A 115,343-nucleotide genomic window follows, 5' to 3' on the forward strand; every position below is an offset into this window, starting at 1 on the left:
TTTCCTGAGAAACCAGAGGTCTCTTATACAAACCATTGGCAGGGCAGCGCGAAACGAGAATGGTAAAGTGATTATGTATGCCGACAAAATCACTGATTCTATGAGGATTTCAATAGAAGAAACCAACCGTAGACGGGCAATCCAAATGGAGTATAATAAGCAGCATAATATTACGCCAAAGACTGTATTAAAAAGCCGTGAAGAAATTCTCGGTCAGACCAAGGTTGCGGATTCCAGAAAAGAAACGAGAACATACTATGTTCAGGAAGAACATAAAGATCTGGCAGCAGACCCTGTATTGCAATATTTGAGCAAACCTGAGTTGGAAAAGATGATTCAGAGAACACAGAAAGAAATGGAAAAAGCGGCCAAAGAAATGGATTTTATGGAAGCTGCCCGTTTACGCGATGAGTTGTTTGAGTTAAAAAAACTTGCGGAAAAGAATGATTCAGGGAGTGTAGAAAATGAAGACAAGAAAAGCAGCGAGACCGTGAAAAAATCAAAAAAATCAAAATAGAAATTTTCCGAATTACAAGAAAGTTTTAAATACTCAAACCTAATCTAAAAAGTATTGAAATTGATATAATTAAAAAAGCCTTGGTCTAACCAAGGCTTTTTTTGAATGTCTTTTTTTGACCGCGATCACTAATTAGTGAGCAGGAGCAGTAGCATTAGTGTCTACTGGAGCAGTAGCATTAGTGTCTACTGGAGCAACTGGAGCCTCTTCAACGTGAGCAGTGTCAACAGTTTCAGCAGTAGAAGCTTCTTCTGCTTTTTTCTCAGAGCAAGAAGCGAATGATAATGTACCAGCTACGAATAATAACGCAAATAATTTTCTCATAGTAATTAAAACTTTTTTAATTTAGATTTAAGATGCAAATATATAGATATTTTTAAATCGCAAAAGGAAAAATGGGATTTTTTTGGAAAAAAAATATGTTAGCATCTATGCAATAAATTAATCCTCCAATAATTTTTTCAACTTCTTTTTAGCCTTTTTCCCTGCCTTCTCTCCCTCTTTTGAGGTCTCTTCAGCAGCTTCGCCGGTAGCCTCAACAGCTTCTTCGGATTTTTCTTTCAGTTTATCAAGCGCTTTCTCAGATTTGGATTTTTCCTCGCATGAAGAAATAATCGTAAATGATAGAATGATTAGGCTGCCAAATAAAATCTTTTTCATAAATATTGAAGTTATTTTTTTCTGAATACGATATTAACAGGAACACCCTCGAATCCAAAGTGCTCTCTCAATTTATTTTCCAGAAACTTTGCGTACGGGCCCTTTATGTACTGAGGCAGGTTGCAGAAAAAAGCAAACGTGGGAGAATGTGTCGGCAACTGCGTTATGTATTTGATCTTGATATGCTTGCCCTTCAGTGAAGGTGGAGGGTATCTGTCAATCTCAGGCAACAAAGCTTCATTCAAAGCAGAAGTTGTGACTTTCTTACTTCTGCTTTCATAAACGTCAATTGCTGTTTCTATTGCCTTATGAATTCTCTGTTTATTTAAAACAGACACAAAAATAATCGGAATAAAATCCATACCCGCTAGTTGGGACCTTATGTCATCTTCAAACTTCTTAGCAGTATTGGTATCTTTCTCTATCAAATCCCATTTATTGACCAAAAGGACAATACCCTTACGATTTCTGTTGGCTAAACCAATGATGTTAAGATCCTGCGTTTCCAATCCGTTCTGGGCATCAATGATAACGATACAAACGTCAGAAGCTTCAAGTGCTCTGATAGATCTTAAGACAGAATAAAATTCAATATCTTCTTTTACTCTTGCCTTTTTGCGCAATCCTGCTGTATCTGTAATAATGAACTCCTTATTGAATGCGGTATATTTCGCGTCCACTGCATCTCTTGTGGTACCTGCGATATCCGTTACAATGCTTCTTTGTCTCCCAAGAAGTACGTTAAGAAATGAAGATTTGCCAACATTCGGTCTGCCTATAATCGCTATTCTTGGAACGCCTTCATCAGGATTTTCGATGCCGTCATTTGAAAAATGCTTTACTACTTCATCAAGCAGTTCTCCCGTGCCTGACCCATTCTGAGAGCTAATAGGATATACATCACCAAGACCAAGTGCATAAAACTCACCGGAAAGATTTGCTCTTTCATGAGTGTCTGCTTTATTAGCTACAAGGAAAATCGGCTTTTTCGCTCTTCTTAACTTATGTGCAAACTCTTCATCAAGAGGATGAAGACCTGCAAACGTATCGACAACAAACAGTACCACTGTAGCTTCTTCTAAAGCAACATCAACCTGTTCCTTAATTGCCTCTTCAAAAAGATCATCTGTATTCGCTACATATCCACCTGTATCTACAATGGTAAAAAACTTCCCGATCCATTCTCCATATCCGTAATGCCTGTCTCTTGTGACACCGCTCATGTCGTCCATGATCGCAGTTCTGGTGCCGACGAGACGGTTAAATAGTGTGGATTTTCCCACGTTAGGTCTTCCAACAATTGCTATAATATTAGCCATGCCTTCTTTATATAATTCTTAAATACTTTTACTTTTCTATGATCCGGACATTCCGAATATAATTCTGATTATTGCAGATATCCAAATCTTTTTAACTTATCAGCTTTGGTTCTCCACTCAGGTTCTACTTTTACATGCTGTTCAAGAAAAACCTTTTTAGCAAAAAACTTTTCCATCTCTTCTCTGGCTTGGGTACCCGTCTTTTTCAAAGCTGCACCTTTATGACCAATGATAATTCCCTTCTGACTATCTCTTTCTACAAGGATATCTGCTCTGATGGAGATAAGGTCTTCTTTTTCCTTAAATTCTGAGATAATTACCTCACAGCTGTATGGAACTTCCTTTTTATAATTTAAAAGAATTTTTTCTCTGAGAATTTCTGCAGCAAAAAATCTTTCCGGTCTGTCAGTGAGCTCGTCTTTGCCGTAATAGGGGGGATGTACCGGAAGGTTTTCGAGTATTGTATTGAACAATAATTCCAGGTTAAATTTTTCCAGAGCAGAAACCGGTAATACTTCTTTTGCAGGAAAGACTGTAGCCCAATATGAAAGTTTCTCTTTCAGCTCTTCCTGGCTCTTAATCTGATCCACCTTATTTACAATAACGATAATGGGAAGTCCCATTTTCTTAATCTTTTCAGTGATTTCGAAAACTTCTTCTTCCTTTTCGTATATATCAGTTACAAAAAGAATTATATCAGCATCCTGCAATGAGCCTGTAACAAAGCCCATCATCGCCTTATGCAGTTCATACTGAGGATTAAGGATGCCGGGGGTGTCAGAATATACAATCTGAAAGTCGTCACCATTAAGAATTCCCATGATTCTGTGACGAGTCGTTTGTGCTTTGGATGTAATGATTGAAAGGCGCTCACCAATCAATGCATTCATTAATGTAGACTTACCTACATTTGGTTTCCCGACAATGCTAACAAAACCGGCTTTATGAGATTTGGCTTCAGACATTTTTACTCAGATTTTCTCCAACAAAAGGAAGGGAATTTAAATTATCGGCAAAATCGCGATATAGACAAATTGCTTATTCCGTTGATTATCTTTATCTTTCAATAAATCGTTAAAATTTTATTGAAAAAGATATGCAAAGGTAGTTGATTTAATTAAATAAAGCATTACATTTGCATCCGAATTACAGAAAGAAAGAAGGAAAAAATCCTGAACAATTCTGAGGGATTCCGGGTTAAACTAAAGTTGCCTGAATATAAAAAGCAGAAGGCTTTTAAAGTAGAAGAATCAAAACATTAAAAATATAGCGCGGGATGGAGCAGTTGGTAGCTCGTTGGGCTCATAACCCAAAGGCCGCAGGTTCGAGTCCTGCTCCCGCTACTAAGTAAAGCCTCAGAGAGTAATCTTTGAGGCTTTTTTGTTTTTGCTAAAAGAATTTCATTGAAGATTTTACGGAATAATTAATTAGTTAATATTAAGAATTATAACCAATTCAAGCTCGTTGGGCTCATATCCGCCAGCTGACGGACAGAGGTTCGAGTCCTGCTCTCGCTACTAAGTAAGCCTCAGAGAGTAATCTTTGAGGCATTTTTGTATTTGTTTAATTAAACATTTATCAGCTATGTTTTCAACCTACGTTTTACATTCTCCATCTTCAGATAGAATCTATATTGGGTACACCTCTGATTTGGAGAAAAGATTACTTTCACATAACCACCTTGCCTCTAAAGGTTTGACAATAAAATCCGGCCTTGGATTTTGATCTATTCAGAAACTTTTGCAGATAAAGCACAGGCGATGAAAAGAGAAAAGGAGTTGAAGTCATACCAAGGACGAGTTTTTATTAGATCTTTATTGAATCTCAATAATTAAAGGGCGCTCATTAAGTTCATATCCGCCAGCTGGCGGAAGCAGGTTCGAGTCCTGCTCCCGCTACTAAATAAAGCCTTGATGGAAACTTTGAGGCTATTTTGTTTAATTAAAAGAAATTAATTAGTCAACCGATATTATAAATTTTTGTATCAAAGATTGGACTCGCTAAAGCAATGTTTCCCCAGAATCCCTTCTTACCTTTAGTATCATACTCAGAAGTAGTAGAAGAATTCTCGCAATAAGGTTGTCTATCTATTATGATTGAGTAGTTTGCTTTCGATCTCATTTATCAATCAATTCATTTTAGGAAGTATAAGTAGTGCTGGTGCCTCCGGTAACATCATAAACGGCACCTGTAATCTTTCGTGCAGCGTCTGAAGTTAAAAATACAACCACCGGAGCTACGTCATCAGGCGAAAGCCATGGTAAATGAAGGACGTCCCGTTCTGCTAATGTTTTAGACACAAATTCTTCAGTAAGTTTCGTGTTTTCAAACCCAGCACCCATAGCTTCTCTCCATCTTCTCTCATTCCTGGTCATTGCAGTATCGATCAAACCTGGTACTACTATGTTAACCGTTATATTGTGCCCACCTAAGTCTATGGCAGCAGATTTACCTAATCCTACGAGTGCCCATTTTGACGAGGAATAAGCAGCTCCATGTCTAAGTCCCCGCATACCTTGCGTTGAAGAAACGATAACTATTGATCCACCTCCTTGTTGAATAAGATAAGGCGTGAAAACCCGCATGGTATAGGCTGTTCCTAATACATTGTTTTCAATGGTATCTTGCCAATGCCTTTGCTCTGTTAACTCAAAAGGCTTAAACAACTGAACACCTGCGACCGCCGCTACAATATCTATCCTTCCTTTCCATGCCAGAGCCTGTTTGGCAGTGTCTTCCATCTGCTGATAATTTCTTACATCGCTTTTTGCAAAATAAAAAGCACTTCCTAGGGCTTCCACCTGGCGTTTTGTTTCTGTCAAATCATTTTCAGTAGAGTGAGGGTACTCCGCAAGCGGACTGGCTTCTGCGAGAATGTCAATTCCAAAAATATCTATACCCTCTTTCGCCAAAGCAACACATACGCTACGTCCAATTCCCCTTGCTGCTCCAGTAACTACAGCTACTTTCCGAACCTTTTTTTTCTTCTCTTTAGGTTCGTGCTCATTGGTTTGTGGAACGATATTCATTGAGGAAGGAATATCTTCACTGCAGGAAGTGAAGTAAATAACTGCTGCCTGGTTAATAAAGTTCCGGCGAGAATCCTGACCAATTGCGGTATTAAATGCCATTATATTATTATTTGAAGGTATTTGTTTTAGTTAAGAACAATCGACGATAAACTGCTATTGTGATTATTTGTTCAATAAAACAGAGACCGTATTCTTGAATATTTATTAATTCAAATGAGGTTGTTATTTTTTCAATCAAAGACTTAACAGGTCTCCATCTAACCATTTTTACTAACTCAAATTTGTATTGACATCAATCTATAACTCCTCATTAAGAAGATTCATAGTATGGATTTAAATCTGGTAAATCAGTCTGTTTATTACTGTTTATTGGCGCGCTTCCAGATTAAAGTTGAATTGACCAGTTTACCGCCAGAAGTGATAGGTGTTGCAGTGCCGAGATGTAACATATCGCCATCAATTTTTATAAGTCGGGCTGAGTCTGTTCTGTCCAGTTAGGAAATAGGGAAATAAACATTGAGTATGTAAGCGTTTGTTTCTCTTCATCCACTTGAAATGGACCTGTATAGGCGATTAAGTAGATGTTTCCTGTTTGTACTCTGCATCAGTTATGTCAAACCAGTCACCTGAAGCAAAATTATTCCGCTCCGGGTGCATCAATTGCTCCGACATGAAACCATCTGGCGTATACATGATGATGCCATCGGTTTTTCACTCATTGGGTAAAACAGTGCTGATCCATCAACTGGATTTTCTGCATAGGATATGAGTTTCCAGGCTCCAATAAATTTATCTTTTAATGAAGTTGGCATTCAAAATAATTTTCACTGTTTCATGATAGGTATAACTAAGAAGCTTTTTGTGCATCACCGTCTATAGGTATGATTTGTCCAGAAATCATTTTTGCACTGTCAGATGCCAAAAATATAGCTAAAGCTGCAATATCTTTAGGATCTATAAACCCCCTTTAAAGACTGAATAGAAATTGCGTTGTCCTTTTCTTCTTCGATTGTTGTATGGTTAGCAGCTGCCCTTCCTTTCAATACGTTGTCAATCCTCGGACCCGCAACTGCTCCAGGTAAAATAGCATTGGCTCGAATGCCATATTTCCCTAATTCAATAGAAAGGGTCTTGGTAAAGCCTACAATGCCCCATTTTGCTGTAGAATAGGGACTTCTGTTCTTATATCCGAATCTACCGGCAAGGGATGACATATTGATAATAACTCCTGAAGATGATTTTTTAAGATATGGGATAGCCATCCGCGTTACATTAAATGTTCCGGTGAGATCCACCTGCATCACCTTTTCCCAATCATCTGGATTGATTTTCTCCACCGGGGCAGTAGGCCCCGAAATACCGGCGTTATTGACCAATACATCCAGACCACTCATAGCTTCTGCTCCGAATTTTACCATACTTTCAATATCGCCGCGTTTCGACACATCGCATACTCTGGTAATTACTCCGGGCACATGTTGCTCCACTTCTTTCAGTGCAGTTTCGTTAATGTCACAGACAAAGGTTTTTGCCCCGATAGCTGCAAATGCTTTTAGTATTTCCAAACCTATACCTGCGGCACCTGCCGTTACTAAGACTTTTTGATTCATAATATTTTTTATATCATTAAAACGGCTGTTATTATTTCTTCCTATTTATTTCAACCCATTTTGCAAACGCAGCCATAAACTTCTCCAAGAAACCTTTGGTTGAGGCATTGCTAAGGTTTCCATCTTTATCAAACAATGCTTCAACGCCTCCTATGTAAGCTTCTGGTTGCGGCATGGTCGGAACATTAACGAAAACAAGGGATTGACGCAAATGATGATTAGAACCAAATGCTCCCAGATGACCTGGAGTAACACTCACAATGCCCGCCGGTTTTCCATCCCATGAATTTTTTCCGTATGGACGAGAACCTACATCAATGGCATTTTTTAAAACCCCTGGAATAGATCTGTTATATTCAGGCGTTACAAAAAGTAAACCGTTAAAAGTTGCAAGATGTGTGCGCAAATTCACCCACTCTTTAGGAGGGTCGGCTTCCAAATCTTCATTATAAAGAGGTAGGTCCCCAATACTGATAGTCTCCATTTCAAGCATGTCTGGAGCAAGCTTAATCAGGGCGTTGGCTATTTTTTTATTCCAGGATTCTTTGCGTAGGCTGCCTACCAGAACTGCTATTTTAAGTTTTGTCATATTTTTTAGGAATTATAATACTGTAAACCTACATCGATAACCATCTCTAAACCTGTAATAAATGAAGACTCGTCACTTACAAGGAACAGGACAGCATTGGCATTCTCTTCCATTTTAGCACCTCTGTCCATTGGAGTCAGGGCTATAGCGACCTTTTCAAAATGTTCTGCGTCATTGGTGTAGCCGCATAACCAGGATGAACGGAGTTAACCCGAATGTTATCTTTAGCAATTCCACTACCGCGCCCTTGCTCAACATTATTGAATTACCTTTTGATGTAGTATAAGCATTTGCCTTGCATTGCCGGCAAGCTCAGCTATTGAAGAAGAGTTGTGATCAAGCCGTCACCATTGGTCCCCATATAAGGGATAATAGTTTTCATTCCAATAATTTAGGGCCTTCGCTGGCTAATAAATGGGCTTCCACAGTCCCCACACCATTTGCGGCAAAGGTGATAATGGTAACTTTGTTTTCTAACTGTTCATAAATTTATTATGTTTAGATGTTCTTTATTTTTTTGTTCTCTACGTCTTAGCAATTGGAGATATGCTAATTCTGGCCATCTCCGGCTCAAAAAAATCTAAATTTATACTGAACAAAACCTGCAAAATTGTTTCTACGGCTCTCCACGTTGGGGCCCATCAATGGTTTGATTTTTTTGTGAAAAAAAAATTCAAGTGCCATTTATAACGAAGCGATAATATTCTTAATAAAAAACACGTAGAAACAGCAATGATGGACACCCAGCCGCTTGAAATCCATTTAAAGTGATTTCCTAATACTACAATAATACAAGCTACAACTGCTGCTGATGCATAAATCTCTTTTCTCAGAATTACTGGAATACGTTTCAGTAAAACATCACGCAGTAGCCCTCCACCAACGGCAGTAGTTGTTCCCAAAAGAATAGCAACCTCTGCATTTTGGCTATATAAAAGTGCTTTCTGTGCACCAGTTACTGCAAAAATGGATAAGCCTATTGCATCGAAAAACAAAACCGGATGTTTAAGCCGTTGTATAAATGAATATAAAGCAATAGTGATTCCCGATGCCACGGTAGATGTTACCAGGTAATACCAGTTTTTTAGCCCCGCAGGTGGGATGGAGCCGATACAAACATCACGGATAATACCCCCTCCACAGGCCACTATGAATGCGATTGCAATAATTCCAAACAGATCAAGTCCATGTTGTTTTGATGCAGTTGCTCCACTCATAGCAAAAACAAAAGTTCCTTCCAGTTCAAGGATATAAAATAACAATTGCTGTTTGTTCATCTTAATAGGTAGTTAATTCAGCCAAGTTGCTGCGGCAGTCATCATAGCCTGCAAACCAGTTTTTAGTGTTGGATGTATAACCGGCGCAAATTTGGGAGAGTGGTTGCTGGGAATAGAATTCAGCTGATTATTTTTTTTGGCTTCAAGATATGTTTTAGGGTCTGTACCACCCACGAACCAGAATACATAGGGCACTTTCCAGTTTCTTCCGAAAACACTGAAATCTTCGCTGGCGGAAGCTGGCTGTGTTTCGTATGCTCTGGTACCAAATTGTGCATGGAAGGCCTCTGCCACTTTTGCCGTTGCGGCGGAATCATTCTCAGTCATCGGATAACTATCTAACGTAGTAAATTCCGGTTCTCTGGGAGCATTGGAGGCAGTGCATTCGGCGCAACAAATCCGTTTTACAGCTGATAGTATTTGATCCCTTACCCCATCATTAAAAGTGCGTATATTCAATTTTAATGTAGCATCTTCGGGAATAATGTTTTCTTTTGTTCCAGCCTGAATTGCACCCACGGTCAGTACTGCATGTTCCACCGGTGCTATCTCTCGGGAAATAATGGTTTGTAAGCGCATGGTAGTTGCAGCGGCCATAATTACAGGATCAATGGAAGTTTGAGGTGAGGAACCATGTGCGCCGCGTCCAAAAAGTTTAACTTTAAGGCTGTTACCAGCAGATAATATTTTTCCGCTACGATAACCAATGGTCCCGGATTCACCCACCATGACATGCTGGCCAAGTATTATATCTGGTTTAGGAAAACGATCCATCATCCCATCATCAATCATGCTTTGTGCACCACGACCTATTTCTTCACCAGGTTGAAAAACGGTCATTAATGTTCCTTCCCATTTATCTTTATGTTCGGAGAATAATCTGGCGATCCCCATTAACCATGTTACATGCAAATCATGTCCACACACGTGTGAAACCCCCACTTCAGTCCCTTCCTCATCTCTTCCCACTTTTGAACTGGCGTATGGTAAACCTGTATCCTCTGCAATTGGAAGCGCATCCATATCTGCACGGAGCATTACTATGGGACCTTCTCCATTCTTCATTATGCCCACTACACCGGTTTTTCCAATGCCCGTTGAAACCTCGAATTGATATTTAGTTAAATAATCTGCTGCAATTTTTGCTGTCCGAACCTCCTGCATTGATAATTCCGGGTTCTGGTGAATATCTTTATATATGTCTTCAAGTTCTGGAAGAAGTTTTTCAATGAAACTATCCATTTTATCATTGAAAGCTTTAATTTTATTGATTTCCATAGTTCTTAAAAAAAAGATATAAATGTTATTTTAGTAATGGACACCGGAAACAGAGATGGAAGTAATATCCACAAATACGAAATAAGTAAGGATACTCAATAAGAAACATTGAGCTCCCATTTATTGATATCACGGCCTGCTGAAGATAAATTTTATCCTATAAGCAAAATATTAAACCTTTTGTTTTGTTTACTTTTACTAGCAATGTAGAGAATTGAATTTGAGTGGGGGAAGTTGCACTATTTTATTGAATGGGTATAATTTTTTAAGCTAATCTTCGATTAAAAGATAAGTGTTGGGTACTGGAAGATTCAACAATGATCAAAAAAAAGATTATCATTCTTCAGAAAAACAAAATTTTCCAGGAGATGGAATTAATACTTCTAAATATGGAAAATGGAGCTTAACTGATAAGCAATTAACTTTAGACTTTGACGATACTGATAGCCGAAAGCCTCGTCCTTATACAAATCCAATATTTTGGGTTAACAATGACCTTTTCTATTTAAAAGGAAGAGAGGGAAAAAATGGACCAATCGTTTACCCCTACTTTCAAAGAGTCAAATAAGTATACTCAAGTATTATTTATCTATCCATGCTAACTGAGTTTATTTTCACTAAATTAAATTTAACATCTTCGACTTATGACCTCCTTTAAACTATTATAACGAAAGTGTACACTATCGCTTTAAGCAAAGGCTTCTGTCATAAAAATCATCTTCATAGAACCTTTCTTCTACTAAGTAAAGCATAAGAGAATATTCTTCAAGGTCTTTGTTTTACTAAAAGAGTTTCTTTGAAGAATTTACGGAAAAATCGGAATTTCTTGCAAATAATTAAGCTATTCCCAAATCAATTGATGCCATCGGTGTAAGCGATGGCATCAAATAGTAAGCCTTTTGAAAAGTATAATAGCTGTATTCCTACTTTACCCATTTCATTAATTATAACTACCTCAATTAAAAGAAGCTCTAAACTCCAGAGGGCTCTGGTTTGTCTTAGCTTTAAACAACTTGCTGAATGATTGTGAATGTTCAAAACCCAATTCATAGGCAATCTCACCGACTGATAAATTTGATGTGGACAGCTTCTCTTTGGCCTTTTCTATTAACTTCTCATGAATATGCTGCTGGGCTGTAAGTCCTGTAATGGATTTTAACAAACTACTTAAATATGTTGGTGAGATACTTAAAGCATCTGCAATGTATTGAACCGTTGGCAAACCCTTTCTGGTTAACTCATCATGGTTAAAATAGTCATTCAACAGATTTTCCAGATTAGCTAATACCTGATGATTATTCTTTTTTCTGGTGATGAATTGTCTTTGATAAAATCTTTCTGAATAATTGAGCAAGGTTTCTATTTGCGATACAATAATATTTTGGCTAAACTTATCGATATTGCTTTGATACTCCTGCTCAATATTACTTACTATACTGTTCAGAATCCCCTCTTCTTTTTCAGACAAAAACAAGGCTTCGTTTACTTCATAGTCAAAATATTCATAACGTTTTATGTTCTTTGCCAATGAAGTATTCCAAAAGAAATCCGGGTGAACCAAAAGCATCCACCCCGATTTGGGCGATGCTATTTCTGCTATAGGTTCTATGCCAAATACCTGGTTCGGCGCGATAAAAAACATTACCCCTTCATCAAAGTCGTAACTCCCCTGGCCATATTTATATTTTGTTCCTACACTGCGTTTGCAAGAGATATGATAAAAATCAAAAACAAAATTTTTAAAGTGTACCTCATTAGAACATTCCACCTTGTTATAATCAATCACGCTGATCAAGGGATGCATCGGTGACGGAAGCCCTTTCATTTTATGAAATTCGGCAATTGATTTTACCCTATGTATTTCAGACTGGATCATTTTCAGAATATCTTTTAATAATATTTACAAAGCCATACCTCCGGACAACTCTATTCTTTGTCCATTCATCCATCCTGCTTCCGGTGTGCATAGAAATGCTACAACACCACCTATGTCTTTTGCTTCGCCAACTCTTCCCAATGCTGTAATACTTGCTATTGCCCTTCTCTTATTTTCATCACTCTTGTTTGAGCCACCTCCAAAATCGGTAGCTATTGCACCAGGAGCAACAACATTAGCAGTAATTCTTCTTGGTCCTAATTCTTTCGCCAGACATTTTGTATACATTTCAATAGCAGCTTTCATGCTGGCATAAGCGGATACGTTAGGAAAGCAAACTCTTGTAAGACCGGATGAAATGTTAATAATGCTTCCTCCATTATTTAACAAAGGCAATAATTTTTGTGTCAGGAAATACACACCTTTAAAATGGATGTTCATCATGGCATCAAAAGCTTCAACTGTTGTATCTTCCACAGAACCGTATATGCCCGTTCCGGCATTATTAATTAAAAAATCAAAATTGGCTTTACCATATTCTGATTGTAAATAATCGGTTAGCTTACTTACAAAAGTACTAAAGTTATTGATGTTACTAGTGTCCAGTTGAAAAGCTATTGACTTTTGTCCTAATGTTTGAATTGCACGCACCACTTCATTAGCTGCCATTTCGTTGCTGTTATAAGTTATTATAACGTCTATTCCCTTTTTGGCAATATTTATAGCCATATCTTTACCCAGGCCGCGACTAGCTCCTGTTACCAATGCAATTTTTTTTGTATTCATATTTTTGCCATTTAATTCTATACAAAATTGCAACCCGGGAAGAATAAATTTGTAGCCAAAATAATGTTTCTTGTAGTTAAAATTTTAATAAGAAGTTGATTTTTATTCTTATAAAAACACTAATCTGGAATACTATTTTATTAATGATAAAATATAGTCTCTATTTGAAAGAGTGGTACGACAGTATTATTTAACTAAAAAATTGCCAGTAATCAGCAGTGTGATTTTCTCCTTGGGGAAAAGTTCAAGGTTACTCTGTTAACTCTCATCTATAAAATTTAACCAATAAGCGGAAATAAAACAAGCAATAAATAAACAGTGAAAGACAGAAACAATAGTATTTTATGGGAAGCATTGACTTTTGAAAAATACTCCATAAAATGCTTATTGTATCTATTATAAATGGAATATAAATTAAACGCTATGCTTGAAATGGCTAAGAAAATAACAATTAAAACGGTTATTCTAATAAGGTTAAATAAATCCTGTTTTGTATAAATAAGTACCTCAATGGAAGTTAGGCTCATTTTTAATGCTGCTAATACTGATATCGACAACCACAATCTTTGGTTTTTTTCTCTTTCATATTCAAGCTTAATCCGATACATAGTAAAGCAGATAATCTGTGTCATTACACCCATCAGCGGAAGTCTGAAAACAGAAAAAATGCTTTTATCCATTAACATTGTCGGGCTTCCATTTATATCAACAAATACCGCAATCTGATCCGGCAAACAGTCGTAATAAATGGAAAGCAAAACGAACGGAATTCCTGTAATAATAATGGATATCGAGATGAGGATTCTTTTTGTCATCAGTAACTTCTACAAAAGTTACTTGAAAATAATAAAAAAATCGTTCACAATAAAACAAAAACAATAGGGCCTTCCCCAAACTTGCCTTCTATTGTTTAAGGAAAAGGACATTAATGCTCCTACGAATACTACACTTATGTCTTATGGTAAATTCTCTCTTCTTGAATAGCTCATCCTTTATTCTTCAATAATTCTATTGTTTCTGTATCTTAACAACTTTTGAATCTAGTTTCAAAAAATACATACCTGATGTATAACCATTTAAATCTAATACTTCTGAATGACCTTCTATAAGCACCTGGCCTTGCAGATTTGTTAAGGTCCAGAAATGTTTTGCATTTAAGTTTATTAAACCTTGTGTTGGATTTGGATATATGTGAATTGAGAGATCTTCTGCAGCATTGTTTATACCCGTAACTATAGCAGGAGCATGCAGTTTCCCTACTCCCACGTATTGATTTACTTTTGCAGGCACATCAACCACAGGGAAGGTAATGGAAGCACATTGATAAGGAGGGGAAAAGTTACTTGTTTCAAACTCTTCACTACCGCTCAATGAAGACGCACCTTGTGACAGAGCATTAGGCAATGTAATAGCCGGCATTCGGTCACAGTTTTTGAAAATATTATCTTTTAATAAAGCTTTTCCACCTTCCGATAATTTCCCAAAGACTGGCTTCTTAACATCTTCGTAATAATTCTTCTCAAGATATGCATTGGAATTAATTCTCACATTAAGCCCATTACCTTCCAAACATCTCGTAGTATAGTTATTGAACATGTGCAATTTGCCAAACCTCATAAGGGGCATACGGGAACCTATATTCTCAAACTTATTATGATGCATGGTAATTTTCCTGTCGAAATCGTCGGAGTTTCCCTTTCCGAAAAGACACGCCTTGTGGTGATCGTGAAAGTAGTTCCATGATATAGTGATGTACTGACAGTTATTCTTAGCGTCAAGCAGCCCATCATATCGGTCATAATCGGTCATGAGAGTCGGGTCTTCATTGTAGAATTCACAGTGATCTATCCAGATATGACTTGACTTACGTTCGGTTTCGGGCACTGTCTCATCATCTGCCTGAATAGCGATACAATCAGGATCAAAGTTAAATCCCGCTATTTTATTCTCACCATCATTAGAAATAGGAACGCCTTTCATGGTAAACTTAAGATTACGAATAATAATGTTGTGCTGACATTGAATACTCACACCTATTTGATTGAAGAATCCCTTAGTCCCCACTCCAAAGAGTGTTTTATTTGATCCTAACCTTAATACATTCGGACCTTTAAACTCACGGTCTATAAGAATGATAACAGGATTAGGGCCTGACGCATATAGTTGCAGTTCTGCAAAGGACGTAGGCACAACTACCGGACCTCCTGCCCCTCCTGTAGTCCCGCCTTCTAAAGAAGCATAGCCACAAGGTTCAGAATCCTGAACCTGAGCATTCAATTGCAGCCCGAAGGTTGAAAATAATGCAATCAGCAATAATGTTACTATTCCCACTTTTAGCATCTTTAAATTCAAATCTTTTTTCAGTGAAATTTATTGTAAAACAAAGGAAAATCAGAAAGGTAACGATAATGGAAATATTTATATGTGGAGGTATTTGAGAAGAAGCTAATTATGTCATATACTACTACGCCTATCTAAACACGCAAGGCGCCATCTTTGGGACAGCGCCTTGCTTTACATCTAAAATTTAACCTTAAATAACTGTTGTCTAAAATTAATCTTCAGGTGAAAATCTTACTCTTTTACTAATTTGATAACTCTGGATTTGTCGTTTTGAGTAAATTTTAAAAGGTACATGCCCTTTGCATAGTTTTGTGTCATAAGCGCTGCCTTATCATTTATTTGACCGGATTCTAATACTTGCCCCATTTGGTTCATCAATTGGTAAGTAAAATATCCTTTAGCTTCAATGTTAAACTCAGCATTAAAAGGATTAGGATAGGCAAGGAAATTAGATGAAGAGTATTGCTCCTCAAAACTGGTGATAACTTCATCTGCTAACTTTGCTACTCCAAACAAAGACGGATCTTGCCATGCATTGTCAGTGGTTGAAGACCAGGCGATTTTCTTATCTCTTGTCCCTCCGTTATCATCATCATTGATCATAAACTCAAGGCCCAATAATTGATTTTCTGCTGGAGATGCCTGCACAGTGGCCCAAGGGATACGTACCTCTACAACATAACCAGTTGGTGTACTCACTGCGCTATAAGTAATACCACTTGTAGACCTGCCTGCTGGTAAAACTCCAACGGTAGTTCCATCATTCCATCCAAAAGTATATTGAACATCATTGGCACCATAAGTAGAGGCCTTATCATTGTTAATGTCCAGATAGATCTCAACAGCATCATCATCATAAGAGTTCTGACTATCATTTTGTTTGGTATTGTCAGTTACAGTGACGAATGCATACAAATAAGAGTTATCCCATAAAAATTTAGCATTTCCACTCAAATCGCTTGCTGAAGAAATTGTGCCAACTAAAATATTTTTGGCTTCTATAGAAGAAATAAGAGGGTTGTCCCAAATGCCAGGCTCCTCAGTACCATCGATGACAGGAGCTATTGAAGTCTTTTGAATTTTAAATGGAGGAGCTTTTACAATGACAGTAATCGCTGCAGAGGTTCCATTTAAATTTTCTGCATCTGTTGCTTTTGCCGTAAATGAGTATGTGCCAGCCGGTAATTCATGCAATTGGAGGTTGTATGGAGCAGTAAAGTCTTCTCCAAGTTTATTCGTTCCATTAAAGAACTCCACTTTTGTTACATTGTTATTTGCATCCGTTACAGCTGCTGTCAAAAGTATGGAAGCTGGAGCTTCAGGACTGGTACCAGTAACATTCGATGTTAATACAACAGAAGGAGCATTAGGATTAACCTGAGTAAATGTAATTGTCGGAGTAGTCCAGTTTATTACAGATGTTAGAGCCAAATTAAATCCACTTTGTGAAGGATTAATTCTGATATTTGTATTGGCACTTGTATTTTTTAGGAACTTATTAATGAAAGCTGTGCTTGAGTTATTCTGAGTAGTTGCAGCAGCACAATGATTGTGACCACCTGTAAAATCAAATCCGAATCTATCTTCTACTCCCATAGCTTTCCATACTTCAAGAGCTGCCATGCAAGACTTATAACCAGATTCATCTCCCAGCCACTCAAAGCCAGGATTTCCCAATGCTAAGAAAGCCCTTGGTGCAATCATCGCTATAAGCTCATGATGGTCATGAGGCAATGTATTTGGGTTTAAGTTTTTCATACTGGACTTAAACCAGCTATAGTTTGTATTATCTATTTTCTCAACATTAGTGCCTGTTCTGGATGTAAATGCCTGAGACATTCTCCACGAGTTAATACCTCCACCACCGGATTCCTGAGCTATTGTTAATGCCACTCTCTCATCAAAAGCACCACCGAACAAAGCCATTTTACCAGCATAGCTACAACCTGTCACACAAATTCTTTTAGGATCAGCGTTCATTTGTGATTTTACAATTTCAATTCCATCAATTAAACGGCTTATTCCCCAAGACCATGCGCTATATTTACCAATGTTTGTGCTTGGATACAATTTAAAGTAAGGATCATTTGCATTGATACTTCCTGATCCACCACCATAAGAAACTACCTGGTCATGATTAAAAGGAATCTGTATAACTCCGGAAAAAAGGCTTGCACTTAACTGACCAGAAGGAGCGTTCATCCCAATTACTACAGGGAAAGGACCAGTACCGGAAGGGATGTTTACATTAGATTCTAATTTTAATGTCTGGCCATTTTCAACAACAGTTACAGTAAGTTTCCCACCTGCATAAGTAGCAGTCACATTAGAAGGTTTAGGAGGCTTTGGCCCTATTTCATACTGTTCAATGTCCGATTTGATTTGATTTCTTCTACAGGTCCAATCATCAAAAGTTGCCACTCTTCCACCATAAGTAAAAGAGAAAGGATCTGGTAAATAGGTGTTGGAAGTATTTGTGTTTCCCGGAGCAGTATTACATCCTGTAGCTGTTCTGTTTTCTACATCAAATACAAGGGGAACCTGCCCGAACAAATTATTGAATAGTGCAATGTTCAGGAATAGCAAAAATGCACTTGTCTTCATTCTCATATTTATTATTGTTTTAATTAGTATACATGTCAAAACATAATAAGCAATACAGCTACCAGCTGTCATCCTGCAATGGCAGTAATACAGAGGTTCGGAAACCTATTATAGACTAAATAAAGGGAAAGTTCAGATTAGCTTATGCCAAAGCCAGTCTACCTGAATTCTTGATTCAGTGACATGATTATATTCCAGTTAGTAATTAGGGAAGTCATTACCTCATGGATTGTTTCCAAAAGTTCTTGCACTAAACACTACTCATCAAAAAGTAAACATGAATTGAAAAAAAGTGAAAAAATTATCAGAATAAATGTTGTCGTAGTCTAAAGGTTTAGTGACTAATGAAAATCGCCCGGAATACCCGGGCGATAACAAAACTAAATAAGAGAAAAAATTTTATGAGCGTAGATCACAATTCATTAATAACGAAAGGCTTAACTGTTTTTTCTCCAATCTTTATAAGATATAAACCAGGTTTTAGACCAGTTAATTGCAACTCAAACATATCATTGTCAATAATCCCCTTGTCAATAATCCTTCCAGCATAGTCGACGATAGCATAAGATTCGCGAACTAGTGATACTGCAGAAGAAATTAATAATACATCAGAAGCAGGATTAGGGTAAAGATTTAAATTCAAACTATTCTTAGAAGCATTTGAAATGCTGGTATAATCACATCGTCCACCTTTGAAATATTTCACAACTTGATCGAAAGTCTTTATAAAATGAGAATATGTTATAATTCCACCGACTCAACGTTAAAGCTTGACTCGGAGGATATCTAGATAATCAAATGATTAGCAAAATAAGAATTGAAGAGATTAAGAAACTTTCTTTAATCGAACAAACATCTGATTAATAAACATCATAGCCTTAGGAAGATGTAAAATAGAATTGGAGGGTATAGAGTTACAACTAACTCTCTATTTACATAAAGATCTGTGCGCAGCTGATATTATTGACTGCGCACAGATCACATTAATTACTTGATAATTACTTTTTCTGTAAAAATATTCTTTGCATCTTTTATATTCACAAAGTAAATCCCTTCCTTTAAAGTCGTAACTGAAACCTCAGCTTTACCGTTTTCCATAATTCCACTATGTAAAGTCCTTCCGGAAATATCTCTGATTTCAAAACTACCCTCTTGAACAATATCTGAAGAAAGGTTAATCTTTCCTGAAGGAGAAGGATTCGGATAAATCATGAGTTTAACTGTGCTACTTAAAGCATTGACATTTGAAGTAACAGTTTCAGGCTTCCATATTTTAAACTTACCCGAAGCATGTAACAGGGCGAGTATATGAAGTAAACCGTCATAATATCTGTATTCTCCGGTGGGAACAGCCTGATTATATAGTTTGTCTACAAAATCCCAGGCAATTGCATTGTTGGAGGCTAATGTTCCTGCACCATTCATGGCATATAAGCCGGAAGCGGCATGAGTATTTTCTGTTGGAGTACCATCCTGATGATACAATGCATTATAGTTGGAACCATATGAATTAAAGAAGGTCAAAAGTTTATCAACCTGAGCTGAATGCCAGGAGTTACCAAACCAGTGGGCATCCATAGCAATGTTAGAAATTACTCTCCAGGAGTCGTAAGCAAAGTTTCCTGCGTTGCTGTTCCACGATACTGTATAAGGCTGGCCGTCAAAGGTCATATAATCAGTCACAAGTCCGGTATTAGGATGCATGGCCTTCAAAAGAAACAGCTTGCTTGAATCGGCTGCATCTGCCCAGAACTGATTATCAGTGCTGGCCCACAAAGACCAAAGCTTATAAAATGCAGGCAAGTGATAAGAAGGGTCTGTGAAATCTGCGTTACCTCCCTCTGGTACAAAAACTACCTGCTTATTTGTTTTGTTAAACATATTGGTAAGCTGGTTAACTACCCCGCCATTTCTGGTTTCCAGATTTATCATGTCTGATAAAAGCTGTTGTGCTTCAGCCTCATAATTAAAAATGCCTTCCCCGTTACCCCATCTGTGTGCAGCAAAGAACAAAGCGGTAGCAAAATATTCTTCACCATCCGAAGCGCTGTTCGGATCCAAGATTTCAAAAGTAGAAGCATCTACCTGCCATGCAAAATATCCTGCTCTAGGACCGGTTTTATGTTGCATATATGTTTTAGCAAATTTCCATAGTTTGTCAAACTCTTCTTTTTTGTCAAGCTGAACAGCGATCATCATTCCATAAGACATCCCTTCTGAACGGATATCTTTACTGGATATAGCATCTATATAAGCCATATCGCTCCCTGTTTCAAAATATAGAGCTTCTGAAGTTGAGCTGCCATAAAACAGCTGCTGAAAAGCTGCTTCAACTTTATTATCTATTGCAGTTTCTGACTTACCCATTTCCTTAAACATATTTCTATATAGGTCAGTATAGTAAGCTCCCTGAGTTGGAGGAACAGGCGTGCCTAGTTCAACTTCAGGAATGATTTCCAGATTGAAATCATCAAAGTAATAATTTGCTGCTGATGCCCCTACAAAAATATTAAAACGTAATGCGCCTTCACCCTCTGCATCTGATGTATAAACCATCTCGATTAACTTCCAGTCAGAGTTAAGCGTATAGTTAGATCCAGTTCTATAATTATAAAATGGAGGTCCATCCTGAGCGGCCAGGTGGATGGAAACATCCTTATCAGCTTTGGCATAAAAGCTAATGATGTACTTTGCCCCTTTTTCTGCAGCCCAATTACTTGGTGTATTAAGCTGAATGTTCCAGTTATTGTCACCAGGTGTTAAAACATTGAAGTGTGCTGAATAATTTCCGCTGTGTGCATCAGATGAGTTGTAGTCTACAGTGGCAGACCCGTCAGTTACTTGGGATCCCCACCAGTCCTGGCCGCTTTCAAAGCCTGGGTTAGAAAAAATGTTTGCTGCTTTTATTCCGTTTAATGATAACAGAAACAAAAGACTAAACAGGTAGATGTGTTTCATGCATGTATAGGTTTTTTTGAAGTGCAAATCTAATAAAAAATAATGGCCCTTAGATTGAACAATTATGAGATTTAGTTCACAATTTCATCGGACAATCAAGGTCCATCTTGCTTTTGTTCAATTCAATAAGATTAAATAAAACGTTGGAAAGAATTGTACATTCTCTCTAGATGGAGACTATCTGATTTTATAAAGTAGCCCATGAGCAATATGGGATTTACTATAATCTTTCCTGCTTTTCTTATTGTCATAACCAAACCATTTCTAACTATTGAGATTTATAAAAGTTACCGTTTACTTTTTGGGCTAAAATCAGTACTTATCTGGTAGAGGATTGGTATATGAAAACCCGAAAAATAAGGGTTGGGAGACCAAAAACCTTCTCTTCAAAACCATTTGATATCCAACAATTAATAAAACTATGAATAAGGTCCTTGTTTTGTCATTAATGTTGCTTGTTTCTTTGTTTCATTCAAATACAAGTTTCAGCCAATGCGGGTCCCAAACGGCAACTATTGTCAATCAATGTCCCAATCAGTCTCCTCAGTTATCCATTCCTACTGCAGTTCCGGGAACTGATTATATATGGACAGTTGGGGGATCGAAATACGGCCAGGGATATGACTTCACCTATCAGTCTCCTTTGACCTCACCAACAATTATAAGCTATCAGGAGCAAATTAATCAAACAGGAGGCCCGTCAAAAGGAGGGACTCCGCCTTATGCGATGCCTGCATCAGGAACTTCTATATTAAACAATGGTTATTCAGTTTCTGTAAATTCAACAACTGATTTCAGATTAAATGCTATTACTGTACCTATAAAACTTTATTACTGTGATCCAAATGCAACATACAGGTTAAAGGTAATAGTTGGACCAACTGCCACTCCAACCGCTGCTTCAGTCTGGCATACATTTAAATGTTCTGACCTTATCAGCACCACAGAAGGTCAGACTTATCTTGTACCTATTAAAGTAAATACCAGCCCAACAGATCCGGGGCTTACAATTCCTGCAGGATCAACTACTATATCTGTTATATACAGCGATGCAACCAATCCTGCAGGAACATCAGATATCAGCGGATTGGTGGCATTTCCCACTACAACGTTCAATAACTCCTATTCTATAGGATCAACAACAATTTCTCATTCAACAACAACCAACAGGCCTGCCTTTCTTGACTGGAATATTACAACTCTTTGTCCTGCAGTTGCAGTAAATGTCAGTCCTACAGCGTCTGCCAGTTGTTGCGTTCCCGGAAACGTTACTGCTCCATCCATTAATACAAGTACCGGAACTAATATTATTGATACTGATCCTATTTCGCCGGCATTAACTTTAAGTACTCCTTTGCAAGTCGGCTATTATTATCAATGGTTTAAAAACGGACAAGCTTTAACAGCTCCACTACAAAACGATAACGAAATAAACGTTACAACTTCGGGGCAATATACTGTGAGGGTTGTAGAAAAACTTGCTGACATCAATAAAACATCATGTTATAAAACGGATGTAGAAATGGTGTCCAAAAGAATATTGTTTGCTCAAACAGACAAAATTTCGCTATGTCTGGGAGAAACTGCCAAGCTTAATGCTTTAGGCGCCACAGGGAATACTGCGGGATCTATAATCTGGTCCGGAGCAAGTGGTATAAGCAATGTCAATGCAAAAAATCCGACCTTTTTACCGGTATCCATTGGAACACACACTTTGGAAGTTGACGCGGAGGTGCCTGTAGGGAATCAGGTAATTAATGGAGATTTTGAGTTATTTACTGTAGGGGACGCATCTCCCGGATTTACACATAGTTCTTATTACAACTTTATCAATCCGGCTAATGCAGTAAACGGAACAGATGCCAATACCTTTTTCGGGATTCCAAACAGAAAGGGGATATCATGGCTACAAAATGGAAATTTCTCCATCTACAATTATGTATTTTCCAATAATGATGGATATACTGGGATAAAGCCTTGTCCAGACCATACAACCGGAACAGGGAATTTACTATTTACAGATGCTGCCGCAAAGAATATACCGGCAGGAACGCCATTTACAGATACCTATATCTGGTCACAGCAAGTAACACTGGAAGCGGGACAGGAATATGAATTTGCAGCATGGTTTACAAACGCAAATACTGAATATTGTGTATGCACCGACCCCTTTGATGGTACAGTAAATGGGGTTAAAACACCGAGCGGACAACCGCAGATAAATCTTTATGTAAATGATCAACTTGTTAATCCAACTCCCATAACAATTGCAGGCGCTACATGTCAATGGCAAAAAGTAAGTTATAAATATACTGCTACAACATCTGGTACCGCAACAATTAAAATTTCTGAAATTTCAAGAGCTGATGCAGGAAATGATTTTGCAATGGATGATATTTCTTTTGGTGCTCCCGGAAGGCAGAAACACACAGTTACAATTGATGTTACTGACTGTGATGACCTAAATGCAACTACGTTATGTAATGCAGGAGAATTGACACTTGAAGCAACTTCGTCAAATGGCTTCTTCACAAAGTGGACACATACCGACAATGGAGGGGTTACAAGCTCAACTACAATTGATAAACCTAATGATGCCATAACAACGGCTGAGCCGGTAGCAACTACAGATAGATATACCGCCGAGTTCAAATTTGTTCGTGGTAATCAGATAGGCAATCCGGATTATTCGCTCACGACAAAAAACGGGAGCAATATGACTGACAGAACAAACCTGCCTGGAACATACGGTCTAAGCAATGGTGAGTATATAATCGGGAAAAATCCTTCTGCATTTTCCAATACACAGGATAAAATTTATACTTCTGTCTCAGACCATACTACAGGCAGCGCAAGCTCATTTGACTATTTCTCCGGTAGTGGAGTATATTCTGCTGGCCATGAGATAGTATTTAGTCAGACGATAGCAGTTACAAATGGAGAGGAATATGGATTTTCTGTTTGGCTGGCAAATATTCATAATGAATTTACAAAAGCAAATCCTGACACATCCAATAATGCTAAAACTACTAAACTAGATCTATATGTAGGTGGAATTCCGGTTAAAAGATTTACACTTCCTCTAAACACCTCATGGAATAACTTTGGTTATAATTTTATAGCTGCAATTACAGGAAACCTCACTGTTGAACTAAGAGTTCCAAATTTAAATCTTCAAAAAGCTGCTGCATTTGCAATGGATGATATTCAGATAGGAAAGGTGGATACTAAAATTATAGACGTATTGCCGGATCCGAATTGCACCCTTCCTGTCTCATACCTGTATGTCAATGTGGAGAGAAACGGTGCTCAGATTCACATGGAGTGGGCTACAGCGCAGGAAAAAGATGCGGATTTTTTTATCATTGAAAAATCAAAAGACGGAGTTAACTTTTCTGCTACAGGCACAATAAAGGCAAAGGGAAATAGTACTTCTGCAAATAAGTATATCTATTCTGAATCTGCTTCTGGAGACTATAACTATTATAGAATTAAGCAAACAGATCTGGATGGCAAATTTGAGTACAGCAAAATTTTCTTTGTTTCAGGTATAATTCATGATGATCTCATTGTTTATCCAAACCCAAGCTCGACATCCTTTACAATAAAGGCAAATAGTAATGAAGGAGAAACTCTTCTTATCAAAATTATCGATACCAAAGGATCAGAGTTAGCTAACTTTGCTCAACAGGCAAACGAGTCAATAACAATTGGATCAGATTTTCTTCCTGGAGTTTACATATTAGAAGTACTGGGAGGAACTCAGTTGTGGAGAAAACGAATAGTTAAGCAATAGTAATTAATATCAAAGCAAAAGGTCCACTCCGATTTATTTGAGTGGACCTTTTTTATAAAGAGTTTTCTTAAGCTTATCAAAAACTAAATCTAATCCTTGATAACTTTTTCCTTAATGACGCCTTCGGCGGTTTCTATTTCTGCAATATAAACGCCCTTAGGGAAGCCTGCTGCAGCTATTTCAACCTTATAGTCACGAATGCTCCTTTTTTCAAAGACAATTTTTCCTGATTGATTGTAAATAGTTAAGCTGCGAATAAGAGCGTCTGATTCAAATAGAATCTTATCAGCAGCAGGATTAGGATAGAATGATAGCTTAGACTTTACCAAAGGTTTGAATGTGCTTAATACATTATCGTTAACAAGGCTTATATTGTCAAAGTGTAAACTACCCAAAGCTTTTCCCAGATCAAAAATAATCCTGGCCTCTGGATCTGTATTGCCAGACATTGTAAAATTATAAGTAATTGTTTTCTTTGCAGGACCAGCTGTCTGAGTGGCTCCGGAATATACATTCCATGGGTCCTTGCTCATGCCTATGCTAGCAACAAAAGTTGTTTGCTGGCTTGCCCAGACATCAAATCTTAAAGTATAAGAGTTACCCTTTTCTATTAAAAGATCATCCTGGGAGAATTGTATATCCCAGGCATTGGCTCCGCTTTTAGATATATTAAATACGATCTCTTCCTGATCTATAGTTGATGAAGCAAGACCAGAGGGCACAGTCTGATGCCATTTGAAGAATCCTGCATCAAATTCTCCATTCTGGATCATTTCACCCTTCTTTCTGAATACTGGTTTTATCGTCGTATTTATTGCCATATCGAATTGAAGAGGATTGTCAAGGTCCTGATATGTTCCTTCCCACTTTATAAACTCAAATCCTACATCAGGGACAGCTTCAAGAGTGACATTTGCATTAGCGTTGACTTTTCCATTCGGGAATGAAGCAGTAACAGATCCCCCAGCAACCTGGTGCACCAACAAATCATATTCTGATTTTTCCTCACTGAACTGATATACCCTTACAAAATCTACTTCAAATTTCTGAGGAAAAATTGTAGAATCTATTCCTTGTGAGCCAGCCCAATCGCCACCTACTGCATTATTCATAATCAGATGCATCTTCTGATCAAATGGCCATTCCTTATAAGTGTCTGTAGGCTTTTTATCAAGAGAATAATATAAAACATTATCAACATAAAATCTTAAGCTGTCTGCATACCATTCCAAAGCATAAGTATAAAAGTTGTTATAAGGAGCAACTAGATCTGTACTACCACCTCTTCCTTCGCCAGTCGCATGATTGTATCGCTCTGTGTGTGTTGTAAAAAATATTTTGTCAGGATCATATCCCACATTCTCCATCAGATCTATTTCACCGCTTGAAGGCCAGTTGCCATATATATTTTCGCTTGGCAAAAACCAGATGGCCGGCCAGATACCTCTGCCAGTGGGCAATTTAGCCCTGACTTCAAACCGACCATATTTCCAGTCGCCATTCCCCAGTGTTTTTATTCTTGAAGAAGTAAACTTTTTGCCTGAATAATTCTCTTTTCTGGCTTCAATTATCAGCTTCCCATTATCAACCCGAACATTTTCCAACGTTTCTTTGGTATAATATTGCAGCTCATTATTCCCAAATCCGCTACCGCCTACATCGTAGTTCCATTTGTTGGGGTTCGGCAAACCTGAATAATCAAATTCTTCAGACCAAATTAATACTTTATTGATTTTCTGAGCATAGAGCGGGCTTAAGAAAAGACAAAGTGAAATAGCGATTATAACTCTCATCGAAATATTATTTTTTTTCCTTACTTAGTACAATTTAAGGAATCAAACTCTCATTTTAAAATAACATCCTGAAATTCCACGGTTTTATCTATAATCGCCTTTGCGAAAGGACAATACGGTATAACTTTCATACGGTTACTTCTGGCAAAACCTATAGCCTTTTCAACCAAAGCATGTCCAACTCCTTCTCCTTTAAAGCTTTCGTCTACTTCTGTATGGTCTATTATCATTAGATATTCTGATTTTAAAGTATACTCCAACTTGGCTAATATCTTATCACTTTTCCGAACAAAAAACATTCCTCCACCTTCATGAACCTGCTGTCTGATATCTCTCATACCTCTAAGATTTTTTCTGAATTTTGATCATTGGTGTTGAACAGGGTTGGTAGTGTACAAAAAAGGGAAACGGACACTACTGCCTGCTTTCCTTTCTCCCTTGGTTCAGGGGAATCTATTCATAGAATGTCACCTGACCATTGTCCATATCATAATAGGAGCCAACTATTTTAATCAACCCTTGATCTTCCATTTCCTTTAAAATAGAGCTTTGCTTACGAATTGCCTCAACAGTAACCTTGACATTTTCCTTTATTACCAGGTCCACAAACTCATAATTTTTAGATGTTTTCTCACCATGATAATGATTACAATTCTGAATGGCAGGCTCAACCTTTTTCAATAAAGTAGTCAGGTTTCCTAATTCAACATGATCTATCGCGCCTTTTATTGCACCACAGTATTCATGCCCTATAACAAGCACAAGTTTAGCTCCCGCAACTTTACAACTGAACTCCATTGAACCCAGAATGTCATCATTTATGATATTACCTGCTACACGTGCAACAAACAAATCTCCGATTCCTTTATCAAAGACATCTTCTACAGGAACTCTTGAATCTATGCAGGAAAGCACAATAGCTTTCGGATACTGGCCATTCACAGCATCCCTGATTTGTTTAGAATGATCGCGCAAAGTCAGTGTACCGGAAATGAATCTTTTATTACCTTCTTTAAGTTGCTTCAACACCTCATCAGGGGTGAGTTTTTGCTGCTCATCTGCAGTTAGTACTTTTTCTATTAACGGATTTAGCTCCATGATTTCTTCTAATTAAGGTTTATTGAGAACCTCTATCAGACAAAATACAGTTAATAGAGGATATCAAAAATAATCTGATTGAGATTGATTTAAAAATAGAAGAACTTATTTTTAAAATTTTTACATTTAGTCATTAATCAATTTTTAAAACATTCTTTTTAACTATGAAAAACCTCAAACTTACCTTTATCATTCTACTAATTTCCATTTTTAATCAAAGTAAAGCCGGTATATATGAAGTTCTGACAGTAAAGCCGATTTATGAAAATAAGAAACTCAAGGGTTACTACATTGTAAGTCGAGACCTGGAAAAATTTAAGAAAACATCAACTTACACTATCTCCAAATGTGATGTTTCAATGAAGCCCATAATTTCAGTACAAGAGCCCCGCAACATGTATGATGATGTAATTTCTGCTGCTGTGAATGATTCAGCTTTGTGTGTAATATACAATTTTAACGGAAACAGTGGGATTAAAAATGTCACAAACGGTGAAGCAGAGATAGTGACATATAGCTCAAGAGACCTGAAGCAACTTGGGACTACAAAACTTCTAAACAAAGTAGCAATGTGGCACATTAACTCAACTATCGTTGCTAATGGTAACTCCGGATTTATTTTCACGGGAATGTTATTTGAAGACAAGGTATTTAAAGGAATAATCCATTACGATAATAAATTAAATATTAAATGGACTTATGAAAACGCGTTTAATTATGAAGAAAAGATAATCCCCTTGACTTACACTGAAACTATTGATCAAAACCTCTACAGCTTTTATGTTCGTAAGGCAAAATTAAAAACTCCCAAAATATATACAGGACTATTAATTAATAAAGTAAAGGATGGCAACATGGTATTAAACCATGAATTTAACAGTGAGGACATAAAAATTGTTGAGAAGCCTGCACTTTATAGTGATGGTAAAAACGGAGTATTATTTGCTCAGTTTAATCTTAGTAAAAATAATGGCAACTTTCTGATGAAAGCAAACAATGAAAGAGGCCTTCTCTTTCTTAGCTTTGATTTGACAACTAAGAAAACAGAGGAAAAACTACTATCTCTGGAATCGGAGGAATTTTTGTCTAAACTTGATGAAAGCGACAAAATCAAATTTAAAAAGGGCGGTCCCAGACTAAATCCTATCAGAGCTACTAAAATAGGAGAAAATTATTTCCTGATTGGAGAAACCTATAATCCTGTAGCTTATGATGTCCTGGTGAACTTTACAAGTTCGCATATGGAATGTTCAGATAGGGTTTTTGTAGCTGAGTTTGACAAAAACCTTAATCTCAGAAAAATTAATTTTTTCAACAAAACAATCAAAACATTCACTACTCCCAATGAGGTAAGTCACTCCTCCACTTATTTTACCGGCTCATTTCTTGATATGAGAACTAATGAAGATAAGTCAGGATTTACATTCAGGTATATTGATTATACAGGAGGTAAAACAGCAGATCACATCACTGTTACTTACAATAACGGAAACTTTAAAACGACCAGCTTACCAATGACCAGAGCGCGTAGCGACTATTCTCTGAATGCTCTGGAAGGTAAGCCAGGAAAGATAAATGTGATAAAAAGAGTTTATAATGTTTTTGAAATAGCGGAAGAGTAGTTGAACATTAACCGTTCAAAAAGAAAGAGGATGTTAATAGACACATCCTCTTTCTCCAAATATACGGAATATAGCAAATAACCTAAGTCTACTTCACGGGTTCTGTTACTGGTGCCGGATTAATTTTTTGAAGAGTATCCATAGCCTGTTGCATAAAATCAATATCTTCAAATACGATCATCGGTTTTTTATTAACTTCTTTCAGCTTACACTTTTTAGGATTTTTCTGAGCAAAAAGGAGTATTTTACCAAAAATATCAGATTTGTAATAGGCATCATTATTCTGAACAAAATATCCTTTCATTGTGCCATTCTTGATAGTGAGCTTTTCAAAACCAAGTCCTTCGGCAAGCCATCTGAGCCTTACAGTTTCAACAAGGTCCTTAACTTCTTCAGGAAGCGGACCAAAACGGTCTATTATAGATGCCCTATATTTTTGAAGCTCCTCCTCTGTCTTAATATTATCAAGTGTAGAATAAAGACTTAATCTTTCGGATATATTGGAAACATAAGTTTCCGGAATAATTACAGCAAGATCTGTTTCTATCTGACAATCGGTAGGCTTATGTAAATCTTTAGCTTCAAGTTCTTTCTTGAACAACTCTGCAAACTCAGTTTCCTTAAGCTCTTGTATGGCCTCATCAAGAATTTTATGATACATATCGAAACCCAGATCTGATATGAATCCGCTTTGCTCTGCACCAAGTAAGTTACCTGCTCCACGAATATCCAGATCCCGCATTGCAACCTTAAATCCATCTCCAAGATCAGAGAACTCTTCGAGTGCACTTAGCCTCTTTCTTGAATCTGCTGGAAGGGTGGATACGGGAGGAGTCAAGAGATAGCAGAAAGCTTTTTTGTTGGAACGACCCACGCGTCCTCTCATCTGATGGAGATCAGACAATCCAAACATGTGTGCTGAATTGATGATAATGGTATTTGCATTAGGAATATCCAGACCAGATTCAATGATGTTTGTTGAAACCAATACATCATATTCTGCTTCTACAAACTTTAGCATTACTTTTTCTAGTTTATCTCCCTCCATCTGTCCATGAGCCACGCCCATCTTTGCATCAGGCACAAGGCGTTTGATCCTGTCAGCCATCTCTTCGATGTCTTTAACTCTGTTATGAACAAAGAATACTTGTCCTCCCCGTTTCAATTCATAGCTTACAGCATCTCTTATAATCGTATCATTGAAAGCATGAATCTCGGTAGTAACAGGTTGTCTGTTAGGAGGAGGGGTAGCGATAATAGAAAGGTCTCTTGCTCCCATTAGTGAGAAATGCAGAGTTCTTGGAATCGGTGTTGCAGTAAGAGTTAGAGTGTCTACATTAACTTTAAACTCTTTAAGTTTATCTTTTACTTTCACACCAAACTTTTGCTCTTCATCAATAATCAATAAGCCAAGGTCTTTAAACTTAACATCTTTACCAATAAGGCGATGTGTACCAATAAGAATATTAGTCTTGCCTTCCTCTACTCTTTTGATAGTTTCCTTTATCTGCTGAGCAGTTTTAAATCTGTTCACATACTCCACATTTACAGGAAAACCTTTAAGCCTTTCACTGAAAGTTTTGTAATGTTGCATAGCCAGGATGGTTGTTGGCACAAGCACTGCTACCTGTTTGCCATCTGTTGCTGCCTTAAATGCTGCACGCACCGCAACTTCTGTTTTACCGAATCCCACATCACCACAAACAAGACGATCCATAGGATGAGGAAGTTCCATATCAGCTTTTACATCGGCTGTAGCCTTAGCTTGATCAGGAGTATCTTCGTAGATAAATGAAGATTCGAGTTCTGCCTGAAGAAAAGTGTCTCTGTCAAACTTAAATCCAGGAGCCGCTTTTCTTTTAGCATACAGGCTTATTAACTCCTTAGCAATATCTTTGACTTGTTTTTTTACACGTTTCTTTTTGGTGTCCCAATCACCGGAACCAAGTTTACTGATAGGAGGTGGGGTTCCTTCTTTACCGGCATACTTTGATATTTTATGAAGAGCATGAATACTTACATAAAGCAAATCATCATCTCTATATACCAAGCGTATTGCTTCCTGTTGTCTTCCGCTTACTTCCACTTTTTCAAGACCAGCGAACCTACCTACACCGTAATCAGCATGAACAACAAAATCTCCAGGATGCAAAGCGCGTAGCTCTTTCAAAGTCATTGCCTTTGACTTTGAAAACTTTTCTTTGGTTTTATATCTGTGGTATTTCTCAAAAATCTGATGATCGGTATAACACACCAGCTTTAACTGATCATCAATAAAGCCCTGCCTGAGCGCGGCATTCATTGTTTGAAACTTAAGAAATCTGTCAACTTCATTAAAGATGGTAGTTAACCTTTCTATCTGGTGATAGGACTCTGCAGCGATAACATTTGTATAATCCTTTTCCTGATAGGATTTTAAATTTTCAGCAAGCAGGCTGAACTCCTTATTGAAAGGAGGCTGCGGTTTAGATGAAAACTCAATAAGGTTATCAGTATCAAAATAAAATCGGGTTCCGAATTCCAGAATCTTGTACCCTTCCAGCAGCTTTTTAAATTCTTCAGGATTTTCAAATAACTGAACAGGAGAAGTAATTAACTTTGAACCACCAGTCTCCTTTAATATCTGCTCAAATGAAAGTGTTGCTCTGTCAAAATATCTTTCTATAATCTCCAGGGTCAACTCAATATCTTTAACCCAGATATAAGTATCATCAGGAAGGAATTCAAGAAAAGATTCTCTTTTCTCCTGAAGCAATTTTGTCTGTACGTTGGGGATTATGGAAAACGTTTTTTTATTCTCTACAGACAGCTGTGTATTGGGATCAAAGGTTCTTACACTTTCGATTTCATCACCGAATAGTTCAATTCTGTATGGGTAATCATGAGAATAGCTGAATATATCAACGATCCCTCCCCTGATAGAATACTGGCCTGCTTCATATACAAAGTCGGTTTTTTCAAAGTCATAAGTTGAAAGTAATTCAGTAACAAACTGAAGATCTACTTTCTCGCCTACATTAGCAGTAAAACTATTGCTTTTGAGAGACTTTTTATTGATTACTTTTTCAGTGAGCGCATCAGGATAACTGACTATACAGAAATTATCTTCCCCTCTGTTATTCACAGCACTAAGCACCTCTGCACGCATAAGCACATTGGCATTTTCAGTTTCTTCAAACTTATAGGGCCTTTTATACGAGTTAGGGAAAAAATGAATGTTCATGTCCTGAAGAAGCACCTGCAGGTCATTTTGAAAAAAGGAAGCTTCTTCCTTGTCGTGAAGGATGAATAAGTGATTTCCAGGACTTAAACTGCATATAGCTGCTGACACTGCGGCATCCATACTGCCATTTAACCCTTTCAGACGGAAACGTAAATTGCTGTCAGACTTTATCTTATCATGGAGAATCTGAACCAGGGGGTCTTCCTGATAAAGCCTTATTAAATCTTTTACTTTCAAACTATTCTCTTTGTGAACTACAAATTTAAAAACATTGAGAGGCAGTATAAAATTCTTTCTGAATAAATAATATTCAAATAAGCAAAAAAGTTTGGAATGGACGTTTACTAATTATGCTTAAATGGGTATTAATAGAATATTGTATAGAGGAAAACTGTTAAAAAACGAAGGTCGACGATAAAGTTTCTTAAAAAAGTACAATACGGGGAGGGTGATGTTTTCTTATTGTCACACCATATGTTACCCAGGATAGGGTAACATAAGTGTAACAACAACTCTTTAAAAACACATTAAATAAAGAATATGAAAACAAATTATACTCACTGTCTTTTACGGCGACCCTAATTCAAGGTTTCAAAAAAAATTAAGTATATAAATGAAGAGACTTTTACTATTTGTCATAAGTGCCTTTCTTCTTCAGATTCAAGGTTATTCTCAGATACCAGCTAACATCAATTCGGGAAATCCTAATTTTCCTTTCCCACAGTTTAAAGATTACAATCAGGGAGCTTTAAAAACAATAGCAAGCTCCGAGCATCATTCGGTAGGAGTAACCCATGCAGAACTGGAGCTTAGAATCAGAGAAGCATATCAGATGATCTGCAATAATATGACGTACAACGTCACTCAGGGAACTACCGCCGGTCCATTGACAGTCAATGGTGTTAGATATATAATGCCGAATATAAATTCCCCTATAATGCATTGTACCTGTGTTGAAGCCGATGGGTATTATTTATTGGCGGCAGCCTACATGGGAGATAAAAAAACCTATGACGGATATTACATGTGGATGCATGACCGTCAATTCCAAAAAACAGTGCGGTTTGTTGATAATGTGATGAATTCCCCCAACTATGGCTACAGCCCGGGAATTTCTGGAGCTGGATCCTTTGGGCCTTCCACAAACGTTTATGGAGGTGCTTTAGGTGGAAATTCTGCTTCTGACGGAGATGTGGATATTGCTCTTGCAATGCTTGTTGCCTGGAAGCAATGGGGTGATAATGGAGTCATCTGTAATGACCCGGAATTAGGCACTATCACTTACAAGGATGAAGCTATTAAGTATATCTCAACAATGGTTGATACCTTACTTTACGCACCTTCTCTTCCAATGAAAAAGTATATATCCGGTATAATCGGGTTGGATGGTTATATGAAAGGGGGAGATACCTGGAATGAGCTTACTAACTGGGCGCAGGGAGGATCGTATCTGGGAATGAATCCGGAAAGAACAGGTGGAGACCAACAACATATTGATTATTATGCTCCGGCTTACTTCAGATCTTTTGGAGATATGCTTGAGGCAGAGGGGAAATCTCCCTGGTTGATTAAACAGTATAGAAGAGCAGAAGCATCGAGTGACTGGGCAATGGGAAAAATGGCCGAACAAGGTTTGGTTGGATTTGCAGGATGGTGGGCTTTGGATGCTGCTAACAACGCGTCTTATACAAGCTTTAATGATGGCGAGGATTTCAGACTGGGTTGGAGAACGGTATTAAATTATGTATGGAATGGTAATCCTACTACTTCATGGGACCCAAGCAATACTCCAACTGGGCACCAGGTGATTCCTGGTGGCAATACTTATGAACTGGACTTTGCTAAAAATAACGAGAAATTTTTATTAGATCCACAATCATATGGAAATGTCCCCTATAAGCTTCCTACTCAAGAGCTCGATATATGCGGACCGTCCACTATGACAACCTACCATAGTCCGACCGGAGCCAACATGGGAAGCTTGTATTTCAGGCTGAATAAAGCATTCGGTGCATTTTCTCCTTCTGCTGTGGCTGTGCAAAATTTCAGACTTATGTCAGAGATGTACAGAAAATGCGAAATTACATGGGATGGAGCTGACGGAGGTGCTCAAAAGTATACCGATTCTAATCCTCTGTATTTTCATGAATTCTTCAGATTCCTTGGTATGATGGTTCTCACCGGTAACTGGCACGATCCTCTGGATATGATGCCTGAAGCAAATATGAAGATTTATAAGTCAGTAGATAAAACCTATGCTTATATCGGGGATACACTTACATATAAAATTACTTACAGAAACTTTGGAAAGCCGTCGGCAACAGGGGTTGTAATTACAGACGAACTGCCTACCGGATTAACATTTTTATCTCAAAGTCCAAGAGCTGCAGGAGTAACCTTTTCCCAGGCGGCCAGCAAACTTACCTGGTCATTAGGTACTGTTCCCGGAACAGAAATCGGCGTTCCTGCAAATCTGGCTCAGACTATGGACACCATTACTTTAAAAGTAATTGTCAACAGCAATGCCCCAGCGAGAATTTGTAATTCTGCTACCATTACGGCAACAAACGGTTCCGGTTGGACTAGCAACGAATATCCGAATAATATTACCGAGACTATGGAAAGGAATTGTGTAGATATACTTAATGAGAAACCACTTTCTATAGTAAAATCAGTAAACAGAAGTATTGTGCAAGTAGGGGATAGTATTGTTTATACAATTAAAGTAAAGAACACCTCTGTTGCATTCTTAAACGGAGGAAGACCGGGCGTCCATTTTTCAATGGGCTTGCAGCCTTTTACAAACCCTGCAAATGAATTGAAAATGAACTTCAGATTCTTTCATGGCGCACAGGAAGCTTATATCAACCTCAAAAATTACAGAGTCTCATATTTCCTGAAAGAAAATGGCCCTCCAGCCTGGCAGGTTGCAGTGGGAACTGCAGAGGGCTTTGGAACAGCTCCTCCAACATTGGGAGTACAACCGCTTGTTCCGGGACCTGGATACAATCACAGATTTTTCATTACATTTCCGGAAGCCCTTACAACGGTAACTCAGCACCTTGCAGAGTATCGTGGTAATAGGGAAATGATACACCGTGGAGAACTAGCTCCTCCACGCATGGAAGCTAGGGTCTTTACAAATCCTAACGGAAGCTTTAACTTTTCGGACGACTGGAGTTATGAGGCTGCCTTAAACACGACAGGTGCTTCAAATGATCTGCAAACATTAATTACCAATGACTGGTCAGACCCGGACAACTTGGATGTTCCATTAAACAAATACCATCCTGAGGCTTGTGGAACAACGTCTAAAATTTCCAACAAAGTGCTTGTGGAAGAATGGGATGGCTATACCTGGAGAAGAATATTAGGTACATCTCCAGCTTCAGGTCGTGAACTTAACAATATCATAGTTAAAGACACTTTACCTAATTCAGTAACATTTGGTGGATTTATTACAGGTTATCCTGTAGGAACTTTAGCTGGACGTGTGATTACCTGGCCTACAGTTTCTCAACTACTGGTAAATGACTCTATTGAATATAAATTTTGGGTCAGAGTTAAAGATGCAGCCTTCTTTAACTGCCCTGCCGGACCTACGCCTGATGAAATCATCAACACGGGCTATGCAAAAGCCGATAATGAACCATGGGTGAAAGATACCGCTAAAACAAAAGTGAGCTGTGATGCTGTATTTATTCCAGACCCTAGTGTTTCCAAGAAAGCGGATAAAGCTAATTATTTTACCGGTGATGATATTACTTATACTGTAGTCTACAAAAACAAGTCAGGTACTGTTGTTTCTTCAATCGGAACTACTGCAGATTGGAGACAAGTGGAAGGCAATCCGTTTACCTTTTCCGGAGGTAATATGATTATCAGTGGTGCAGGACTTAATGGCGCCACAGGCTCCAACTTGATGACTCATAAATTTTCTCATGGGAAAAACGGCTCTATTAATACTACTATTAATCTGGCAACATATCAGGAAATTTATGCACTTGTTTTCAGGCAAAACGGGAATAAGTGGTATGAAATACGGATGAAAAAAGAATACAATGGAATAGTATTAAGCTTATGGGATCATGGTTATAGTGCAGCAGGTTATACTCAGCTTATGTCAGAACCGACTAATACAGCATTCCCTGCAGGATTTACAGATATAGATATTAAACTTGAACTGTTTGAGGACAAAGCATCTTTCTCTCTGGTAGCAAGTGGTGTGACAATGCCAGGTACCCCACAGTATATTCATACAGGCCTGCAAAAGGTAGCTGGATATGCCGGTTGGAGAAGTACCAACAATGATGCATCCACAGTCAAAAAATGGAATACATGGCTAGACTCAGGCTTCGATATAGTTATGAGAGATCCGATACCTGCTGGAGTAACATTTGTATCTGCTACAGATGCAGACCTGAGTGGCTGCCCTAGTTGTTCCCCTGCTGTCATCTCAGGAACAAATACAGCAGGTTCTGTTATTTATACTAAGATTAATGGACCTGTCCTTGCAAATGATTCTGTAAAATATGTCTGGAAAGGAAATATAGCTAGTTGTCCTGCAACCGGGCTACTTATTAATACTGCTTATATTGATATCAAAGGAATTACACCATCCCCTTCTGCACAAGTCGTGACTGGTTGCGATGTGACGACTACGCCTCTTAACTTCCTTTCATTTGAAGTTAGACAGGCTGAGAAAACAGTATACCTGAATTGGATTACTGCTAATGAGCAAAATGTTTCTCATTTCAATATTCTTGTTAGTCAGGATGGAAAAACCTGGAATGTTGTTCCGGCGAAGGTTCCCGCAAGGAATCAATCAATGAATACATATAAGTTTATACTGCCAGCTAGCAACTCAGGCATTACTTATTATAAAATTCAGGAAGTTGATAAGGATGGCAAGACAGATTTCAGTAAAGTGAAAAGTCTGAACTTCGGAATCGAAGATGAATTTTATGTGTATCCTAACCCTGCGGACGATAAGGCGCATATCAGATACAGCCTGAGCGGAGAAAAGGTTCTCAGCGCTATCATTTATGACGTACACGGTAGAAAGATATTTGAAAAGACCTTCACGGCTCTGTCTGAAAAAGGAGAAATTACGATTGATCTTGATATTGCTTCCGGTCTATATATTTTGGAAGTCGTGACGGACACTTTTGTAAAAGACATCAAGCTCATAAAAAAGTAGTGTTTAAAATAGTAATGCAGTAATAAATTGAAAAAATTACTGCATTACTTCTATTTTTTTAACTGCCAAAATCCTTCAGTATCCTCACAGGCTTTTTATCTTCTCCCACAGCAACCATAGTAAATAAGCCCTCAATTGCTTTTTCCCTTTTCTCATGATACATCTCTTCCACGTAGATTTCTACTTTTACCTGAATGCTGGTATTCCCTACATGCTCTATCTTGCCAACGATTTCAATGATTGTCCCTGCTGGAATCGGCCTTTTGAAATCTATTTTATTTGTTGAAACAGTAACAAGTCTGAGCTTGCTGAATCTTGTTGCTGTGATGAAGGCAACTTCATCCATATATGCAAGAGCAGCCCCTCCGAAAAGTGTATCATAGTGATTCACTGTGTTGGGAAAAATTGCCTTAAATTGACGTGTCTCCGCTTCTTTAATTCTGGTTTCTAAATCCATACTCTCATTTTTTTACAATATAAATCTGTAATAATCATTAAAAAAATGTCAACCCATTTGTTATTATGGTAAACTAAAGTATTGATTGTTATGATCAAAAAGATTTTTTAGAGTGTAATGGTTCATTCCTGGTAAACAATTCCCCTTCATAATAGTCTTATATTTAAATTTTAGGCCAATCTAAAAATATTATATCATTTATCTAAATTTAATTTTTATATTTGACAAAATTTAAATTTAAATGGAACTAAAAATTAAACATATATTTTTTCTGTTGATTTTAAGCCTTTTACTTAGCGTAAATGAAGGCTGTGGTCAGACATCCTATATAAAGGGGAACGTAAGTTCAGCAGGAGAACCGGTCATAGGAGCTCTGGTGATTATAGAAAGCCTGAATCAGAGCCAATTGACCGACACACTTGGAAATTTTGCTTTTCAACAATTAAATCATGGAACTTATAAGATTAAGGTTCAGGCCATAGACTATCAGAATTATGAAAGAACTGTAACGCTGAAAACAGGTGACAATAAAAAACTTGACATACAGCTGGATGCATTTAAATCAGAACTTAATGAAGTAGTCGTGACGGGTACAATGAAAGAAGTAAGCAGAACTTCCTCTCCAATCCCTGTAGAAGTGTATACACCAAACTACTTTAAGAAAAACCCGACACCAAGCCTGTTCGAAAGCCTTCAAATAGTGAATGGAGTGCAACCTCAGCTCAACTGCAATGTCTGCAATACCGGAGATATCCATATAAACGGAATGGAGGGGCCTTATACAATGATTACCATTGATGGAATGCCAATTGTAAGTAGCCTGTCAACTGTATACGGACTAAGCGGAATCCCAAACAGTATGGTTCAAAGAATCGAGGTAGTTAAAGGCCCGGCATCCACCTTATATGGATCAGAGGCTGTAGGAGGCTTAATTAATATTATCACAAAAGACCCATCTACATCTCCAAGGGGAACAGTCGACGTCTTTGCAACATCTCAGCAAGAGCTTAATGCAGACGTATCGATAAGAAGTAATGCAGGAAAGCACACTTCCCTGTTGGGAATAAATTATTTCAACTTCAAAAATAAACTTGATGTAAATAACGACCACTTTACAGATGTCACACTACAGGACCGAATTTCAGTTTTTAACAAATGGAATTTTAAAAGAAAAAATAACAGGTTAGCATCTGTCGCCGGACGATACATCTATGAAGATCGCTGGGGAGGAGAGCTAAACTATGAGAATAAATTCCGTGGAACAGACAGTGTTTATGGAGAATCCATCTACACAAAAAGATATGAATTGATTGGAGTTTACCAGCTTCCAGTGAAAGAGAAAATAACATTTCAGTTTTCACTTAATTCCCATCATCAGAATTCGGTTTATGGGGTAATGCCTTTTATTGCCCAGCAATATATAGGCTTTGCACAGTTTTTATATGACAAAAAACTTTCAGCAAGACATGATTTGTTAATAGGTCTGCCTTTCCGTTATATTTATTACGATGATAATACTCCCGGAACCAGCTCTGCAGATATCGCGGAACCTGTCAACGCCCCTCAGAAGACTTTTCTTCCGGGGATATTTGTGCAGGAAGAGTTTGCCATAAATACCAAACTCAAGAGTCTTGCGGGTTTGCGGTATGATTATAATTCAATTCATGGTTCTATTTTTACACCTCGAATCAGCTTTAAATATGATCTTTCAAAAACAAATATTATCAGACTAAGTGGTGGTAATGGATACAGAACTGTAAATCTTTTTACTGAAGATCACGCAGCATTAACAGGCTCCAGAGAAGTGATCATTTCACATGAGCTGAAGCCCGAGAAATCATATAATGCAAACCTAAATTACCAGAAGTTCATTAATACAAAAAAGGGGTTTATAGGGCTTGATCTGAGTTTGTTCTACACTTACTTCACAAATAAAATTATTGGTGATTTTCTGACAGATCCGGATAAAATCATTTATGACAATCTTAATGGGTATGCTATTTCCAAAGGAATTACTTTAAATACAGATTTCAGTTTTTCCTTTCCATTAAAGATCATTGCGGGTATAACTCTGATGGATGTATACTCTGTACAAAAAGACAGCATTGGAGTAAACAGAAGGGTGCAGCAACTTCATGCGCCAAAGATTTCAGGCACATTTGCTGTAACTTATAAGATCAATCAATTAGGTATTGTTATAGATTATACAGGAAGGGTAACAGGGCCGATGGAATTACCAGTGCAGACCAATGACTATCGCCCATCCGTTTCACCATGGTTCAGTATCCAGAATATTCAGATCACGAAAAAAATCAACAAACAGTTCGAGGTATATGGAGGAGTTAAGAATCTTTTGAACTATTTGCCGAAGTATTCTCTGCTTCGTTCCGAAGATCCGTTTGATAAAAGAGTGAATGACTCTGTGAGTAATCCAAATGGGTATACGTTTGATACAAGTTATAACTATGCACCCGTTCAGGGGATAAGGGGATTTGCAGGAATTAGGTGGATTCTTCAATAAAAAGTCCAAAAATATACTTGAGGCAAGGTTCATATTTCCCTTTCAAATAGTATATTTGAAAAATCTGACTTTTAGAATTGAATAATTTGCTATGAACATTCATTATTTAAGGCATGTAGAGTTTGAAGGGCTTGGATGTATAAAAGAATGGGCTAAAGTACCTGCCAACAGACTCACCGCGACCAAATTTTATGAAGATAATAAACTTCCTTTTGTTGATTTGTTTGACCTATTGATTGTAATGGGCGGACCGATGGGGGTGTACGAAGAAAGCCAGTACCCATGGATGAAAAAGGAGAAAGAACTCATTGCTAAAGCTATAGATAAAAATAAAAAAGTGCTTGGCATTTGCCTAGGTGCACAACTTATTGCTGATGTTTTGGGTGCAAAAGTATATAAGAACAAAGAGAAAGAAATTGGTTGGTTACCTCTGGATTTGACTGAAGAAGCTAAGAATAATAAATTATTTAATGATTTTCAGTCGAAATCTACAGTATTTCAATGGCACGGAGATACTTTTGATATTCCTTCCGGTGCTAAAAGAATTGGATCAAGTGAAGCTTGCGAAAACCAAGGTTTTATATATGGGGACAATGTTGTCGCATTTCAGTTTCACTTGGAAATGACTGCTAGTGGTATAGATAAGTTAATAGCTAACTGCGGGCATGAACTGGTAAAAGGACGCTTCATTCAAACGCCAGAAGAATTGCGTAAAGAAGATTATCTCCCAACATCCAATGAGATGATGATAAACTTCTTAAATAAATTTGTAAAGTAAATCGAAGAGCTGGTATACTCCTAAAACTATCAGAACATAACCGATTAGTTTATTTACAAACTGGCTCTTCAGATTAACCTTTGCGGCGATTGAATGACTTAGGAAAGCAATAAGTGTAAGTACCAGGATAGTGCCGATACATATGCCTCCTATAAATACATTCAGTAGAAAATCATCTTTTGAGATCCAGTTATTACTCATAAAAATAGATCCCCAGAAAACCCAGAAAGGAATCTGAAGCGGATTAATTACTCCAAGAAAAATTCCGTTAAGAAAACTCCTTCCCTTTCTTAATTCCCGGCTTTCTCCCTCTTTTTCCTCTTTCTTCAGATAATACACTGCAACCAGCAGGAACACCGGAACAGAAACCATACGAATGATTGAATCAAGATGGGTTTGAGTCATTAATACTCCTATAAGTTTAATGGCGATAGTACTATAAATTAATTCAATCAAAGTTGCTCCCAATGCAAAGTAGAGCCCTGCTTTGAGATTGACAGAAACGGTGGTTTGCACCACACCAAGATTAATAGTACCCAAAGGGATGCTACCGGCAAAACTAACCACCACACCTATCAATAAATGCCAAATAATATCTATCATAATCTTTAATCAAAATGAATCACGGTAATTAATTCGAACGCTTAACTTTCCACGCAACACCTCAAAGTATCCCCCGGATCAGAGAGTAAACGTCAATCCATTCACTTGAAGTATTTCGGGCGATGTTATTAACTATTTATGAGATGACAATTGAAATGTGTATTCAGTATAGTTCAGATTACCAAACCCCCATTGCTCCTCCGGCGCCCCTTAGCAAAGCCGCTTTCCTGGATTCATAGTCGCTGTTTTTAAAGGACGCATCGAAACCGCCTCTTTGAGCTCCAAATGTATTCATCAGCATCAGGCTTCTAAAAAAACCGGGCTTTCTGGTACCGAAATGATTTTGAAGCACAGCCTTATATTGTAGAATCGGAAACAAGATTATAAAAAAGATAACCATTAACGTTACAAAAATGAAAAACAGCCCTCTATAGTTGCTATCCAAATCTGATTTAACCATTTGTCCTGATAGAACCAGTTTGATCTGAGCAATAGAGTTATTAATTCCTTCGTAATATTTTTTATTTCTTGTCTGAGGAAGGAGGTACTTATCCTCGATCTTCTTTAAAAGTTTTATATCAATTTTTCCGGCCAACTCTTCTGACGGGATAATCGCAAACTTACGGTCTGTCGGGTCCAATATAAATATGATATTATCCTGACTTAATTTGCCAGATTCGATCCATTGATTGGAAAGCAGTTCTGCATAACGCTTTACGTCTGTATTAACGGAAGAGTCAACAGAAATAACTATAACTTCCGCATTAGATGAATCCTTTATTTGCAGCAATTGCTTTTCAAGATTAACGATTTGTTCGGAAGATAAAAGATCCGCATTGTCAAATACAAAACTATGCTCAGGAAATCTAACAAGCACTTCTGCATTCAGAAATTGACTTAAAAAAATAACTAAAATGATGCCCAGAAAATATTTTCTCATGCTGCCAATAATTTATATTCTACCATTTTCCTCCGGAACCTCCTCCGCCAAAGCCTCCGCCTCCAAAACCACCGAAGCCTCCGCCTCCACCTGATCCCCAGCCTCCGCCTCCGCCTCCATAGAATGGTCCTCTGGAAGAATATGTAGTGTGACCGCCACCACCTTTATTCTTGAATATACCGTACAATATAAAGAACAGGATTATTAAAATAATAGCTGTTCCAAATTTATTACGCCCACCCTGCTTTCTAGGCTCACCTTTGTATTCACCAGAGGCAAGTTTAATAATGATGTTTGTAGCTTCGTCAAGACCAACATAATATCGTTGTTCTCGGAATGTTGGCTTAATTACTTCCTCAAATATTCTTTTTGCCATTGCATCAGGAACGACTCCTTCCATGCCATAGCCAGTAGAAATAAAGAAGTCACGAGACTCTATTGCTACCAATATAACAATACCGTTATTTTTACCTTTAACTCCAACCCCCCATTTCTGTCCGAGTCTTTGAGAGTAATCGGCCGCTTCATAATCCCCTATTGACTTCACAATGACTACAGCAATTTGCGTAGAAGTTGTGTCTTCATAGTTCAGGAGCTTTTGTTCCAAAGCCTGATTTTCCGAAGAAGAGAGAATTCCGGCAAAGTCATTCACCAACCTGGGCGGGGATGGTCTTTCAGGTATATCATTCTGGCTTAACAGATAATTCGAAAATCCGAAAGAAAATAAAAGGATTAATAAAAATCTGTACAATTTCACTACTTTCATTTATTCATCCTTTCCAAAAGAAATATCATCGCTCAACTCATTTATATCATCCTTTGAATAAGGGAAATGAATTTTCAATTGTTCTCCGGCTTTTATAATTCCAAGACAAAGTCCTTCTGTAAATTTGCCTTCTTTAAACTTTTCCTGCATCATGACTTTAATGTCATTCCAGAAATGATCGGAAACTCTTGAATTTATGCCGGCATCGCCAAGAATAGCAAATTTTTTATCTTTAAGAGCAAGATAAAATAGCACACCATTCCTGAGTTTGGTTTCATGCATCTTTAGTATTTTAAAAATATCTGCTGCACGATCAAGTGCATCTTCCTTGCAATGGTTTTCCAAATGCACCTGTACTTCGCCGCTGGTATTTTTCTCAGCTTCTTTAATGGCCGATACAATAGCAGCCTGTTCCTGTTCGGAAAAGAAGGATTTTGCCATATATTTTAGAATTTAACTTCAGGTGCTTTTTCTGCTCCGGCAGTTGCCTGGAAATATCCTTTTTTCTCAAAATCAAACATACCGGCAATCATATTCTGAGGGAATTTTCTTATGTAGGCGTTATAATCCATAACAGCTTCATTAAAATTTCTGCGTTCAACAGATATTCTGTTTTCCGTACCTTCCAGCTGAGCCTGTAATTCCAGGAAGTTTTGATTAGTACGAAGCTGAGGATATTGTTCCACTGAGACTAAGAGACGAGAAAGTGCAGAAGACAGTTGATCCTGAGTTTTCTGAAAATTAGCAATTTGTTCAGGAGAAAGTTTGCTTGCATCCACATTTACAGAAGTTGCTTTTGCTCTTGCCTCAATTACCTGAGTAAGCGTACTTTTTTCAAAATCTGCAGCTCCCTTTACAGTATTTACAAGATTTGGAATAAGATCAAGCCTTCTTTGGTAAACGTTCTCTACCTGAGCCCATTGCTGTTCCACATTTTCCTGTTTTTCTACCATTGAATTATAACCGCATGAACTAAGAGAGGCTACCGATAATAGAAGTAAAAGGTTAAAAATTAATCTTTTCATTTTTTGATAATATTTTAAGTTAAAGGCAAAATTAAGAATTAACACCATTGTTTTGAAATTTAACGGTGATTTACTATCAAAACAATATATCATTTTTATTCAACTCATTAAATTTTTATAGTATATGGTCTATTGAGGTGATTAACAGGATTTTTCAAAGACAGGTGATTAATTTTAATTTTTTGAACATTCAGGAGATGTCAAGTGCTGTAAAAATAAAAAGCCCCTAAAAAGGGGCCTCTTATTTTACAAAAGAAATTAATACAGGTTATGAAAAAAATAGTGTTATTTGTAGATAAATACATCTATCGGATCAAAGGTAACCAGTAAAGTATATTTATCTATAGGATATTTTAAAAAGTAATCCACAATCCTGAAAATTATTGATTTAGTACAACAAATATTCTATGAAAAAAAACAAAGTTCTTCTGATTTTCGCACTTCTGTTTTTACTTATCATCTTGTATATCAGTTATGATATGATGTCAAGAACTAAAAAGCCCTGGGAGAAGAAGAAAAAGGAGCTAAAAGAAATAAATCGGTAATTTATTACCATTTTAATTAATATTTTTAATCAACTCACTAATTTCGAAATAACTTCTCTATTAGTTTTTGAAATTAAATTTTTAGACGAAAGGAAATAAGAGCAAACACAAGCTCAGATTTCCGGTTGATAAGGAGATTTCCAACGAAATTTTTTTCCGGATCTACATTCTCGAAATTACATTCTGGTAAATCTTCATTTCAAAACGTTATCTTATGAAGAAAGCTCTACTCTTCTTACTCCATTTAATACCTGTTCTTTCAATGTGTCAATCAATAGGATTGAAGGGAGGATTTAATATTTCAAATATCAAAAGTAACTCGTCTTCTTTACAGACTTCTTCAATAGTTGCCCCATCTTATGGAATTGCCTTTTTTCCAGGGATATCAAAAGTTTTTGATCTTTGCATAGAACCAACTTACGCAACTTTTGGCGGGAGTAATGCTATTCCTTTTGCAGGACCAAATGGTATGACAATGAGCAGAGTCGCCAAAGTTAAATACCGGTATTTAGAGGTTCCGGTTTCTCTTAATTTTTATCCTTTGCATAAAACAAATATAATAGGAATACATGCAGGGATGGCTCCAATGTACTTTCTTTCCAAAAAGGAAGAATTCTCTATCGCTTCAACAAAGTTAAATGACTTCGTTTTTGCACCATTTGCTGGGGGTACATTTGGGTACAAATTCGTGAAAAAAATCTTTTTTCATTTGGTAGCTCGTTACCAGTTTCCTATGTCTAACATTTACAAAGATGCTCCTCACACTACTAAATTCAATTCGGTTAGTTTCTTTGTAATTTTGGGTTGCAGGTTTTGATCAGAGTAAAATCACATGTACATTTTTACATATGAAACTTTTTGCATATATTTGCGTTTAGATACACATAACTACTTAAGAATGGAATCTACAACTGACTCTAAAAGCGGAATTAGTATTGAAAAGCTTGAAAAAGCTTGTGCTGTACTAAAGACAATTGCGCATCCAGTGCGTATGTCCATCATTGAGCTGCTTGAGAAGAATTCCAGGATGAATGTAGGGGAAATTCAGGAGCATCTTAAAATAGAGCAAGCTGCACTATCTCACCATCTCATTGCCATGAAAAATAAAAAAATCCTTAAATGCCAGAGAGTAGGCAAAAACATGGTTTATGAATTAAAAGAAAAACGCATTGTAAAAATTTTGGAATGTGTAGCTCAGTGCGAATGCGATTGAGTTTTTTTTAACATCAAAATATGTAAGTATATAAATATGTAAATATATTAAATTAAAGCTATGGTAATTTTAGGTTATCTGTTTGCGATACTAATAGGACTCACGCTTGGCCTCATTGGGGGAGGAGGATCCATACTAACGGTACCAGTATTGGTTTATCTTTTAAAACTAAGTCCGGTTACTTCTACAGCATATTCACTCTTTGTTGTCGGCTCAACTTCATTGGCAGGTGCAATTAGTTACTTTAGGAAAAAACAATTGTGTTACAGAGCTGCAATTGCATTTTCAGTACCATCCTTCTTGTCTGTTTTCCTAACCAGACGATTTTTGGTACCACTCCTACCCGAGACAATTGCGGAATACTCAGGTATCGCGCTGAATAAGGAAGTATTGATCATGATTGCCTTTGCAATATTGATGGTTGTATCTTCTTATTCCATGATCAAAAAACAATTGAAAAAAACTATAAGTGAAGAAGAGTTTAATCCTCTGACAATTAAATTTAATTATTCCATGATAATTTTTGAAGGACTAATTCTCGGAGTACTTACAGGTTTTGTAGGAGCAGGAGGAGGATTCCTGATCATTCCGGCATTGGTACTTTTTGTCGGACTCCCGATGAAAGTAGCGATCGGCACATCGCTGTTGATTATTGCGGCAAACTCCCTTATTGGTTTCACCGGTGATCTTTATGCAGGACTGAACGCTGACTGGAATTTTCTTTTGGTATACACAGCATTTGCACTGGCAGGAATTTTCATTGGTATGATTTTATCAAAAAAAGTACAGGGGGATAAATTAAAACCTGCTTTTGGTTATTTTACACTTGTACTTGGATTATTTATTATAATCAAAGAAGTATTGTTTCACCCTTAATTTATTATATGAAAGTAGAACAAATTTATACTGGCTGCCTCGCACAGGGTGCATACTATATTGAATCTGCGGGAGAAGTAGCCATCATAGATCCTCTAAGAGAAGTAGGACCTTATATAGCCAGAGCTGAAAAAGCGGGTGCTAAAATCAAATATATATTTGAAACACATTTTCATGCTGACTTTGTATCCGGTCATCTGGACCTTAGCAGAAAAACTGGTGCTCCTATAGTCTATGGCCCCACAGCTACGACTGAATTTGATTCAATAGTTGCAGTTGATGGTCAGGAATTCAAATTAGGGAATGTCACCATAAAGGCATTGCATACTCCCGGGCATACGCTTGAAAGTACTGTTTATCTTTTGAAAAATGAAGAAGGAAAAGACTATGCTATATTCACCGGAGATACCTTGTTTCTGGGAGATGTAGGCCGACCGGACCTTGCTCAGAAGGCTGGTCAGATTACAGCAGAGGACTTGGCCGGTATGCTTTATGATAGCCTCATGAACAAAATTATGCCTCTGGCAGATGAAGTAATCGTGTATCCTGCACATGGAGCCGGAAGCGCTTGCGGTAAAAACATGATGAAGGAAACAACCGACACATTGGGCAATCAGAAAAAAACTAATTATGCACTGAATCAGCCTGACAAAACCACCTTCATAAAAGAAGTTACAGATGGGCTATTACCTCCGCCTGCTTATTTTCCGCTTAATGCAGCTTTAAATAAAAATGGTTATGAAAGTTTTGATGAAGTGCTCAATCATGGACTTAAACCTCTTAGTTCTTCAGAATTAGAGGACCTTGCAGATGCCACAAACGCTCTGATATTAGATACAAGGGCCAACACAGAGTTTTATAAATCATTTATTCCGCAGTCAATTAATATTGGATTGAATGGCGACTTTGCTCCCTGGGTTGGTGCACTGATAGAAGATGTAAAGCAGCCGATAATACTGGTAACAGAACCGGGAAAAGAAGAAGATGCTGTAACACGATTGAGTCGAGTAGGTTTCGACAATATCCTAGGGCATCTCAAAGGGGGTATTCAATCATGGCTAGCAGAAGGAAAAGAAACCGATTCTGTAAACCGCATAGATGCCGAAGAATTTTCAAGGAAAATTAAGATTGGGGAAAGTAAAGTAATTGATGTCAGAAAAGAGACTGAATACTCTGCAGAGCATGTGCAGGATGCATTTAACAAACCGCTTGCCTATATTAATGAATGGATAAAAGATATTGACCCGAAAGAGCATTTTTATCTCCATTGTGCCGGTGGGTATAGAAGCATGATAGCTGCATCTATATTACAAGCAAGGGGTTATAGAAACTTTACAGAAATTGCAGGCGGTTTCGGGGCTATTGCTAAAACCTCTGTTCCCAAAACGGATTTCATTTGTCAAAGCAAATTACTAAAGGTGTAGGATAAAAAAAGAAGTGAAAAGCTGAAAGCTTAAAACAAAAGGAAATAGAGTCAAAATGCTTATTTTATAGACAGTATAGCAAAACGAAAGACGTCCTTTTTCTATTTAAAGAAAAATCATTTTCTTTTTGCTATTTCAGAGACAAGTAAAGAGAGCTTACAAGTTGCGGATCCTTTGAATGCTCACGGATGGCAAAGGAAAGCAAATCTGTTTGTGTTACATGTACCTCTAAAGATAATTTTAGTGGGTTCTAAGCACTAGGATTCATAATCTAAAGCAGACATTTTAATAAATGCATCATGAATATTATAGAATTTATATCTCAACCCTGGCCATGGTATGTGGCTGGACCACTAATCGGACTAACAGTTCCCATTCTTTTACTAATCGGCAATAAATCTTTCGGAATAAGTTCAAACCTTCGGCATATCTGTGCTGCATGTATTCCTGCGAAAATTCCCTTTTTCCAATATGATTGGAAAAAAGAAACATGGAACTTGTTCTTTGTTGCAGGCATTGTTATTGGAGGTTTTATAGCAGCTACATTTCTAAATAATCCTGAGCCGGTTATAGTTAACCAGAAACTTGCTACAGATATGGCAGCATATGGCATTACGAATTATCAAAACATAGTGCCTGAAGATCTATTTAACTGGAATGCCTTATTCTCACTAAGGGGATTTCTTCTAATGGTTGTAGGTGGGTTCCTCGTAGGTTTCGGGACAAGATATGCGGGAGGTTGCACCAGTGGCCATTCCATCATGGGATTGTCAACATTGCAATGGCCTTCACTAATCGCAACATGCTGCTTTATGGCAGGAGGCTTTATTATGGCAAATCTTATTCTCCCACTTATTCTTTCTCTTTAAAAAATTTAACTTTCATGACACATCAGGAAATATATCGATCAGGCCCTTGGTGGCATTATATCAAGTATGGAATAGTTGGAATAATCTTCGGAATTGTCTTTACTAAAGCAGAAATTATAAGTTGGTTCCGCATTCAAGAAATGTTCAGGTTGGAGTCCTTCCATATGTATGGCGTAATTGGAAGTGCTGTTGCAACAGGATTAATCTCAGTATTGCTTATCAAGAAATTCAATATCAAAACAGTTAGCGGAGAAGAGATAAATTTTTATCCTAAAACTTTCAATAAGGGACAGGTGTATGGAGGATTGTTGTTTGGGTTTGGTTGGGCTATGACAGGAGCTTGTCCCGGACCACTATTTGCTCAGATAGGAACAGGAGCGACTGTCATTATAATCTCATTATTAAGCGCAATAACTGGTACATGGGTTTATGGCTATTTCAGGGAAAAACTTCCTCATTAAAACCGGATCTATCATAACCAGATAAAAAAATATTTGGATTAGTGGTTTAATTCCCATCGTAAGACAATGCGAACATTAGTTAATAATGAATCTCATTGTTTAGTTTTGTCATTTTTCTCATTAATGAGTAATCAAAGGAATCAAGGGCTGTGATGAAATTAAAAATTTCCCACAGCCCAATTTTAAAACCAGCGAGAACTAACGCATTAATTGTATAAATTAATTTAATGCTCATTCCCTGTTTAAAAATTATTCTCTCCTTCAAACAAATTTCAATTTTTTCAATCTAAGTATATGAAAACTTTATTTTGAAACCGGAATCAAAAAATTAGAGAAGGGGATAAAAAAATTTTCGGAAGGAAATGAACAAGTCATAAACAATCTTTTTTTTTGCCAGTTAAGGCCGTATTGAAACACATGAAATATGGGTTTAATACAAGAAAATGAAGAGCAAACAGAATGGATATATACAGGGATACCTGACTATTCCAGTAATTTCTTCAATGATATAGTGAATATAGGGTCAAGCATCGAGACAGGATTAATTTACCTGAAAAAAATTGTGTTAAAGAATTTCTAAAAGGAAAATTTAAAACTTCAACCTCTTGAAAAAAGTCGACAATGTAAAGGCTGGTATTAAAAGATGGGCCGAAAATAAAATTGGCACAAGCACTATATCAGGATTGTTCAGCAAGTATGAAAAAAAAGCTCTTTTCATCATAGAGCTTTTAAAAATTGAATTAATCAGAACAGGTTTAAGCGCCTGGACGCCTCTTTACTTTTTTATTCTGTTTATCCTGCACTACTTTAAACTTTTTGTTCACAACAACGCGTCGTCCGTTTCGGATTTCTTCCACTTGCCTGTAAATAAATTTGTCTCCTGTAGCAGTGCTCATTTTCCACCTAAGATAATACACTACCAATGCCACAAGAGCAAGCGCAAAGAACGATCCGATTGCTATAGTCTCATATTTACGTTCACCCCCAGCATAAGAACTTAATGGAGAAACAATCAATAAGACGAGTAAATAAGGGAGAATCTTAAAATTATTCATTTTTTGTATTTTTTTGATTGTGTTTTTGTGTAATTGCAAATAATCAATTATTTGTTAATGAATATAATAAGTAAAAATAAATGTACGAAATGATAAAAAATATTACAAGCATTTGACATAAAAAAAACTAAAGAAAAAAATACCTGTTTTCCTATCGTAGCCAACATGATAGCGGCAATTTTCTGAATACGCAATAAGTTCCCTTATGAAAGAACTTGCAAATTCAGTCAGAAAAACCGTTGTCTTAAGGGAGTATAATTATGAGAAAAGGTATTTTACTGCTGACCATTGTCTATTATATGACGATGACAGCCAATGCACAACACGAGATTACCGCGCTAAACCTTACTATTCAAAATCCGAAGGATGTATATTCTGTAGCTCAGGCTGGTAAAGGGCTTGCATTTTTGTTTAAGACTAACAAACAATATCAAACCATTATACTTTCTGATGATTTTAATGAGCAGAGGACAACTGTTTATAAAAGAAGTGCCAATGAAAAGAAAGAAGAGATCCTAGGTGGTCTCATCGATTCAATTTATGCTGTGTTCTATTTTCACCATCCCAAATCAAATATATTATCTCAACTAAAGGTTAACAGAATTACTGGAGAACAGTCTTACGAAAAATTTTTTGTCCTTCAGCCCAAAGAGCAGGTTCTTAAAGGCTTTAATATGGATGGAAAATTTTATTTAATTACTGTAATGCAATACAAGAATGATGTGAATGTTTATACCATTTCACCTCACATAGCAACATTGGAAGCGGATATGTATAATATGCAGTTTCCAACATTCTATGGTAGGCTGAGTAGAAAAAGCGATGGCTCTGAAGAAGCAAAACCTATAGCGATCGATGACATCAATCCTGAAACTGTCAATACGATTAGGACTGTCCATTCTGATAAAAAACTCTATCACTACAACGGAAAAATCTTCTTCACCTTTGATGATGCAGACAGAACACATTTAATTGAGATAGATACCTATAAAAAAACCTCTGTATACAAAAAGTTGAATTTTACTCTCGAGAGGACAGCAAATGTGTCGAGACAACAAGGTAATAGCTTCATTAGCGATAATACACTTTTCAGAATAAGTATGAATCCTGATCAGATGAACCTAACAGTTTTAAATCTTGACACTATGAGCATGCTGGCTACATACAACATTTTCCCTGAGGAAAACGAAGTGAACATCGCTAATTCACCAATCATTCAGCAAGGTATAATTGTGGGGTTTGACAATAACGATGAAAAAATAATCAGGAAGCCATCACAGTTCTTCAAAAAAGCCCTTGGTGGGAATATTGCTATTGTGGTGAATAAGACAGCTAATAACAAGCTGGCAATACAAATAGGATCTTATGAGGAATTTACTGTTTACAAAGGTGCTGGTACTGGAATGCCAATTAGTTCCGGATCTTCGTTTAGTCCATATTCCACAGCATCTCTTGGTTATGGCTATCCCGCCTTCGGATACTCTTCCTACTTTCCAAATAGTGGTCCGACTATGACCAGAATAAATCTAGTGCATTTTGAAAGTTTGTTTGACAATAACTTTATTCACCTTGAAGGTAATGTGCCAAAGAGTGCAATGCAGAAGATTACGGATTTTAAAGAAGATAAATTCGGTCCAGCTGGACCTGAGGTCAATAATACCATAGCATATAAACAAAATGTAGTTTTGGGGTACCTGAATAAAAGGACAAATAAGTTCCAGTTATTAGAATTTAAAAAATAAATAATCCCCCTTTTAAATTAATAGTAAAAAGGCTGCCTCTTTGTGGGGCAGCCTTTTCTATGAGCAAGTGAAAACCATTATTAAAATGCTTTTCTGATTTGCTCAGTGTGTGCTCCCGGAGTTACATCATTAATGATTTCACTTATATTGCCCCTCTCATCAATAATAAAAGTAATCCTGGAAGTTCCCATGAGTTTCTTCCCATCCCGTTCCTTTTCAACCCATGTTCCATATTTTTCATGAATAGATTTGTCCACATCTGCAATAAGAGTAAAGGGTAGAGCATGCAGTCTTTTAAAAGTTTTATGAGAAGCTTCGTCATCAGCGCTCACGCCTAAAACTGTGTAACCCTCCTTTTGCAGAAGGTCATAATTATCTCTAAGATTACAGGCTTCCTTTGTACATCCTGGAGTGTTGTCTTTCGGGTAAAAATAAAGGATTACCTTTTTTCCCTTGAATGAACTAAGTGTGACAGTTTTTCCGTCCTGATCTTTACCCGAAAAATTCGGAGCCGCATCTCCAACTTTAAGCTTTGCAGGCCTACTGCAAGACAAGAGAAATAAGGCTAAAATGATTGATTGAATGAATGCTTTCATAACAGGATAATAGGACTTCCTCACAAAATTAAATCAGATATATCAAACCAAAAAATCATACCACAACGGAAATATGAATCTCCAGCCTTTAATAGAAGCAGCCTTTACTTTGGCTATTCAAATTACCTAATAAAAACAACATCCTTATGAATTCTACTTTTGTAATCGTCAAGGGTTGTCGAAGGAAATAATTCAATAAAGTCTATTTGGTCGTGGGTAACAGAAATAGCAAAACCTTCCTCAGGATATACATATAAGTTACTCGTCTTACCTGCTCGCGACGAGAGACGATGGCCCTCACCATATTCTGAAGCAATTTTCTTTAAGGACAAATTACCTAAACGGGTATCATCATTTATATATATCATTGTAAGCTTATCTCCCATGAAATAAAAATATCCTGGAAGAGTATCCGGTTTATGAACTCTGGATAAACCCTTCAGTTTGATATAGCTTACTTCTTTATCTATTTCATTATCCTTTATGCCAAATTCTTTGACCAATGAAGGAAAATCATATTTTCTATATCTTATTAGTTCTTCCATTTCAGAAAATTTATTTCCAGTTTGAACTATTAAATTGATAATTATATGAAATACTAACGCAATGTTGAATAACAGGTTCTCCATAGGTTTATTAATATTTGAATCAGATAAACTATTACGGTATTACTACCTTTTCAGATGCCCATCCTGATCCCGTTTCTATATTCAGGAAGTATACTCCCGGGGCTAAACAAGAGAGATCCAATACTTTTTTAACAGAATTAGCCTCAAGGATTTTGTTATCAAGTGGTATATCAATTCCAGCTAAATCGTTTAGTTTGATATTTACTGAATTATAATACCCGCCCTCAAAAAAAATATTGAGTTTACCTGAGCATGGATTGGGAAAAACATTTATTTCAACCTTCTCTTCCGTTGTCACTATGGATGACGTTTCCCTCCTGCCTTCATCATCAATTTCAACAACTCTGTAATAGGAAGGTCCAGGTATTCCCTTTATATCTTCAAAAGAATAGTTCGCAATAGATCCAAAACTCCCTTTTGCTTTTATCTTTCCAATAGACTCAAAATTAATTCCATCTGAAGATCTTTGTACTTCAAAATAGTTACTGGCTCTTTCTGATAATGTCCTCCACATTAGAAGAGTGACAGGGCTTTTATTAATTACACTTATATCCAGAAAATGAGTAGGAAGAGCGCAGCTTTCAACAAATTTTATATCATCTATCCCAAAGTCATTTCCTCCTGCAGTGGTGTTTTGATCCAGTATTGTAATAGTGGCAGTTGTAGCACTACCGGAATTCCACATTATGTCAAAGTTTTCCCAAGTATTCACAGAAGATGGAGCATAAAAAATACTTCCCAGAATATCTGAGTTTATGGAAAACTGTAGTTGGGCTACATCTCCTAAAGTTAAGCTGGTTACCCATGCAGAAAAATTATATTCAGTTTGGGGATTAACGTTTATAGTCTGAGTCCAGACAACAGTCTCCGAAGTCCCTGCTCCATTTACTATTAAGAAGTTCCCACTATTGGTTGTATGGTCTGCTCCTGAAAATCCAGGGTGATATTTTTCAACATTATGAGCAACGGTATATGTTTCTTCTGCATAAAGACAATTTTCGCTATCACAGAACTGATATGATGAAGAAAAGCCCATGTTGCCAGCAGAAAAATCACTGTTAACAACAAGGTTATTAAAATGGCATTGCGCAAAAGCACTAGAGTATAAGGAAAAGGCTGCCATTATAATAATTATAAACTCAGGGCGGTAAGCTGATTTCATAAAAATTACAAGTTTTAGTACTCAAATGTAGTAAAAAAATGAGAGACTAAATGCTAGTTTATTAAAGTTCAACTGGCTAAGGGGTATTTAAATTCCAAAGCTCTTCGTAAGATCTTTTTAGAATTAAATTAATTTCCATATTTGTGATTTTTCAGGATAGAGCTAGTATTAAAAATGACTTACTTCGATATCTTGTAATATCATTTTTTTTCTCCATTCTTAGACTATAACAAGCCTGCTTCTGGAATTCGTTTTGTAAAAAATATGGTTAAGGTACTGCATTGTATCATATGGATAATTATATCAATATTTATCCATTGTGGATTAAGAGCAAAATCAAAAGTTACATCTATTCTACTGAAGATAGTCTATTAGTAATTCAATTAAAAATCGGTTAACTATGTTTTGGTAAGTATAATTTTACAGTTACAAAAGGATATTAAGAAGTTAAAAAAAAAAGAAATGTTGATTTGAGATTCCTTAGTTTTTCCTAGTTTTTCTAGATTAAATTAAAAAAAGTTTTCTTAAATAATTCTCATTCGATTGAGAGTGCCTCTATCAACCTTTCCTTTGGGTCTAATTTAACAAAGCGTCCGATCAATAAACCTTGGATTGAATATGAACTGAACGAATTTCGACAAGTGAATCTCCATACGGATATTTTTTTTAGTATTTAATATTCTTCATAGGGAAAAATTAATGGCATAAGAATCTGGGAATAGTAATACGAAATTATTTTTTAAACAATTCTAATGAAATTCTAATCTGAGCCTTATGGCATCTTAATGTGGCAATAATATTTTTGTTTACCCACAAAGTAGTGTGGTATTAAAATTTTAAGCTGTAAAAAAGTAGAGATATGAAGACATTAACCAAAGAAATGCAAGCTTCTATAACGCCTCAACAGGCTTTTGAACTGTTAAAAAGGGGGAATGAAAGATTCATTAATAATCTGAAGGCAAATCGTAACCTACTACAACAGGTGAATGAAACTTCTGATGGTCAACATCCATTTGCAGTAATTTTAAGCTGCATCGATTCACGCACCTCTGCTGAGTTAATTTTTGACCAAGGGCTTGGAGATATATTTAGTATCCGCATTGCCGGCAACATCCTAAATGATGATATAATTGGCAGTATGGAGTTTGCATGCAAATTGGCAGGTGCAAAGATTATAGTGGTATTGGGACATACAAAGTGCGGTGCAATTAAAGGTGCTTGTGATCATGCAAAGTTGGGAAGTCTTACAACATTATTAGATAAGATAAAACCCGCTATAGATTGTGAAAACACTATTAAGGAAAATCGAAATTCTTCTAATTCAGAATTTGTTGAGAAGGTTGCAGATCTTAATGTAAGGCTAACAGTAAATGCAATTAAGGAAAGAAGTCCTATACTTAGCAATATGATCCAAAATGGAGAGGTTAGTTTAGTGGGGGGAATGTATGATGTTGGATCAGGATTAGTGACCTTTTATGATGAAACTATAGAAGCAAATGTTAAAATGGAGGCAGAAGAAAGCCTTATCAAATAACCATTCCTCTTTATTACCTGGCTTGTAGAATTACAAGCCAGTTTCCCTTACATAATTAATTTTTCACTGCCAATATCAACTTTCAAGAGCAATCAATATTTTTTATTATGTTTCATTGGTCCTCAATAAGTAAAAAAGAAAAGGGCTAAATAGAAATTACTACATTTAATATTTTACATTTATATTCTAATTGCCTTGTCAAGTATTATAAGGTTAAGTATTAGATGTGTTTGATGATTACCTGAGGACTTCTTAAAGTTTAATAATCCTTTTTTAAACACTTTTGTAAAAGTTTTTTATCCACATGAATATTTATTCTTCAAGGTAACATTCAGCTTTTATCTACATTAGGAATTGACTTATATAAAAGTCTTTCAAAATCCTGTGGTCCTATTTTCATAGGTCCTCTGTATGGATACATAAAAGTAATAATCAAAAACAGGACAAAACTTATCATTGCACATTGCAGAAGAGTTAATATGATATGTATTTGGATAGGTTTAATCACAAAGAAAAAACCACTAAAGACAGAAATGAATATGCAACAGAATATTATAATCCACATAGGTTCTGGTACTATATTCTGACTGGATTTAAGTAACCTGTGCCTCCTTAGTTCAGATGCTTTGATCAGAGTTTCAAGCAATATTTTTCGGGTATCTTCTTCTTCCACGTTTTTCGTTTTTAGCTTTAATACATAAAGCTGAAAATCATTTATAATTTTACTTACCGCAGTTCCATTACCACCATTCTCCATTTCAGGCCATGATATTTCAATTGTTGTTTTAATAATTTGCCTAACAAAGTTTTGAGCTAATATACAATCTGAATGTTCCAGACCTCTGGCATTTCTATAGATGTTGAGATAATTAGACATTTCAGTTGTAATGTTTTCCTTCTCATCCTGATAATTTTTCCAAGTTTCAACTAAAACCATTGCTAATAGAAAACCGAGAATGGCTCCGTTGATGGTGAAAAATGGAACGATAAACCTTGATGCGTTTAATTTATTTTCAATAGTATGAAAGAATTTATGCACAAAAATCAAGGTGCAGATAGAGATGATCGAAATCGTTAAGAAGATCAGTGCAAATAATAAGAAAGGATTTAAACCAGCCAGATAAAAGGTCATAATTATATGGTATTAGAATTGACTTTTAATTCTAAGTGTTTAAGTTTAACGTCTATTCATTATTGCTGAAGATGATGCTTATTGTTGTTTAAAGTATACGCTAAAAGTAGAACCTTTACCTTTTTCACTTTCTACTTCTATTTTGCCGCCTGCATCGTCTATAATTCTTTTAATTATGTATAATCCTATACCCGTTCCCTCTGTTTCTGTATTAAATCTTTTAAACATCTTAAATAGCTTAGTGTGCTTCAAATCTATTCCGATGCCATTATCAGAGACAGATAGAATGGCATAATTGTCTTGCTTATAACATTTAATTGATACTTCAGGCGTTCTTTCTGATCTGTATTTTATAGCATTGCTTAGCAGATTCATTACAATACTTCTCAGATCTTTTTTTGAAAATTCTATAGTAGGACAATTTTCTAAATTTAAGCTTATCTCAGCATTATTTTTTTTAATTTGGTCAAAGAGGAGTATCTGCACATCATCAATTATTTCACTCAAATTCTGAGGAGCAATATCATCTTTTTCCATTCTTTGGATCTTGGAGATTTCAGTCAGGTCCATGATGGTGTTTTTTAATTTGGAAATGGATGTCTTGATCATCTCAATGAGAGAGATAACTTCTTTTTTTTTAAATGTCGGGTCAGAAGTAACATCATCAAGCATCGTTGTCAATCCTTCAATATTTGCTATAGGGGCTTTTAGATCATGTGATGCAGTATAGATAAAATTATCAAGATCAGTGTTTATTTTCAGAAGGGAGTCATTTTTTTCATTCAGGTCTTTTGTGCGAGCTTCTACTTTCTTTTCGAGTTCCATATTCAATTTATGCAACATACCTTCAGTTTCCATCAACTCTTCAGTGGTTTTTTGAAGCTCCAGATTAGACTGGTTTAACTTGGAGATATTTCTTTTTTGATCTGTTATATCATAAGATACGCCTAAGTATCCTTTAAAATTTTTATCGATATCATAAAATGGACGTCCTAAACTTAAGATCCATCTATATTGTCCATCATACCTTTTAACCCTTAATTCAATTTCGAATGCACTTTTATTCTTTGAGGCATTATCAAAAGTGGTCATTAACCGCTCGTAATCTTCTTTTGGTATAGAGGCCGACCAATCCTTTTTTAATTCATCTTCCAGGCAACTTCCTGAAAATTTTAACCATGTTTTGTTGTAATATACAGGTGCTCCATCAGCATTTGTTCTCCAGATCAATGCAGGAAAATCTTCTAAGATAGTTAAGTAGAAATCTCTTGATTGCTTTAATCTTTCTTCTGTTTGTTTTTTTTCAAGAAACGTTCCCAGTTGAATTGCAAGAGATGTTACAACTCTTGTGAAAATAATATCCTCTTCTTTCGATTCGGTAAAGTAAAACATCAGGGACGCGAAAACTTCACCTTCATGTGTTACAATTGGCACTCCTAAGGCACTCTTTAGACCTACTTGTGCTGCAATTTCTTTTCTCTTAAAATCACTGTCGTGGCTTGTTATATCTGGATTCCATACCGTTTTATTCAGGAATACACTTCCGGTCATTCCTTCACCAATCTTGAATGTAGCTAGCTTACTTACTTCGAAAAATGGTAAAAATTTTTCTTCACTCATATACCATACCGGAGCATATTCAATTATGTATTTACCCCTGTTTAAAACCCAAGCTTCTCCGCAATTCCATCCGGCTTCCTGGCAAATAAACTTGATAGTCAGACTTAGAGCATTATTGAAATTATCAGCTTTGCTTATTGAAGCAGAAATCGTCTGAAGGATTTCCATTTCCTTCATAATTTTATGTTTTTCAGAAGTATTTCTGATTATTCCTGCAAAATAATATTTTCCTTTTTCTGTCCAGGCTGATAGGGATAGCTCGATAGGAAACTCAAATTGATTTTTATGTATAGCTGATATCTCAAATGTTTTCCCTATCAATGTTGATTGACCGCTGTTAATAAATCTTTTTATTCCTTTTAAGTGAGCATTACGATGTCTTTGAGGCATTAGAATAGTTAAGCTTTCTCCAATGATTTCTTCTTGTTGGTAGCCAAATAGTTCAAGTGCCTTCTTGTTACAATACAATATTGTTGAATTCTCATCTGCTATAAAGATGGAATCTGTAGCAAATTCAGTGACTGCTTTAAAACTGTTTTCCGACAATTTAATCCGAGGCTCTTTACTTTTCATGCGGTTCTTAGAAATGCCACTGATAAATTATTTTCGATGTTTAAGTAAACAATTTTTTCTCTTTTAAATCATTCCGAAAATGAATGGCTATGTATTTCTTTATAATATTTAAATAAAAAAATTACTTTAATTGTTTTGAGCAATGCTAACACCGTCTTAGATCCTATCGCCTTTTAGTTTGGTCAATAAAAAAGCCTCTTGATAATAAGAGGCTTTGTCATAAATAATCATCGTTATTAGCTTTAACTCGCTATAGATTTTAAAAATATTATTCCAGTTATTATTGAACAATGAAAATCTGTGGAAGTCAAAGAAAGTTTCTTTATGTACAGATTCTTTATGCGTTGACGTAGATGAGCATTATTATCATGGAGACCTATTTTTTTAATGCTTCCCTCACTTTTGGTGCTATTTTGGTTCCGAAAATTTCAATCGATTTCATAAGAGATGTATGGGAGGGGCCCCCTACATCCATGTGGGCTGAAAATCTGGTGAGTCCGAATAGTTCGTTCAGCTCAAGGATCTTGTCGATTGCTTCACTTGCATCGCCAATAATAAGATGACCATTTTGTCCACGGCCATAATCAAATTGGCTGCGGGAAAATGGCTGCCAGCCTCGTGTCCGGCCAATACGATTCATCTGTTCAGAATAGACAGGGAAGTATTCATCTGCTATTTTCTTACTATCTTCTCCGAAGAAACAATGCATGTGTACGCCTACCTGAAATCTGGTCATATCATGATTGAAATGCTGATACACATCCTGATAATACTGGAATAATGGTTGGAACTGTGCAGGATTCCCACCAATGATAGCAAAGATTACTGGCAAGCCAACCTTCCCGGCGCGTAGAACTGATTCAGGAGTGCCTCCAACTGCTACCCATATCTTTAACCGATCGTTTACTGCTCTTGGTAATACTTCCTGGTTGTTTAATGATGTCCTGTATTTGCCTTTCCAGGATATAGGGTTTTGTGTATTTATTTTAAGTAAAAGGTCCAACTTTTCTTCAAACAAGTCATTGTAATCTTTTAAATCAAATCCATAGATAGGGAATGATTCTATAAAGCTTCCTCTTCCGGCAGTAATTTCTGCTCTACCATTGCTTATCTGATCGATGGTAGCAAAGCTTTGGTAGATTCTAACCGGGTCGGATGAGCTTAGCACTGTCACAGCGCTGCCTAATTTAATTTGCTTGGTAACAGTGGAAGCTGCAGCCAACACAATTTCGGGTACAGATACTGCATAATCAGGGCGATGATGCTCCCCGATGCCAAAAAAGTCGAGGCCTACCTCATCCATCAGTTTTATCTCCTCGATCAGCTCACGTAAACGCTCTCCTGCAGGAAGAGGTTGTCCATTCTGATCATAATGATTATCGCCAAACATGCCTATGCCGAGTTCCATAAGTTCTATTTTTTTCTTGTAAAGATAGGAAAAGAACGACTTACTGATGGTGCGTGTTTGTGAGTTACTTTTATATTTTATTTATTACCTGATAAGTAGTTTTTATTATCAGTTATTAAGTGAGGAAAAGTTTATGGTTTAAATTCGATCATCTCACTCGGTTTCCATCCTAATCTATGTTAATTGACATATACAGATTCTCTTTTTTTAATTCAAATGCCCTTCTGGCTAAATATGAAACGACCTCAGGCCGCCCCCCCCAAATAGTGTTGTGAAAAATAAGGTTTCACCGGACAAATATTAAGTGGGCTTCAAAAGGCTATAAAACAAAAACATTAGACCCACGGAAAATTTGTACTAAGCCAATGACTATGCATATATTTGTAAATGCTTGATCACAAATAATCTGTATGAATGAGTCGATTCTAACATCAAAGCAACGTGAGCTTATTGAGAAATTGGGAGTGGCCCACGAAAAATCAGGAATGCAACCTGTACCTGCCAGAATATTAGGTCTTTTGCTGGTTTCTGATAAAACCGAACTTTCCTTCGAAGAAATTCAGAATAGTTTAAAAATTAGCAAAAGTTCTACAAGTGCCTCTCTGAACCTTCTTATTTCTTTAAATAGAATTGAATACATCACTTATTCTGGTGTGAGAAAAAGATATTTCCGGTTAAAAATCTTTAATTGGAAGGAGGATATGAAAAAGAAGATGGAAGAAATTTCTGAAATAAGTACTCTGTTCAAGGAAGTTATAAAACAAAGGTCTAAATCCACAAAAGAATTTAACCAGTCCTTATACGAAATCGTTGATTTTTTCGATTTCTTCAATGATGAAGTTCCGGCGATTTTTAAAAAATGGGAGCAGAAGCATAAAAAAAATAAAGAAGTTAAATGAAGTTCTTTATTTTAGTTAATTTAGTTCAGGATTTCCAGAACCAAAGCTAACATTAGGTTTAACTCTGGACGACATCATTACAATAGAGGAATTAAGTTTACATGATTTTGAGTAAAGTTTACAATTTAAGTCTCTCCGCATTTAAAGGCAGACTTTTATTAATGGTGTTAGTTTATTTAGTTTCTGCTAAAAGCTATTCACAGATTAAACACACTATCAGCGGGATAGTTAAAGATAATGCAACAGGTGAGGTTTTAACAGGTGCAACAGTTTCTGTTAAAGAAACAGTAACAGGCACTGTAGCCAATGAAAATGGATATTACTTCTTATACCTTCCACAAGGCAATTATACCTTGTTGGTTAATTTTTTTGGGTATAAATCTAAGGAAATCAAAGTAGAGCTTGTAAAGGATGTTACAATAAATATATCAATGTCCGAAGATGTTGATGAACTTAAGGAAGTAATTGTTACTACTGAAAAGAAAAACGACAACATTACTAAAGCAGAAATCGGAGTTGAAAAGCTTGAGGTAAAAGAGATTAATAAAATACCTGTGTTGTTGGGAGAAAAAGATATTATTAAATCCATTCAGCTCATTCCAGGTGTTAAATCCGGGGAGGGTACTGCCGGTTTTTATGTTCGAGGTGGAGGTGTAGATCAGAACCTAGTATTGTTGGATGATGCTCCCATTTATAACGCATCACATTTGCTTGGCTTTTTCTCTGTATTTAATTCTGATGCTATTAACGATCTTACAATTTATAAAGGAGGAATTCCAGCTCAGTTTGGCGGAAGATTGTCTTCAGTATTGGATATAAGGTCTAATGAGGGCAATTATAAAAAGCTAAGTGCAAACGGAGGAATAGGTCTTATTTCTTCAAGGTTAAATATAGAAGCTCCGATTATTAAGGATAAAGCATCTATCATGCTTGCAGGCAGAAGGTCCTATGCAGACTTATTCCTGAAGCTTTCACCTGAGGAGGGTCTTAAGAACTCAAAGCTTTATTTTTATGATCTGAATGGTAAACTAACTTTTCGTCTTGGAGAGAAAGACAGAGTTTTTATAAGCGGATATTTTGGAAGAGATGTTTTAGGATATAAAAAGTTATTCAATTTCGACTGGGGTAATGCAGCAGCAACTGTGAAATGGATGCACACGTTCAATGATAAATGGTATTCAAGCACATCTTTAATTCACTCTGATTACAGATACAGAATAAAACTTGACTTTAGCGGAACGTCATTATTTATTATCTCTAAGATCAATAATAATCAGCTAAAACAGGATTTTCAATATGTCCCCAGTGCCAGAAGCAAACTTAATTTTGGAGCGATTACTTCTTACCTTAAAGTTGTCCCTGGTATAGTTACGACAAAGTCAGATAATACCGAAAATGAAGAGAAACTAAGCAATAAAGTAGGATGGGAAAATGCAGCTTATATTTCTCATGATTTTAAGTATTCAGAGAAGTTAAACTTAGTTTATGGACTTCGTTTAACTTCTTTCTCTGTGCTTGGTCCTGGTGATTTTCTTGATATCGATAAAAATGGGAATACACTTGACACCTCATCATATGCAAGCGGAAAGATTGTTAAAACTTATGTAAACCTTGAACCAAGATTTGCTGCAAGTTATGTATTCAATGAAAGGTCTTCAATTAAGGCTGCCTATTGCAGAACCACCCAGAATGTTCATTTGCTAAGCAACAGTACTTCCGGAAGCCCTACTGACCAGTGGATACCTACAAGTAAATATGTAAAACCGGAAATAGGAGATCAGGTTTCTGTAGGGTATTTCAGAAATTTTGATGAGAACAAATATCAGTTTTCTGCTGAGGCATATTACAAAGACATGCAGAACCAGGTAGATTTTAAAAACAATGCACAGCTTGGTCTGAATAATAATGTCGAAAATCAAATACTGATTGGTAAAGGCAGAGCCTATGGTATTGAGTTCTTTTTGAAAAAGAAGTATGGAAAATTTAATGGATGGATCGGATATACAATATCAAAAACGGAAAGAAAATTTGATCTTATAAATGAAGGTTCCTACTATCCTGCTAAGCAGGACAGACGTCATGATATTTCTGTTGTAGGAATTTACGAGTTATCTTCTAAGTGGACGTTATCAGGTTCCTGGGTATATTATACAGGAAACGCTATTACATATCCAAGTGGTAAATACTATGCAGATAACAGAGTGCTCTTTTATTACGGAGATAGGAACCAGGACAGAATGCCGGATTATCATCGTCTGGATATCGGAGCTACTTGGATCAGGAAGAAAACTGAGAAATTTGAATCCAGCTGGACGTTTTCTATCTATAACCTTTATGGAAGAGCCAATCCGTATATGATTTATTTCAGACAGAATGAAGCAGATGCATCTAAAACGGAAGCAGTCAAAGTGACACTTTTTAAAATGGTACCATCTTTTACTTATAATTTTAAATTCTGATAATATATGGAAATGAAATATAGTCAGTTTGCATATATTGCTTTTATTTCAGCGATATCTTTTCTTTTATCTTCATGTGAAAAGGTCATAGACCTAAAGCTCAGAGATTCGGATGCAGGCATCGTGATAGAAGGTGCGGTAACAGATCAGCCAGGACCATACAAAGTTAAGATTACCAGAAAAGTTAATTTTGATGAACCAAATGTTTTCCCTCCTGTAAATGGTGCTACTGTTGTTATCTCTGACAATATGGGTAACATAGATACGTTGAATCAAGTTGGGCCTGGTCTTTATGAAACTAATTCAATTGTTGGTATAGCTGGCAATACATATACGCTTAGCGTTGGTGATCAGGGAAAAACTTATACTGGACAATCTGTTATGCCACAGCCAGTCGCTATAGATAGCATATCTATTGACTATTTTCTCTTTGGAGGCCCTGATACGGCAAAATATGTAAAAATAGATTTCAGGGATCCTAAAGGGATAAAAAACTATTATAGGGTTCTTGAAGTATTCAATGGGGATACACTTGATGGAATACACATTTTAAACGATGATTATCGCGATGGGCAAAGATTTACACAGCCTATCTTTGAAGATGGGGAGGGTGATAGTTATCAGACATTCAAATCAGGCGATGTTGTTACGATACTTCTCTTATCTATCAATGAAAGTACCTTTAATTATTTAAGAGGAGTGGATGCAATTGCTGATGGAGGTCCGTCCAGAACACCGTCCAACCCCCCTACAAACATTTCCAAGCCTGCACTAGGTTATTTCAGTGCACATTCTGTCACCTCCAGGACAATTATCGTAAAGTAATTAGTATTACGCTTTCTTAATAAGGAAAATCAGGGATGGACCTGATTTCCTTTTTTCTATGAAAGGGTAGTATATAATGAATTAATTTTTGGAAACTATTTATTAGTCTAAACGTAGCGCTGGTAGGGTTGAAGCAAGGATAGAAATTATTATCTGCACGAAACAGTACGCTGAAATTAAATCCTATTTAAATATCCAGCATCATTTTTCCGTTTTCTTACCGTAAAAGGTTTGATAGTCAGAATACATATATTCCTGGTAAATATGATTTTGTGGCTTAAAAATTTTCGTTTACCTATACCTTTAGTGCATTAATTGATTCAGCGAAACGTTTTACTGAAAATAACGTTCATGCAGTCAAATACTTCAACTAAGGATTTTCAAGTAGCTAATTCTTCTGACAGAATCTTATTTAATTAAAGCTGCAAGAATCATTATCGGTATAGCGCCAATATTGATTTGAAGGAAGAATTTTCACAATACCTAAGCTGAAGCATTCAATTTACAGAAGGCCAATATGACCGGAAATTTACAAATACTACCAATTGAATTGACAGATAACAGAAGAAGTTATGAAAATAAAAGTGCTGTTTCAGAAAGATTACATTTGTTCCCAACCATTTTACAATCGGTTCGTGAATTGGATGATATAGTTTTGTTTATAACAGCATTTTCAACCTTTCAAATACTTATTGGCTTCTAGAATTATGGTACAGGAGATTGGTGTATCGGAAATAAACAGGGTTGTTTCTGTTGTTCAGGAAAAGTTTGATCTTGACTTCAGCAATTATGCAGTATCCTCATTCAAGAGGCGACTGGAGAGGCTTATAGAAGTTCGCAATTACAAGACCATAGACAATCTGATTTTCAAAATTGAAAATAATAGTTTTACCAAAGAAGAGTTTTTGCACGAAATTACTGTAAATGTCACAGAGATGTTCCGCGATCCTTCTTTCTGGAGAGCTATCAAAAAAGTATTGTCCTTCTCTCTTGAATCATTACCTAAAATCCGTATTTGGCATGCTGCATGTTCTTCTGGTGAAGAGGTATATTCCATGCTGATTCTTTTAAAGGAAATGAACCTTCTTGACAAATGTGAAATCGTAGCTTCTGATATTGATAATATGATACTTGCAAGAGCAAAGGATGGAACTATTGCTATGAGAAACATGGAGCTGAATTGTAAGAATTATGCTCGTGTTCATGACGACTATCAGGATTTGATGAAATATTTTAAAGTGGATGGAGAATATTGCAGGTTTGATAAGTCTCTTTTATCTAGAGTTTCATTTAGAAATATTGATCTTGTGAAGGCTGAAAGTACGTCTAAATATGATATCATATTTTGTAGAAATGTTATGATATACTTTAATCAGGCATTACAGTCAAAGGTGTTGAATCTTCTTCATAAGAGTTTATTTATTCATAGCTATCTTGTTGTAGGAACAAAAGAAACAATTTCTTCTGCATTGGAAGTAGCTCCAAAGTTTATCTCAGTGAATAATGAGGAAAAAATTTATAAGAAAATTAAAGATTAGTAATAGAGATAAGAGTTATTAAGTAAAGTTTGGGATTTAATTCTCCGTTTAACTCCTTCAATACTGCAAAATTAACAGGTTAAGAAGCTCTTTCAACCAGGCTTTGCTTATCTGTTTCGAACCAAATTCTGATACCCTTTCCGATATCAGATGCTGCAAATAATTACGAAATCAACAAACTATCTATATCGCTTAATGATCTTCTATACTTGTTAAAGAAAGATACACTTACTCGATCTGTTTCGTTTAATTTATAATACTAAAGACTTATTTGGAAGGTTTGAAAATCAGACAAATTTACTGGCCATTTATTGAAACCCTTATCAACAAGATAAAGTATACATGTTTCCCATGGGCATATGTTTTTCATGTAGAATAAGTGTTTGGGAATTTTATAAAAATGAAACTCGTACTTCCAGAGCTTGGAAATACTCAGAATATAGTAACAATTAATCAATAATAATTTTTATGAAATATATCTATGAAATTCACCGGATAATGTCAGACAAGAGTTTGATTCTGGTATATGAAGGAGAATTTACACAGGAGATAACCAAGTCTGTTCTGGTGATGGCAGAGAGAAATATGGATTATACCGGAGAGGAGAGTAACATTAAAAGGAAGGTTTTTAACGTTATGGTGGAGTGTCTCCAGAATATTTGCAAACATGCAGACAGTGTGCAGGAGAAGGAAAAAGAAGCCATCTTTATGATAGGAAAAGAATCTGATTATTATATCATTACATCTGGTAACTATATTATAAATTCAGACGTTCCATACCTCAAGAGCAAATTAGAGAAAATCAATACTCTGGACAAAGAAGGTCTCAAAGTGTTGTACAAGGATATGATTTCTAAAAGTGAAATTTCCGATAAGGGAGGTGCTGGTCTGGGCTTTGTAGATATAGCAAGGAAATCAGGAGAGAAACTGGAGTTTGAATTCGAACCAATCAATGATGTTTATTCCTTTTTCTCTTTCAAAACTAAAATTTCAAGAATTAAAGATCTTTAAAAATAATTTACAATTGATATGAATCCGATAAAAATTGAAGGTACAGAAGATACTCCGGCAGTTTGCCTAGATAAAACTATAGGTGTATTTGAAGTTTCGGGTAGATCCCTTCCTGAAGATGCTGCCGGTTTTTATGCTCCTATTCTTAAGTGGCTTGAAAATTATGCTGCTGATCCAAATCCCAAAACAGAATTTACTATTAAGCTTGAGTATTTTAATACAGCCTCTTCGAAGCTTCTTCTGGATCTTTTAACAAGGTTGGAAAAGATTTCCAATGCTAAAATTCTTTGGTACTCTTATGAAGATGATGAAGATATGCAGGAAGCCGGGCAGGAATTTTCTGAATTGGTAGAAGTACCATTTGAATTAAAAAACTTTTAACAAGGGCTACGGAAGTAAGTTATGAGTGAAGAAATACTTAAGGCGCTGGCACAGCTATATGCTATTATTACCAAGCAGGATACTGGTGTAAGTGAGAAGGAAAGAAACTATGTTATTGATTCTTTCCGATCAAAACTTGACCAGGTTAGGCTGAAGGAATATGTGGCTTTGTATGATGAGTTCGCCGGAATGGATCAGGATAAAAAGGACAAGCCTGAAAAACTTACTTCTGTAAAAGATTCCGTCAGAACTCTTTCTATCTGCAGAAAAATCAATAAAACGCTCGTACAGAAGCAGAAGATAATTGTGCTTATCGAACTTCTGGAGCTCGTTCGTTCTGATGGTAATTACACACCTCAAAGAAAGCAAATCATTGAAACAGTCTCTGAAAGTTTTAATATTGAAAAGAACGAACATGACTTAATTGAATGGTTCGTATTTTCAAAACCTGAAGACTTGAAAACTGAAGGTGCTTTTCTTTTTATCAAAAGTGAAGGAGAAGCATTTGAGCCTGCCCCTAACATTATATTTAATCATCACATCCTTGCCCCGGTAAGATTCCTTTTCCTGGAATCTGTAGATCTTATCTTCTTAAAAACAGAAGGGGAAGGCTTTACATTAAATGGCCTTCCGGTAAACTCGGAAGATATAAAATTATTTCCATATGGAAGTATACTTAAGTCATCTATAGGCGCTACCTTCTTTTATAGCGATATCATCAGGTATTTTATAAAAGAGGAGAATAAAAAACCTGTAACCTTTAATGTAACTGACCTTGAGTATACATTTCAGTCTGGTCGCATAGGCTTGCGTGATATCAATATCTCTGAAAGAGAAGGGACCCTTATTGGTATCATGGGAGCCAGTGGCGCTGGTAAGACAACATTGCTGAATGTTTTGTCAGGGATTGAAGTTCCATCTAAAGGGCAGGTTGTTCTTAATGGAATTGATATACACAAAGAGAAAGAGAAAGCAACCGGAATAATCGGATATATCTCACAAGACGATCTTCTTTTTGAAGACCTCACTGTATTTGAGAATTTATTCTATTGTGCAAAGCTTTGCTTTGACAAGCTTCCTGATAATGAAATTAAAGAGAAGGTTGAAAGCCTTCTGGGAAGCCTTGGGCTGGGTTATGTAAAAGACCTTAAAGTAGGAAGTCCTCTGGAAAAGACTATCAGTGGTGGACAGAGAAAAAGGCTTAATATTGCCCTTGAACTGATCAGAGAACCACTGGTTTTATTTGTGGATGAACCAACCTCCGGTCTTTCCTCAAGAGATTCTGAAAATGTTATTGACCTTCTGAAAGAACTTTCTTTAAAAGGAAAACTGATTTTTGTTGTAATTCACCAACCTTCATCAGACATCTATAAGATGTTTGATAAAATGTATATTCTGGATACAGGAGGTTTCCCAATATTTTATGGTAATCCTGTTGAAGGTGTTATCTATTTTAAGAAGATTGCAAATCATGCCGATGCTGATAAAGGGCAATGCTTCTCTTGCGGTAATGTAAATCCCGAACAGATATTTAATATTGTAGAAGAGCAGGTTGTTGATGAATATGGTAATTTCACAGGGCAGAGAAAAATTTCTACCAGCGAATGGTATTCCAGTTTCAAGAAAAATTATGATATTATAAAACAGAAGGACAGCACATTTAGTTTGCCAAAAGGCCTGGACCTTCCTACTATTACCAAACAGTCGATGATATTTTTCCTAAGAGACCTAAAAGGAAAATTATCAAATAAACAGTACCTGCTCATCAACCTTATCGAAGCTCCACTTCTGGCTTTGATCCTTAGTGTAGTAATCAGATATAAGAATACGACAAACGAGTATCTTTTCAGATTCAATGAAAATATTCCAGCGTTTATCCTGATGAGTGTAATTGTTGCGCTTTTCATGGGTCTTAGTTTAAGTGCAGAAGAAATTATCCGGGACAGGAAAATATTGAAGCGAGAAAAGCTTTTAAATCTAAGTAGATTAGGTTATCTGTTGTCAAAAATTGTCATACTTTTTTCATTTTCAGCAATCCAAACATTTCTGTTTGTCGTAATAGGTACATTTGTGCTGGACATCAAGGGAATGGGGATGTCTTACTGGCTGATATTATTCTCATCATCCTGTGCAGCAAATGTTTTAGGTCTGATTATTTCTTCCGCCTTTAATTCAGCAGTTATCGTATATATACTAATACCACTGATACTGATACCTCAGATGATTCTCAGTGGTGCATTATTCAGTTTCGACAAGCTGAACGATTTTCTTACTAATGATAAAAATAAGGTTCCATTCGTTGCAGACTTAATGATTTCAAGATGGGGCTATGAGGCGCTTGCTGTAAGTCAGTTTAAAGATAATGAGTATCAAAGTTTGTTCTTCAAAGAAGAGCAGATAAAGGCAATCTCGAATTTTCAGCTTGCTCATGGTCTACCTTTAGTTGAGGAATTAGTGAAAAAGCTTCAGGAGAAAGAGATTCGTGAGGAGGAAAGAAAGATAAAGTGGAACATAGTTCTTAATGAAATAAAAAAGAATGAAAGATTGTCTGGCATACCATCCTTGTCTCAGATAAGCGCATTAGAAAAGGCTGGACCAACAAATAATTCCCTTGAAGCTATCTTAGAAATGTTACCCACACTTGATTCTTTTTACAATAAAACAGTTCATCATGCTGTAGAGGTCATGGAGAAGAAAGGTATATCAAAATCTTCGGAATTGAAAAACAGTCATTACAATGAAAGCTTATCTGATCTTGTTAGAAATCAGAATTCTGTTGAAAGATATAAAATTTCAAAACAGGAAATTCTTCCTAAAGTTGACCTGGTGTTTTTCGCATCAAAACCTGATGGTAATTTCGGATACAGATCTCACTTCTATGCTCCTTCCAAATATCTTGGGAGTATAAAACTAGACACCTTCTGGTTTAACTTAATAATATTGTGGACGATAACCGGATTGTTCTTCGCATTCTTGTACTTCGATATACTTAGAATAATTATTGATAAATCCTCAACTATGTTACAAAAGAAAAATTAATTGTATGAAAGACAGAAGTTATATTTTACTAGCTATACTTTTATCTGCATGCAGCACTCATTCTTCCACAGATGAGAGGCTTACAAATTCCATTGATTCGGCAATTGTAGTTCCTGACGTACAGGTTTCTGACAAAACGATCCAAGGAATCATGCAATCTATTCCCTCTCCGCTTGAAATTTCTACAATGATCAAAGAATCAGGAGGAGACTATGATAGGGGAATTCTCAATAAAGTGACAAATGCATCAAATTATAACACCACATTTAAAAAATCTATCAATCTTGGTGTTTTTAGCACGGATCTTGGTTATATAAATATATATAATAAAAGTTCCGATGCCCTAAGTTATATTTCATGCGTAAAAGGAATATCAGATGACTTGGGAATTGGCCAGTTCTTTGATCTAAAAGCGTTCAAGAGGATTGCAGAAAACAATAACAATTATGATTCTCTTCTTCTTATTACGACTTCTACATTTGAAGATATTAACCGTTTTCTAAAAGAGAAAAAAAGATCCGAGCAGAGTATTCTTATGCTTAGCGGTGGATGGATTGAAGCACTGCACATTGCCTTGAAGGTACATGAAGCAAATCATAACGAAGACTTAAAAGAAAAGATCGGAGAGCAGAAAATCGTTCTCGAAAAAATTGTATTGCTTCTTTCAAACTATAAAGTTAGACCAGAGGTGCAAAGTTTGCTGACTGATCTTGAAAAGCTGAATGAGGTTTATAAGAAAGTAGAAATTAACTATACCTACCAGGAATCAGTAATGAAAGAGGTTGACGGAGTATTGGTGGTTGAAGATCAGACGACAAGTAAAGTTATAATCTCTGATGATCAGTTAAATCAAATTAGATCGATTGTTGGAGATCTTAGAAATAGAATTACCGTATAATTTTAAAGTATTAAATATTAGTTTTATGAATAAGAAATCAATCTTCCTGGTATTAATATTTTTTGCTTTTACTTCAATCAAAGCATTTTCTCAATGTAGCTCGGATGAATGTATTGCCAAGTTAGGTGAGGGATATACCTTTCTTAAAACCTACAAAATGGAAAGTGTGGGAGAGGAAACAGAACACTCATACGTATTCAGCAAGGAAACGAGTTATATGCTTGTGCTTTGCGGAAAAGATGGCGTAAGTCCGAATGTTACTGTAACGCTTTATGATTCAAATAGAAAGGAAATAGCTACAAATTATGACAAGAAGAATAATAAATATTATAATGCGATTGTGTATACAAGCAAAGCTACTGGCATGTATTATCTGCGCTATTCCTTCCAAGGGGAACAACCTTGCTGTGTAAGTGTACTAGCGTTTAAAAAATAATTTTAATGGTGATTAAAATTAACATTGATCAGGCAGATTGAAAGATCTGCCTGATAATTATTTCTTCAAACAGGATCAGAATGAACAAATTATTTGTCAGCCTCGTATTATCCTATCTGCTGGTTCTGGCACCTTCTTATGCTCAGACTGTTTATCCCATGCTTGTAAAATCTAATGAAGAGTTTCAGCATGCTTTAGGAGGTGACGGAGAAGATGAATGCCTTAATATTCTTGAAGTTAAAGATAAAGAGAAAGGATATCTTATTTCCGGTAACACCCAGGGAATTGGTGCAGGAAAGAGAGACTTTTATTTGTCAAGGATTGATAGCGTTGGTAAACTGATGTGGACCAAAACATATGGAGGTAAAGACAATGAATTTGGTGGCTTTGTTGAAAAGACAAATGATGATAATTTTGTCCTGGTCGGTTATACAGAAAGCTTTAACACGGATAACAACCAGATATTACTTATAAAGGTTGATTCTAAGGGAGCTGTTCTCTGGTCTAAAACCATAGGACTTGATCGAAGTGTGTATGCTACTACGCTGACTGTAGTAAGAGATGGCGGTTTTGTCATACTGGGGGAGACTATCAATAAAGAGGGTAAAATTAAACATTCGGATATACTTGTTACCAAGACTGATAAAGATGGTAATGTTTTGTGGAGTAAGATTATAGGTGGTGAGAGAACAGACTATGGATATAGTATCTCTCAAACCATAGACCATGGTTATATTATTGGAGGAGAAACAAACAGCTTTGGTAAGGGTGATTGGGATTTTTATTTTGTAAAGCTTAAAGAAAGTGGTGATATAGAGTGGACCAGAGTTTTCGGAACAGATTCATCTGACTATGGAAGGGTAGCAAGACAGGCTCCTGATGGTACTTTTATTCTGGGAGGAACCTGTGTAACAGGAAAAGATGTAGATATGGAAATTGGTCTTGTGAGAGTGGATGCTAATGGTGGTCTTATTTGGGCTAAAACAATGGGAGGGCAGAATGCAGAATATCTTCTTGATCTTGTCACATTGGATGAAAAATCTTTTGCGATAGCAGGTTATACGAGTAGTTTTGGGTTGAATCAGGAAGATGCATTTATATGTATCCTTGATTTCTATGGAAAGATGAAATGGATGAAGACATATGGTGGTCCTCTTGAAGATCATGGAGTGTCTCTCTGTAAAACAACCAATGATGGAATTATTCTTGCCGGTCAGACAAGCAGTTTTGGTGCAAAGGTAAAGGATGTTATGCTCATAAAGACAACCAGAAAATGGTCCAAATATCAATGTAATGCTAATGTTGTTATACCTTCGTCAGAAAAGCTTATATCTAAAGTAATGTCGGGTGGAACCCAGTCAGATGTTAGGATGAATTTATATGATGTAGATATATCAATTTCTGATGTTAAATTCTCAGAGAGAACTTTATGTGTACCTTACTAATATAGACTGGAGTGGCTATAAGTTAATTATTGAAATGTCGTAAGTATGAAACGCTTAATTAAAATATATCTCTTATTTGTGTTGTTGTGCGTTTCCGGCTCAGCTTTTTCACAAACAGAACAATTAATTCAGGTAGCTGACGAGGTATATAACTTCGGTGACATTAAAGATGCCTTGGAGATATACAAACAAGTACTGGAGCTTGATTCTATGCATGTAAAGGCTAACTACATGGCTGGTAAATGTTATATTGAGACTATCAATAAGGAAAAATCTCTGCCTTATCTGCTTAAGGCGTATGACCTGGATCATAAATATGCTGCCAATATTCTCTACCTTATTGGACTTTCTTATCATTATAATTATTCTTTTGAACAAGCTATAGGGTTCTATAAGCAATATATTGAAAAGCTCGAATCCGGTGTTTATAGTAAGGACTATAATAATAACAAGGTTATGGAGGAGCTAAAGAAAACCAACAGAAGGATAGAGGAATGTAATACAGCCCTTGTTATGGTGAAGAATCCTGTTCAAGTCAAAATTGAAAATCTCGGAAGGGAAATAAATTCAGAATTCCCGGACTATGCTCCGGTTATATCTGCTGATCAAAAGGTAATGTTCTTTACTTCCAGGAGAAAAGGTAGTATTGGTGGTAACAAAGATAAAGACAACGAGTTCTTTGAGGATGTTTATTTTTCTCATGGAAGTAATGGTAAATGGAGTGAAGCAGAAAATGTGGGAACAAAAATCAACTCCAAACTTCACGAGTCGAGTATAGGCCTTAGCCATGATGGTAAACAGCTATTCGTTTATGTAGATAATGATAAGAACAAGGGTGATATATTCTATTGTTTTATTGATGCAAACAATGAATGGTCTTCTCCAAAACCTTTTGGAAAGCCGGTAAACTCTGAATTTATTGAGAACGCAATTACAATTTCGGAAGACGGGAATACTGTAGTTTTCAGCAGTAACAGAAAAGGTGGTAAAGGAGGATTAGATCTTTATATCTCTACAAGAAAAAATAAAAATGCAAACTGGAGTGAACCTCAGAACATAGCAGCAATTAATTCTGAATACGATGATGAGTCCCCATATCTTACAGGGAATACACTTTACTTTAGTTCCAAAGGTCATGAAGGTATGGGAGGATATGATCTTTTCAAATCAGAGTATGATTCTACAACTTCTACCTGGAGCAAACCTCAGAATCTTGGCCACCCTATCAACTCTGCTGCTGATGATTTTTCAATAGTAGTGGCCGATGGTGGAAAGATTGGTTATATAGCTTCTGTAAAGAAAGAAGGTTTCGGAGATATGGATATCTACAAAGTTTATTTTGATGAAAAGCCGAAAGAGGAGCTAGCCCAAAAGACTGAAGAGAAGAAACCTGAGGAGAAAAAGACTGAAAAGAAAGTACAATCTCTTTCTCCCAAAAATGAATTGTTTAAATCTGCTCCTGTAGCAAAAAAGGAAATAATAAAAGGATTTAAGATTTCCATAAATGTATATGATGCAGTTTCAAAAGAGCCTTTAAATGCCTCTATTAAGCTGAATTTTTCTGACCTTAATGCCGGGCTTGTAGAGGCAAAATGCATATCAGGAAAATTCTCTAAAGAGTATAAAGTAAAGCCATCTTCGAATGTGGCTATTTCTGTTGATTATACGGGTTATGTATTCTCTACTGCCAATGTAGTTTTAAATGACTCTGTTATTACAAAAAACTTTTATTTGGAAAAAATTAAGGAGGGTGTCTCCAGAGTTTTGAGAAACATATATTTTGATTTTGATAAGGCTACATTAAAAAGTGAATCAAATTCAGAACTTAACAACTTATATAAATTCCTGACTACAAATACGGGTGTAAGGATAAGAATTGATGGCCATACTGACAGCAAAGGTTCTCACCAGTATAACAATTTACTGTCACAGAAGAGATCTGAAGAAGTTGTTAATTGGCTGGTATCAAAAGGGATATCCAGAGATAGGCTGTCTGCGAAAGGCTTTGGTGAAAGCAAACCACTTGCAAGTAATGATGATGAAGAAGAAGGAAGAGAGCTTAACAGAAGGACTGAGTTTGTTATTCTTGAAAATTCAAGCAAAGCGACATCTTTTAAATAATTGAAAGATGTTGTTTTGTTTTTATTTTTATTGTCTTTGATTTTGTAAATAGGTTTTGACTACTCTCGCTTTTTTTCAGGTTTAATACCAAAAATGACCAATATATTTTTTTTAAAGGTTGCTTATTGAGTCAAATAAGTCTTTTATTTATTGATAAGTGTATCTTTTATTTCTGCAGGATTTTCTCTTGAGAATGCAGTTAAATACCTTTCGACTACTTCATAGAATACTATTTCCGGCTTTACTTCATCAATAACATTATAATCGAAGCTGTTCCATTGATGAGGTCTTTCAGTCAAAATGAAATGATTGGCTAAGAAAGGTTTAATAAGCCAATAATATGAGTCATGAAACATAACAATATTCTTTTTAGGTAATGTTGTTGTATCTTTCAGATCAAAATCATATTCGTGATCTTTGAAATCCTTTTGAAGGTTAACCATTTTAGCAAGGTCTCCTCCTTCAGTTTCTTTGAAGCTGATGTTGTAATCTTTAAGCTGTAAGGGTTTTAACTCAGGGTAAACTAGTGATAGTTGATTGATGATTTCTGTATAAGCTATAAATCCACCATACTGATTCCAGTGGGAGTCTGCTTTATAGTAAAGTAAGTGCTTATTATCTTTAGCTTTGATCATGGTTTCCCTTAGATCAATTATTTTTAAATTTGAATTGCTTTTCAGATAAGACATAATCTGATCGGCAACTGTAATTCCTTTTTTATATGGAAAAAATTCGGAGTAAATTGTTTGTTTGTTAGGACACATGATTATGTAAAAGTCAATATTCCTTTTTCTAAGCCATCTTTCTTGGGCTTCAAGGTTCAGTTTGATTTTTAATAATGATGTATCTGCCAGAATTTGTTGGCCTGTAAAACTTTCAATCGGATATCCATCACCACTACCCGAATAGTATAGCCACTCTTCGGTTCCTTGAATTACAGATGGTGTAATGCTGATTTCTTTCAGAATTTTTGTTTTTACATAATAGTAGCTTCTGATGAGCTCAGTTTTTAGTGTTAAAGAATCGGATAATAGATTTTCATATTTTTTAACTGTAGCACTAAAAGTATGTTGCTGAGGCCCGTTTTCAGATTCCGGAAGTTTATAATTATTTAGTGTATTCAGAAATAATATACACGGGATGAAAAGTAGAATTGCGAATACTATTACAAGGAATAAATCACTTGCCTTATATCTGTTTTTCATTTCAATATTAAAATCTGAAGTATATAAAAGGATTGTAGGTTCCTGCAATAAGTGAAAGCATACTCAACACCAATAAGATTATCAAAACAGAAACACCTGCAAAATCAGCCGTTGTTCGCAGATTCTCACTTTCTCTGAAGATCTTGATTTTCCTTAGCTGAAGCATATTTTTAATCACAGGAGTTGAGAAGATCAATCCTGCTATGAATGCTATTATAAAATCAGTATCTCTGAAGGGAATAAAGTAGTTTTCGTTGACAGAGAATTCTGGGGTAAACATATTTTTCAGATAACTCAACGCAATATTAAGACTGTCTGATCTGAAGAATACCCATCCTATGCATATTATAATTATTGAATAAGAGTGTTTAACTAATGATGGTAACCTTTCTATAACATTTCCATAAGAAGTTCTTTCTAGTATAAGAAAAGCTCCATGCCATCCTCCCCAGACTATAAATGTCCAGTTAGGTCCATGCCACAATCCACAAAGAAGAAATACTGTAATAAGGTTAAAGTAGGTCCTTAAATTCCCTTTTTTATTGCCTCCAAGTGGTATATAAAGGTAATCTCTGAACCATGAAGAAAGCGATATATGCCACCTGCGCCAGAATTCTTTTATTGATTTTGAGATGTATGGATAATTAAAATTTTCAGGAAAATCAAAACCAAACATTTTACCTAATCCTACAGCCATGTCTGAGTATCCTGAAAAGTCAAAGTATATTTGCATGGCATAAGTAATGATGGTTATCCAGGAAATGAGGAATCCCGCTTCTGCTATGTTTTGAGCGAAAATATAATCTACTGCACCGGCAAGGTTATTTGCTATTAAAACCTTTTTGGCAAGTCCGATAATGAATCTCTTTAAGCCTGTGGCTATTTTTTTAAATGAATGTTTTCTTTCCGTCAATTGCTGAGATATTTCCGGATAACGTACTATAGGTCCTGCTACCAGTTGAGGAAAATTTGTAATGTATAAACCCAGGTTTACAATGCTTTTTTGCGACTGTGAGGATTTTCTGTATACATCTATTACATAGGATAGGGCGTGGAACGTAAAAAAAGATATACCTAAAGGAAGTGTAATTTTTTCTGCTGCAGGCATACCCGCTAATTCTAATAAGAAGTTTGAATATTTAAAGTAAACTAATAAGCCAAGATTAAATACTACAGCAAGGGTAATAGTAGTTTTAGGTGCCAGTTCGTCTGGTTTTTCCAGCATTGAGGCAAAGAAAAAATTGGCCAAAATAGAGATAAGCATCACAAAGCTATTCTGCGCTTCTCCCCATATGTAAAATGAAAGACTAGCTGCTAAGAGGAACAGGTTTTTAAATTTTCCTGGTAAAATGTAATATCCCAAAAGGCATACCGGCAGGAAAAGAAATATGAAGACAAGAGAACTAAAGACCATTGTGAATATTTGATTATCAAAGATAATTCAAATGACTCAACGGGCAAAATAAGGCATTTAGTACGGAAGAAAAATTTCCAAATGCGAATTGTTGTATTTATAAATATTTGTAAATCAGGGCTTTTTTGCTCTTTTATTGGGTAAAATAATAAATGGCTCCTGCTATAATGAGAATAAAGAATAGAATCAAAATGGCAACTGTGGTCCTGGAGGTTTTTCTGGAAGCTTTAAGCCGCACGTTTTCGTGTCTAGCGAATTTGCTTCCCCAAAGTCCTTTTACTGCGTATACAACTTTGTCAACTGTCGATTTATCTTTAACGACATAATCAAAAGCACCTGCTGATTTTACTTTGTCGACTAAAACCTTTTCTTGTTCATTGGTAAGGACTATAATATCAGCTTCCGGCTTCCTTTTTTTGATAAGTTTTACTGCATCAATTATATTAAGATCTGAATATTGTTCATCCAGAATTACAATATCCAGGTCTTTGCCGATATACATGTCCAGATCCTTGGCTATTGTATGGCCATTTCTGTGTATATTCACTTTCTCATGAAATTCTCTTTTAAGTCTTTCTGTGAGAAGTGTTGAACTCATTTCATCTTCAATCAGTAAAATGTCAAGAATTGTATCCTCGGTCATAAGTGGAGTTTTCACTTTTAACTAAGGGGAATTTGAATTGTTTAAATATTGGTCAAACTTCTGTTAGTACTTTTCTTAGCTCTCTTCTCATAATCTTATTGGATGCAGTTCGGGGTATGGTGGCAACTTTCACGATTTGAGAAATTCTGAACAAGGGATTTAACTGTGATGTTAGTAAATCCTGAAGATTTCTCTTAAGCACTCCTTCGTCTGAAACTTGATTCCTCTCTGTATAAAAGACAACCAGCTTTTCAGGCCCTCCTGTAGTAGGGGCAATTGATACTGCAGCAGTTTCCAGAATCTGTGGATGTTTATTGAGGGTCTCCTCAATTTCGACAGCGCTTATTTTAATGCCTCCAAGGTTCATTGCATCATCTGTCCTTCCTACGCTTTTATAAAATTTATAAGGACCTTCTTGTATAGTTTCAAACGCATCACCATGTTTTCTGAGTACTTCTCCTTTTGGGCCACTAGGCATCCCGTAATAATATTCATTATGATGATTTTTGTTCAAAAGTGTCTGACTCAAGCCTATTGATGGAGGAACAATAAATACTTCTCCTGTTTCATTGGCTCTTGCCGGTTGTTTGTTTTCATCTAAAAGGTAGTAATTAAGACCCAGTGCCGGAGTGGTAAACGTAGCAGGAGAAACGGGCTCACAAATTGTTCCTGTAATGTAGCCTCCTCCAATTTCTGTACCTCCGCAATATTCAATAATAGGAGCTTTAAAATCCGACATTCCCATAAGATATAAGTAATCATCAGCGTTGGATGGCTCTCCGGTAGATGAGTACAGCCTGACACTCCAGTTAAATTTATTTATAAAGTCATTTTTAATCCAGCCTCGTACTACTGATGGTATTGTTCCCATAATAGTGATACCAGCATTTTCAGCAAATTTCCCAAATTGTTCTGTAACTGCAGATCCAGTGAATAGGGCCATTGTTGCTTTATTGATTAAGGTCGCATATATAAGCCATGGTGCCATCATCCAGCCCATGCCGGTTGTCCAGGTTACTATGTCGGATTCTTTAATATCAAGATGAAAATGTCCGTCGGCCGCGCATTTGATAGGCGTTGTATGTGTCCAAGGAATAGACTTTGGTTCCTTTGTTGTGCCGGATGAGAAAAGAATATTGGTTATGTCGTAAGGATCACAGCCGGTGGAATATCCTGCATTTTTGGACAGTAGCTTTCCTAATATCGAATCTCCTTTTCGTAGATTTTTTTCATTATCCAAGGAAATGAGTATGGCAGGTGCGCAATTAGCTTCTTTAACTTTGTCATATACATTAAGCATTTTACCACCATATGTGTATTGGCTTACAGTAATAATCGCTTTTGCATTAGTCATATCGACACGCTTGCAAAGTTCAACAGGAGAAAAACTGTCTGCTACGGAAACTGCAATCATTCCAGCCTTGACAAGGGCAAGATAAATGGCTACTGCATCAATGGAAAACGGAAGATAAAGAACGAAACGATCACCTTGTTTATAACCTTTTTCTATAAGGCCATTTGCAATACGGTTGCTGTATAAATCAAGTTGTTCATATGTTATCTTTTTAATACTTTCATTCTCTTCACAACCTTCGATGATGGCGATTTTATTTTTATCAGCAAGGAAGCAGCTGTCGGCAATGTTTATCAGAGCCCCTTCCATCCATATAGCTTCCTCAACACCGTGAGATGTGTCAAGTATAGATAAATAGGGGTCTTTGAATTTAATACCTAGGCGTTTAACAGCCTTTTCCCAATAAAGTGCCCTGAAAGATGATGCCCAACTGAAGAGTTCTTTAAAATCTTGATTGTCACTTTCTGCAATCAACCATGATAAGTTTGAATTTTCGATGTCATCAGGCGATGGATACCATGCAATACCAGTTTTATTTTTCTTATAAAGTTCATGAAATATTTCCTTCCACAAATTAATTTCTTTGCGAGAAAAACGGGTACTCAGAAGGTTCTTCCACCATAAAGCCTTTTCCTCAATCTCGCCTTCTTTTTCAGAAAGAATTTGCAACTGCTCTCTTTCCTCATCATCAAGAATAGCTGAATATATTTTCATTAAATTCAGTAATAAGTTAAAACAATATTAAAATTGGTTGACAGGGGCAAAATGCTCCGATTAGATTTTAACAACAATTAAACCATTTTGTCTAACTATCAGCAGGAAAAACATTTGTTTTTTCCCTGAAACAAAGATTTACGCATTGTCGACTAGAGAGTTCAGAAATTTGTCAAACAAAAGTGGGAGTTTATTATTCTGGCTAAAAAAAGAAGTCAGTGTTTAAAAGCTTGAGAACGAGAATTATTTTCATTTTTATTTTGTTCTACAGGATAAATCTTTTGTTTATCTCCTATACAAAGTATTAATTTTAGTTCATGAACGGTTCCGAAAAAAAACTTTTTCTCCTGGACGCAATGGCCTTAATTTACAGGGCTCATTTTGCTTTCAGTAAAAATCCGAGAATAACTTCTACTGGGATTAACTCAAGTGCTGTTTTTGGTTTTACCAATTCTCTTCTGGAAGTTTTATATAAAGAAAAACCTACTCATATTGGAGTAGCTATTGACACGGCTGGACCCACTTTCAGGCATGAAAGTTTTGTTGAATATAAAGCCAACCGGCAGGAACAGCCTGAAGATATAACTATAGCTATTCCTTACATAACACGTCTTTTAGAAGCTTTTCAGATTCCTTTGATTGGTATTCCCGGTTATGAAGCAGACGATGTGATCGGCACATTGTCTTCCAAGGCGTGCAAAGAGGGCTACACTGTATATATGCTTACTATGGATAAGGATTACAGTCAGCTGGTAAATGATTGTGTTTATCTTTATAAGCCATCTTATATGGGCAATGGCCATGAGATTTATGACGTAGCAAGAGTGCTGGAAAAATTTGGTATCAAAAGAGTTGATCAGGTAAGAGATATACTGGGATTAATGGGAGATAGTGTCGACAATATCCCAGGGATTCCTGGTATTGGAGAAAAAACGGCCCAAAAGCTTATCGCAGAATATGATACTGTAGAGAATCTTATTGCCAATGCTGATAATCTGAAAGGGAAGCTTAAAGAAAACGTAGTAAATTTCGGTCCTCAGGGAATTCTCTCTAAGGACCTTGCTACCATACACTGTGATGTGCCGGTTGTATTTGATGAAGAGGTATTCAGATATAAAGAACCTCTGAAAGAAGAGTTGTCCAAACTCTTTGATGAACTTGAGTTTAAGACACTGAAGAAAAGAGTTTTTGGAGAAGAAGCAAACACCGTTCAGGTTGCTTCTTCAGGAAGGTCTAATGCAAAAGTAAATGCGAATGGCCAGATGTCAATGTTTGGAAATGCAGCCGAAGAAGTCCTTACTGAAGAGAAAGCTGAAGAAAAAGTCTTCTGTACAATAAAAGATACTGTTCATGATTACAGAGTTATTGATACTCCTGAACTTATATCTTCTTTGGTTTCTTATTTGAAAGTTCAGGATGAATTTTGTTTTGATACCGAAACCACCAGTCTAGATGCTGCAGAAACTGACCTTGTCGGTCTTGCTTTTTCATATTTTAAAGGCGAAGCATATTACGTCCCGGTTCCACAGAATTTTGAAAGGGCGAAGGAAATAGTTCAGGCGTTCAAAGACGTCCTTGAGGATAAAAATATCACGAAGGTTGGTCAAAATCTTAAGTTTGATATTCTGGTTTTGAAAAGGTACGGGATAGATGTGGATGGTCCTGTTTTTGATACTATGCTTGCTCACTATCTGATAGAGCCTGATATGCGACATAATATGGATTTCATGTCAGAATATTATCTTAACTATTCTCCTGTTTCTATTGAAGCGCTGATTGGAAAAAAAGGTGTTAAGCAGAAGAATATGAAAGATGTTCCATTAGAGGATATTGCTGAATATGCAGCGGAAGATGCTGATATTACGCTACAGCTAAAGCATATACTTCAACCTATTCTGAAGGAACAGAAAACTGATAAACTTTTCAGTGAAGTGGAAATACCTTTGGTAACAGTACTTGCTGATGTAGAAAGAGCAGGTGTAAGAATTAATCCAGATGCTCTGAAAGAGTTTTCAAAGCAGTTGGATTTGGAGTTGCTTGATATTGAAAAAAGTATTTTCAGCCGTGCTGGTTGTGAATTTAATATTGCTTCTCCTAAACAATTGGGTGAGGTATTGTTTGAAAGATTAAAAATTGATCCGAAGGCAAAGAAGACTAAGACTGGACAGTATGCAACAGGCGAAGAAGTGCTTTCAAAACTTGCACCAGATCACTTGATTGCGCAGGAGATTCTTGATTACAGAGAACTTCAGAAGCTGAAATCCACTTATGTTGATACATTACCACTTCTTATCAGCAAAGTGGATGGAAGGGTTCATACTTGCTATAATCAGGCCGTAGCTGCAACAGGGAGGTTAAGCAGCACAAATCCGAACTTACAAAACATACCTATCCGCACCGACAGAGGAAAGGAGATCAGAAAAGCTTTTGTCGCACGTGACACTGATCACTTGATTTTATCCGCTGATTATTCCCAAATCGAACTTAGGATTATGGCTGAATTCAGTAGAGAAAAGAATATGATCGAAGCTTTTCAGAAAGGGATCGATATTCATACCACTACTGCCAGTAAGGTTTACAAAGTTAACCTTGATCAGGTGACATCAGAGATGAGAAGAAATGCCAAGATGGTAAACTTTGGTATCATATATGGTATTTCTGCTTTCGGACTTTCACAAAGACTTGATATTCCACGGAAAGAAGCTGCGGATATCATAGATGCATATTTTAATGAGTTCCCTGCCATAAAGTCTTACATGGATGAGGTGATCAATAAAGCCCGCGAGCATGAATACGTTGAGACTATTTTGGGGAGGAGAAGGTATTTAAGAGATATTAATTCCAGGAACATTACTCAAAGGGGGTATGCTGAACGAAACGCTATTAACGCCCCTATTCAAGGAAGTGCAGCAGATATGATAAAAGTCGCAATGATCAATATCCATAATTGGATGAAACAGGAGAAGCTTAAATCTCGCATGATTATGCAGGTCCACGATGAACTTGTTTTTGATGCGCATAAGTCAGAGATCGATATGTTGAAGTTGAAGGTGGAAGAGTTCATGAAGACAGCCTTGTCTATGTCAGTGCCAATGGAAATTGGAATAGGTGTAGGAGAAAACTGGCTTGAAGCACATTAATGGACATGAATGTCCCAATAGTGTAAAGTCTCTTAGTTTAAAATCAGGAAATAGATATAACTACAAAGTTCTCTTGGAAATACAATCAGGAGAATTTCTCAAAAGATGAATAAAATAGTAAAGTTAAAGCCAAAGAAAGAAAAGGCTGTGTTGAACAAACATCCCTGGGTCTTTTCTGGTGCAGTGGCTAAGGCAAATGCGAAAGATGGTGATATTGTCGAAGTTGTAGATGCAGAAAACAGATTCCTTGCCTATGGGTTTTATTCCTCAGAGAGCCAGATAATATGTCGATTGTTTGAGTGGGATAAAAGTAACAATAAATTTGATGAAGCTTATTGGAGTGCTAAAATTGATAAGGCAATTCAGTTAAGAAAATCCATTATTGATTTTACATCAACAAATGCTTATCGCTTACTTCATGCTGAAGGTGATTTTTTACCAGGTCTTATAGCAGATGTTTATAAGGATACTCTGGTATTGCAGATCAGCATTACCGGTATTGAACAAAGAAAAGATTTATTTTTTGAGATTTTCAGAAAGACTGGTTACTCTTCTATTTATCTCAGGTCAAGTGGAAGTTCAAAGAAGAATCTGGATGTAAAGTCTGAGGGTGTTTGGATTGCGGGAGAAGATCAAGGGCCATTTGAGGTTATGGAAAATGGACTTAAGTTTATGGTAGATGTGGTCGAAGGTCAGAAGACAGGTTTTTTCCTTGATCAACGTGATAACCGGGAGCTGGTAAAACGATTTTCCTCAAATAAGAAAGTTCTAAACGCATTTAGTTATACCGGTGGATTCTCTGTTTATGCACAGGCAGGAGGAGCAGAGGAAGTACATTCTCTTGATATTTCAGCAGATGCTGTAAAGGGAGCTGAAGAAAATGTTTTGTTAAACTTTCCAACTGCTTCTCATAAGTCTATTGCAAAAGATTGCTTCGAGTATCTGAAAGATATGCCGGAGAATTATTATGATCTGATCATTCTGGATCCTCCTGCATTTGCTAAGTCTGCGGCGGCAGTGGACAGAGCGGCAAGAGGTTATAAAGACATAAATATGCGGGCATTCAGAAAAATTAAAAAGGGAGGAATGCTTTTAACTTATTCATGTTCACAACACATCACGAAAGATTTATTTCAAAAGATTATTTTTGGAGCTGCTGCTGATTCCGGAAGGAATGTGAGAATTCTTTTTCAGTTGCATCAGCCTGCCGATCACCCAGTTAATCTTTATCACCCGGAAGGGGAATACCTGAAGGGTCTTGCATTATGGGTGGAGTAGCTTGTTGCTACTCCCCAAAGACAGTTACAGTAACTTCTCTTCCCGAAGCATGATCACGATGTTCGCATAGATATATCCCCTGCCAGGTACCAAGACTAAAACGCCCTTCTGTAACAGGAATGCTTATTGAACTGCCCATTAGGGATGCTTTTATATGAGCAGGCATATCATCCGGTCCTTCAAGAGTATGTTTATAGTAAGGTGCATTTTCGGGTACCATTTTGTTGAAATGACTTTCAAAGTCTTGCCGAACTGTTGGATCGGCGTTTTCATTAATGGTAAGACTGGCTGAGGTATGGTGAATAAAGATGTGAGCCAATCCTGCAGAAACAGTTTTCAATTCAGGAATTTGAGATTCAATTTTATTGGTGATTAAATGGAATCCCCTTTTAAATGCAGGAAGAACAAATGTCTTTTGGATACATTTCATAATAACAGGATGAATATTACTTCTTGATGAGTAAAAAGTGCCTTTTAAGCCTAAAATTTTTATGGGGTAATTATAGCGGAAATTTGATTTCGTTAGACGAAAATAAATGTAATTTTTTATCGGTATCTCGTAAATGATGTTTAAACTCTTTTAACAAAAACTCCTTCTGTTTGTTTACTATACCGATGAAATGGGGCAGACCTTATATTTTTGCGATACTGTTGTTTTTCTTCGGATGTCAGCATAATCATTTAAATCAGAATGGTAATCCATGGGTTCCTAATGCAGAACTTTATGGGCTGTGGAGTGGTAGCTGGCCTTGCTCTGATTGTGATGTTATGGCATATAAGCTCTTAATTCAAAGATCCGGATTATTCAGGGAAGAATCTGTGATGATCAATGGAAAAGGTAGTTTAGAAGTTTTGGAGGGCACCTGGCAAATGAATAATGATTCTCTTCTTGTCTTAAACAAGATGAATGGAGGTAAAGCAAAGTTTTTATTAAAGGGTAATCAGCTTGGCCTTCTTAATGAACAAGGTTTTTCAGTAAGAAATCAGTATATTTTATACAAATCATCAGATGCTGAAATCAGACTTGAGGAGAGTGAAAGAATGCGTAAGAGTGGAATCGATTTTATTACGGACCCGGATGAAAAGTGGAAGCTTACCATAGACTTTGATAAAGAAGCGATTTTTCATTTTCCTGATGGAGAAACAATAAAGTCAGCTCTTAATGATAAAATCGATCCTGATCGCAATAGCTGGAAATTCTCTGGTTCTTCTAAGGGATCTTTTCTTTCAATTGAACTTACCAAAGATATTTGTTCAGATAGTATTTCCGGAGAATCTATCCCATATAAAGTTTTAATAGCCGCTGAAGGATTGAAAAACAAAGGTGTTTCAAAATTTTCCGGATGCGGGAGTTTTTTGGGAGATTGGCGTCTTCATGATATATGGGCTCTAAGATCTTTTAATGGTAAAGAAATCGATGCCGCAAATTTTGATAAAGGTATTCCTTACCTGGAATTTAATATCAGAGAAGGGAAAATTTTCGGAAATGCTGGTTGCAATGCAAGCAGTGGAAGTTTTATCCAGAGTAAAAGCATTATAGCAATCGGATCTATTGCTTCCTCTAAAATGCTTTGCAATGCTTATTCCTTCGAACAGGACTTTCTGAGAACTCTTTCACGAAAAAATTTTAAATATAAATTCGACGGATTAAAGCTTACTTTATCCGACGAGAAGAATGTTCTTGAGTTTTCAAAAGTTGATTAAAGCTCGCACAGTTGTTTTTTGTGGTTTAAGAAATCTTCCCAGATATCCCTTAAAATTTGACCTGCAGGTTTAATGTCTTTGATTTGAGCAGAAACCTGACCTATTTCAAGTTCCCCTTCATTAAGATCTCCTTCAAATATACCTTTCTTGGCTCTGCCTTTGGCAAGTAAATTTTTTAGAGAGACAGGATCTGCCCCACTTTCTTCTGCGTGTTTTACTTCCTCATAAAATTTATTTTTAAGTAATCTCACCGGTGTCACGGACTTGAGTGTCAAGACTGTTTCTCCTTCAGTAGAATTTGTAACTCTGTTTTTAAAATTGATGTGTGCTGAAGATTCTTCACTAATTGCAAACCTGCTTCCTATTTGTACACCCTCTGCACCTAAAGCCATAGCCGCCAGTAGGCCTCTGCCTGTTGCTATTCCACCCGCCGCTATGACTGGGATTTTTACTGATTCTTTAACCATTGGTATCAGGCAAAAGGTTGTTGTTTCTTCACGACCATTATGACCGCCAGCTTCAAAACCTTCGGCTACTACCGCATCCACTCCTGCATCTTCAGATTTTTTGGCAAATTTGACACTCGATACTACATGAACTACTTTAATACCATTCTCTTTTAAAGTTTTTGTCCATGTAGAGGGATTACCAGCTGAAGTGAATACAATTTTAATCTCTTCCTCAATAATGATCTTAATAATTTTGTCAATATCCGGATAAAGTAGGGGGACATTCACCCCAAATGGTCGATTCGTAGCTTGCTTGCATTTAACTAAATGTTCTTTTAACACCTCTGGATACATAGATCCTGCACCTATCAATCCAAGACCACCTGCATTACTTACCGCGGAAGCAAGCTTCCAGCCACTGCACCAAACCATTCCTGCTTGTATTATCGGATATTCAATTTCGAATAATTGATTGACTCTATTCATTGGTAAGAAATTATTTGATTGGAAAAATACAATATATTTTCTATTCTAATATTTTAATTTTTGGTTTTATGTATGGTGTTGATTTTAAGCGTTTTCGATGATTAATAAATTAGTCGATATATAGATAAAATTTTTAAATGCCTTTTGTTTGCAAGCATGAAAAAAATTGTTAAGGTTATCAACACTGGTTGTTGCCGGATGAAAGGTTAAAAGTTGCTGATATTCAGTTACGTTCGATGTTGTTTTTTGGGTGTGTGGATAAAAGAATAACTTTGTGGAAAAACTTAGCTCAAAAAATTGAAAAAATATAAGATTTATAATTATATAATATGTTGCTTTTCAGCTGCTAAATGAGTCCTGCAAATTTTCTAAAACTTGGTAAAAGTCATTTTTCCGCTTGTAAAATTTTTTATTGCCATGTTGAAATTGTCCAATTTTTGGCAAGGAATAAAAATTTTGCAGGATTTCAATAAGACGTATCATTTGGAGACCAGACGCTCAATTTTATTTTTTAGAAGTGTGCCAAATAGCTTTAACAATTTATTTTGATTTGAGGTTGTACTCTAAAGTAGTTTTAGTTATGTGGAATCTCTTTAAATATTTTCAACAACAAAAGCTGAGAAAGTATTATACAAAACTCAGACTTGATGCGCTTGAAGCCCAGAAAAATGGAGATATAAAAAGATCGCTGGCATTAAATGCCATGGCTGACAAGCTTATGAGCAATGTAATTTACAGTTAGAGGTTCAAGTTCTTTAAAATATCCTCTACAAATTCACGGGAGTTGGATAATCTGGGCACTTTATTCTGACCGCCCAGTTTACCTCTCTGTTTCATCCACTTATAAAAAGTCCCTTGGGGTACTGAATGAATAATCGGTTCCTGAAGTGCTATATCCTTGTATCGTTTTGCCTCGTAGTCGGAATTTACAACTTTAAGCTCTTCATCTAATATTTGGGAAAACTGGTGTAAATCCTTTGGTGACTGAGAAAATTCAATAACCCATTCATGTCGACCATTTTTGTTACCTTCAAAAAATACCGGAGCTGCAGTGAAATTGCTCACAATTGAGCTGGTTTTCATGCCTGCTTTGGAAACTGCTGTTTCTGCATTCTCAACCATTAGTTCTTCTCCAAAAGCATTGATGAAATGTTTGGTTCTCCCTGTGATTTTTATCCTATAAGGAGCAAGGGAAGTAAATTTTACAGTGTCACCAATTTTATATCTCCACAAACCTGCATTGGTAGAAATTACCATGGCATAGCTCTTATTCAGCTCAACCTCATGTAAGGAATAGCTTTTAGGAAATTCATCGTCCTGGTGGTCAATGTCTATAAATTCATAGTAAATTCCATAATCCAGCATTAGCAGCAATTCATCAGATCCTTTCTGATCCTGTATTCCAAAGAATCCTTCCGATGCGGTGTAGGTTTCCATGTAGTCTACATGAGAAGCAGGGAAGAAGTTTTTGAATATTTCTCTATATGGAGAGAAAGCTACAGCGCCATGATAGAAAACTTCAAAATTCGGCCATATCTCAAGCATGTTCTTTTTGCCGGTAAGCTCAAGTATCCTGTTTAGAAGCACAATTGTCCATGTCGGTACCCCACTGATACAAGTCACATTTTCGTTTAGAGTTGCTTTGGCCATTTTCTCAATTTTCTGTTCCCATTCGTCCATCAGGGCAATATTGAGATCAGGCGTTCTTGAATATTGGGCCCACATAGGAAGATTGGCCATGATAACAGCAGAAACATCACCATAAAATGAGTCCTTCCACTTGGGATTTTTATAATAAGAACCTCCTATAGCAAGATTTTTTCCATTAAATAGTCTGCTGGCAGGGTTATTACTAAAAAAAAGGCAGAGTAGGTCTTTCCCGCCTTTATAGTGACAATTGTACAATGCTTCTTTGGAAACAGGTATAAATTTACTTTTGGCATTGGTCGTCCCGGATGATTTTGAGAACCAGGAGATTTTAGTTGGCCAAAGAATATTCTGTTCACCCTGCATCATGCGGTCTATGTAGGGAAACAAAGATTCATAAGGTGATACAGGTACAGTATTTTTAAATTTTTCAATAGACTGAATGGAGCTATAACCAAACTTTTTCCCCCATTCAGTATTTTTTCCTTTTCGGATAAGGTCAAAAAATAACTGCTCCTGAATCTCATGAGGATTTTTCATAAAGCGCTCAATATGGCCAATACGCCTCTTGAGAATATTCTTCATTATAAGATTCAGAATCATTCTTTAAATCTTTCTTTTCAATTCGAAATGTTTTCCAAGATAAACTCTTCTAACTTGCTCATCGGCAGCAAGTTCTTCCGCAGTGCCTGATTTCAGAATCTTTCCTTCAAATAAAAGATAAGCTCTGTCTGTAATGGAAAGTGTTTCGTTTACATTGTGATCAGTAATAAGTATACCGATATTTTTATTCTTAAGTTTAGCAACTATTGATTGTATCTCTTCAACTGCAATAGGGTCTACTCCTGCAAATGGCTCATCCAGTAGCACAAACTTCGGATCTACGGCCAGTGCGCGGGCTATTTCTGTTCTTCTTCTTTCTCCTCCCGAAAGAACCATACCTATATTTTTTCTCACATGGTTCAGGCTGAATTCGTCCAGAAGTTCCTGAAGTTTATTCTTTTGTTCGGTTTTGGAAAGTTTAGTCATTTCCAGAACTGCCATGATATTTTCCTCCACTGTAAGTGTTCTGAAAACTGAGGCTTCCTGGGCAAGATAGCCTACACCTCTCTTTGCTCTTTGGTACATTGGAAGTTTGGTTATTTCCTCATCTTCCAGAAAAATTTTACCTTCATTAGGCTTTATTAGGCCTACTATCATGTAAAATGAAGTGGTTTTTCCAGCTCCGTTAGGTCCCAGCAGTCCCACAATTTCTCCTTGATTAACTTCTACCGAAACGTTGTTAACTACTGTCCTGGCTTTATATCTTTTAATTAAATGTTCAGCTCTGAGTATCATCTCTGATTATATAACAAAATAAAAGTAAGACCCTCTTTTAATTAGTGACAAATTTTATATCCTTTATGAATAATTGCAAAGATTTTTTACCATTAAATTCATTTTCGTAAATATGGTAACAAATATTAAAAGGTTCTCCCTTCGAAATTCTTTTAAACGGTTCCACCATGTTAAAACCAATTGCTTCAATTGCATTAAAACCGTCTTGGGAAATTCTCAGTTTAAGGTGCTGATCTTTCAGCAATCTTGCTGAGCCATCGTCTCTGACATTTTCCGAAATAAAGACAGGATCCATGTTCCCTGGTCCGAATGGTGCTAATTGTTTCAGAATATTGTAAAACTTCTGATTAATCTGAGATAACTCTATTTTTAGATCGACATCCAGTTTGGGTATTAAATCTTCCTGACGTATATCGCAGGAAACAACCTGTTCAAATCTTTCCTGAAACGCTTTGATATTCTCAAGCTTCATTGTAAGTCCGGCGGCATAAGTGTGTCCTCCAAACTGTTCAAGTAGATCAGAGCATTTAGCGATTGCTTCATAGACATCAAATCCGTCTACTGATCTTGCAGATCCTGTAGCCATACCATTGTTCTCTGTAAGAATAATGGTTGGCCTGTAAAACTTCTCAATGCATCTGGACGCCACTATACCTATAACACCTTTATGCCAGTCATTTTTGAAAAGGACAGTTGATTTTGAATCCAATGCCACTTCTTCCTGAATCATTCTAATCGCCTCATCAGTGATATTCAGGTCAAAATCCTTCCTTACTTTGTTCTTTTCATTAATCTTTTCTGCCAGGAGATCTGCTTCATCCTGGTCCTTGGCAATAAGTAAGTGAACTGCATGTTTGGCATGTGCAATTCTTCCTGCTGCATTTATTCTCGGTCCAAGTCCGAAGACGATATTGTTGATTGTAAGTTCTTTTGATACGCCGGAAATATCTATGAGCGCTTTCATCCCTGGACGTGGAGACTCGTTCAATACCTTTAAACCATGGTAGGTTAATATCCTGTTTTCACCAGTAATAGGTACTATGTCGGAAGCAATACTTACTGCAAGTAGGTCAAGAAAACTAAAGAGCAGTTCTTCTTCCAGCCCTAAGTCTATACATAGCGCCTGCATTAACTTAAAGCCAACACCGCAGCCAGATAGTTCCTTATAAGGATAATTACAGTCAGCTCTTTTCGGGTCCAGGACAGCACAGGCCATGGGAAGCATATCACCGGGCTTGTGATGGTCGCACACTATAAAATCTATTCCCAACTCTGCAGCATATGATATTTCATTTAATGATTTAATGCCACAGTCGAGACTGATAATGAGGGAAAAGCCATTCTCAAGGGCCCAGTCTATACCGGTTTTTGAAATGCCATACCCTTCTTTGTATCTGTCAGGAATATAAAATTCAAGGTTTTCATAGTAGTTGCTGAGAAAGCCATAGACAAGAGTTACAGAGGTAGTGCCATCGACATCATAATCACCGTAAATAAGGATTTTTTCTTCATTATCCATGGCTTCGCAAAGCCTTGACACTGCTTTGTCCATATCTTCCATAAGATATGGATCATGGAGATTTTCCAGAGAAGGTCTGAAGAAATCCCTGGCTTCTTCAAATGTATTAATTCCTCTTTGAATGAGCAGAGAAGCAAGGGAAGCGTTGATATTAATCGCCTGTGATAATGACTCAATGTTTTGAGCCGAGGGAACATGTTTAAATACCCAACGCTTTTCCATAAAGCATACAAATTATAAAAAAATAGCGACTTTTTTATAAAAAATGGATGATATGGGCAAATATTCCGGGTTTATTACCTGAAAGGCATTAATTAATCACCTTCTTCCAGCAAATCAGGAGTCTCAAGGTATTTAATATCTCCGACTGCTTTACCTGCTATTCCCTTAATGGAGCCGTACATATCTACTGTATTATGAAGGACTTTTTCCAGTTGTTTTTCCCTTTCTTTCCAAAGTTTTTGAGTAACGAGTTTTTCTTTTGCAAGAGCTTCCTGCATGGAAGAAAAGCCTTCAACAATTGCTTCCATCTGCTGACGGAATTCATTTCCGGTGAGATAATCGTAAAGCATTTGCATTTTATCTCCCTTATTTTCCTGTGACAATTTTACTTCTGTCAATTTGATAAGGGTATCTCTGAGAATCATCGCAACTCCTTTCACTTCATTGAAAGAGCAAACCCAGACGCCGTCCCGCAGGCCAAACTTTTCCATATCCTTGGGCATAGTTTCTGTTACAAGGACAGCCAGATCCGCTTTTTGTCCGCGAAGGTCTCCTTTCAGTTTTTCAATCCAGCCATCGCTGAAAGCCTTTGTCCGCTTACTTTCATAGATAATTTTTCCGCAATCTTTTCCTGAAGAGTTTCTTACTGTTTGAATTACGTCAGCTCCTCTTACCCCTTTTCCAACTTCTTCTACTAGGTCAAATGGAAAAACCTCCCTGAGCATTCCTTCAAGGACTACTTCCTGTGCTTCACCTTGCAATTGCATAGAGCCTTGTTCTGCCTTTCTTTTCATCTCATCAATCTGCTTTCTCAAAGAATCCAGTTGCATATCTTTTTCTTTGATCTTCAGTTGATTGTTTTCATCCATCCTTTTGCGGATGTCCTCTTCCATATCCTTGGCCTTATTGAGAAATCTTTTTTCCATTTCCAGCTCAAGTTCTTCCTTTTGATCGTTCAGCTCCTTTTCTTTTTTTAGCAGCTCAAGTTCTTTGGTTTTCAGTTCGCGGTTTTCTTTCTTCCGCTCTTCAACTTCCTCTTGTAAATTCTTGAGCTGAAGTTCGAAGTCTTCTTTTACTTTACCTTTGAGCTGATCCTCCAATTCTTTGGTTTTGCTCAAAAGCTTTTTCTCCAACTCCAGTTCAAGCTCATCGCTTTTCTCTTTCAGTTCTTTTTCTTTTTTCAAAAGATCGAGTTCCTTAGTTTTCAACTCACGGTTTTCTTTTTTGCGTTCCTCGATTTCTTCCTGCATCGTTTTAAGTTGCATTTCAAAATCCTCTTTCACCTTTCCTTTGAGCTGTTCTTCTATTTTCTGTTTCTCCAGAATCAGTGTTTTTTTCAGCTGAGCCTCCTGATCTTCCCGTTCCTTGAGCAGCTTGGCCTGATAAGCACGAAGTTTATTCTCTTTTTCGGCAAGTTCCGCTTCTTTTTGTTTCTGGATTTTTTCAAAATCCTGTTTTAGTTTTTCCTCTATATGACTGGCAAGCGCCTCCTCTACATTGAAATGATGGGCGCATTTAGGGCAGGTAATTTTATTTTCCACTAGAAAATTCTTGAAGTATTTTTAAAGATAATAAATATGTAGCGGAAGGCGAAAAGGGTAGTTAAAGTTTTAAATAGATATATAAAGACAAGGTCTTAAATATCAATAGGTTTGCGGGATGTAGGTTGATTGGTGCTTTTAAAAATTCACCGAAAAATCATGGTAATAAAGGAGTTAAAAAAAGATTTTTGCCGGGCGTTATGAAGGGCGTCTGCTTTACAAATTTCGATAAAAAAAGCTGATTCGAAAGAATCAGCCTTACTTCAATAATTAATTACATACTAAATGAATTTTATAACACACCTTCAAGCACATCTTTAATTGGTACTCTTTCGCCATTTTTATAAGCGACGATCCAGGCATCTTTCACACCCATATCCCTTAGTGCCTTTTTAAATGTGTTAGCTTCCCAATAATCAGCAAAGTTGCCTAGTGTATATTTTTTTATTCCGTCTTTATCTACTTCGCCACTGAAGTTCGGATTGTTGTCAAAATATTTTGACAGATCTTTGTTTCTGAAAGAGCCTACCTGCACTTTAAAAACGACACCAGGTACGGTTTTGGATTTTGCACTTCCAGCTCCTCCTCCTGATTGAAGACTTTTTTTAAGCTGCTCTATTTCTTTATTTTTGGCGTCCACTTCAGATTTCAAACTGGCAGTTTGAGAGACTTGGGCTGATAAAGCATCTTTTTCTTCAACAAGCTTTTTGTACTCCATTGGAGTAAGAGATTTCAGTTTTTTAGCCCATTCTTTTTCAGTTTCTTTATCAGATTGGGCATATCCGGCACAAAATGTCAGAAACATTAACAATCCGAACACATGAGCGCTCTTTTTCATGGTAGTAGCTATTTAATAATGTTTTTAGAGTATCCTGTTTTTATAATTGCCGACAGGAAACCCTAAAATATTATTTAAGGCTTCCTATCATGTCTTTTGCGTTAACCCAGCTTGTAAATTGCTCGTCAGTCAATAGCTGCAGTTCTATGGCTGCCTCTCTTAAGGTTTTGTTTTCTTTATGAGCTTTTTTTGCAATTTTAGCAGCATTTTCATAGCCGATATGTGTGTTAAGAGCGGTTACCAGCATCAACGAATTTTCAAGATTTTTATTGATGAAAGGTAAGTTTGGCTCAATACCGACTGCGCAATTTTTGTTGAAACTATCGGCAGCATCTCCGATTAGTTTAGCCGACATCAGCAAATTGAAGATTATTACGGGTTTGAAAACATTTAGTTCGAAATGTCCTTGCATTCCACCGACAGAAATTGCAGCATCATTTCCAATAACTTGTGCACAAACCATTGTAAGCGCCTCAGACTGAGTCGGATTTACCTTTCCTGGCATGATTGAAGAACCTGGCTCATTTTCAGGAATTAATAATTCTCCGATACCGCATCTTGGTCCTGAAGCAAGTAGTCTGATATCATTTCCTATTTTCATCAAACTTACGGCAAGTTTTTTCAACGCTCCTGAAGTACCTACTGCTGCATCGTGAGCTGCCAGCGCCTCAAATTTGTTAGGGGCGGTTTTGAAAGGATGACCTGTTAGTTGGGAAATTTTCTTTGCAACAAGTTCAGAATATCCTTTGGGAGTATTTAGCCCTGTTCCTACAGCTGTTCCTCCAAGTGCAAGCTCGGAAAGGTGATCCAGCGTAGATTGAAGGGTTTTAATACCATGATCCAATTGAGCCACATAACCTGAAAATTCATTTCCAAGTGTAAGGGGAGTAGCATCCATTAAGTGTGTACGGCCTATTTTTACTACTTCTGCAAAAGCCTTTGCTTTAGCGTCAAGCGTATCTCTGAGAGACTTTACCTTTGGAATTGTTTCTTCAACAATCAGCTTATATGCTGCAATTGACATTGCAGTCGGGAAGGTATCATTAGATGACTGAGATTTATTAACATCATCGTTCGGGTGGATTTTTTTCTTTTCGTCTTCAAGTTTACCTCCAAGAAGTACATGAGCTCTGTTTCCTATTACTTCATTAACATTCATGTTAGACTGGGTTCCTGAACCTGTCTGCCATACCACCAAAGGAAACTGGTCATCAAGTTTTCCATCCAGAATCTCCTCACATACTTTGCTGATTATCTCAGCTTTGTCCGAAGATAGAACACCAAGTTCAAGGTTAGTTTGTGCTGCCGCTTTCTTCAAAATGGCAAATGCTCTGATCACTTCAGTAGGCATTAACTGGCCACCAATGGTGAAGTTCTCTTTTGATCTTTGTGTTTGTGCTCCCCAATATTTGTCTGCCGGAACTTGTACCGGCCCCATAGTGTCTTTTTCGATCCTGAAGCTCATAGAATATTTTAGTTTTTTAGTAGTTACTGTATTGTGAACAATATTACAAAATATATCAAAATACCTCTAGCTCGATATTGCAATATTTAATGTCGGATTTGGGATTTTTCCAAATTTTTCCACAATATGGTCCTGTGTTGAATAAGTGGTATCTTTGAATATAAGATTATGGCCAAAGTAAAATCCTCGTTTTTTTGTCAGAGTTGTGGTGCCCAGTCTGCCAAGTGGGTCGGAAAATGTCCTTCCTGTGGAGAGTGGAATACCTATGTGGAAGAGCTTATTCAAAAAGAGGAAAAGCAATCCTGGAAATCTTCTTCTTCTACAAAAGTTGCCAACAAGCCGAAACCCATCAATGAAGTTGCTTATGATCAGGAAGAACGCATTTATACCAATGACGGAGAATTAAACAGAGTATTGGGAGGAGGCATTGTCCCGGGCTCTTTGGTGCTGATCGGTGGTGAACCGGGCATCGGCAAATCGACGCTCATGCTTCAGATTGCATTAAGTCTTGTTGAGCACAAGGTATTGTATGTTTCAGGAGAGGAGAGTGAGCAACAAACCAAAATGCGTGCAGAAAGACTTGGTATAAAATCCAATAACTGTTATGTGCTTACAGAAACATCCACTCAGAATATCTTCAAACAGATTGAGATATTGGAACCGGATGTTTTGGTTGTAGACTCTATTCAAACTTTACATTCATCTTTTATAGACTCCAGTGCAGGAAGCATTTCGCAGGTCAGGGAATGTACTGCGGAGTTGTTAAAGTTTGCTAAAGAGTCAGGTACTCCTGTTTTTCTTATAGGTCATATTACGAAGGAAGGAACTATTGCCGGGCCTAAGATACTGGAACATATGGTGGATACTGTTCTGCAATTTGAAGGTGATCGCCATATGGCCTATAGAATCATGCGTACGACAAAGAATCGTTTCGGATCTACTTCTGAACTGGGGATCTACGAAATGTCGGGGGCTGGATTAAAGGAGGTCTCCAATCCTTCTCAGATACTCCTTTCACAAAGGGAGGAGGTTTTGAGTGGAATAACGATAGGAGCAACTCTCGAAGGGAATCGACCTTTGCTGATAGAGGTACAGTCTCTTGTAAGTCCGGCAACATATGGAACACCTCAAAGAAGTTCTACCGGGTTTGATGCGAAAAGATTGAACATGTTATTGGCTGTACTTGAAAAAAGAGGTGGACTCAGACTTGGCGCTCAGGATGTGTTCCTGAATATTGCAGGTGGACTAAAGATTGAAGATCCTGCAATAGATTTATCGGTATGTGCATCCATTATATCTTCGTTTAAAGATCTCGCCATTCCACAGACAGTTTGTTTTGCCGGTGAAGTAGGACTGGGAGGGGAAATAAGAGCGGTAAACAGAATAGAACAAAGAATTTCTGAAGCTGAAAAATTAGGTTTTAAAGATATATTTATTTCAAAGTATAATAAGAAGGGACTGGATACGTCAAAGTTTAAAGTTAACATTCATGCTGCTGCCAGACTGGATGAAGTGTTTGATTCTTTAATGAATTAAGCTGGATTTAAAAAAAATCTCATCGGGCGTTTAACGGATTGTAAATGGATAAAGTCCTGGATCAATTGTATTAAGGTCCTTTTGCAATTGATTGAAATACTCTTGCATTAGTTTTATATAACTCTGCATTTGTATTTCTATCTGTACTTTTCTATCGGTCTCTCTTTCTCTTATCCACTGAACTGCCATAACTTTAGCTCTAACTCCTGCCTTATAATATTTGTAGAATAAAAAAAGCAAATATTCCTCGGGACTCCTTATTGCAGAATTAAATACATTATAATATTCCAGAATCAATTTACCAAAGTCTTTTCTATCATAACTGTCAAGGTCCATGGAAAGAAAAGCCAGTTCTTCCATTATATCTATTTGTCTCAGTGAATCATCAAATTCTATACAATCAAACAATACAGGTTTATCAAGGAGGAAGATGTTTCCGGTATGAAGATCGCCATGGCAATCTCTGATAAATCCCTGATTCATTCTGGATTCGAGAAATTCTTTAAAGTGTAGAATAAACCGAAGGCAGTAGTTGGTGCTAATGTCAATAAAGTCTTTACTGACTGGATCAATTTTATTAAATACTGTGGAATAGTTGAGTATGTCTTTGGTTTTATTCTTAATAAGGTCGCTTTGATTATTTATAATTAAAGGCTTTGATGATAAATGGAATTCCGCAATAGCTTCCGCAATTTTGCGAATATCACTTTCTGCTATCTCATTTTTTAAAAGAAGGTTGTTTAATTCTTTTCCTTCAGGAAGCCGTCTCATCTCAACTGCATAATCAATGATTTCACCATTTTCTCCACCTATTTGGAAGTACCCATTGTGTATTCTTACAGGTTGAACATTGATATAGATGTCTGATGAGAACCTTTGATTTAATAAGAACTCTTTTTCACAATAGAATTTTCGATTTTGTAACGATGAAAAATTTAGGAATGAAGTTGCAACAGGCCTTTTGATTTTAAATGCTTTTTTCTCCGAAAAAAGAATCCAGGAAATGGAGGTTTCAGTAACAGAAAGTGGTCTGGAATGATCAGGGAAAATTATACTACCTAATTGTTCCTTTTCCATAGAAAGATCACTTTTTATTTTATGTATTCAACTGCTTTGAAAAGCATTAGGTTAATATCAGTCTTTGAAGAGTCAAGTTCCAGGAATTCAGTCTCGGGTAATTCAAACTGTTCTTTCATTTTCAGATATACTGAGTAATCAGCATCGCTGAACGCTCTTTGGGATGAGACTCTATGTTTTATATCCTCTTCACTCGCACTGATAATAATAATCTTGCAATTGGTTTTATGTTGAGCACATTCTTTGCAAAACGATTTTCTTAATTCATCTTTAAAAAAAGTCGCATCCAGTATAACATCGGTTTTTTCAGATAATAAAGAGTTCAGCCTAATTTTCATTTCCTCATAAACCGCTTCCTTCTCCTCTTTTGAGTATGTTGGGTTGCTAATTAATTCCTTTCTTATAATATCACTTGAGAGATATTTGGCCTTGATGAGCTTAGATAATTTTTCCGCAAAGAATGATTTACCGGAACCAGGAAGGCCGGAAACAATTATGACCATAAGGATGAAACTGAAAGACTGTTAAAAGGTTGAGAAAAAAGTATGAGTGAAAAAATTACCTCTTTATAAATCGTCCGGTTGTATTAACTATTTTTCCTTTAATACTTAAAAAGTAAAGTCCAGGATGGATGTTGGAAACAGGTATTTCGAACTGACTTGTACCATTGTTAAAAGTAATAAAAACTTCTTTGATTAATACTCCTAAAGAATTGTATATGAGAACTTGTGCCTCATCCGGAACACTTGATTTCAATGATAATTGCAGTGTACCTTCTACTGGATTAGGAGTTATAGTGAGCTTAAGTTGCTCCTGATCAATAAATTGTAGATGAGCATGTTGAGGAATGAGAGATGAGTTATAAGTATCATTAGCGTCCATATATCTTTCAGACAAGCTGAAGCCGTGCCTGTGCATCAGGAGAAAGAAGAAAAAAAATGTGACGTATTTCATGAACCTCATTTGGCAAATTTAAGCTTTAGAAACGATTATTGAATCGTTTGTCTGCAAATTTTGTAAATAGGTCTTAATTATTGAAATTCTCTGTCAATAATCATTATAATGATTTTATCCTCGGCAAAGTGGCATTGTCATGCAATGAGGACCACCTCTGGCCCTTGATAATTCTGCTGATGGAAGATTAATGATCGTATTCTGAATGTCTTCCTGACAAATCTTTCCACTTCTCAATTCCTGAAGTAATTCGGAAGCATTGAAAATCTGATATCCCGCCTCTTGTAGTGCCTTATTTGTTTTCAGGTTCCTGTCATATGTAAATGCAACGCCTTCACGGACAGTGAATAAATTGCAGCCATCTGTCCATTGTTCTCTTTCTTCAAAGGGAGCCTTGCCTTCTCCGCATAGTATAAATTGCCAGTCTGGATAAATATCTTTTAATATGGAACTTAAGCTCTTTGCAACTAAAGGCCTCTGACTATTGGCGGAATAATGCTGTATTTTCATTTTTCCCTCCTGCATGATTAAAGGAGCAAAAACCACACTTTGATTTCTTTTTGACATGGTAAAGACGGTGTCCAGGTGCATACAAAATCTTAGAGGTGGAAGGTTTACAACAGTTATTTCACCGACTATTTTATGAGCGAAAATTTTCCTGATTATTCTCTCAACAGCCATCTCAGAAGTTCTTTCGCTTATTCCTATCAATAAATGATTTTCATTTACCAACATTACATCTCCTCCTTCCACAGAGAATACTCCAAGATGGCCATTATTATTTTCAACCAGCTCCTCTATACTGTCTGAGATTCCGAATAGCTTGTTACTTTTGTTTAAAGCTGAAAATAATGGATGGTAGTTAAATACAAAGTAGGAAAGTACAGATTCCCTTGAGCGAGCCCTCTTGGAAGCTTGTGCTATCAAAAGATGGTTGTTGATAACTGTTCCCAGATCTCTTGTAAAAATGAGATTAGGTAGAGGTAAGAAAATTGAGATTTCTTTTTTATTATGATATACTCCTGATATTAGTGTATTGGCTAATACTTTCGGCTCTGAATTGATCAGGAATTGTTTGATCCTGTCATCACAATGCTCAAGCCTGCAAACTATAGTTACAAGCTCTTTCTTTATAGCATCTTGATCAAGTATATCACTGAGAAGGTTTGAGAAATCGTGTACATTTTTTTCACCTATAAAATGACCAAGTAAATTTGTAAAGACCTGGTGTTCCTCTATCATTTTAGGAAGATAGACGATGTCTTCATATAGAAGATCCACAGCCCTAGATGGTGTTACTTTTTCAATTCCTTCATCAGGCCTATGGATCAGAACTGATTTAAGAGGTCCGATGTCAGAAGTGACACGAATTATAGAGTTTTCTTTATCCTTAACATGGCCCAGGTCAAATCGCATAAAATAAAGTTTTAGTTGAGAAGATAAGGTTAATAAACCATCATCTTCATACAAAATACACTTCCACCAGATTTAATAAATTCTGAAGTATCCAATTCAATAACTTCAAATCCTTTTTTTACCAGGTGGTGAAAAGTAATAATACCTCCTTTTTGCATAAGCGCAACTTTTTTCCCTGTAATCTGGTCATTAATAATATGAGCATTCAGAGAAAAGTTTAATGATGCTTCATGTACAGGTATGGCTATAACTTCACGAAACATTTTTTTTATTGTTTTCAAACCTTCGGTTGTAAAAGCCTCCGCACAAATCAAAACAGTTTCTTCATCCAAAGGTAAAAAACAGGTATCAAGGTGATAGAAATTCTCATTAATGAGTTCAAGGGCTATGATAGGCACGTTCAAAAGTTGTGCAATTTCATCATAGGCGCTTTTTTCTGAGCGAAAGCCGTACCCTCCATATAGAAGCATTTTACCATAATGAGGAATGAGGTCACCCATTCCCTCAAAAAGTGTAGTTTTTTCCAGTTTATTAATTTTGTATCCCTCATCCCGGAAAAACTCTTCAAAATAAGGCACCTCTTTCTGCCTGGAGCAGTGTCTCATTTTACTAAGAATTACTTCTTTTCTTCCGGTTTCATCTCTCCATGGGAAAGTCTGATTGGCGGCAAATACCATGTCTTCACAACCAGGAACACCCGAAATTACATTTACAGACTCAAGAATACCCAGCTCTGCAAGTCGCAGATATTCATTACGAACATTCTCCCACTGACTTATCGCCAGTTTTTTGTCCATATTTCCAAGACCTTTTTCCATATGTGGATTTTTGATATCTATGATATCAAAGTATTCCGGACTTGCCATAAGTACTTTTCTTGGCTCCACCCTCGGTGGAATTTCATCAATAGAAAAGTGTAAATTGTGATCGTAAACTTTTTTTTGAGTGTAAATCATAATTGAGCTCCTCCTTTGATTTAAAACGTATTTTAAAAGTGTTGAGTTTTAGATCTGTTTGATTTAAATCAATGAACAGTTTCCCTAAACAAAAGTTTTAACCTTACATTATCAACGAAAATGATCAGAACTATTGTAAATCAGAATTATTGGATAGTACTTTTTATTTTGTGTTCCTGCAATGGACCGCAAAAAGATACAACAGGGAATGAGGAAAAAAAAGAAACTTTTCAGGTAGGCTCGGAAGCCTGTATTGATTCTTCAAAAATTAATACAGAAACTGCTTGCATAGAAATTTATGATCCTGTTTGTGGTTGCGATGGTAAAAATTATTCAAATACCTGTTATGCTGAGAAGGCTGGAGTAACAAAATTTGTTAAGGGGGAATGCAGATAAAAAAAGTCTTGACCTGAAATGTATCAGGTCAAACTTCTATTTTTTTTTCGACTCTTTCTGAATAGTCAGAACTATATCCCTTTTTTTTAGATATATGCTCCAAATGCCCTGAAATTCAGATGTTGATTTTTCTTTTGTTTGATCAGATAGGGCGATACATTGTGTGGATACCATTATTGGAGACATATAAACAAATAGGGTATCATTTATAGCTTGAAGATTGGGTTTCATTTCCAACTTATTTTCTTTGTTGTATTTGTAAGCATCTAAAAGCTGAGCTTCTATTTCGGATAATATGATTTTGCTTTTAAAATTAGTATCTATCCTGTTGATTTTGAATACATCAATTGCATTTGCCAGGGAATCAAGGTTATGAATTGACGAATAATTGCAAGCGAGAACTGCTTCTTCTGTTTTTTTCTCTTTAGCAAGAGCTTCAGATCGTCTTTTCGAAGATTCAATTATTTTCTTGACAGCTTCTTCACCGGTTTTATTGGCCAGGTCAAAAATTTCTGATTCAGTAACTCTCACGATTTTTCGGTTTTGAAGCTCGTCAGAAATACCTTTGGTGTCCACAGAATTCTCATTGCAGGCTGAAAAAATTCCTATAAACAGGGCAGAAATCGCAAATAATTTGATTTTCATGGGACAAAACCCCCTCTTTTTGTGTTTGAATACAGTCACTTTCTATTCTTAGATTTTATTATCTTTGCAAACGCAAATTTCTAAAAAAACATGATTGATAAGCTCGAGGCCATTAAAAAAAGATTTGAGGAGGTTTCTGAACTAATAATTCAGCCTGAGGCAATGGCAGATATGAAAAAATATTCTGCACTGGGAAAAGAATACAAGGAACTTGAGAAGATAGTGCAGGTCTACCAAAAATATAAAGGAATTCTGGATAATATCGAAAGCGCCAAAAAAGTACTTGAAACGGAAAAAGATCCTGATTTCAGAGAAATGGCGAAGGTTGAGCTCGATGAACTGGTTCCGGAAAAGGATAAGATGGAAGAGGTTGTGAAAGAGATGCTTATCCCTAAAGACCCTAATGATAGTAAGAACGTTATTCTTGAGATCCGTGCCGGTACCGGCGGTGACGAAGCTGCTATTTTCGCAGGAGATTTACATAGAATGTATCAGCGTCTGGCTGAGATTATGGGCTGGAAACTTGAACTTCTGGATTATACAGAAGGTACTTCAGGTGGTTACAAAGAGATCATCTGCACAGTTTCCGGAGAGGATGTGTATGGTAAACTGAAGTTCGAATCCGGAGTACACAGGGTACAGAGAGTGCCGGCAACAGAAACTCAGGGTCGTGTGCACACTTCAGCTGCAACTGTAGTTGCTCTGCCAGAAGTTGAGGATGTAGAAATCGATATCAATATGAATGATATCAGAAAAGATACTTTTTGCTCTTCCGGTCCTGGCGGTCAGTCAGTAAACACCACTTACTCAGCAATTCGTCTTACCCACATTCCGACAGGTGTGGTGGTACAGTGTCAGGATGAAAAATCTCAGATCAAGAACTTCGATAAAGCCCTTAAGGTACTGCGTTCAAGATTATATGAGATTGAACTTCAAAAGCAAAATGAAGAGATCGGTGCTCAGAGAAAATCTTTGGTTGGAAGTGGTGACAGGTCAGATAAAATCAGAACGTACAACTATCCTCAGGGTCGTGTAACCGACCACAGAATAGGTTATACTGTTTATAATCTTCCTGTTGTAATGGATGGGCATATTGAGGATTTTATAGAGCAGCTTCGTATTGCTGAAAATGCTGAAAGGCTGAAAGAAGGAGTTAAATAATCTTTATAAATAAATTAATTTCAACGTTGGATTTTGATATGATTTTTTCAAAATCCAACGTTATATTTTTTAAAGTTTTATCCTGAGAGAATGAAGAATACTTTTATCTGTATTTTGTGTTTTTTGTGCTTTTTGTGCTTTTTGTTGTGCTGTAAAAAGGCAGATGAAAAATTAACTTCAGATCCTTCCGCAAAATTATCTTTTTCAAGTGATACCATTTTTTTTGATACACTTTTTACTTCTGTTCCAAATATTACCAAAAGACTGCTGGTTTACAATCACAGTAAAAATGCAGTTAAAGTGAGTCATATTTCCCTTGAAGGACTTGCAAATTCTCCATATTCACTGATTATAAATGGTAAAAAATCATTTTCTGATTCAAATGTCGAAATACGGGGAAAAGACAGCATTTATATACTCATCTCTGTTCTGCTAAGGCCAACGGATACTACAAATGCTTATATCGTTTCAGATAAAATTCTTTTTAATACTAATGGAAACATTCAGTCTGTCGTTTTAGAAAGTTTTGCTCAGAATGCCAACTTTTTTGTAAATGCTCAAACAGGTTGTGATACAGTATGGACTGCCGGAAAACCTTTTGTAATTTATAACCAACTTACCATTCCTGAGGGCTGTAAACTCACAGTTGAAAAAGGAGTAAAGGTGCTGTTTCATAACGCTGCTACTTTGAAAGTTGAAGGAACTTTGATTGTTAATGGGGAGAAGGGGAATGAAGTGTTGTTTGGTTCGGATAAAAGAGGGAAAATTTATGAAGATCAGCCGGGGCAATGGTCGGGCATTCAATTTACGTCCAAAAGTATAAATAACAGAATCAATTTTTCCATAATAGAAAATGCTGATATAGGTATCAGTCAGGAAGAAATATCTGATAATGATACCATACCCGAACTAATATTTTCCAATTCTATTTTAAGGAATATGAAAAATGAAGGACTATCTCTGGCTGCAGATTCTTACTTGTGGAATGATCTTACTTATAATATATTAGGTAATAACATACTTTCAAAGGGAAAAGAAACTGTTTACATACGACATTCTACCATTGCAGGCTATTCATTTTCATTTTTCAGAGATTTTCCATTATTGGACTTTTCAAAATCCAGTGGAAAAACAAGAATTGAGAACAGTATCATTTGGGGAGACAGGAGCAATGAAGTGGCATCAGGTGGAGATTTTATTGTAAGCAATTCTATTATTAGAAATTTTCAGCCCGTCCCAGGCAATAATAATATTTCAAAAGATCCTCAGTTTAAAAGCCCCTTTCGCCTGGATTTTCGTCCTGATAACCTTTCACCGGCGATAGATGCAGGCCTAAGTTTGGGTATATCAAAAGACCTTGACGACAAAAACCGGGACGAAAAACCGGATTTAGGCGCCTATGAAAAGTGATATGCTTCAAATTCAAGAATGATTTAATTACTTTATTAAGGTCAGATTACGGTTACATAATCAGTAATTTTTAGCTTAAAAGGCATCTTGAATCCAGAAATTCTTTGTTCCTAACGCACTTTAAGTTAATTTTGATAATTATATCAAATAATCAAAAACTCTTTCATGGAAACTACAATAATATCTGCCTTAAGGGATAATCAAATCTTTGATCTAATCGCCCGCGAAAAAAGAAGACAGGAGAGTGGTGTTGAACTTATTGCTTCTGAGAATTTTACCTCTCGTCAGGTGATGGAAGCTATGGGTAGCGTATTAACAAACAAATATGCAGAAGGCCTGCCAGGTAAAAGATACTATGGCGGATGCGAAATTGTAGACCTTTCAGAGCAATTGGCTATTGACAGACTAAAGAAATTATTTAAAGTTGAATGGGCCAACGTTCAGCCACATTCCGGTGCACAGGCAAATATGGCTGTATTCCTTGCCTGCCTTACTCCTGGAGATACAATACTTGGATTTGACCTTTCTCACGGCGGCCACCTTTCTCATGGTTCACCGGTTAACTTTTCCGGTAAATACTTCAAACCAGTATTTTATGGTGTTGAAAAAGAAACTGGAATAATTAATCTTGATAAAGTTGAAGAAATAGCCTTAAGAGAGAAACCAAAATTGATCGTTTGTGGCGCTTCTGCATATTCGAGAGACTGGGATTACAAACGTTTCAGGGAGATCGCAGATAAAGTAGGTGCTGTATTGCTTGCTGATATTGCCCACCCTGCCGGTCTGATAGCTAAAGGATTATTGAACGATCCTGTTCCTCATTGTCATTTTGTTACCTCGACTACACACAAAACTCTTAGAGGTCCAAGAGGTGGTATCATTATGATGGGCAAAGATTTTGAAAATCCAATGGGTCTTAAAACTCCTAAAGGTGAGATCAGAATGATGTCTAACGTTATGGATATGGCTGTTTTCCCGGGAGTACAAGGTGGTCCGCTTGAGCATGTGATTGCTGCAAAAGCTGTTTCTTTCTTTGAGGCGCTATCAGATGATTATCTTGATTATGCTAAGCAGGTTAAGAAAAATGCTCAGGTTATGGCTGACGCATTTAAAAAGAGAGGATATGAAATCATTTCAGGAGGCACTGATAATCACCTGATGCTTATCGACCTCAGATCTAAAGGCCTTACAGGTAAATTTGCAGAGAATACTCTTATTCAGGCGGATATTACAATAAACAAAAACATGGTTCCGTTTGATGACAAATCTCCGTTTGTTACTTCCGGAATGAGAGTTGGTACAGCTGCTGTTACTACCAGAGGTATGAAAGAAGCCGATATGGAAAAAATCGTTGATCTGATTGACACAGTATTGATGAGCAATGAAGATCAAAAGGTTATTCAAAAGGTGAAAAAAGACATCAATCACTGGATGGAAGATTTTCCTCTATACGTATAAAAATTAATTTGTGGCAAAAGCTCAGCATAAAGAGATGTCATTTCTTGACCACCTTGAGGAGTTGAGGTGGCATCTCATTAGATCGTTAATTTCAATTGTTGTATTCTCTTTGGTTGCGTTTCTGGCAAAGGATTTCATCTTTCAGACTATTATCCTTGGACCGTCCAAAACAGATTTCTGGACATATCAAATGTTATGCAAGCTTGGTCCGGATTTGTGTATTGAAAAGATGAATTTCTCTCTTCAAAACAGAACTCTTGGAGGGCAGTTTACAATGCACATCAATGCAGCATTTGTAATAGGACTTATTCTTGCTTTTCCTTATACATTCTGGGAAATCTGGAGCTTTATTAAACCAGGATTGTATATAAAAGAGCAAACTGCAGCAAGCGGTCTACTGTTCTATGTAACGCTTTTGTTTATCTCCGGTGTGCTTTTTGGTTACTACATCGTTTCTCCGATGTCCATTAACTTTCTTGCAAATTATACTCTGGATCCAAGTATTGAAAATAACTTTGACCTGGCATCATATATTTCTACCCTTACCATGATGGTTCTCGGTAGCGGTTTGATGTTCCAGTTGCCTGTAGCTGTATTTATACTTTCGAAGCTGGGCGTCATGACTCCCGACTTTATGAAAGCTTACAGAAGGCATGCCATTGTTGTTATTTTAGTAGTTGCAGCTATCATCACTCCTCCTGATGTTCTTAGTCAGGTCGTAATTTCTCTGCCTCTTTTTGTGCTGTATGAATTAAGTATCTTTATCTCTGCCAGTGTAAACAAGAAGAGAAAGAAAAAAGAAGAAATGCAAGAGCTGACATATTCTTAGGACTTATCAAGTCCTGCTTTATATAAAGCAGGACTTTCATTTTTATCCAATATTAGATCATTAAAATTTACAAACTCAAATGAGTAAAAAAATTGCACTTGGCGGTGATCATGCCGGGTACACCTACAAGAAGGAAATAATAGCAGACCTTCAGAGCAAAGGTTATGAAGTTAAAGACTTTGGGCCATTTAGTGAAGCATCCGTAGACTATCCGGATTTTGTGCATCCATTATCCAAGGCTGTAGAAAGTAAAGAATTTGATTTTGGAATTCTTATTTGCGGAAGCGGGAATGGAGTTGCAATCACCGCAAATAAATATAAAGACATCAGGGCTTCGCTGTGCTGGACAAATGATCTTGCTGCATTGGCGAGACAGCATAATGATGCAAACGTACTATGTCTTCCTGCAAGATTTATAGAACTGGCAGATGCAAAGAAATTTGTCCAGACTTTTATTAATACTCCTTTTGAAGGAGGAAGGCATCAGAACAGAGTTGATAAAATTAATAAATGCTATTAATGGGCTGTACTTTCTGGTATAGCCCTTCATCTACTTTTTTATAAGCAGCTCCTAATGATGGAATCTTTGCAAATATCTTTTCTGCAAGATTCACCCTATCAACTATATAGTCAGGGGAATCTCTTAAAAAGTCCCTGTAAATACCTGAAATATTTTCGAAGTTATTAAGGTTGTCAAATCTTTTTTCTGCCAATTGCCAGTCAAGGTAGGGTGTAGCAAGTGTATTCTCAATATACATTTCCGGAAGTTTGCCTAAAACCAAAACCTTTTTCCCTTTTATTTCCATGAGTGGACTTTGAAGCGGAGAGGCTATCATTGAAGTAATATTCCAGGTTTTATTATTTATAGAAGCTTTCGATGAAAAAATGAAACTTATTCCTAAGATAAAGATGACGATTCCTGCAAAAAATGACTCCTTAAAGATTCTATGTCGAATAAGAGAAAACATGTGAGCAGCAAAAAATGCCAGGGCAGGAACAAATATAAAGGTAGAAGAAGGGGAGAGATTGTTTGATAAAGTGAGGGAAAATGAGCCGAAAATTATCCATAGCAGCATGGATTTGATGAGGTTGTATTGAAAATTGATATATCGCGATGAATTCGCAATGATGAAAAATGAGAAAAGCATCACTATTGCCGGAATCAGTAAAATTAAAATGTAGAGTTGGAGACTACCGAAAATAGTTTTTTTATAATTGACAAAAGAAAGTACGTAGTAGGTAACAAATTCCGAAGATCCGTTTTTAAGAAAATAGTAAGTCCAGGCAATCAAAAACGGAAAAGCGAATCCGACAATTAATAAAAGGAACTTCCTAAGGTTTAAGACCCCAAAGAATAAATAAGATAGAAAAGCAAAGAAAAAGAAAAGGCCAAGTTGAATGCTGAATAGAGCTGCGATTCCGATAAAGATTCCTGAATACAGCATAAGTTCTTCTTTTAAATCGTTGCGGAGCTGTTGGAATATAAGAAATAAAGCAATTAGCAAAAAGGTGGTACCCAGCAAAGTAGGAAACAAAGTATTGAAGTCAAAGAATAAAGTAGCAAACAGGAAGTAAAAAAGAGCTGGTAAGGTACTTCTATCCCTGAGGGCACCTACTGCATTTAAAATTAAATTAAAAATTACCCCCTGAAAGATGACAAAAAATGCAGATGTAATCCCAAAAGCAGTCTGTGATTTTCCAAAAAACAGATTCAGGAAATAATATACCGAGGCTGACAGTGGGCCTGTGGGAAACCAAATATCTCTATACATGGAAGCACCTGAATGCAACCTTTCGCCTATAGTGAGCCAGTTGATTTCATTAAGAAGCAATGGACTGCCATTTAACATGAAAGTTATTCTGATAATCAGAAATATAATAACCACAACCCCTAAGCGGAAGGGATCAAAAGTTTTGAAAAATCTAACCAAGGCAAAAGATTATTTGTTAATTTTCGATTAAAACTTGTTAATTAAAACTAAGTTTGAAGTAAATATAACTACTTGTTCATTTAATGGATATAATTTTGATAAATTCCATTAAATAAATCATCCTTCATCGATACGGAAAATGGACAGCAAAAGACAACAAAAAGTTTCCAGATTAATACAAAAAGAAATGGGAGAACTTTTTCAGAGAGACACCAAAGGAATATTTGGGGGAGCATTTATCACTGTGACTCATGTAAAAATCAGCCCTGATCTTGGGGTTGCTTCTATTTATTTAAGCTTTTTGAAAAACAATAACCAAAATGCCATTCTTCAAAATATAAGAGAAAATACCAAGCAGGTCAGAAAAATGCTGGGGGAGAAAGTCGGAAAACAGCTGAGAATCGTCCCACAACTTGTTTTTCATATCGATGATACTGTTGAATATGCTGCGAATATTGATAAGATCCTTTCCGGACTTGATATTCCTCCTGCAAAAAATGAGGATGAAGAAAACGAAGACGAATAATTTAAATCTATAAAGTTTTGAGGGTACCCTTTTTCATTGCAAAGCGCTATTTTTTATTTGGCAGGAAAATTAATTTTATAAATATAGTTTCTCTGCTCTCCATCCTTGTGGTTGCTTTTGTAACCATGTCTCTTGTGGTAGCACTAAGCGTATTCAATGGATTGGAGAACCTTATCCGTTCACTTTACAATACCTTTGATCCACAATTAAAGATTTCCGCTGTGAAGGGAAAATCCTTTAAGGTTGATCATGATTTTCTGGATAAGCTTAAATCCAATAAGGGAATAGCTATCATTACGGAAGTCATAGAGGACAATGTTCTTGTCAAATACAAGGAAGATCAAATGGTAGTGAAAATGAAAGGGGTTTCGGAAAACTTTCTCAATCAAAAGAGACTAGATTCCATGATTGTGGCAGGAGAGCTGAAGTTCCATGACAGAGGAAAAGATTATGCAATCATAGGCCGGGGAATCCAGTATAATCTGGCTATTTCACTGAATAGTGAAATTAACCCCTTGCAAGTCTGGTACCCTAAAAATATTAAAGCAGTATCTTCTTTAAGTCCTGACAAAGTTTTTAGCAGAGAAAACATAAGGGCAGGAGCAGTATTTGCCATTGAAAAGCAATATGACGATAATTATATTTTCGTACCACTGGATTTTGCAGAAAGACTGTTGAATTATGGGGACAAACGTACATCTTTGGAGATAAAGGTAAAGGATGGTTTTAAAGTAAATAAAGTAAGAGATCAATTGAGAGAATTGCTCGGCGAGGATTATCTTGTTCAGAATAGTGACGAGCAGCATGCAAGCCTGTTGCGTGCTGTTAAAATTGAAAAACTTTTTATGTTTTTTACTATATCATTTATCCTTGCTGTGGCTTCTATGAATATATTCTTCTGTCTTACAATGCTTGCCATTAACAAGAAACGTGATATAGCCATTCTCTATTCATTGGGTGCAACACCATCTATGGTTAGGGCAATTTTTCTTACTGAAGGCGCTTTGATTGCATTTACCGGAGCTATTTTAGGACTTGTTCTTGGTATTGGACTTTGCATAGCCCAGCAACAATTCGGAATGGTCTCTATGGGTATGGAAACATCCCTCGTGGATGCATATCCCGTTAAAATGGAACTCAGTGATTTCATTAGCACAGGTATTACAATTATTGTCATCACCTTTTTAGCCTCTGTAAGACCTGCAAATAGGGCCATTGAGGTTAGTATAAGGGAAAATATTTAAGAATCAGGACGATTCGGTTTCTGTGTATAATTATCTTCTCTTTTTCATTTCTTCTAAAACTGAATTTAGTATATTGTATACTTGTTTTAATCCGAAATGAAAGTCTCAACTGCCGAACCGTTCCAAATAATTTATTCATTGTTTGAGCATGAATACCTTGGGTATCTTTTTGAATCTTATGTGGTTCAGTTAGATGCTAATGGTAGACTTACGTTCAAGCATCAGAATATTTCTTCAAAGAATGCAGAGGAGTTTTCAGCGGGTTTAAATGAAGTAGACTTTAAATTAATACATCTTACTGATAGCATTCAACAGGATGCAATTCTTAAGAAGTTTTACAATAAAAAAGTTACTCCGGCAGAATTTTTTCTTAAAGTATATAATAAAGATAAGGGAGATGCCCTGCTTCAGGAGGCCATAGGAGATTATATTGAACACAGAAAGGCTGAAATCCTTGAGTTGCTTCATGATAAAATGGTCTTCGAAATGGGTAATGATGGTGAACCAACGTGGAAGCGTATTCATCTTGCTCCTGAGAAAGCTTCGGTATTGTTTCATTTCATGAGGAATGAAGACAATACACATTATTTTCCTACAATTAAGTATCAAGGGGAAAAGGTAGAGTTCCAGTATAAAAATGCGATCATCATTTGTAATTCACCGGCATGGCTGCTGGTAGGTGATAAAGTTTACAGCTTTAAAAAGGATGTAGACGGGAATAAATTAAAACCTTTCCTTAACAAGAAATTCATAGTGGTACCAAGAAAGATGGAAGATACCTACTATGAAAAGTTTGTAACGCCCCTTATTGCAACTTTTGATGTTCATGCGAAGGGCTTTCAGATTTTTGCGGAAGATTACGAGCCTAAACCAGTTATTACATTTACTGAGCTGGCAACAGCAGGCAAGAGCCTGAACCTGTTCAATGCTGGTTCCGGTGATGTTGAAGTGCAGGAAGCAGAGGATTGTAAAATTGTATTTAACCTTGCATTTCAGTATGGCAACTTTACATTTAACTCTGATGTCAACGGAAGTAATTATGTGAAGATGGAAAAGACCAAAGACTCTTATGTTTTTCATAAGGTAAAAAGGTCTATGGAGTGGGAAAAGTCAATTCTGGTTGAGCTGAGAGATCTTGGTCTTGAGCTGAAAAATGGCAAATTGATGCTTGAAAGATTTGAGGCGTTTTCCTGGATGAATCGCTACAGAGATGAGCTGGTTGCAAGAAATTTTGTTGTCAGACAAAACGTTAAAGATAACAAGAAGTATTTTGTTGGTGAGACCTCTATCAACTTAGAAGTTAAAGAGAACAATGATTGGTTCGATATACATGTTTCTGTAAAATTCGGTGATTTCGAAATTCCTTTCTTAAAACTTCGCAATTACATTTTAAAGAAAAAAAAGGAGTTTGTACTACCTAATGGCGAAATAGCTGTTATTCCTGAAGAATGGTTTACACAATATGCTGAGCTATTTGCTTTCATGGAAGATCCAAATGACGAAAATGACCTGAAGTTAAAGAAGCATCACCTTGCACTTGTTCAAGAGCTGCATAGTGGAAATCTTGCTAAGGTTACGATTAGTCAGAAGCTTGAAAAACTTAAGGAGTTTGAAGAGATTGAGGACCATCCAATTCCTTCGGGTTTCCTTGGTGAGCTAAGGCCTTATCAGAAAGCGGGCTACAATTGGATGCAGTTTCTTTACAAGTATAAGTTCGGAGGCTGTCTTGCAGATGATATGGGTCTTGGAAAGACAGTTCAGACATTAGCATTTCTTCAGTCATTAAAAGAAAGCGGAGCAACAAGTGCGACTTTGCTTATAATGCCGACATCTTTGTTATATAACTGGGAGATGGAGGCCCGTAAGTTCACTCCTTCCTTAAGAATATTGAATTATACAGGAACAGGAAGAGATAAAAATGTTGAGCAGTTTGAATCCTATGATCTTATTCTTTCTTCCTACGGAACAGTAAGAATTGATATAGAGCATCTGAAAAATTACTATTTTAACTATATCATACTCGACGAATCACAGGCGATAAAAAATCCTGACAGCAATATTGCCAAAGCGGTTCGTGATCTTAAATCTTCACACCGACTTATTCTTACCGGTACTCCTATTGAAAATAGTACAATGGACTTATGGTCACAGATTAGCTTTGCCAATCCAGGTTTATTAGGTAGTCAGTCTTTCTTCAGAAATGAATTCCTTAATCCGATCGAGAAGAAAAGAGATGATGGGAAGATCAAAAGATTATATTCTATCATAAAGCCTTTTATCCTAAG

Annotated in this window: 98 protein-coding genes, 1 tRNA gene and 1 pseudogene (2 of these 100 cut by a window edge); 45 read left to right on the forward strand and 55 right to left on the reverse strand. The window is 36.5% G+C overall.

The genetic code is table 11. The features are described 5' to 3' along the window. On the forward strand, positions 1-517 hold the 3' portion of the coding sequence (gene uvrB / locus MYP_RS20975; RefSeq protein ID WP_081990625.1) for an excinuclease ABC subunit UvrB. 1,571 nt of this gene lie to the left of the window's left edge; only the last 517 of its 2,088 coding nucleotides appear in the window; its start codon lies off the left edge, out of view; it ends in the stop codon at positions 515-517. A gap of 132 nt (positions 518-649) precedes the next feature. Here the strand turns inward: uvrB and MYP_RS20980 are convergent, their stop codons facing one another. The 4 genes from MYP_RS20980 to era form a co-directional block, all read right to left on the reverse strand. After that, positions 650-841, reverse strand: a complete 192-nt coding sequence (locus tag MYP_RS20980; protein ID WP_045467921.1) for a hypothetical protein — start codon at positions 839-841, stop codon at positions 650-652. 117 nt (positions 842-958) lie between these two features. After that, positions 959-1,177, reverse strand: coding sequence for a hypothetical protein (locus tag MYP_RS20985; RefSeq protein WP_045467924.1), 219 nt, complete (start codon positions 1,175-1,177; stop codon positions 959-961). Positions 1,178-1,188: 11 nt separating this feature from the next. Then, positions 1,189-2,496, reverse strand: a complete 1,308-nt coding sequence (gene der, locus MYP_RS20990; protein WP_045467927.1) for a ribosome biogenesis GTPase Der — start codon at positions 2,494-2,496, stop codon at positions 1,189-1,191. Between the two features lie 68 nt (positions 2,497-2,564). Next, positions 2,565-3,461, reverse strand: a complete 897-nt coding sequence (gene era / locus MYP_RS20995; protein ID WP_045467930.1) for a GTPase Era — start codon at positions 3,459-3,461, stop codon at positions 2,565-2,567. A gap of 305 nt (positions 3,462-3,766) precedes the next feature. Here era and MYP_RS21000 point away from each other — a divergent pair. Continuing rightward, positions 3,767-3,839, forward strand: a tRNA-Met gene (locus MYP_RS21000). A 241-nt stretch (positions 3,840-4,080) separates the two neighbouring features. Beyond that, the gene (locus MYP_RS26640; protein WP_231570079.1) at positions 4,081-4,221 is read left to right on the forward strand and encodes a GIY-YIG nuclease family protein; all 141 of its coding nucleotides are present in this window, start codon (positions 4,081-4,083) and stop codon (positions 4,219-4,221) included. A 413-nt stretch (positions 4,222-4,634) separates the two neighbouring features. Here MYP_RS26640 and MYP_RS21005 read toward each other — a convergent pair whose 3' ends face one another. From MYP_RS21005 to MYP_RS21030, 8 genes and pseudogenes are all read right to left on the reverse strand, one after another. Beyond that, the gene (locus MYP_RS21005; RefSeq protein ID WP_052430411.1) at positions 4,635-5,627 is read right to left on the reverse strand and encodes an SDR family NAD(P)-dependent oxidoreductase; all 993 of its coding nucleotides are present in this window, start codon (positions 5,625-5,627) and stop codon (positions 4,635-4,637) included. Between the two features lie 474 nt (positions 5,628-6,101). Then, on the reverse strand, positions 6,102-6,221 hold the full coding sequence (locus MYP_RS26450) for a lipocalin-like domain-containing protein (protein WP_197060150.1): 120 nt from the start codon (positions 6,219-6,221) through the stop codon (positions 6,102-6,104). Positions 6,222-6,375: 154 nt separating this feature from the next. Beyond that, positions 6,376-6,450 carry a hypothetical protein gene (locus MYP_RS26965; protein ID WP_370568893.1) on the reverse strand — a complete coding sequence of 25 codons (75 nt, stop codon included), beginning with the start codon at positions 6,448-6,450 and terminating at the stop codon, positions 6,376-6,378. A gap of 25 nt (positions 6,451-6,475) precedes the next feature. Next, on the reverse strand, positions 6,476-7,138 hold the full coding sequence (locus tag MYP_RS21010; protein ID WP_197060151.1) for an SDR family oxidoreductase: 663 nt from the start codon (positions 7,136-7,138) through the stop codon (positions 6,476-6,478). A gap of 31 nt (positions 7,139-7,169) precedes the next feature. Next, positions 7,170-7,727 carry an NADPH-dependent FMN reductase gene (locus tag MYP_RS21015; protein ID WP_045467933.1) on the reverse strand — a complete coding sequence of 186 codons (558 nt, stop codon included), beginning with the start codon at positions 7,725-7,727 and terminating at the stop codon, positions 7,170-7,172. 5 nt (positions 7,728-7,732) lie between these two features. Then, positions 7,733-7,891: pseudogene (locus MYP_RS25875) on the reverse strand (SDR family oxidoreductase); the annotation flags it as partial. Between the two features lie 477 nt (positions 7,892-8,368). Then, positions 8,369-9,004, reverse strand: coding sequence for a trimeric intracellular cation channel family protein (locus MYP_RS21025; RefSeq protein WP_045467935.1), 636 nt, complete (start codon positions 9,002-9,004; stop codon positions 8,369-8,371). 12 nt (positions 9,005-9,016) lie between these two features. Then, on the reverse strand, positions 9,017-10,282 hold the full coding sequence (locus MYP_RS21030; RefSeq protein WP_045467938.1) for a M20 family metallopeptidase: 1,266 nt from the start codon (positions 10,280-10,282) through the stop codon (positions 9,017-9,019). A gap of 295 nt (positions 10,283-10,577) precedes the next feature. Between MYP_RS21030 and MYP_RS21035 the strand changes: the two genes are divergently transcribed. Continuing rightward, positions 10,578-10,850 (forward strand): hypothetical protein, encoded by a 273-nt coding sequence (locus MYP_RS21035; protein WP_156140771.1) that lies wholly within the window; start codon positions 10,578-10,580, stop codon positions 10,848-10,850. A gap of 387 nt (positions 10,851-11,237) precedes the next feature. Here the strand turns inward: MYP_RS21035 and MYP_RS21040 are convergent, their stop codons facing one another. The 7 genes from MYP_RS21040 to MYP_RS25495 all read right to left on the reverse strand — a co-directional run bounded on the left by MYP_RS21040 (position 11,238) and on the right by MYP_RS25495 (position 20,849). Then, positions 11,238-12,158: a helix-turn-helix domain-containing protein gene (locus tag MYP_RS21040; RefSeq protein ID WP_045467944.1), complete on the reverse strand. Its 921-nt coding sequence runs from the start codon at positions 12,156-12,158 to the stop codon at positions 11,238-11,240. Positions 12,159-12,182: 24 nt separating this feature from the next. Further along, positions 12,183-12,944 (reverse strand): SDR family oxidoreductase, encoded by a 762-nt coding sequence (locus MYP_RS21045; RefSeq protein ID WP_045467947.1) that lies wholly within the window; start codon positions 12,942-12,944, stop codon positions 12,183-12,185. 278 nt (positions 12,945-13,222) lie between these two features. After that, positions 13,223-13,759 carry a DUF1648 domain-containing protein gene (locus MYP_RS21050; RefSeq protein WP_045467950.1) on the reverse strand — a complete coding sequence of 179 codons (537 nt, stop codon included), beginning with the start codon at positions 13,757-13,759 and terminating at the stop codon, positions 13,223-13,225. Positions 13,760-13,952: 193 nt separating this feature from the next. After that, on the reverse strand, positions 13,953-15,284 hold the full coding sequence (locus MYP_RS21055) for a pectate lyase family protein (protein WP_045467953.1): 1,332 nt from the start codon (positions 15,282-15,284) through the stop codon (positions 13,953-13,955). A gap of 234 nt (positions 15,285-15,518) precedes the next feature. After that, a complete protein-coding gene (locus MYP_RS26460) occupies positions 15,519-17,897 on the reverse strand; it encodes a glucuronyl esterase domain-containing protein (RefSeq protein ID WP_197060152.1) in 2,379 nt (792 codons plus the stop codon). Between the two features lie 406 nt (positions 17,898-18,303). Beyond that, complete coding sequence (locus MYP_RS21070) at positions 18,304-18,597, reverse strand: T9SS type A sorting domain-containing protein (protein WP_045467960.1); 294 nt, start codon at positions 18,595-18,597, stop codon at positions 18,304-18,306. Positions 18,598-18,878: 281 nt separating this feature from the next. Continuing rightward, positions 18,879-20,849, reverse strand: coding sequence for a glycosyl hydrolase family 8 (locus MYP_RS25495; protein WP_052430412.1), 1,971 nt, complete (start codon positions 20,847-20,849; stop codon positions 18,879-18,881). 421 nt (positions 20,850-21,270) lie between these two features. On the opposite strand from MYP_RS25495, the gene MYP_RS25500 reads away from it, so the two are divergent. After that, positions 21,271-24,645: a T9SS type A sorting domain-containing protein gene (locus tag MYP_RS25500; protein WP_052430413.1), complete on the forward strand. Its 3,375-nt coding sequence runs from the start codon at positions 21,271-21,273 to the stop codon at positions 24,643-24,645. A gap of 89 nt (positions 24,646-24,734) precedes the next feature. Here the strand turns inward: MYP_RS25500 and MYP_RS25880 are convergent, their stop codons facing one another. The 3 genes from MYP_RS25880 to MYP_RS21095 all read right to left on the reverse strand — a co-directional run bounded on the left by MYP_RS25880 (position 24,735) and on the right by MYP_RS21095 (position 27,536). Beyond that, positions 24,735-26,438 (reverse strand): family 16 glycosylhydrolase, encoded by a 1,704-nt coding sequence (locus tag MYP_RS25880; RefSeq protein ID WP_081990628.1) that lies wholly within the window; start codon positions 26,436-26,438, stop codon positions 24,735-24,737. A 50-nt stretch (positions 26,439-26,488) separates the two neighbouring features. Continuing rightward, entirely contained in the window at positions 26,489-26,776 is a 288-nt protein-coding gene (locus tag MYP_RS21090; RefSeq protein ID WP_045467963.1) for a GNAT family N-acetyltransferase, read from the reverse strand. A 115-nt stretch (positions 26,777-26,891) separates the two neighbouring features. Beyond that, complete coding sequence (locus MYP_RS21095) at positions 26,892-27,536, reverse strand: carbonic anhydrase family protein (protein WP_045467966.1); 645 nt, start codon at positions 27,534-27,536, stop codon at positions 26,892-26,894. Between the two features lie 164 nt (positions 27,537-27,700). Between MYP_RS21095 and MYP_RS21100 the strand changes: the two genes are divergently transcribed. Continuing rightward, on the forward strand, positions 27,701-29,158 hold the full coding sequence (locus MYP_RS21100) for a hypothetical protein (RefSeq protein WP_045467969.1): 1,458 nt from the start codon (positions 27,701-27,703) through the stop codon (positions 29,156-29,158). An 88-nt stretch (positions 29,159-29,246) separates the two neighbouring features. Here the strand turns inward: MYP_RS21100 and mfd are convergent, their stop codons facing one another. Further along, on the reverse strand, positions 29,247-32,618 hold the full coding sequence (gene mfd, locus MYP_RS21105) for a transcription-repair coupling factor (protein ID WP_045467973.1): 3,372 nt from the start codon (positions 32,616-32,618) through the stop codon (positions 29,247-29,249). Positions 32,619-32,994: 376 nt separating this feature from the next. Here mfd and MYP_RS21110 point away from each other — a divergent pair, with 376 nt between their 5' ends. Next, entirely contained in the window at positions 32,995-37,581 is a 4,587-nt protein-coding gene (locus MYP_RS21110; protein ID WP_045467977.1) for a T9SS type A sorting domain-containing protein, read from the forward strand. 58 nt (positions 37,582-37,639) lie between these two features. On the opposite strand, the gene MYP_RS21115 is transcribed toward MYP_RS21110, so the two are convergent. After that, positions 37,640-38,038: an acyl-CoA thioesterase gene (locus MYP_RS21115; RefSeq protein ID WP_045467979.1), complete on the reverse strand. Its 399-nt coding sequence runs from the start codon at positions 38,036-38,038 to the stop codon at positions 37,640-37,642. Positions 38,039-38,279: 241 nt separating this feature from the next. On the opposite strand from MYP_RS21115, the gene MYP_RS21120 reads away from it, so the two are divergent. Both MYP_RS21120 and MYP_RS21125 read left to right on the forward strand, forming a co-directional pair. Further along, positions 38,280-40,559 (forward strand): TonB-dependent receptor, encoded by a 2,280-nt coding sequence (locus tag MYP_RS21120; protein WP_045467982.1) that lies wholly within the window; start codon positions 38,280-38,282, stop codon positions 40,557-40,559. 91 nt (positions 40,560-40,650) lie between these two features. Beyond that, positions 40,651-41,337, forward strand: coding sequence for a type 1 glutamine amidotransferase (locus tag MYP_RS21125; protein WP_045467986.1), 687 nt, complete (start codon positions 40,651-40,653; stop codon positions 41,335-41,337). Here MYP_RS21125 and MYP_RS21130 read toward each other — a convergent pair. The 5 genes from MYP_RS21130 to MYP_RS21150 form a co-directional block, all read right to left on the reverse strand. After that, on the reverse strand, positions 41,317-41,940 hold the full coding sequence (locus tag MYP_RS21130) for a LysE family translocator (RefSeq protein WP_045467989.1): 624 nt from the start codon (positions 41,938-41,940) through the stop codon (positions 41,317-41,319). The genes MYP_RS21125 and MYP_RS21130 overlap by 21 nt on opposite strands. A gap of 178 nt (positions 41,941-42,118) precedes the next feature. Next, a complete protein-coding gene (locus MYP_RS21135; RefSeq protein ID WP_045467992.1) occupies positions 42,119-42,880 on the reverse strand; it encodes a TPM domain-containing protein in 762 nt (253 codons plus the stop codon). Between the two features lie 19 nt (positions 42,881-42,899). Beyond that, positions 42,900-43,646, reverse strand: coding sequence for a TPM domain-containing protein (locus tag MYP_RS21140; protein WP_045467995.1), 747 nt, complete (start codon positions 43,644-43,646; stop codon positions 42,900-42,902). After that, positions 43,647-44,087, reverse strand: coding sequence for a TPM domain-containing protein (locus MYP_RS21145; RefSeq protein WP_045467997.1), 441 nt, complete (start codon positions 44,085-44,087; stop codon positions 43,647-43,649). A gap of 5 nt (positions 44,088-44,092) precedes the next feature. Next, positions 44,093-44,671 carry a LemA family protein gene (locus MYP_RS21150; RefSeq protein WP_045468308.1) on the reverse strand — a complete coding sequence of 193 codons (579 nt, stop codon included), beginning with the start codon at positions 44,669-44,671 and terminating at the stop codon, positions 44,093-44,095. A 407-nt stretch (positions 44,672-45,078) separates the two neighbouring features. Between MYP_RS21150 and MYP_RS26465 the strand changes: the two genes are divergently transcribed. The 8 genes from MYP_RS26465 to MYP_RS26230 all read left to right on the forward strand — a co-directional run bounded on the left by MYP_RS26465 (position 45,079) and on the right by MYP_RS26230 (position 50,639). Further along, positions 45,079-45,216, forward strand: coding sequence for a hypothetical protein (locus MYP_RS26465; protein ID WP_197060153.1), 138 nt, complete (start codon positions 45,079-45,081; stop codon positions 45,214-45,216). Between the two features lie 214 nt (positions 45,217-45,430). After that, positions 45,431-46,033 carry an outer membrane beta-barrel protein gene (locus tag MYP_RS21155; protein ID WP_156140772.1) on the forward strand — a complete coding sequence of 201 codons (603 nt, stop codon included), beginning with the start codon at positions 45,431-45,433 and terminating at the stop codon, positions 46,031-46,033. Between the two features lie 81 nt (positions 46,034-46,114). Next, positions 46,115-46,429, forward strand: coding sequence for an ArsR/SmtB family transcription factor (locus MYP_RS21160; RefSeq protein WP_045468003.1), 315 nt, complete (start codon positions 46,115-46,117; stop codon positions 46,427-46,429). Between the two features lie 60 nt (positions 46,430-46,489). After that, complete coding sequence (locus MYP_RS21165) at positions 46,490-47,305, forward strand: sulfite exporter TauE/SafE family protein (protein ID WP_045468006.1); 816 nt, start codon at positions 46,490-46,492, stop codon at positions 47,303-47,305. A gap of 8 nt (positions 47,306-47,313) precedes the next feature. Further along, the gene (locus tag MYP_RS21170) at positions 47,314-48,729 is read left to right on the forward strand and encodes an MBL fold metallo-hydrolase (protein WP_045468008.1); all 1,416 of its coding nucleotides are present in this window, start codon (positions 47,314-47,316) and stop codon (positions 48,727-48,729) included. A gap of 299 nt (positions 48,730-49,028) precedes the next feature. Continuing rightward, positions 49,029-49,598: a YeeE/YedE family protein gene (locus MYP_RS21175; protein ID WP_197060154.1), complete on the forward strand. Its 570-nt coding sequence runs from the start codon at positions 49,029-49,031 to the stop codon at positions 49,596-49,598. 14 nt (positions 49,599-49,612) lie between these two features. Next, positions 49,613-50,059: a DUF6691 family protein gene (locus MYP_RS21180; RefSeq protein WP_045468011.1), complete on the forward strand. Its 447-nt coding sequence runs from the start codon at positions 49,613-49,615 to the stop codon at positions 50,057-50,059. A 424-nt stretch (positions 50,060-50,483) separates the two neighbouring features. Then, on the forward strand, positions 50,484-50,639 hold the full coding sequence (locus MYP_RS26230; protein ID WP_156140773.1) for a hypothetical protein: 156 nt from the start codon (positions 50,484-50,486) through the stop codon (positions 50,637-50,639). Positions 50,640-50,814: 175 nt separating this feature from the next. Here MYP_RS26230 and MYP_RS21190 read toward each other — a convergent pair whose 3' ends face one another. Then, complete coding sequence (locus MYP_RS21190; protein ID WP_156140774.1) at positions 50,815-51,114, reverse strand: hypothetical protein; 300 nt, start codon at positions 51,112-51,114, stop codon at positions 50,815-50,817. 260 nt (positions 51,115-51,374) lie between these two features. On the opposite strand from MYP_RS21190, the gene MYP_RS21195 reads away from it, so the two are divergent. Further along, on the forward strand, positions 51,375-52,856 hold the full coding sequence (locus tag MYP_RS21195) for a hypothetical protein (RefSeq protein ID WP_156140775.1): 1,482 nt from the start codon (positions 51,375-51,377) through the stop codon (positions 52,854-52,856). Positions 52,857-52,936: 80 nt separating this feature from the next. Here the strand turns inward: MYP_RS21195 and bcp are convergent, their stop codons facing one another. The 3 genes from bcp to MYP_RS21210 all read right to left on the reverse strand — a co-directional run bounded on the left by bcp (position 52,937) and on the right by MYP_RS21210 (position 55,243). After that, entirely contained in the window at positions 52,937-53,452 is a 516-nt protein-coding gene (gene bcp / locus MYP_RS21200; RefSeq protein ID WP_081990630.1) for a thioredoxin-dependent thiol peroxidase, read from the reverse strand. A 122-nt stretch (positions 53,453-53,574) separates the two neighbouring features. Further along, the gene (locus MYP_RS21205) at positions 53,575-54,081 is read right to left on the reverse strand and encodes a hypothetical protein (RefSeq protein ID WP_045468022.1); all 507 of its coding nucleotides are present in this window, start codon (positions 54,079-54,081) and stop codon (positions 53,575-53,577) included. 31 nt (positions 54,082-54,112) lie between these two features. After that, on the reverse strand, positions 54,113-55,243 hold the full coding sequence (locus MYP_RS21210) for a T9SS type A sorting domain-containing protein (protein ID WP_045468025.1): 1,131 nt from the start codon (positions 55,241-55,243) through the stop codon (positions 54,113-54,115). Between the two features lie 859 nt (positions 55,244-56,102). On the opposite strand from MYP_RS21210, the gene MYP_RS21215 reads away from it, so the two are divergent. After that, on the forward strand, positions 56,103-56,777 hold the full coding sequence (locus MYP_RS21215) for a carbonic anhydrase family protein (protein WP_045468028.1): 675 nt from the start codon (positions 56,103-56,105) through the stop codon (positions 56,775-56,777). Between the two features lie 331 nt (positions 56,778-57,108). On the opposite strand, the gene MYP_RS21220 is transcribed toward MYP_RS21215, so the two are convergent. From MYP_RS21220 to MYP_RS21230, 3 genes are all read right to left on the reverse strand, one after another. Next, complete coding sequence (locus MYP_RS21220; RefSeq protein ID WP_045468031.1) at positions 57,109-57,909, reverse strand: bestrophin-like domain; 801 nt, start codon at positions 57,907-57,909, stop codon at positions 57,109-57,111. A 78-nt stretch (positions 57,910-57,987) separates the two neighbouring features. Further along, positions 57,988-60,102: a PAS domain S-box protein gene (locus MYP_RS25505; RefSeq protein WP_052430414.1), complete on the reverse strand. Its 2,115-nt coding sequence runs from the start codon at positions 60,100-60,102 to the stop codon at positions 57,988-57,990. Between the two features lie 376 nt (positions 60,103-60,478). Next, positions 60,479-61,510, reverse strand: a complete 1,032-nt coding sequence (locus tag MYP_RS21230) for an LLM class flavin-dependent oxidoreductase (RefSeq protein WP_045468033.1) — start codon at positions 61,508-61,510, stop codon at positions 60,479-60,481. A 410-nt stretch (positions 61,511-61,920) separates the two neighbouring features. Here MYP_RS21230 and MYP_RS21235 point away from each other — a divergent pair, with 410 nt between their 5' ends. The 12 genes from MYP_RS21235 to MYP_RS21290 all read left to right on the forward strand — a co-directional run bounded on the left by MYP_RS21235 (position 61,921) and on the right by MYP_RS21290 (position 76,562). Then, entirely contained in the window at positions 61,921-62,409 is a 489-nt protein-coding gene (locus MYP_RS21235) for a GbsR/MarR family transcriptional regulator (RefSeq protein WP_045468036.1), read from the forward strand. A gap of 101 nt (positions 62,410-62,510) precedes the next feature. Continuing rightward, positions 62,511-64,868 (forward strand): TonB-dependent receptor, encoded by a 2,358-nt coding sequence (locus MYP_RS21240; protein WP_045468039.1) that lies wholly within the window; start codon positions 62,511-62,513, stop codon positions 64,866-64,868. A 6-nt stretch (positions 64,869-64,874) separates the two neighbouring features. Beyond that, positions 64,875-65,693, forward strand: coding sequence for a DUF4249 domain-containing protein (locus MYP_RS21245; RefSeq protein WP_052430415.1), 819 nt, complete (start codon positions 64,875-64,877; stop codon positions 65,691-65,693). Positions 65,694-66,210: 517 nt separating this feature from the next. Beyond that, positions 66,211-66,396, forward strand: a complete 186-nt coding sequence (locus MYP_RS21250) for a hypothetical protein (RefSeq protein ID WP_045468042.1) — start codon at positions 66,211-66,213, stop codon at positions 66,394-66,396. Positions 66,397-66,400: 4 nt separating this feature from the next. Next, positions 66,401-67,231: a CheR family methyltransferase gene (locus MYP_RS21255; RefSeq protein ID WP_045468045.1), complete on the forward strand. Its 831-nt coding sequence runs from the start codon at positions 66,401-66,403 to the stop codon at positions 67,229-67,231. 468 nt (positions 67,232-67,699) lie between these two features. Next, complete coding sequence (locus tag MYP_RS21260) at positions 67,700-68,242, forward strand: SiaB family protein kinase (protein WP_045468048.1); 543 nt, start codon at positions 67,700-67,702, stop codon at positions 68,240-68,242. An 18-nt stretch (positions 68,243-68,260) separates the two neighbouring features. Beyond that, positions 68,261-68,623, forward strand: coding sequence for a DUF1987 domain-containing protein (locus tag MYP_RS21265; RefSeq protein ID WP_045468051.1), 363 nt, complete (start codon positions 68,261-68,263; stop codon positions 68,621-68,623). Positions 68,624-68,644: 21 nt separating this feature from the next. Continuing rightward, the gene (locus MYP_RS21270) at positions 68,645-71,662 is read left to right on the forward strand and encodes an ATP-binding cassette domain-containing protein (protein ID WP_045468054.1); all 3,018 of its coding nucleotides are present in this window, start codon (positions 68,645-68,647) and stop codon (positions 71,660-71,662) included. A 4-nt stretch (positions 71,663-71,666) separates the two neighbouring features. After that, positions 71,667-72,560, forward strand: a complete 894-nt coding sequence (locus MYP_RS21275) for a hypothetical protein (protein WP_045468320.1) — start codon at positions 71,667-71,669, stop codon at positions 72,558-72,560. A gap of 25 nt (positions 72,561-72,585) precedes the next feature. Continuing rightward, a complete protein-coding gene (locus MYP_RS21280) occupies positions 72,586-72,996 on the forward strand; it encodes a hypothetical protein (RefSeq protein WP_045468056.1) in 411 nt (136 codons plus the stop codon). A gap of 80 nt (positions 72,997-73,076) precedes the next feature. After that, the gene (locus MYP_RS21285; RefSeq protein WP_045468058.1) at positions 73,077-74,441 is read left to right on the forward strand and encodes a hypothetical protein; all 1,365 of its coding nucleotides are present in this window, start codon (positions 73,077-73,079) and stop codon (positions 74,439-74,441) included. Positions 74,442-74,486: 45 nt separating this feature from the next. After that, on the forward strand, positions 74,487-76,562 hold the full coding sequence (locus MYP_RS21290) for an OmpA family protein (protein WP_045468060.1): 2,076 nt from the start codon (positions 74,487-74,489) through the stop codon (positions 76,560-76,562). A 143-nt stretch (positions 76,563-76,705) separates the two neighbouring features. Here MYP_RS21290 and MYP_RS21295 read toward each other — a convergent pair whose 3' ends face one another. The 4 genes from MYP_RS21295 to MYP_RS21310 form a co-directional block, all read right to left on the reverse strand. Beyond that, entirely contained in the window at positions 76,706-77,767 is a 1,062-nt protein-coding gene (locus tag MYP_RS21295) for an alginate O-acetyltransferase AlgX-related protein (RefSeq protein WP_156140776.1), read from the reverse strand. Between the two features lie 7 nt (positions 77,768-77,774). Continuing rightward, positions 77,775-79,181, reverse strand: coding sequence for an MBOAT family O-acyltransferase (locus MYP_RS21300; RefSeq protein ID WP_045468066.1), 1,407 nt, complete (start codon positions 79,179-79,181; stop codon positions 77,775-77,777). A gap of 133 nt (positions 79,182-79,314) precedes the next feature. Then, on the reverse strand, positions 79,315-79,824 hold the full coding sequence (locus tag MYP_RS21305) for a response regulator (RefSeq protein WP_156140777.1): 510 nt from the start codon (positions 79,822-79,824) through the stop codon (positions 79,315-79,317). Between the two features lie 52 nt (positions 79,825-79,876). Beyond that, on the reverse strand, positions 79,877-81,892 hold the full coding sequence (locus MYP_RS21310; RefSeq protein WP_052430418.1) for an AMP-binding protein: 2,016 nt from the start codon (positions 81,890-81,892) through the stop codon (positions 79,877-79,879). Positions 81,893-82,209: 317 nt separating this feature from the next. On the opposite strand from MYP_RS21310, the gene polA reads away from it, so the two are divergent. Together polA and MYP_RS21320 are read left to right on the forward strand one after the other, a co-directional pair. Continuing rightward, positions 82,210-85,032, forward strand: coding sequence for a DNA polymerase I (polA, locus tag MYP_RS21315; protein WP_045468073.1), 2,823 nt, complete (start codon positions 82,210-82,212; stop codon positions 85,030-85,032). Positions 85,033-85,137: 105 nt separating this feature from the next. Continuing rightward, positions 85,138-86,310: a class I SAM-dependent rRNA methyltransferase gene (locus MYP_RS21320; protein WP_045468076.1), complete on the forward strand. Its 1,173-nt coding sequence runs from the start codon at positions 85,138-85,140 to the stop codon at positions 86,308-86,310. 7 nt (positions 86,311-86,317) lie between these two features. Here MYP_RS21320 and MYP_RS21325 read toward each other — a convergent pair whose 3' ends face one another. Continuing rightward, complete coding sequence (locus tag MYP_RS21325; protein ID WP_045468079.1) at positions 86,318-86,740, reverse strand: secondary thiamine-phosphate synthase enzyme YjbQ; 423 nt, start codon at positions 86,738-86,740, stop codon at positions 86,318-86,320. 185 nt (positions 86,741-86,925) lie between these two features. Here MYP_RS21325 and MYP_RS21330 point away from each other — a divergent pair, with 185 nt between their 5' ends. Then, the gene (locus MYP_RS21330; protein ID WP_045468082.1) at positions 86,926-88,014 is read left to right on the forward strand and encodes an META domain-containing protein; all 1,089 of its coding nucleotides are present in this window, start codon (positions 86,926-86,928) and stop codon (positions 88,012-88,014) included. On the opposite strand, the gene MYP_RS21335 is transcribed toward MYP_RS21330, so the two are convergent. After that, entirely contained in the window at positions 88,011-88,949 is a 939-nt protein-coding gene (locus MYP_RS21335; protein ID WP_045468085.1) for an NAD(P)H-dependent flavin oxidoreductase, read from the reverse strand. The genes MYP_RS21330 and MYP_RS21335 overlap by 4 nt on opposite strands. A gap of 580 nt (positions 88,950-89,529) precedes the next feature. Here MYP_RS21335 and MYP_RS26235 point away from each other — a divergent pair. Beyond that, a complete protein-coding gene (locus tag MYP_RS26235) occupies positions 89,530-89,691 on the forward strand; it encodes a DUF6435 family protein (protein ID WP_156140778.1) in 162 nt (53 codons plus the stop codon). On the opposite strand, the gene MYP_RS21340 is transcribed toward MYP_RS26235, so the two are convergent. The 6 genes from MYP_RS21340 to fumC all read right to left on the reverse strand — a co-directional run bounded on the left by MYP_RS21340 (position 89,688) and on the right by fumC (position 97,519). Continuing rightward, positions 89,688-91,199 carry a GH3 auxin-responsive promoter family protein gene (locus tag MYP_RS21340; protein ID WP_231570080.1) on the reverse strand — a complete coding sequence of 504 codons (1,512 nt, stop codon included), beginning with the start codon at positions 91,197-91,199 and terminating at the stop codon, positions 89,688-89,690. The two genes, MYP_RS26235 and MYP_RS21340, sit on opposite strands and share 4 nt — an antisense overlap. A gap of 3 nt (positions 91,200-91,202) precedes the next feature. Next, complete coding sequence (lptB, locus tag MYP_RS21345) at positions 91,203-91,934, reverse strand: LPS export ABC transporter ATP-binding protein (protein WP_045468088.1); 732 nt, start codon at positions 91,932-91,934, stop codon at positions 91,203-91,205. 37 nt (positions 91,935-91,971) lie between these two features. Next, the gene (recJ, locus tag MYP_RS21350) at positions 91,972-93,675 is read right to left on the reverse strand and encodes a single-stranded-DNA-specific exonuclease RecJ (RefSeq protein ID WP_045468091.1); all 1,704 of its coding nucleotides are present in this window, start codon (positions 93,673-93,675) and stop codon (positions 91,972-91,974) included. 92 nt (positions 93,676-93,767) lie between these two features. Next, positions 93,768-95,216 (reverse strand): DUF2130 domain-containing protein, encoded by a 1,449-nt coding sequence (locus tag MYP_RS21355; RefSeq protein ID WP_052430419.1) that lies wholly within the window; start codon positions 95,214-95,216, stop codon positions 93,768-93,770. 292 nt (positions 95,217-95,508) lie between these two features. Beyond that, positions 95,509-96,054, reverse strand: coding sequence for an SPOR domain-containing protein (locus MYP_RS21360; protein WP_045468094.1), 546 nt, complete (start codon positions 96,052-96,054; stop codon positions 95,509-95,511). Between the two features lie 70 nt (positions 96,055-96,124). Further along, entirely contained in the window at positions 96,125-97,519 is a 1,395-nt protein-coding gene (fumC, locus tag MYP_RS21365) for a class II fumarate hydratase (RefSeq protein ID WP_045468097.1), read from the reverse strand. 168 nt (positions 97,520-97,687) lie between these two features. Here fumC and radA point away from each other — a divergent pair, with 168 nt between their 5' ends. Further along, positions 97,688-99,055 (forward strand): DNA repair protein RadA, encoded by a 1,368-nt coding sequence (gene radA, locus MYP_RS21370; RefSeq protein WP_045468100.1) that lies wholly within the window; start codon positions 97,688-97,690, stop codon positions 99,053-99,055. Between the two features lie 30 nt (positions 99,056-99,085). On the opposite strand, the gene MYP_RS21375 is transcribed toward radA, so the two are convergent. The 5 genes from MYP_RS21375 to MYP_RS21395 all read right to left on the reverse strand — a co-directional run bounded on the left by MYP_RS21375 (position 99,086) and on the right by MYP_RS21395 (position 103,458). Continuing rightward, positions 99,086-100,132 (reverse strand): hypothetical protein, encoded by a 1,047-nt coding sequence (locus tag MYP_RS21375; RefSeq protein ID WP_045468103.1) that lies wholly within the window; start codon positions 100,130-100,132, stop codon positions 99,086-99,088. Positions 100,133-100,146: 14 nt separating this feature from the next. Further along, complete coding sequence (locus MYP_RS21380) at positions 100,147-100,635, reverse strand: AAA family ATPase (protein WP_045468106.1); 489 nt, start codon at positions 100,633-100,635, stop codon at positions 100,147-100,149. A gap of 55 nt (positions 100,636-100,690) precedes the next feature. Continuing rightward, complete coding sequence (locus tag MYP_RS21385; protein WP_081990631.1) at positions 100,691-101,095, reverse strand: T9SS type A sorting domain-containing protein; 405 nt, start codon at positions 101,093-101,095, stop codon at positions 100,691-100,693. A 105-nt stretch (positions 101,096-101,200) separates the two neighbouring features. Further along, on the reverse strand, positions 101,201-102,502 hold the full coding sequence (locus tag MYP_RS21390) for an arginine deiminase family protein (RefSeq protein ID WP_156140779.1): 1,302 nt from the start codon (positions 102,500-102,502) through the stop codon (positions 101,201-101,203). A 29-nt stretch (positions 102,503-102,531) separates the two neighbouring features. Beyond that, complete coding sequence (locus MYP_RS21395; RefSeq protein ID WP_045468112.1) at positions 102,532-103,458, reverse strand: dimethylarginine dimethylaminohydrolase family protein; 927 nt, start codon at positions 103,456-103,458, stop codon at positions 102,532-102,534. Between the two features lie 120 nt (positions 103,459-103,578). Between MYP_RS21395 and MYP_RS21400 the strand changes: the two genes are divergently transcribed. Further along, positions 103,579-103,854 (forward strand): hypothetical protein, encoded by a 276-nt coding sequence (locus MYP_RS21400; protein WP_081990632.1) that lies wholly within the window; start codon positions 103,579-103,581, stop codon positions 103,852-103,854. A 36-nt stretch (positions 103,855-103,890) separates the two neighbouring features. Here MYP_RS21400 and MYP_RS21405 read toward each other — a convergent pair whose 3' ends face one another. Then, positions 103,891-104,499 (reverse strand): hypothetical protein, encoded by a 609-nt coding sequence (locus tag MYP_RS21405; RefSeq protein WP_045468115.1) that lies wholly within the window; start codon positions 104,497-104,499, stop codon positions 103,891-103,893. Positions 104,500-104,589: 90 nt separating this feature from the next. Here MYP_RS21405 and prfA point away from each other — a divergent pair, with 90 nt between their 5' ends. From prfA to rpiB, 5 genes are all read left to right on the forward strand, one after another. After that, a complete protein-coding gene (gene prfA, locus MYP_RS21410) occupies positions 104,590-105,660 on the forward strand; it encodes a peptide chain release factor 1 (RefSeq protein ID WP_045468117.1) in 1,071 nt (356 codons plus the stop codon). 141 nt (positions 105,661-105,801) lie between these two features. Beyond that, entirely contained in the window at positions 105,802-107,070 is a 1,269-nt protein-coding gene (locus tag MYP_RS21415) for a hypothetical protein (protein WP_156140780.1), read from the forward strand. A gap of 165 nt (positions 107,071-107,235) precedes the next feature. Further along, entirely contained in the window at positions 107,236-108,528 is a 1,293-nt protein-coding gene (gene glyA, locus MYP_RS21420) for a serine hydroxymethyltransferase (RefSeq protein ID WP_045468122.1), read from the forward strand. Positions 108,529-108,538: 10 nt separating this feature from the next. After that, positions 108,539-109,357, forward strand: coding sequence for a twin-arginine translocase subunit TatC (tatC, locus tag MYP_RS21425; protein WP_370568892.1), 819 nt, complete (start codon positions 108,539-108,541; stop codon positions 109,355-109,357). 79 nt (positions 109,358-109,436) lie between these two features. Beyond that, the gene (gene rpiB / locus MYP_RS21430) at positions 109,437-109,877 is read left to right on the forward strand and encodes a ribose 5-phosphate isomerase B (protein ID WP_045468124.1); all 441 of its coding nucleotides are present in this window, start codon (positions 109,437-109,439) and stop codon (positions 109,875-109,877) included. Here the strand turns inward: rpiB and MYP_RS21435 are convergent. Beyond that, a complete protein-coding gene (locus MYP_RS21435; RefSeq protein ID WP_156140781.1) occupies positions 109,861-111,207 on the reverse strand; it encodes a hypothetical protein in 1,347 nt (448 codons plus the stop codon). The two genes, rpiB and MYP_RS21435, sit on opposite strands and share 17 nt — an antisense overlap. A gap of 220 nt (positions 111,208-111,427) precedes the next feature. On the opposite strand from MYP_RS21435, the gene rbfA reads away from it, so the two are divergent. The 3 genes from rbfA to MYP_RS21450 form a co-directional block, all read left to right on the forward strand. After that, positions 111,428-111,814, forward strand: coding sequence for a 30S ribosome-binding factor RbfA (gene rbfA / locus MYP_RS21440; protein ID WP_045468130.1), 387 nt, complete (start codon positions 111,428-111,430; stop codon positions 111,812-111,814). Positions 111,815-111,831: 17 nt separating this feature from the next. Beyond that, positions 111,832-113,058, forward strand: coding sequence for an ABC transporter permease (locus MYP_RS21445; RefSeq protein WP_045468133.1), 1,227 nt, complete (start codon positions 111,832-111,834; stop codon positions 113,056-113,058). A 96-nt stretch (positions 113,059-113,154) separates the two neighbouring features. Continuing rightward, positions 113,155-115,343, forward strand: partial view of a DEAD/DEAH box helicase gene (locus tag MYP_RS21450; RefSeq protein ID WP_045468136.1) — the 5' portion only. The gene runs 751 nt beyond the window's last position; 2,189 of the gene's 2,940 nt are visible here — the first part of the coding sequence; its start codon is at positions 113,155-113,157; its stop codon lies off the right edge, out of view.

The sequence above is a fragment of the Sporocytophaga myxococcoides genome, from assembly GCF_000775915.1.
GTDB classification, from domain to species: domain Bacteria; phylum Bacteroidota; class Bacteroidia; order Cytophagales; family Cytophagaceae; genus Sporocytophaga; species Sporocytophaga myxococcoides_A.

Coding starts and splice junctions, on each gene's coding strand:
- rbfA (WP_045468130.1), top strand. CDS start 111,428: ATGGACAGCAAAAGACAACAAAAAGTTTCCAGATTAATACAAAAAGAA.
- MYP_RS21005 (WP_052430411.1), bottom strand. CDS start 5,627: ATGGCATTTAATACCGCAATTGGTCAGGATTCTCGCCGGAACTTTATT.
- MYP_RS21220 (WP_045468031.1), bottom strand. CDS start 57,909: ATGACCTTTTATCTGGCTGGTTTAAATCCTTTCTTATTATTTGCACTG.
- MYP_RS21210 (WP_045468025.1), bottom strand. CDS start 55,243: ATGAAATCAGCTTACCGCCCTGAGTTTATAATTATTATAATGGCAGCC.
- MYP_RS21145 (WP_045467997.1), bottom strand. CDS start 44,087: ATGGCAAAATCCTTCTTTTCCGAACAGGAACAGGCTGCTATTGTATCG.
- MYP_RS21050 (WP_045467950.1), bottom strand. CDS start 13,759: ATGACAAAAAGAATCCTCATCTCGATATCCATTATTATTACAGGAATT.
- MYP_RS21360 (WP_045468094.1), bottom strand. CDS start 96,054: ATGAAAAAGAGCGCTCATGTGTTCGGATTGTTAATGTTTCTGACATTT.
- MYP_RS21300 (WP_045468066.1), bottom strand. CDS start 79,181: ATGGTCTTTAGTTCTCTTGTCTTCATATTTCTTTTCCTGCCGGTATGC.
- MYP_RS21115 (WP_045467979.1), bottom strand. CDS start 38,038: ATGGATTTAGAAACCAGAATTAAAGAAGCGGAGACACGTCAATTTAAG.
- MYP_RS21275 (WP_045468320.1), top strand. CDS start 71,667: ATGAAAGACAGAAGTTATATTTTACTAGCTATACTTTTATCTGCATGC.
- MYP_RS21280 (WP_045468056.1), top strand. CDS start 72,586: ATGAATAAGAAATCAATCTTCCTGGTATTAATATTTTTTGCTTTTACT.
- MYP_RS21110 (WP_045467977.1), top strand. CDS start 32,995: ATGAAGAGACTTTTACTATTTGTCATAAGTGCCTTTCTTCTTCAGATT.
- MYP_RS21190 (WP_156140774.1), bottom strand. CDS start 51,114: ATGAATAATTTTAAGATTCTCCCTTATTTACTCGTCTTATTGATTGTT.
- MYP_RS21025 (WP_045467935.1), bottom strand. CDS start 9,004: ATGAACAAACAGCAATTGTTATTTTATATCCTTGAACTGGAAGGAACT.
- MYP_RS21125 (WP_045467986.1), top strand. CDS start 40,651: ATGAACATTCATTATTTAAGGCATGTAGAGTTTGAAGGGCTTGGATGT.
- MYP_RS21320 (WP_045468076.1), top strand. CDS start 85,138: ATGAATAAAATAGTAAAGTTAAAGCCAAAGAAAGAAAAGGCTGTGTTG.
- MYP_RS21170 (WP_045468008.1), top strand. CDS start 47,314: ATGAAAGTAGAACAAATTTATACTGGCTGCCTCGCACAGGGTGCATAC.
- MYP_RS21240 (WP_045468039.1), top strand. CDS start 62,511: ATGATTTTGAGTAAAGTTTACAATTTAAGTCTCTCCGCATTTAAAGGC.
- MYP_RS21040 (WP_045467944.1), bottom strand. CDS start 12,158: ATGATCCAGTCTGAAATACATAGGGTAAAATCAATTGCCGAATTTCAT.
- MYP_RS21205 (WP_045468022.1), bottom strand. CDS start 54,081: ATGGAGAACCTGTTATTCAACATTGCGTTAGTATTTCATATAATTATC.
- MYP_RS25500 (WP_052430413.1), top strand. CDS start 21,271: ATGAATAAGGTCCTTGTTTTGTCATTAATGTTGCTTGTTTCTTTGTTT.
- MYP_RS21250 (WP_045468042.1), top strand. CDS start 66,211: ATGACCGGAAATTTACAAATACTACCAATTGAATTGACAGATAACAGA.
- MYP_RS25505 (WP_052430414.1), bottom strand. CDS start 60,102: ATGAAAAGTAAAGAGCCTCGGATTAAATTGTCGGAAAACAGTTTTAAA.
- MYP_RS21120 (WP_045467982.1), top strand. CDS start 38,280: ATGGAACTAAAAATTAAACATATATTTTTTCTGTTGATTTTAAGCCTT.
- MYP_RS26235 (WP_156140778.1), top strand. CDS start 89,530: ATGTGGAATCTCTTTAAATATTTTCAACAACAAAAGCTGAGAAAGTAT.
- MYP_RS26230 (WP_156140773.1), top strand. CDS start 50,484: ATGGGTTTAATACAAGAAAATGAAGAGCAAACAGAATGGATATATACA.
- MYP_RS21155 (WP_156140772.1), top strand. CDS start 45,431: ATGAAGAAAGCTCTACTCTTCTTACTCCATTTAATACCTGTTCTTTCA.
- MYP_RS21195 (WP_156140775.1), top strand. CDS start 51,375: ATGAGAAAAGGTATTTTACTGCTGACCATTGTCTATTATATGACGATG.
- MYP_RS21165 (WP_045468006.1), top strand. CDS start 46,490: ATGGTAATTTTAGGTTATCTGTTTGCGATACTAATAGGACTCACGCTT.
- MYP_RS21260 (WP_045468048.1), top strand. CDS start 67,700: ATGAAATATATCTATGAAATTCACCGGATAATGTCAGACAAGAGTTTG.
- MYP_RS21305 (WP_156140777.1), bottom strand. CDS start 79,824: ATGACCGAGGATACAATTCTTGACATTTTACTGATTGAAGATGAAATG.
- MYP_RS21405 (WP_045468115.1), bottom strand. CDS start 104,499: ATGAAAATCAAATTATTTGCGATTTCTGCCCTGTTTATAGGAATTTTT.
- recJ (WP_045468091.1), bottom strand. CDS start 93,675: ATGGAAAAGCGTTGGGTATTTAAACATGTTCCCTCGGCTCAAAACATT.
- MYP_RS20980 (WP_045467921.1), bottom strand. CDS start 841: ATGAGAAAATTATTTGCGTTATTATTCGTAGCTGGTACATTATCATTC.
- MYP_RS21435 (WP_156140781.1), bottom strand. CDS start 111,207: ATGTTAAATGGCAGTCCATTGCTTCTTAATGAAATCAACTGGCTCACT.
- MYP_RS21055 (WP_045467953.1), bottom strand. CDS start 15,284: ATGCTAAAAGTGGGAATAGTAACATTATTGCTGATTGCATTATTTTCA.
- MYP_RS21310 (WP_052430418.1), bottom strand. CDS start 81,892: ATGAAAATATATTCAGCTATTCTTGATGATGAGGAAAGAGAGCAGTTG.
- MYP_RS21235 (WP_045468036.1), top strand. CDS start 61,921: ATGAATGAGTCGATTCTAACATCAAAGCAACGTGAGCTTATTGAGAAA.
- MYP_RS21245 (WP_052430415.1), top strand. CDS start 64,875: ATGGAAATGAAATATAGTCAGTTTGCATATATTGCTTTTATTTCAGCG.
- MYP_RS21330 (WP_045468082.1), top strand. CDS start 86,926: ATGAAATGGGGCAGACCTTATATTTTTGCGATACTGTTGTTTTTCTTC.
- MYP_RS21325 (WP_045468079.1), bottom strand. CDS start 86,740: ATGAAATGTATCCAAAAGACATTTGTTCTTCCTGCATTTAAAAGGGGA.
- MYP_RS26450 (WP_197060150.1), bottom strand. CDS start 6,221: ATGTATACGCCAGATGGTTTCATGTCGGAGCAATTGATGCACCCGGAG.
- MYP_RS20985 (WP_045467924.1), bottom strand. CDS start 1,177: ATGAAAAAGATTTTATTTGGCAGCCTAATCATTCTATCATTTACGATT.
- MYP_RS21140 (WP_045467995.1), bottom strand. CDS start 43,646: ATGAAAGTAGTGAAATTGTACAGATTTTTATTAATCCTTTTATTTTCT.
- MYP_RS26460 (WP_197060152.1), bottom strand. CDS start 17,897: ATGAGAATGAAGACAAGTGCATTTTTGCTATTCCTGAACATTGCACTA.
- MYP_RS21380 (WP_045468106.1), bottom strand. CDS start 100,635: ATGGTCATAATTGTTTCCGGCCTTCCTGGTTCCGGTAAATCATTCTTT.
- rpiB (WP_045468124.1), top strand. CDS start 109,437: ATGAGTAAAAAAATTGCACTTGGCGGTGATCATGCCGGGTACACCTAC.
- MYP_RS26465 (WP_197060153.1), top strand. CDS start 45,079: ATGAAAAAAAACAAAGTTCTTCTGATTTTCGCACTTCTGTTTTTACTT.
- radA (WP_045468100.1), top strand. CDS start 97,688: ATGGCCAAAGTAAAATCCTCGTTTTTTTGTCAGAGTTGTGGTGCCCAG.
- MYP_RS21265 (WP_045468051.1), top strand. CDS start 68,261: ATGAATCCGATAAAAATTGAAGGTACAGAAGATACTCCGGCAGTTTGC.
- MYP_RS21100 (WP_045467969.1), top strand. CDS start 27,701: ATGAAAAACCTCAAACTTACCTTTATCATTCTACTAATTTCCATTTTT.
- MYP_RS21010 (WP_197060151.1), bottom strand. CDS start 7,138: ATGAATCAAAAAGTCTTAGTAACGGCAGGTGCCGCAGGTATAGGTTTG.
- MYP_RS21150 (WP_045468308.1), bottom strand. CDS start 44,671: ATGAAAAGATTAATTTTTAACCTTTTACTTCTATTATCGGTAGCCTCT.
- polA (WP_045468073.1), top strand. CDS start 82,210: ATGAACGGTTCCGAAAAAAAACTTTTTCTCCTGGACGCAATGGCCTTA.
- lptB (WP_045468088.1), bottom strand. CDS start 91,934: ATGATACTCAGAGCTGAACATTTAATTAAAAGATATAAAGCCAGGACA.
- MYP_RS21230 (WP_045468033.1), bottom strand. CDS start 61,510: ATGGAACTCGGCATAGGCATGTTTGGCGATAATCATTATGATCAGAAT.
- MYP_RS21390 (WP_156140779.1), bottom strand. CDS start 102,502: ATGCGATTTGACCTGGGCCATGTTAAGGATAAAGAAAACTCTATAATT.
- MYP_RS25880 (WP_081990628.1), bottom strand. CDS start 26,438: ATGAGAGTTATAATCGCTATTTCACTTTGTCTTTTCTTAAGCCCGCTC.
- MYP_RS21395 (WP_045468112.1), bottom strand. CDS start 103,458: ATGATTTACACTCAAAAAAAAGTTTACGATCACAATTTACACTTTTCT.
- MYP_RS21255 (WP_045468045.1), top strand. CDS start 66,401: ATGGTACAGGAGATTGGTGTATCGGAAATAAACAGGGTTGTTTCTGTT.
- fumC (WP_045468097.1), bottom strand. CDS start 97,519: ATGAGCTTCAGGATCGAAAAAGACACTATGGGGCCGGTACAAGTTCCG.
- MYP_RS21180 (WP_045468011.1), top strand. CDS start 49,613: ATGACACATCAGGAAATATATCGATCAGGCCCTTGGTGGCATTATATC.
- MYP_RS21215 (WP_045468028.1), top strand. CDS start 56,103: ATGAAGACATTAACCAAAGAAATGCAAGCTTCTATAACGCCTCAACAG.
- MYP_RS21095 (WP_045467966.1), bottom strand. CDS start 27,536: ATGGAGCTAAATCCGTTAATAGAAAAAGTACTAACTGCAGATGAGCAG.
- MYP_RS21130 (WP_045467989.1), bottom strand. CDS start 41,940: ATGATAGATATTATTTGGCATTTATTGATAGGTGTGGTGGTTAGTTTT.
- glyA (WP_045468122.1), top strand. CDS start 107,236: ATGGAAACTACAATAATATCTGCCTTAAGGGATAATCAAATCTTTGAT.
- MYP_RS21375 (WP_045468103.1), bottom strand. CDS start 100,132: ATGGAAAAGGAACAATTAGGTAGTATAATTTTCCCTGATCATTCCAGA.
- MYP_RS21295 (WP_156140776.1), bottom strand. CDS start 77,767: ATGAAAAACAGATATAAGGCAAGTGATTTATTCCTTGTAATAGTATTC.
- MYP_RS21285 (WP_045468058.1), top strand. CDS start 73,077: ATGAACAAATTATTTGTCAGCCTCGTATTATCCTATCTGCTGGTTCTG.
- der (WP_045467927.1), bottom strand. CDS start 2,496: ATGGCTAATATTATAGCAATTGTTGGAAGACCTAACGTGGGAAAATCC.
- MYP_RS21135 (WP_045467992.1), bottom strand. CDS start 42,880: ATGAGAAAATATTTTCTGGGCATCATTTTAGTTATTTTTTTAAGTCAA.
- bcp (WP_081990630.1), bottom strand. CDS start 53,452: ATGAAAGCATTCATTCAATCAATCATTTTAGCCTTATTTCTCTTGTCT.
- MYP_RS21045 (WP_045467947.1), bottom strand. CDS start 12,944: ATGAATACAAAAAAAATTGCATTGGTAACAGGAGCTAGTCGCGGCCTG.
- MYP_RS26640 (WP_231570079.1), top strand. CDS start 4,081: ATGTTTTCAACCTACGTTTTACATTCTCCATCTTCAGATAGAATCTAT.
- MYP_RS21400 (WP_081990632.1), top strand. CDS start 103,579: ATGATCAGAACTATTGTAAATCAGAATTATTGGATAGTACTTTTTATT.
- MYP_RS21175 (WP_197060154.1), top strand. CDS start 49,029: ATGAATATTATAGAATTTATATCTCAACCCTGGCCATGGTATGTGGCT.
- MYP_RS21385 (WP_081990631.1), bottom strand. CDS start 101,095: ATGAGGTTCATGAAATACGTCACATTTTTTTTCTTCTTTCTCCTGATG.
- MYP_RS21340 (WP_231570080.1), bottom strand. CDS start 91,199: ATGATTCTGAATCTTATAATGAAGAATATTCTCAAGAGGCGTATTGGC.
- prfA (WP_045468117.1), top strand. CDS start 104,590: ATGATTGATAAGCTCGAGGCCATTAAAAAAAGATTTGAGGAGGTTTCT.
- MYP_RS21030 (WP_045467938.1), bottom strand. CDS start 10,282: ATGGAAATCAATAAAATTAAAGCTTTCAATGATAAAATGGATAGTTTC.
- MYP_RS21160 (WP_045468003.1), top strand. CDS start 46,115: ATGGAATCTACAACTGACTCTAAAAGCGGAATTAGTATTGAAAAGCTT.
- MYP_RS21290 (WP_045468060.1), top strand. CDS start 74,487: ATGAAACGCTTAATTAAAATATATCTCTTATTTGTGTTGTTGTGCGTT.
- era (WP_045467930.1), bottom strand. CDS start 3,461: ATGTCTGAAGCCAAATCTCATAAAGCCGGTTTTGTTAGCATTGTCGGG.
- MYP_RS25495 (WP_052430412.1), bottom strand. CDS start 20,849: ATGAAACACATCTACCTGTTTAGTCTTTTGTTTCTGTTATCATTAAAC.
- MYP_RS21090 (WP_045467963.1), bottom strand. CDS start 26,776: ATGAGAGATATCAGACAGCAGGTTCATGAAGGTGGAGGAATGTTTTTT.
- MYP_RS21335 (WP_045468085.1), bottom strand. CDS start 88,949: ATGAATAGAGTCAATCAATTATTCGAAATTGAATATCCGATAATACAA.
- MYP_RS21015 (WP_045467933.1), bottom strand. CDS start 7,727: ATGACAAAACTTAAAATAGCAGTTCTGGTAGGCAGCCTACGCAAAGAA.
- MYP_RS21270 (WP_045468054.1), top strand. CDS start 68,645: ATGAGTGAAGAAATACTTAAGGCGCTGGCACAGCTATATGCTATTATT.